Origin of the sequence: Kitasatospora sp. NPDC085879 (genome assembly GCF_040686255.1) — a bacterium.
In the GTDB taxonomy this organism is placed as follows: Bacteria; Actinomycetota; Actinomycetes; order Streptomycetales; family Streptomycetaceae; genus Kitasatospora.
In genome coordinates, this window is sequence record NZ_JBFBJZ010000008.1 from 1 (window position 1) to 115,343 (window position 115,343).

Genomic DNA, 115,343 nt, shown 5'->3' on the forward strand with positions numbered 1-115,343 from the left:
GAACCGCCTCCAGGCCATCGACCGGGAAACCGACGTCGCCTGAGCGGTGCACACAACTCCGTACCGGCTGGAGCACTCAGATCAGTACGCGGACAGCCGGAGCCGACACCTGCAGCGCTCAAGGCCGCCTTGGCCGTGGTCGCCGCGAACCGCCTCCCCGAAATGATCGACGGGCAGACCAGGGCGATGGCCGAAGCCATCGAGACCGGAAGCGTGCGGCCGATCCGCTCGTTCATCGCCCACTGGGCCGCCGTGGTGGAGATCGAGCGCCAGCCGGCCGTCGCGCAGACCTACCACCGGGCGAACTACCTCGCCAACCACGCCGCGACCATCGCCGAATGCCGCGAGCACGCCGCCACGGTCGCCGAGCTCTACCGCGCCGCCTACACGGCGGTGACCGGGTGACATGGAGCTGGGAATACCTCCCTGACCAAGAACAGGTCGCCGGCGGCTGCCCCACCGACTTCCTCACCGCTGTCGAACAGCGGGCCGCCAAACTCGTCCGCAGTCGTCAGCACGAAGACGACCGCGGTTCCGCCGCCTTGCGGCCGCACCCGCACTCCCGGCAGCAACGGCTCTACCAAATCCCACACGCCATCAGGAACGATTCAACCCCACTCACCACTCCCCATGGCCGATCCAACGACCCAGCCCCCACGTAGGAGCTGTAAGGCGATCCGAGGGAACAGCGCGGCGGCCGCCCCCGAACCAACGTTGGCTCGAGTGGAGGCATGTTCGGCGACGGCACCGCCTGGCACCAGTCGTCCGGCCGAGCCTGGTCGGGCGGTTGGTGGCCGCCTGGACGACGAAGTCCTTTCGACACCCTCGGCGACGCCCTCCGGGCCACCAATAGTTCTGACGGCCCGCCAAGTGCAGATCTGCTGACGTCGCCGTCAGCATTGCCGTCAAGACGCGCCGAAGGGCCTCGCCGAGACATTCGGCGAGGCCCTTTTCCATGGCTCAAATGAGCCAATACGCGAGCCTTCTGAAGGCTATGCATCGAGGTGCTCGAGATTGCCAGCCAATAGAGACCCGACGCCAGCACTCACCACCCGTCAGGCGGACCTGAATTCCCTGGCGTCTCCCCACTCCCAGAAGGCCGTTCCGTTCTGAATTTCCCCATGCACAGAGTCGAAGATAGGCTGCATCACCGAGATGTCTGGAACATCAATCGCGACAAGACGATCGCCGTTCCACTCACTCAAGAGCCCTACAGAGCCCACGGCCTCGCGCAGTACAGACCGACTGTCCGCCAAGGGTCGAGGCTCCGTAAAGAGAATCCGAAGGACACGACGACCCGACTTCCTGATCAACCGGTTAATGGTTTCCGACTCGCTCTTCTCCACCACATCACCTAGCGCCAGACCGTAGGCGTAGAAGGGGATACAACGAACCTCATAGCCGCCCTCCTCGTCGGCTTCCCGAAGCCAGAGCTGCTCAAGCATCCCTCGAAGGTCGAACGGGGCCAGATCCACCATCGCCACGTAGTTCTTCTCGTCCCTCCGCGCAGGGTCCTCATGGCTGACGTACGTAACTCCGTCAATCGTGACCTGCAAGATATCCTCCACCAATAAGCCGGAAACGGACTAGCGGCGGGCCACATTGTGGCCCGCCGCATTCAAGCTATGGAATTGTTCTAGGAACTGGCACAGTCGCCTGCATATTTGCCGGCCACCACGGAGGCGGCCAAAGGCCCCTGTAGCTCGGCGGCGGATTCAGCGGGGCTACCCTGTCACGCTTAGAGCTGTTACAGAATGTGCAAGCGGGTGTAGTGTTCGCGTCGGTAAGGTCTCCCCCGTTAATCCGCGGCTCCACGTGATCTATAGGCTTCGCGATGTTCGTGCGGCAGTATGAACACAGCACCTGATTGAGTGGCGGGTGCCATTGTACCCCAGTCCCATACTCGGCGCGCATGGTTGTTGGGATGGTCTGGTAAGCGCCCGGCCCGCCGCTTGACCCGCTTGGAATATCATGGACAGATAGTCCCGGCAGGGAACATGCGCCCTGATTAGGGAGGTTAATGTTGTGGACTAGGACCGGCGTGGTTCCTGCCAGCACATAGTACGTGTGGAGGCGGTTGACGCTCAGGTTGCGGTAGTCGGCGGTTCCGGGCTTGGTGTGGACGGCGAGGAAGAGGAGTCGGGTGCCCTTGTCGTTGAGGAGGTGGTGTCCGGCCTTGAGGGCGCCGGCGGTGACGAAGGAGTGGGTGTCGTCGTCCCAGAAGGGGTGGTTTGCTGTGGTGTGGACGATCTGAGATGTGCCGTCGGCAGTCTGCAGAGTAACGTCCACGAGGTCGTTGTCGTGGTTGAGCCAGGTCGCGGTGACGAGTTCCGGGCCTTGCACGGCTCCGGTGTCCGGGTCCGCGGCCTGCACCTTGTCGCCGACGGTGACGTCCGCGATGGGCTTTGCCGATCCGTCGCCCATGAGGACGGGTGTGGCGGGGGCGAAGCTTAGGGCGCAGCCGCCCCTCACCTTGTTGATGAGGCGGGCAAGCATGCCACCGTCACTGACTCCGGCAGCGGCGGGAGCCGGAGCCACCCTCTTGGAAAGCCAGACTGTGGCTGCGGTGGCGGTCAGCTGGCCGCCAAGATACGCGTACTCGCCGTCCCTTGTTTCCTCGCCAAGGGTTAGCACAGTATCCATGGCACTTAGGGCTTGCAGGGGAGGCAAGACATTGGTGCCCACCGTCTGGAGAGTCTGCAGGCAGGCGTCCGCGCGGCCCTTCAAGCATCCCCCAAGTTCGGCCAGCGGCATGACGACTCCGACGAAGGTGCCACCAAACCCGTCCCAGAAGCCCCGCTTCTTCTTCTTGGTCGGTGCCGGCCGGGGGACGGGCTGGGGTTCGGGGCGGACGTCCTCGGGGTCTCCGTGGTCGCCGGGCAGGAGGCCGGGGTTCTGGCCGTAGCCGTCGCAGCGGTCACGCGGGCACAGGCCGGTGGGGTCGCTCTTGGCGACGGGGTTGCTGGCGGCGTAGTTGTAGCCGCCGAGCTGTTGGGTGTCAGCGGGGTCGAAGATGGGGTCGAGGCTGATGAATCGACCTGTGACGGGGTCGTACTGGCGGGCTCCGAGGATGGTCAGGCCGGTGGCCGTGGACGCGGGTGCGTTGAGGAAGGCCCGGTTGTCCGGCCAGGCGGCCGTCGCCCCGCGGGGGCCGCCGTACGGGGTGAACTGACGCCAGGTCGGCGTCTGCGCAGTGTTGTCCAGGATCAGGCCGGCGGTGCCGTGCGGATCCGAGATCTCGAACTTGTAGTTGGTGCCGCTGCCCGTGCGGACGACGGTGCCACCGCCCGGCAGCGGGATGTACCGCGTTGCGGTGGTCGCCCTGGTGGCCGTGTCGAGGACGATCTGCTGGCCGGGCAGATACAGGGTGGTGGTGCCCGGGTCCTTCTGGAGGAGGACGTTGCCGTCGGCGTCGTAGACGTAGTTGCTGGTGCCCGCGGTGCCACCGCCGATGGTGGTGAGGCGGCCGGCGTCGTCCCAGGTCAGGTTCTGGGTGCCTGCGGCAGTGGTGGTGCGCTTGGTGGTGTTGCCGGCGGTGTCGTACTCGAGGGCGGAGCCGCCGGTGGCCGCGGTGAGGGTGTGGGGCTGGTTCTTTCCGTTTCCGTTGTAGGTGTAGGTGGTGGTGGTGTCGGCGCCGCCGGTGGTCGAGTGCTCGACCTGGCTGGTGCGGTTGCCGAGGGCGTCGAAGGCCCAGTCGGTCCAGTAGGCGCCGCCGGTGATGGCGTCGCCGACCTGGGAGTGTGCGGCGGTGGTAGGGGTGGCCGCGCAGGAGTCGGTGGCGGTCCACGCCTGGGTGAGGCGGTCGAGCTGGTCGTAGGTGAAGCACTGTGTCTCGGATGTGGTGCCGAGGCGGGTGGAGACCTGGCGGGTGGTGTTGCCGGCCTGGTCGTAGTCGTAGTGCTGCTTGTCGACCTCGGTCTGGGTGCCGGAGCGGAAAACCGACTGGTCGGTCAGGCTGCCGGTGTGCGGGTCGTAGGCGTTAGTTATCAGGGAGTAGTTGCTGCTCTGGCCGCCGATCTTCGACTGGCCGGGCCGTCCGTAGGCGTCGTAGGTGACACTCTGGCCGTAGCCGTAGCTCGTGGGACCGGTGCTGTTGGGCAGGTCAAGCGCGGTGGCGTAGCCGTGGAGGATGGTCTCGGCGGGCAGGGTGGCCGTGGCGGGGTAGATGTCGCTGTCGGGTAGTCCCGTGGGGCTGATGTAGGTGTGCTTGAAGACATAGGGCTTGCCGAGTTCGGCGCCTTCGGCGGTGGCGGGGATGGTGATGGTGTCGCCGAGGGAGGATCCGAACTTGTTGAAGCCGGCGGACTGGGTCGTGTAGGCGGCTCCGGTGGTGCGTCCTCCGACGTAGGAGGTGCTGGTGGTGATGTGACCCTTGGGGTTGGTCATGCCGACGACGCCGTTGTTGTCGTTGTCCCAGGCCCACGAGGCAAGCTGGTTGCTACCGCTCTGGGTTAGGGCGGTGGCGGCGTAGGAGCCGGTCTTGCGGTTGAGGGCGTCGTAGGTGTAGCTGACGCTCTTGCCGCGTGAATCGGTGCTCTGGCTCAGGTTGCCAGCGGCGTCGTACTGCATGGTGCTTATGCCGGCGTCGGGGTCGTTCTTGGCCGTGGCCTGGCCGAGCAGGTTATAGGTGGTGGTCCAGGTCGAGCCGTTGGCGGTGACGGTGTTCTGCTTACCGTGGCCGTCGTAGCCGTAGGTGACGGCCTGGCTCTGGCCGCCGGTGATGGTGTAGTCGCCGTTGAAAGTGTCGGCGGGCGGGGTAACGGTGGGTCGGGTGGTGTAGTCGTCGAGTTCGGTGGTCCGGCCGAGGGGGTCGGTGACGGTGGTTCTGACGGTGCCGCCGGTCGGTGGGACGACGGTGGTGCGGTCGCCCGCGTAGACGGTGGTCGTGCTCTCCTGCACCGCGCTGTTCTTCAGGGAGTCGACCCGGACAGGCCGGCCGAGGCCGTCGTAGGTGATTCGGTCCTGCTTCGGGACCTTCTGGTCCAGGAGGATGTCCGTGGCGAGGGTCATCGCCGGAAGGTTGTTCGGATCCCAGAAGTCCTTGTTGGTCTTGACGACCCAGCCGTGGGTGTCGAAGTACGACTCGGTGATCAGGCGCCCGTTCTGCGGTGTGGGTGCCTGGGTCTGGCGGACCCGTCCGAGGGAGTCGTACAGCGTGTACGAGGTCGCGTAGCCGAGGGAGTTGTTGAGCTTGTCGGTCCTGGTGCCGGACAGGCCGGTGCTGGAGACGGTGTAGGCGAACTTGAGGTTCGCCGGTGCCGTGGTCGCACGGGACTGGGTCCACACCGCGGTGAGTCGGCCGAGCGCGTCGGACTGGCTGGTGGCGGTGATGTTGTTGACGTCACTGGCGGCGACGGTCAGGCCGCGGGCCGGTGCCAGGGTTGTGGTGGCGGTCTGGTTCTTGGCGTTGGTGAGGGTGCTGGCGGTGGTCAGTCCGACGGCGTTGACCGTGTAGGTGGTCGTGGTCGTGTTGCCCATGCCGTCGGTGGCGGTCAGGGGCCTGCCGTAGGCGTCGTAGGTGGTGCGCTTGCTGGTCTGCCAGACGAAGGCGCCGCCAGCACCCGTGTGGTCGGAGGCGGTCTGCACCATCGTGACATTGCCGACGGTCGGCGGCTTCGCCTGCGGGAAGTCGGTCGCGAACTGCGGGTCGTCGTAGAACGTCCGGGCCGCGGACTGAACCTGCGCGGGCCGGTCGACGGTGGCCGGAGCGGTCAGCGTGTTGTAGCCGGCCGGGGCCGAGGCAATGCTGCCCTGGGTGAAGCCGCCACAGGCCACCGACACCTTCTCCTGCGAGGCAACCAGGCCCACGAGGTTCAGGCCCGTGTTCACCGGGGCGTAGCTGTAGGTGGTGCACGTGTCGTACGCGGCCGCGGCCGGCACGGTGTGGGAGTAGCTGGCGGTCAGGAGTCCGAAGGTGGGGCTGGCGGTGTCGGCGACGTAGGTGTTGTCGGCCTCCGTGACCTGCCAGCTCGTGGGGGTCGTGGAGGTGACGGCCTGACGGCTGTAGCTCTCGGCTTCCTTGACGGCCGCCGCGTTGAGGGCGGGCAGTCCGGCGCGGTTACGGGTGGCGGTGGCGGCCGAGATCCAGTACGAGGTGATGTCGAGGTTGTCGACCGTGTTCCCGTCGCCCTTGTAGCTCGTGCTTTCCAGGGCCCTGCCGGACAGTGCGTCGCTGTCGGCGTGCGTGGCGCCCTGGGAGTCGGTCAGCACGACCGATCGGGTGCTGGTCGGGGAGAGCCAGTCCCCGTCCATGCCCCGGTAGTAGGTGGTCTTCTGCTTGGTCCGGCGGTCGGTTCCGTCTCCGACCCGCGTGGTGACGTCCGCGTAACCGCGGAACTGGGCCCAGGTGCGGTACTTGGCGTTGACTATCTCGTTGTCGTCGTAGTGCCAGGCCGCGCCGCCGCCGTACTCGTAGAAGGTGGCGTGACCGGGCGCGCCACCCGTCTGGTCCTTCTCCACGATCTTGGTGACGGCGTACTTCTGGAACCAGTCGACGACGGGGTCGGTGTAGAACTCGGGTGTCCACCTGACCGGGAAGCAGGAGCTGGTGTTGGTGGAGGCGTTCGCCGATGCGACGTAGCCAGCGGTGCAGGGGTTCGGCAGGCCGTACTCGACATCGATCTGAGCCCCGAGCTCGGTGGTAATCGAGGTCAGGCGGTAGCGGTACATGCCGGGGAAGTTGGTGGTGTCCACCCGGTTCTGCATGGTGGTGCCGCCGAACACCACGGGCGGCAGGGCGATCGCGCCCGTGCCACCGGCGGTGGTGTCGTTGCCGGTGCGGGTGACGGAGGCCAGCCACAGGGTGGGCGAGGTGCCGTCGCCGGTCGGCGGCTCGGTCTGCGCCAGGTCGTAGGTGTCGACCGCCAGGGGCTTGCCCGCCGCGGTGGAGTACTGGGTGGTGGAGATCTGCTTCAGACGGACGGTCGAGAAGAACGACGGCGACTGCGAGGTGCACGTCGTTCCGCTGTTGCAGATCAGGTCGAACGGCACGTCCGGGTACTGCGTACCGGCGTTCGAGGCCGAGATCGGGTCACAGGTGGCAGCGACGCAGCGCGAGCCGGTCGTGAAGTTGATCTGGTCGGGGACGGTGCCGAAGGCGCCGTTGTCGAGGAAACCGTAGTCAATCCGGGACAGGTAGGAGTCGCGGACGTACTTGGTGTTGCTCTGGCCCTTGTTCTGGGCGTAGTAGTTGGTGTCCTGGGTGTACCAGTAGGACATGGCCTGGCCGCGGACGTCCTTGACGTAGTCCAGGTGCCACTTGTAGGCCATGGTGCAGACCGAGGAGTTGAATCCGGCGGCGTTGTAGCACGGGTCGCCGGAGTGCGCCGAGTAGACCGGCACGGAGTCGACCGAGTTGGTCACCGGCTTGCCGGACGTCCAGCCGGGCAGCTGGTTGCGGCCGAAGTAGTACGTCGTGCCGAAGCGGTCCGTGACGGTCCAGTAGTCGGTGTTGTAGGTCCCGGTGCCGTTGTTCGCGTTCGGGACACGCGTGACGATCTCGCCGTTGTCGCTCTGGGGCTTCCAGGTGTTCTTCCCGGAGTCCCAAACAAGGGCGGTGGAGGATCCGTTCAGCGACAGGGTCAGGATCGGCCCGGCGTAGCACTGGTCGCCGATCTTGGAGGGGGACGGGCTGCCCTCGGGGTCCTGGGAGCAGGAGGTGAAGGTCTGTTCGATGTAGGAGTCGGGCATGGACCAGCCGTCGCCGACCCAGGACGCCTGAGCCTGCGTGGAGGCGGTCTTGCCGTCGACGGAGGCCGAGTCGTAGCCCAGGGAGACCTTGGGCGTCAGCGTGGTGGAGGCGCCGGGGATCTGGATGGGGTAGCCGTAGCTGAACGAGCCGCCGGCGCTGCCGGCGGTCCAGGAGCCGGCCGGGGAGAGGGCACTCGCGGTGTAGTTGCCGGCCCGGCTGCCACCTTCGTCTCCGGAGCCGGTCACGGCGAGGACCTGCGCGCCCGAGGGCGCGGCTGTCTGCACGGCGGTCGCCGCCTCGCCGTGCCAGACGGCCGGAACCGCGCCGCCGGCTGCGGCGTCGGTGGAGGCGTGCACGGTCGAGGGCTTCTTGAGTTCGACGTCCGCCGACACGCTGGATGCCTTGGCGTCCCGCTGGCTCGGCAGCGGCGTCTGAACGCGGCACGCGGCGACCTCGGGCGTGGTCAGCGCGCACGCAGGCAGGGAGACCAGGTGCAGGCGGGAGGCGTAGTTGCCGCCGTAGGCCTCGGCGAAGGATGAGTAGTCGACACCGACCCGGACCTTGCCGTCACCGGCGGTGGACGGGTCGAGCGTGAACACCATGCCGGAGACGCCGAGCGCGGCCGCCCTCTGGTGGTCGAGCACCGTCACACCGACATCGGCCGGCCCCGCGTGCACTCCCGTGGCCGGCTTCGAGGCCTGCAGCCAGACGGGCGTGCCGGCCGCGGTCTGCTTCGCCCCATCTGCCTTGCCCTCAGATGGCGAAAGGTGGGCGCTGCCCTTCGCGGCCTTCGGCCACTTGGTGGCTCGCGCGGTGAAGGCGCGTTGAGCCTGGCTGCTCGGGGGCGTGGTCTTCGGGTCGTAGTTGTGGACGCCGTTGACCGCAACCGCTTGCGGGGCGCCGGGCAGGGGTGGCTTCGGCGCGGGGGACGCGACCGCCGCCGGTGCGGAGATCAGCGCTGAGATCAAAGCCGTGGCTGTGACAGTCGCCATTATCCGCCACGGGCGGTGCGGCGATGGGGAAGGCCCCCATGTTCGGAGTCGACGTCGGTCGACGGGTATGCGCATGACGCAAAACACCCCTGTTGTCTGCTGCGTGTGGCAGCGCGGGAAGACCGGCGTGATCGTTCGCCGGCCCGCCCGACTATCGCAAGCCGCGCCGACAGTCGTCTCGGCCAAAGGGCCCACCAGCTGCAGTTTTACTAATCTTTTACTGACGATCTTTCACATGAAACCCACTCATACGCCATTCATCCACCCAAGTCCCAGAGGCCGCCTACAGGGAGGATCTGCGTAGCGCCGCGAAGACCCCTCATGCGCCGGCTGCCCGACTTGGTCGGCGGCGGCGGGGGGGCCCGCGGCGGATACGACGACTCGAGGTCAGGAATCTCCATGCCCCCTTCCGCCCTGCACAGGCGCATAGGTGTCACGGCTCTCGCCGCAGCACTGTGCAGCTTGTCCCTGAGCGCAATCGGCGCTCCAGCCGAAGCCGAGACAGGCACGCCCACGACGGCGCAGTCGCCGATGACCGCGGATCGGGCGTCGGCTGCAGCGCGCTCGTCGAACAAGCCGGTCGTGGTAGAGACAGCCACTACCGCCACCGACCAGCTGACGGCCAATCCCGACGGCAGTTTCACCCTGGACCAATCCCTCGCACCGGTGCGCAAGCACCAGGGCGGCGCGTGGAAGCCCCTCGACGCAACCCTGGTCAAGCGGTCCGACGGATCCGTCGGACCGGTGCTGGCAGGCACCGACCTCACTCTCTCGGGCGGCGGCGACGGTCCGCTTACCCAGATGAGGAGCCAGGGCCGCTCGTTGTCCCTCGACCTTCCGGCCACGCTCGCCAGCAGCCTTCCCGCTCCGGAGCTCAGCGGCCCCACCGCGACCTACCATCTTCTGGCAGGCGTCGATCTGAAGGTCACGGCCGATGTGCAGGGCGGGTTCTCCGAGGTCCTGGTCGTCCGCGATGCGACGGCAGCGGCCAACCCCGCACTGAAGTCCCTCTCCTTCACCACACGAACTACCGGCGTCAACCTCGCGGTCGATGCGGGAGGCAACCTCACCGCCAAGGACAAGTCCGGCAAGGTGGCGTTCTCCGCCCCGGCCCCGGTGCGGGGCGTGTGGGACTCGGCGGTGGACACGTCGGCGCCGACCGTCACCGACCCGACGGACGGACAGTTGGTGGATGCGCGCAGCGGCGAGCCTGCCCACTCGACCGCCGCGGCACCCGGAGCCACCGCACACACCGCCCCGCTGAAGGCCGCCTACGGCAACAACGCCATTACTCTCACACCGGACCCGGACCTCCTCTCAGGCAAGAACACCGTCTGGCCGCTGTACATCGACCCGACCTACTCCGCCGGCGGCTCCGCCCTGGGCTGGACGTACGTCAGCTCGGCTTTCCCCACTACCAGCTACTGGAAGACCAGCGACAGCGAAGGTCTGCGAGTCGGCTACAACAACTGGGACTCGCCCTACTACGTAGGCCGGACGTTCGCCCGCATGTCCGTGCCCAGCCAAATCTATGGCGCACAGATCAGCTCCTCGCGGTTCTACGCCACGGAGACCTGGGCCCCCTCCTGTAACAAGCGCGACGTCGAACTGTGGTGGACCGGCGCGATCTCCTCGTCGACCACCTGGAACAACCAGCCCGCGTGGATGGGCAAGAGCGACACGCAGAACGCCGCGTGGGGCTACACCGGCTGCAACCCGAAGGAGATCGGGTTCGACACCACCTCACTGATGCAGAACGTCGCCAACGCGAAACTGGCGGACATCACGCTGGGACTGCGGGCATCAAACGAGTCCGACGGCTACGGATGGAAGAAGTTCCAGCCGTCGACCATGAAGATGTCCACCACCTACAACCACGCGCCGAACACGCCGGTGCTGTCGACCTCGCCGCCCACGTCCTGCCCCGCGTCCACACCGACGCCCGTCGGAAACGGCGACATCGACCTGCGGGCAGCGGTCTTCGACCCGGAGGGTGGTATCCCCACCGCCAAGTTCAAGGTCACGAAGACGTCGACCGGCACCGTCACCTGGCAGGGCTCCGTTTCGGCGGGATCGGGCACGGACGCCGTCTTCGTCCTTCACAAGGACGACCTCGTCGGCCAGGCCGGCGGCGTCTCCAACCCCACACCGACCACGTTCTCGTGGAACGTGGCCGTCGATGACGGTTCGGCCACCACCACGAGCGCCACCTGCAGCTTCACCTTCGACCCCATCGCGCCCGGAGCACCGGACGTCCACCTCCCCGAGACGGTGGATTCCTTCGTCGTCGGAACGCCCTACCAGGTCTCGATCACCGCGAACACGACGGGACCCGTCCCCGCCACCTATCTGTACCAGCTCAACGAGGGCACGCCGGTCTCTGTCGCCGCTTTGAACGGCAGCGCCACGGTGACCGTCACCCCCACGCGCGCATACAACACCCTGACCGTGACCGCGGTCGCTGCTTCCGGCAATCCCAGCGGCAACAGCAGCGTCCAGTCGATCACGGCCAAGGCACCGGTCTCCGCGCCCGAGAACGACCTGACCGGCCACGGCCGCGCAGATCTCGCCATGGTCGGAGACAAGGCTGCTCTGCCCGCCGGGTTGTGGCTGGCCGCCGGCACCAACGGCTCCAACGTGGACGCCGCCCCCCGTAACATCGGGACGCACGGAACCGGCGCCAACACCCAGGGCGATCCCACGGAATGGAACGGCACCGAAGCGGTCGTCGGCCACTTCTTCGACGGCGGCGCCGGCTTCAACGACATCCTCACGTACAACCCCAACACCCAAAGCGCCGAGATCCTCAAGGGCAACGGCGATGGCTCCGTCCTCAAGCCGGCGTCCGGCGGGCACGCGACGGTTGCGCGCAGTGTCTTCACCGACGATGACACCGGGGCAACGACCACCCACGTCGCCAACGCTGGATGGCTCAAGCACATCGCCATGGGCGAATCCATCGACAACGGATTCAGTCCTGACCTGCTCATCATCTTCAACGGCCAGCTGACGGTCGCGGAGGGAGGCAGCGTCGGAATCTACGAGGGTCCTGCCAGCGCCACAGTCCTTGCCGCAAACGGCCCGCTCGGAACGGCCTGGACCGAATGGACCATCACCAGCGCCGTCGTCAACAACAAGCCCGGCATGTTCGCACGCCACGACACCGGCAATGGCGAGCTCTATTACTACAGTCCCAGCCTGATGGACACCCTGATCCACAACGCCCTGGCGGGCACCCCGGCAACGGACGGCTCTGACGCACCAGCCCTCGTCAAGGACTCCGGCAACTGGAGCAAGGCGGTCTATCCGGCCATACAGGCCGCCGACGTCAACCGCGACGACATCCCCGACCTGCGTGGCATCAGCCCCTCCGGTCAGGTGGATACCTACACGTTCACCCGCACAGGCCTGAACACAGCGCACCTGACCCAGAAGCTGTCCACCGCAACCCACGCCTGGCCGCTGGCCGACAGCACCGAAGGCACGGCATCGACCGCCGCCGACAACACCGCCAGCGGCCAAACCCCGCTGCCCCTCACCGGAGGCGACGGCACCAGCAACACCGCCACCTGGGCCACCAACGACCTCTTCAACCCCGACGTCCACCTCGACGGCGCCAAGACCGGCGTCATGAACACCTCCACCGGCGCCGTCACCCCCACCGGGAACTTCACCGTCTCGGCGTGGGCCAAGCCGGACGCCCTCGGCGGAACCGTCCTCTCCCAGGACGGCACCAACACCTCAGGCTTCAAGCTCTTCCCCGACGCCGCGACCAAGCACTGGTCGTTCTGCATGGCCGCCTCCGACGTCGCCTCCCCCGCCTGGGACTGCGCGACCTCCGGCACCGCCGTCCAGATGGGTGTGTGGACGCACCTGACCGGAACGTACAACGCCACCAGCAAGAGGCTGGCGCTGTACGTCAACGGCATCGTCGCCAACACCGGAGCACACAACCCCGCCAGCGGCTTCATCAAGAGCTTCCGCGTCGGTGACTCCCTGAGCGGCACCACCCGCCAGACCTTCTTCAAGGGCGCCGTCTCCAACGTCCAGGTCTGGGACGGCACCGCACTGACCCCCACCCAGACGGCGCTCATGTCCGGCATCCCCGGCTTCGTCGTCTTCCCGGGCGACGACTCCAACTACCCCAGTGGCAGCACCTGGACCGCCGGCCGCGCCAACATGTCCTTCAACGGCGGCCAGCTCACCATCAGCAACCCCGGCTACGGCACCTGGACCCTCGGCAGCCCCGGCGGACACGCAGGCGCAGTCATGACCTTCCAGACGGACGGCAACCTCGTCAGTTACCCCCAGGCCGCCCACACCACCGGCACCGCACTGTGGAGCACCAACACCAACGGGCAGGCGGACGTCATGTTCTTCCAGCCCGATGGCAACCTCGTCCTCTACAAGAACGACGGCACCGCTGTCTGGTCCTCCAACACCTACCGCCGCGCATGGCACAACGCCGCCTCGGCCAATGAAGCCGGCGGCACCGGCAAGCTCCGCTACGCCGACTTCAACGGCGACGGCCGAGCGGACGCGATCACCATCGCCGACAACGGATCCTTCAGCGTCAAGCTGAACGCCGGCGGCGACGGCCACGGCGGCTGGACCGACCTCGGCCAGGTCTCCATCGGCGCCACCGCGGACCGCACCAAGGTCCGGTTCGCCGACTTCAACGGCGACGGCAAGACCGACTACATCGTGTTCGCCGCCAGCGGCGGCGCGGTCAGCGTCTACCTCAACAACGGCGGCGACGGCCACGGCGGCTGGACCGCCTACGGCCAGGTCACCACCGGCTCCACCACCAACCCCGACCTGGTGCGGTTCGCCGACTTCAACGGCGACGGCAAGACCGACTACATCGTGTTCGCCGCCAGCGGCGGCGCGGTCACCGTCTACCTCAACAACGGCGGCGACGGCCACGGCGGCTGGACCGCCTACGGCCAGGTCACCACCGGCTCCACCACCGACCGCACGCGCGTCCGCTGGACCGACATCGACGGCGACGGCAAGGCCGACTACACCTTGATCCAGGCCGACGGGAGCATCGACACCTACATCAACCTGGGCGGCGACGGCCACGGCGGCTGGGCCCCGGTACGGTCACGCATCTCCGCGGGCCACACCACCACCCAGGCCCAGGCCGACTTCACCGACATCGACGGCGACGGCCGCGGCGACTACCTCCTCATCAACGGCACCACCAACGCCTGGCTCACCAACGGCGGCGACGACTTCGCCACCCCGGGCTGGATCGACGACGGCCAGATCCTCGGCGCTGTCTGACGTTCAGTCAAACGGCCCTGTGTCCACCCGAACCAGGTGGACACAGGGCCGTCCCACGTCACCACACGCTGTGCTGCTCGACGCGCTTGGCCGCAGTCCTCGGAATCGTGACCCGGCGGTCTGTTCACACCGGCACCCGGTGCGTTCCGGAGCGACCGCGGCCGCCCAGACGTAGTCTGGAGGCCGATGCCGTCGTGAACGAGACCCTCTCGCTCAACATGTGGTCGACCTACCGGCTCGCCTGACCTCGAACGGGCATGCGACGAAGCGGTGGCGTGCTGATCCCAATATGAGCGGAAATGGACGGCCATGGGGTCGCCGTTCGACCGCTCAGCCGAGGTAGTAGCCCTGGATGTCGGCGGCGACGTCGACCGTGCCGAAGGCGTTGTAGAGGTCGATCGAGCCGTCCTCGCCGACCGGGACGAGGGCCAGGACCGGGCGGACCTCACCAGCATCGAGGTTCAGGTTGGAGGCGGTGGGGCGGGCGGTGCCGTGTGGGTAGGCCGCCAGCCAGGTGCCGGTGGTCGGGGCGATGCCGGTCAGGTTGACCAGGACGGCCTTCGCGCCGACCGGGACGCCGTTGGTGCCGGCGACCTTCACGGTCACGGCGGAGCCACCCGCCAGTCGGGCCTTGACGGCGCCGGTGCCGTCGCGGGTGTCCAGCACACGAGTGGGGCTGATCGGGAAGTAGGGCGTCATCGGACCGCACTCTGCGCCGCCGGTGTAGGCGATGTAGCCCTGCAGGTCGGCGACGAGGTGGACGCTGCCGAAGGCGTTGTACAGGTAGGCGTGCCCGTTGGCGTCGACCGGTACGACGACCTCGTTGGCGCTGGTCCGCCCCTGGGCGAAGTTCAGCACCGAGGTGGTCGGCGCGCCACCACCGGCGAGCGTGACGCCGACCCAGCTGGATGCGGTCGGCTGCGTCTCGGTCACGCTGACGACCGCTGCGCTGGCGCACTTCGCGATGTTGTCCGGCAGTGCGATCTCGGCGTACTGGCCGGGGCCGACCGGGTGGGCGTTCGGCCCGGTGCGGGTGTCGAGGATACGAGTGGGACCTGTCGCCCGGACAAATCCCGCCTTGCCGGCGGCTGTGAGCGGAGTGGTGGAGTAGTAGCCCTGAACATCGGCGACGAGGTCGACGGTGCCGGCGAAGTTGTAGAGGTCGATCGACCCGTCGTCGCCGACGGGGACGGTGACCTGGTTCGGCACAATCTGGTTCGGCGCCAGGTTGAGGTTCGAGGCGGTCGGCCGCGCCGTGCCCGCCGGGTAGGCGGTGACGTAGGTGGCCGCGGTGGCGTTCACACCGGTCAGGTTGAGTGTGACGGCGGTGACGTGCGTGGCCGGTATGGCGTTGGCGCCAGCGACCTTCAGCCGTATGGTGCCACCGGGCCCGACCTTCCCCTTGGCGGCGCCGGTGCCGTCGCGCGTGTCGAGTATTCGCACCGGATGGACGGGCACGAGGACGCTGCCGACGGTGATCTCCCGGGTGGTGGTGGCGGTGCGGCCACCATCGTCCTTGACGGTCATGGTGACGGTGTAGGTGCCGGGCGTGGTGTAGGTGTGGTGGACCAGGGAATTGGCTGCGGTCTGCGGGCTGGTGCCGTCGCCGAAGTCGAAGGTGTAGTTGGTAACACTCCAACTGCTGGTGGCGTTGCCGATCGCCTCCACGGCCAGGGCGTCGTGGAGGTCCGGTTGCCACAGCTGCAGGCTGGGCACAAGCGGTGCGTCGTCGACCACGTCGATGCGCAGCGTGGTCTTGGCGGTGGTGCCGTTGGCGAGGGTGGCCTGCGCGACGGCGCGGTAGGTGCCCTTGGAGGTGTAGGTGTGGGTGGTGGCGGTGAGTCGGTCGGTGGCCGCCGGGGTGGTGCCGTCGCCGAAGTCGACGGTGTAGGCGGTGACCGGCGTGTTCCAGGGGTTGCTCGAGGTGGGGGTCAGGGTGACGGTCAGCGGCGCCGGGCCCTTCCGTGCGGTCAGGGCCACCTGTATCCGGTACGGGTCCTGGAGTTCGGTGGCGCCGCGGTCGAACCAGCCTGGGCCGGTGCCCGTGTCGGCGATCAGCGGGTCGTCCAGCCGCGGCTTGCCCGAGTGGTCGGTGGCGGGCTCGTGCGGGGCGTTCGCGTCCGCCGAGTCGACCAGCGGCGCCTGGCGCTCTTCGTAGGTGGTGGACGGCGTCAGCTTGAGTGTGGTGTCGTGGCCGCCGCGGCCGGTCGCCGTGTGCAGCGCCGTCGGTGTCGTGTAGGGCTGTCCGGCCCACCGGTACAGGGCCCAGTCCGCCGGGCTCTCGATGGTGTTGTAGTCCCACACCACATCCGCGGCTGCCTCCGGTGACATCGTGACGGCCGGGATCCCGTTCCAGCCGGTGCAGGCATTCCCGCTGACGAAGGCGTTGTTCTCCACCACGGCGCCCGTTGACGCCCCGTCGAGGACCAGCGACGTGCTGCACAGGGAGTCGCTGACGGTGTTGGCGACCACCACCGTGCCCGGCGCCCCGTTGACCTGGATCGCGGGCGCATCCCCGTAGAAGGGCACTGAGTTGCCGGTCAGCACCGTGTCCCGTGCCCCCGCGGCCACGACGATCGCGGAACTCGATGCGCTCACCCCGCTGTTGCTGATCGTGACGGCCTGGCTTGCCCCGTCGACCGCCACACCCACCGAATGCGTATACAGGTTGGCCCGCACACCGGAGCGGTCCAAGGACACCCGGTTCGAGCCCGTGACCTTCACGCCGGTGCTACCGCTGGCGGACGAGGAGACCGTGAGGTTCCGGAAGACCACGTCGTGGACGTGGTCGAACTCCAGGCCCGGCCGGTCGGCCGTACCCCGCAGCTCCACAGAGAGCGAGGACACGGCCGGGGAAACGACGGTGATGGGCGCCGACTCCGTACCCGACGTCGTCACCCGCACCGGCCCGTAGATCCCGGGAGACACAAGAACGGTGTCGCCGGGACGCGCCGCATCCAGCGCCAACTGCGGACTGCAGTACGGCTGCGTCTGCGCGCCCGCGCCGGAGTCGGAGCAGTTCGCCGACGCCGAGTTGTTGACGTACAGCGTGCTGCCGCCGGCAGCCGACGCCGGGACGGGCGCAGCGACGAGCGTTGCGCCGACGACCACGCCGATCGCGGCTGCGGCCGATGTTGCACGAGATGGCACGGGACGACCCCTCAGTTGATCAATCGAGTGCGCCACATCATGGACCCCCGCCCCGCCACCGGCGACACCGGGGTGGCCCTGCGGGGCGGCCATGTGCCTTCGAACGATCCAACAAAGACGGTGCAGAGCAGGGCGTTCCCTGCCGAAATGAGACAGCGGATGCACCAGCCCCCGCCGCATCGCTGCCCCCGCCTACACGATCTCCTTGACCGCCGTGCGGGTTGGGCCGCCGTGGGTGAGAGCTGGGTGTCGCCCGACAACGCATGGACTCTGCGCCACAAGGACCCCGCCGAACCGTCACACTCAGCAGGGCGTTGCCCCCGTTGCGGTCTCCCCGCATACTTCAGTGCGCATCCCCGACGTAAGGCCAGCCATGTCACCCACCCGGAGTTCCTCGGAGCACTCGCCGCAGATCCCGATACCTGCTTCGCCGCTCCGGTACCGGCTCACGCTGATCCAGCGGGTCGCCCCGTTCCTGGCCGGCGGCATCGGAGCCCTCGCAGTCATCCAGATTCTCCTGATCCGCCACGGGCACGCACCAGTCGACGCAGAAGCACAGAAAGCCGCCTTGGTGACGCTGGGCGCGCCATTCCTGGGTGTCGTCGCGTCGCAGCATTTCCGCGCAACAGCAACGCCCGAAGGGCTCGCCGTCCACGCAACGCGCAGCCGGCTCATACCGTGGCGCACCATCGCGGACATTCGCGTCGAAGGATCCAGGATCGTCGTATACGAGACCACCGGCAGGCGCACCCCTCTCCGTGCGCCAGCCCGATTCCTCAACTCACACTTCGACGAGAAGCACCAGCAGTTGCTGGCCTGGTGGACCCTCCACCGAGACCTTCAGCAGTAGCGCTCCGCCTGTGGGCCCTCCTCGACCACTCGCATCGAGGATCGCCACAGTGGATGTCGACGGACTCGCCTTGGCGCCGAAGCGGGCGTTCACCCGCCGGGCCCGGGCCGTCAAGGCACCCGTCGCCTCGGTCGCTGCGCCTACGGGTGCCCCACAAGCAGGCTGTCATGGTCATGCGCGTGCAGGATGAAAGCCCGCTCCGCGTGGCAGGGTGGTCGAGGCCGGCGTCGAAGTGTTCGGCGACGACGTTCGTATCGAGCCGGCCCCACCACGGGGAGCCAGCCGTCGCCCCTGAGACGTCGTCATGCAGGGCCGGTCACGGTTCGGCAACACGTCCACGCCACCGTCCGGGCGGTGGGAGCGTGTCGATCACCCCCAGCGCAGGAGCCGCCTCATGCCCACCGAACCCCACCATCGCGCCAGCCGGCAGCCGGCCCTCGCAGCCGCCACCGCGCTTCTCGGTGCCCTCGCGGCGGCAGGCTGCTCCTCTGCGGGCAGCACCTCGACGTCCGGGCAGCCGTTCTCGGACTGGTACAGCCAGGGCGGTGAGACGTACATTGCGGCGATCCGAGCGGACACACAGGCGATGCCGACCAGCGCAGTCACCACCTGATCCGGGGCCACAGCTACCCCGGTCATCCCGATCTGGTTGAACCTGATCACGACCGCGGCGGCCTGCTCCGTGAGTTCCGTCGGGTCGATGATGTGCTGCCGTTCATGAGGTTCTTCTACTTTTCTCCACCGCAGGTGTACTGTTGAAGTATGGGTGACTCGACGATCAAGGTGCCGGACACTACCCGTGACCATCTGGCAGCGCTCGCCAAGGAACGCGGGATGACCATCGGCGGTTTGGTGACGGCCCTGGCCAATCAGGAGCACACAGCCGAGCAGCTCGCGGAGCGAGTTCGCCAGGGCCGGCGCCTCATGCGTGAGCACGGCATCGACTTGGACGACAGCGAGCTGGACGCCATGCCGAGCGTCCTAGAGAACGCCTACGCCATCGCGGCGGAGAAGTCCGTGCAGAACCTCAAGCGCGGCACCGCGGCGTGATCATCCTCGACACCTCGGCCATCATGGCCCTCGCCGCCGGCCACCGAACCCTCGTCCGGCTCGCCGACAACGCCGCCGCATCGCCGTTCCGCCACCTGTCGGTTCCCGCATTGTGCCTGCTGGCAGCCGAGGCCGCATCCCCAGGGGCCGGCACCTTCGCGCTCGCGCTTCCCGCCGTCGAGGTCGAGCCCCTCGACTCCGCCGCCGCCGTCACCGTGGCCACCATGGTCCGCGACGGCGTCGGTGCCCAGGACGTCTCGCACGCTCTTTACTGCGCCCTGCCGACCGGCTCCCGCGGCACGATGCACATGATCCTCACCGACCAGGAGCACCACTACCCGCCCGGAACAATCACCGTGCACATCGACGACCCTCGCCTCCTCGGCTGAAGCGCCCCGGGGCAGCGCCCCTCGTCGGTTCGACTGCAGCGTCACCAATCGCGAACAGAGCGGCTCGGCGGAGGCTCGGAGCGGTCGTGTGGCTGCCGCAGGAGGGCCTCCGGTCTCGTCGAGCCCGGGAGGGGGGCGGGGCGACCGGTGCTGTCAGCAAAGGGGTTGCCACAGCACCGACCGCGCCGGCTCGTCTGTCGTCTGCTCAGCGAGGCTGGATCTCGGAGCGCATTCGCCGGTGGCCTCAACGGGGTCGGCGTCCTGATGCGTGGTGCCAGCGGTCGCGTATGGCGTCGAGGTCTGCCCGGGCCGCGCCGAGTCGTGTGTCCTTTCGGTGCCGCTGGGTGACGTGGGTGAGATGCTGACGGGCTTCGTCGTGGGGTGCTGTGTCGTCCCCCGCCGCCGCCAGTTCGGCCTTGGCTTCTGCGATCAGGTGCTTCTGCTGCTCGAGGAAGGCGTTCTCGTCGACGGCCGCGTTCTGCGCCCGGACGGCGAAAGCGCGCACGTCGTCCTCGGGGTGGTCTGCGTGTGGGTACATCTCGTGCCGGATGCCGGTGTTCGGCAGGTCCAGGTAGAGGTGCCGACTTGGTGCCCGACTGCTCGAAGCGGACGCGCAGGCCGCCGAGCGGGATCGTCTCGCCGGCGAAGATCAGGACGTGCTCGTGCAGTGTGGTCTTGCCGAGCTCGGCCAGGACGTCGCCATGGCCGGGGTTACTGTGTCTCTCCAGTCGCCGGTGCGCTGCTCGCACCCGCTGGTCGTAGGCCAGCTTCCGTGTGTGGACCTTGGCTTGGGCTGTCGATATCTCCCGGCGTGCGGCCCACTGGATCTGCCGCACTGCGCGCTGAGCCTGAGGACGCCGCTGCCGCGGCCCGGGCACCGACCGCGGAACTCACACGCCGATCCGGGTCGCCAGTGCCACCGCCGATGCCAGGCCCGGGCCCCTGCCCGAGAGGCGGGTGCCGCGCGGCCGCTCGCCGCAGATGCGGACCCCGACCGGAGCCTGCCGGCAAAAGCCAGCTGGCGGGGCCTGTCCTCCCCCTGCCGCCGGCCCGGTTCGGGGAGGACCGCAGCGACCGAAGCGACCAAGATTCCCGATCAGGGGCAGGCTCGGCACCAGCCGGATCAGCGGCGTGCCCGTTTGGTCGCTTGGGTCGCTGGGGTTCGGTCGCTGGCGTTTGTGCAGGTCAGAGCGCACGTGACCGGGGAGTAGCGACTGAAGCGACCCAGTCGCGACCCGCTGGTCTCCGCCTTCGAACAGTGGGTGCGGGCCAGGATCGGCGAGCCGCTGTCGATCGCGGAGGCCGCCCGCGACCTGGGCGTCAGCGAACGCACCCTGCAGCGCACGGTCACCCGCACCCTGGGCTGCTCCCCGATCCGCCTGGTGCAGAACCTGCGGGTGGAACAGGCCGAGCACCTGCTGCGCACCACCGCACTGCCGCTGGCCGCCGTGGCCCGCCGCGTCGGCTACGAGAGCCCGGGGCCGCTCCGCACCCTCCTGCGCGACCGCCGCGGCCTGAGCGCCCGCCACCTGCGGGGCTGAGCCGAGGCCGAGCCGGGGCTGAGCCGGGGCTGAGCCGAGGCCGAGCCGGGGCTGAGCCGGCTACCGCACTCCGCGTCCCGCCGCCGGGCCACCGCCCTCGGAGCCCCGCATGTCCCTGGTGACGCGCGGGTCGAGGTCGGCGGCGAGCCGGGTCAGGTACTGCCGCTGCTCGTCGTCCAGGCCGAGGGCCGGATCGTCGGCGGCACCCAGCAGCGCGGCGGCGGCCAGGCCCCGTGCGGTGGCGTCCAGGGCGCCGGCGAGCGCCTCGCGGCGGGATTCCTCACCGGTGCCGCCCTGGTGGGCGAGGACTAGCTCGAAGACGTAGAAGGCGCGCTCGCCGAGGCCCCGGTGGGCGGGGTGCGCCGCGCGGGCCCGGGGGCCGTCGCCGCTCTCCGGGCCGGGGACGAGCCCGGACGAGTCCACCGGGGCCAGGCGGGCGGCGCGGGCCGCCGCGACGAGCTGGCCGGCGGCCGCGGTCGCGGCCAGCTCCGCAGCGAGGAAACGCAGTTCGGCCGCCCGGCGGTCCGCCTCCACGGACGGCAGCGCAGCCGCCAGGGTGCAGGCCGCGAGCAGGGCCGTCCGCTCCCCCGGGTACAGGTCGGGCGGCGCCGTGGTGTCCGCCGCGCCGAGGACGGCCCGGCCGGCCAGGGCGCAGCGGTCCTCATCGGCCAGCCGTTCGCCGCCGAGGACGATCCCGTGGCTGCCGGCCCGCGCGATCGCCCGGGCGGTCTCCGCCAGCGCCCGGGCGTGTGCCGGATCCGCCTGGCGGACGGCGAGTTGCCGCACCCAGGCCGCCGCCCGCCCACCGGCCTCGGCGGCGAGCCGTGCCGCCGCGAGCGTGTCGCCGTCGGCCCGCGCAGCGTGCTCGGCGCCCCGGCCGACGACGCGGGCGACCTGGTCGAGCGTGGCCGGCAGCGGCAGCCAGGGCAGTGCAGAGATCGTCATAGCGGGTCCAACCACCGATCGCCCGGACGGGTCACGGTCCGCCCCGCAGCCGGTCCCGGACGGCACCGGCGGCCCGGCCGCGGGCAGTCGGGCGACCGGCCGCCGCACCGGAACGGCGGCGCCCGGTCCCACCGGGGCGGGCGACCGGTTGTCCGACCGGCGAACACCCGCTCAGGTCGTCGCCGACCCCCGGTGGTCGAAGGCGATCAACGGATCGCCCGTGAGCGGGTGTTCGACCACCGCGGCGCGGACACCGAAGACCTCGGCGAGCAGGTCCGCGGTCAGCACCTCGCGCGGCGGACCGGAGGCCACCACCATGCCGTCGTGCAGCACGTGCAGCCGGTCGCAGAGCGAGGCGGCCGCGTTGAGGTCGTGCAGCGAGATCAGGGTGGTGCGGCGGCGGGCCCGGAGCAGGGCCAGCAGGTCGATCTGGTGCTGCACGTCGAGGTGGTTGGTCGGCTCGTCCAGCACCAGCACGTCCGGCTGCTGGGCGAAGGCCCGGGCCAGCAGGGCGCGTTGGCGCTCGCCGCCGGAGAGCGTGGCGAAGCCGCGGTGCTCCTGGCCCTGCAGGCCGACCTCGACGAGGGCGGCGGCGACCAGGTCGCGGTCGGTGGCCGACTCGCCGGCGAAGGCCCGCTGGTAGGGCGTGCGGCCGAGGGCGACCATCTCGCGGACGGTGAGGTCCACCTCCGCGCCGCGCTCCTGCGGCAGGGCCGCGATGTGCCGGGCCGCCTCGGCGGCGCCGAACGTACGCAGGTCGCGGCCGGCCAACAGGACCCGCCCGGTATGCGGGCGCAGATGGCGGTAGACGGTGCGCAGCAGGGTGGACTTGCCGCTGCCGTTGGGGCCGACGAGGCCGGCGATCTCGCCCTCGGCGGCGATCAGGTGGGCGCCGCCGAGCACCTCCCGGCCGGCCAGGGTGACGGTCAGGTTCTCGATGTCGATCCTCATCGGTGCTCCGGTCGGCGGTCCAGCAGGTAGAGCAGCACGGGGGCGCCGAGCAGCGCGGTGACCACGCCGATCGGGACCTCCTGGGTGGCGAGGGCGGTGCGGGCGAGGGTGTCGACCGCGGTGAGCAGGACGGCCCCGGTGAGGGCGGCCAGCGGCAGCAGGCGCCGGTGGTCGCCACCGACGACGAGCCGGCACACGTGCGGCACGAGCAGTCCGACGAAGCCGATCGCACCGGAGACGGCGACCATCACGCCGGTCAACAGGCTGGTGACGGTGAACAGTTCGCGGCGCAGCCGGGTGACGTCGACGCCCAGGCCGGTCGCGGTCTCGTCGCCGACGGTGAGCGCGTTCAGGGCGCGGGCGCGGGCCTGCAGATGGAGCGCGCCGAGCGCCACGGCCCCGGCCGGCAGGGCCAGTTGGCTCCACGTGGTGCCGCCGAGGCTGCCCATCAGCCAGAACAGCACGCCGCGGGTGCGCTGTTCGTCGCCGGCCTGCAGCACGAGGAAGCTGGTGAAGCCGGCGAGGAAGTGGCCGATGCCGACCCCGGCGAGCACCAGGCGCAGCGGGGCGAAGCCGCCGCCGCGCCGGGCGAGCGTCCAGACCAGCGCGAAGGCGGCGAGGGCGCCGGTGAAGGCGGCGCCGGAGAGGCCGAGCCCGAGGCCGGTGCCGGCGGCGGTGCCGAGCACGGTGACGGCGACGGCACCGAGGGTGGCGCCGGAGGAGATGCCGAGCAGGTAGGGGTCGGCGAGCGGGTTGCGGACGAGGGCCTGCACGGCGGTGCCGACGAGGCCGAGGCCGGCGCCGACGACGGCTGCCAGGAGGGCGCGCGGGGCGCGTAGTTGCCAGACGATCAGGTCGCGGGTGCCGGGCTCGGGCGGGCGTCCGGTGAGGTGCCGGGTGAGGATCGTCCACACCTCGCCGGGCGGGACGTCCACCGCACCGAGGGAGACGGCGAGGGTGAGGGAGAGCGCCAGGGCGAGGGTGAGGCCGGCGGCCACCGCCCCGGCCCGGACGGTGCCGCCACCGCGGGCCGTGTCGGAGGCCCTGGTGGCTTTCGTGGCGGGGGGCATCTACCGGCCGTCCACGGTGAGACCGGGGTGCACGGCGCGGGCGACGGCGACGACGGTGTCGGCATTGCGGACTCCGGCGATCGTGGTCACCTCGGAGCCGATCCGGACGAAGTGGCCCTCGCGGACGGCCCGCAGGCCCCGGGTGGCGGGGAAGTCGCGGAGGAAGGCCTCGGCCTGCTCGTAGGCCTTTCGGGTCTCCGCCTCGCTGCCGCGGTTGCGCACGCCGAGCTGGATCCAGTCGGGGTCGGCGGCGACGACGTCCTCCCAGGAGACCGGCTTGAAGGTGGCCTGGCAGTCGGCGAAGACGTTGCGGGCGCCGGCGAGTGTGATGACGGCATGGGCGACCTGGCGGCCGCAGGCGGCCATCGGCTGCTTGGTGCCGGCGTCCGCGTCGAAGAAGAAGTAGGAGGGGCGGCGGTCGGCGGGGACGGTGGCGACCGCGGTGCGGACCGACCCCACGGTCCGCTCCATCCGGGCCACCAGCTCCTCGGCGCGGGCGGCGGTGCCGGTGATCGCACCGAGCCGCCGGATGTCCGCCTCGACCTCGGCGAGGTCCTGCTGGGGGCCCTCGAGCCGGTCGGCGCAGGCGGTGGAGTGCAGGAAGACGTGCTTGATGCCGGCGGCGGCGAACTCCTGCTCGGTGGGTGCGGCGCCCATGCCCCCGCCCATGGCCCCCATCGCGGCGAAGGTGTCGACGTACAGGTCGGCGCCGGAGCCGAGCAGTTTCTCCTTCGCGATGACGCCGCGGCCGAGGACGGGGACGGCGGCGGCGCGGTCCGCGAGCTCCGCGGGCATCGTGCCGGTGCCGGGCGGGAAGCCGGTGCCGATCACCCGGTCGCCGGCGCCGAGTTGGAGCAGCATCTCGAGTGCGGCGGCGTTGCTGGTGACGATCCGCCGGGGCGGCGCGTCGAAGGCCGTCTCGGTGCCGGCGCAGTCGGTGGTGCGGACGGGGAACCCACCGGTGGCGGCGGCCGGCGCCGGGGCGCCGGAGGCGGGGGCGCCGCCGTCGGACGCGCAGGCGGAGGTGAGCAGGGCGAGGGCGGCGGCCAGGCCGCACAGGGCGCGAGCACGCATGGTGGTCTCCCGGATGGTCGGCGGTGCGCGGGCCGGCCGCTGCCGGCCCGGTGCAGGTAGTCGGGCGGTTCCGGTCGCCGGTTCCGGGCGCCGGCGACATTTCCCGGCGGCCGGGGCGGCCGGGCCGGCGGCGGGCGCCGCGCTCGACGGAACGTCAGGGAATCCTGACGGAGTGTTGCCGTCCTCTGTACGCGGGACCGGAAGACATGGTGACATGTACGCGACAAACCGCCGGGACGGACTCTCCGCCCGGCGGCCGTGCACGATCGGAAGGGACAGCCTTGATCGTTCGCATGCTCGTCGCCATCGGCGCCACCGCCGCCTCGCTGGTCGCCGCCCCCGGGGCCGCGGCCGCGGCGCCCACCGGCCCGTGGACCACCCCTCCGCCGCCGGACAAGATCGTGATCAACGTCGCCACGGTCAACGGCTCCGGATGTCCGGCCGGCACCGCCGCGGTCGCGGTCTCCCCCGACAACACGGCCTTCACCGTCACCTACAGCCAGTACCTGGCACAGGTCGGCGTCGGCTCCAAGCCGACCGACTTCCGCAAGAACTGCCAGCTCAACCTGAACGTCCACGTCCCGCAGGGCTTCACCTACGCCATCGCCTCCGCCGACTACCGCGGCTTCGCCCACCTGGAGCGCGGCGCCACCGGCACGCAGAAGGCCAGCTACTACTTCCAGGGCTCGCCGCAGACCACCACCAGCAACCACCGCTACGCCGGGCCGATCGACGACAGTTGGCAGGCCACCGACTCGGTGGACGTCGCCGCCCTCGTCTACGCGCCCTGCGGCGAGCAGCGCAACTTCAACATCAACACCGAACTGCGGGTCGCGCCGGGCAGCTCCGACCCCAACAAGACCACCAGCTTCATGACGATGGACTCGACCGACGGGGACATCAACACCATCTACCACCTGGCCTGGAAGACCTGCCCCTGATCCGCCGCATCCCGAACTCCCGCTCGGCCCCGCCCCGGCCACCATCGGGGCCGAGCGGGCCCACCACCCCCGGGGCGTGCCCGGCGACTCCCCACCGGGAGATCCCGCCGGCCACGCCCGGGCGGGCGGAAGGCCGGTCGACGCCGCGCAGCAGCAGACCGGCCGCGGCCCCGGCACGGGACCGCCCTCGCCACCCGCAGCCCCGGACCGTCCTCAGCCCGCGCCCACGCGGGGGGACGCGCGCCCGGGGCACACTGCTGTCCTGCGGCGGGCCGACGGCGCCGTACACGCCCACCGACGCCGGACGAGCCGGCCGGGCCGGCCGGGCCGGCAGCCGCGACCGGACGGCCCGGGCGGCCGGCCGACAGGACCGGGGCCCGCCCGCCGTCCCACCGCCGGCCCCGCCCGACCGGGAATCCTTCGGACGAAATGCCTCCGTGCACGCCTGTGGTCCGCTGCCGAGGCGGCGGTCAGGCCAGGGTGCGACGGCTTTCGGCCGCGGTGACGAGGGCGCCGTGGAGTTCGGCGCGGACGCCGAGGGTGCCGGCCATGATCTCGACGGCGTCGGCGACCGCGGGCTGGGCGTAGCGGTCGATGGATTCGCGGACGCCGGTGATCAGGGGCGTGCCGGCCTGGCCGAGCTCGCCGCCGATGACGATGGCGGCGGGGTTGAGGCAGTTCACCAGGTCGGCGAGGACGCGGCCGAGGGTGCGGCCGGCATCGGTGATCACGCGGGCGGCGGCGGGCCGGGTGCCGAGTTCGGCGAGCGGGGGGATCTCGGTGGGGACGGCGCCGCGGTCGGCGCTGGCGAGGACATGGGTGAGCCGGCGCCGGACCTCGGCGACGGAGACCACCGTCTCCAGGCAGCCGCGGTTGCCGCAGCGGCACCAGTTGGTGGCGCCGGGCAGCTGGATGTGCCCGATCTCGCCGGCGAGGCCGCTGGCGCCGCGGTAGACCTGTCCGCCGAGGACGAGGCCGCTGCCGACGCCGTGCGAGGCCTTGACGTAGATGAGGTCGTTGAGGCCGCGGCCGGCGCCGAGGGCGCGTTCACCGCGGACGCCCATCTCGGCGTCGTTGGCGACCACGACGGGCAGGCCGAGCCGGCGGCCGAGTTCCGCGGCCGGGTCGAGGCCGATCCACTTGGCGAGGATGGTGGGCGCCCGGACGGTCCGGGTGCGCAGGTCCATGGCGGCGGGGATGCCGGCGGCGGCCGCGCCGACCGAGCCCGGACCGCAGCCGGCCTGGCGCATCGCCTCGGCGGCGAGGTCGGCGGCGGTGTCCAGGGCCTGCTGCGGGTGGTCGTCGATGTCGAGCAGGGCGGTGGCCTCGCCGAGCACGGTGCCCTCGCCGGTGCCGACGGCGGCGGTGATGTGGGCGTGCCCGAGGTCGAGGCCGAGGACGAGCCCGGTGTCGCGGCTGAGCGTGACCACGGCGGCCGGTCGGCCGCGGCCGACCGCCGGCCCGGTGGGGGCGGGCTGCTCGGTGACGGCGCCCTGCGCCCGCAGGTCGGCCACCGCGCTGCTGACCGCGGACCGCGAGAGGCCGGTCAGCCGCCCCAGGTCGGCGCGGCTCAGCGCGCCGTACTCTGCGAGGACGGCGAGCAGGGCGGTGCGTGTGCGCAGCCGCCGGGCGGACAGGGCGGCCGACTCGTGGAGGTCGCTCATACATGAACCGTACTGGCTTCCGAACGAATTCATCCGCCGGACGGAATATTTACTACATATCTCGTCCTCTTGACGGACATATTTCTCCCTCATACGGTGATACGGATCGCACAGGTCCGAACGCCACGGAGCTCCAACGCCCGTCACGTCCGCACGGGAGAGGAAGCACGTCCGATGACCAAGAGGTCCCGACCGGCAACGCCGCATCTCTTCCGCTGGCGCGTGGAAATCCCCCACCAGTCCGGTGACACCGGGCCGGACGGCACGCCCGACTCCGGTGTCCACCTCTTCATCGTCGACGCCTCCGCGGCCGACCACGCGGTGGAGCAGGCACTCGCCCGGGCGGAGTCCGAGGACGCCCGCCGGCACCGCCGGCACACCCCGCTCGCGGTGGACCTGCACCGGGTCTCCGTGGTCAAGCTCTGCCACGTGGCCTGAGCGTGCTCAGGCCACGCCGCGCGGCCCGAGCCGCGCGGCACCGGCCGCACCGGGCTCCACCAGCGCGTACGCCAGCAGCAGGCCGAGCGGCGGCACCGCGCACAGCGACGCCAGCACCCCCTGCGGCCCGTGCGCCTGGGCGACCGCCCCCAGCAGCGGGCCGGCCAGCCCGCCGGCACTGACCCCGAGCCCCAGCGTGACCCCGGCGGCGGTGCCGGGCCGTCCGGGCAGGTAGTCCTGGCCCAGCTTCACCATGACCGCGAACGGCACGTTGAGCGCCGCCCCGGTCAGCACCGCGAACAGCAGCGGAACGACACCGCCCGGCGCCAGGCAGAGACCCGCCAGTGCGGGCAGCACGAGCGCGGTGCCCAGCCGCACCGCGGCGACCGTGCCGATCCGGTCCGCGATCCGGCCGCCGAGCAGCGTCCCGGCGACACCGCCGCCGAGGAAGCCGGCCAGCGCCGCCCCGGCCAGCGTGTGCGAGGCGTGCAGGTCGCGCAGCCAGTGCAGCTCCAGGAAGGTGCTGACACCGAAGAACACCACCGAGCGCGCCACCTCGACGCCGGTCAGCACCAGGAACGGCGGCCAGCGGTCGGGCCCGGCGGGGACGGCCGGCCCCACGGGCGCCGCGGTCCGCTGCCGCTGCCGGTGGCGCAGCAGCACCCAGCCGGTGAGCAGCGCCGGCGGCACGAACAGCACCGTGGAGCGGACGCCCCAGGCCGCGAGCACCGGCGTGGCCAGGACCGGCGCGAGGAAGAAGCCGACACTGCCGCCGGCCGCGAAGACGCTCGTCGCCGTGGTGCTGCCGCCCGCCGCCTCCCGCGCGGACCGCCCGGCCGCCGGGTGGAACATCGCCACGCCCAGCCCGGAGAGCAGCACCAGCAGCCAGACCGCGGCGTACGAGTCGACCAGCCCGGCCGCACCGAGGCCGACCCCGGCCAGGGCGACGCCGACCGCGGCCGTCCCGCCGAGCCGCCAGCGGTCCACGGCCAGCCCGACGAAGGGCTGCGGCACCGCGCTGCCGACGGTGGCCGCCATCGCCAACCCGCCCACGGCGACGTAGTCGTAGCCGCGGTCCAGCGCGAAGTACGGCACCACCGCGGGGACGAGTCCCTGGTAGAAGTCGTCGACCGCGTGCGCGGCCCCCCACAGTCGCATCCTCCGCCAGGTCGCGCCCCCGGTTGCCGGCTCCGGGCCGGGCGGGCCGTGCGGCGTGCTGCCGCTCCTCCGGTGCGCGGTGTCGTCCAGGGCCATCTCCGCCTCCTTCATCTCCGCCTCCTCACAGATCGGTTGGCGGTGACCAGCCTGGACCGCGGCGGCAGGTGCGGGCTTCCGATACTCTGCCGATCCATGTCGACAACCCGCCAGGAGCTGACCGGACCCACCCGGCAGCCGCTGGCCCACCGCGAGCGGATCGACTGGCACTTCCACACCGTGAACCAGCTGATCTGCCCGGGGCGCGGCGTGCTGGAGGTGTCCACGCCGCAGGGCAGTTGGGCGGTGCCCGCACACCGCGGGGTGTGGCTGCCGGCCGGTGTGGCGCACGCCCACCGGGCGCACGGGCCCAGCGAGTTGCGCAGCCTCAGCTTTCCCGCCGAGGTGAATCCGCTGGCGCTCGACCGGCCGACGGTGCTGGCGGTGAGCCGGCTGCTGTGGGAGGTGGTCGAGGTGCTGAGCGGACCGGAGCCGCCGCAGGGCGAGCAGGCCCGCGCGCTGGAGCAGGTGGCCCTGGACCAGCTGCGCCGGGCACCGGCCCTCGGCCTGGAGCTGCCCACGCCGGCCGACCCCCGGCTGAGGGACCTCGCCGACCTGCTCGCCGCGGACCCGGCCGACGACCGGACGCTCGCCCGACTCGGCGCCGCGGTGGGCGCCTCGGAGCGCACCCTGAGCCGGCTCTTCCGCCGGGAGACCGGCATGAGTTTCCCCCAGTGGCGCGCGCAGCTGCGGCTGCACCACGCGCTGACCCTGCTGGCGGCGGGCCGCTCGGTGACCTCCGTCGCGGCGGCCTGTGGCTGGTCCTCGCCGAGCGCCTTCGTCGAGGCCTTCCGACGGGCCTTCGGCACCACCCCCGGCCGCCACCAGCGCGAGGGCGGCCCCCTGCACTGAGGCCGACCGCCGCTCCTCGCGGCCTGTGCGAACGTCGAATCGAACGTGCGGTATCGGCGTGATCCTGCCGCTCGTCGACGACGCCCGGGCCCGACTCGTCGCGCTGCTCCCGCAGGCCGCCGTCCGGGGCACCCGGCACCTGGTCGACGCGTTGACCGGGTGACCCGGGGGCCGCGCCTGTGCTCAGGCCGAGTCGTCCTCTCTCTCACTGCGGCTGCCGGCCCGTGCGGCGGCGAGGAAGACGGCGAGGGCGAGGACGGGGCAGGCGAGGCCGAGGCCCAGCAGGACGTAACGCGAGGTGATCTCCTCCTTCTGGTCAGGAACCCCTTCGGCAGGAAGATCCGTCACCCTGACGGCCGAGCGGCCGGTTTCACCCGTCCGATACCCGGACTCGGTGCCGGGTTGTCGTCAGTCCTCCGCACCGCCGGTGGCCGCCTCCTCGCCGACGGCGGCGCGGATGCGGCCGAGGAGGGTGCGCAGTTGGGCGCGCTCGGCGGCGTCGAGGGTGCCGGTGGCGGCGGCGAGGGCCTCGCGGTCCAGTTCCTCGGCCTCGCGGTGCCGGCGGACGCCCTCCTCGGTGAGGGTGAGCAGGAAGGCGCGACGGTCCTCGGGGTGGCGGACCCGCTCGACCAGACCGTCGCGTTCCAGGCTGTCGACGATCGTGGTGGTGGTGCGGGGGGCGTTGCCGACCAGGTCGGCGAGGTCGCGCATGCGCAGCGGCCCGTCGGCCCGGGCGAGGACGCGAAGGGTGCGCAGCCGGGAGACGGAGGCGCCGTGCTCGCGCAGCCGACCGTCCACGAAGGCGCGGAGCCGCTGCGTGGTGGCGAAGAGTTCGTCCACCAGGAGGTCGCTGCTGCCGAAGTCGCGCTTGTCCGCCTGCCGCTGTGCCATGCCGTGTCCGTCCCCGTCCCCGGTCTTCCTGAGCATCATCATAGTGAGTATGCTCAGCTTCTATGAGCACCCGCCTGAGCCAGCGCTGTGTCGTGCCCATCATGACGGTCCTGACCACGTTCATCTGCATCGTCGACGGGGCCATCACCACCGTCGCACTGCCCAGCATCGCCCGGGAGTTCGCGCTGACCCCGGCCGCGCTCACCGGCGTCGTCGTGGTCTACCCGGTCTGCCTGGCGATGATGATCCCGGCGTCCGCCTGGCTCGTGGAGCGGCACGGCGGCCGCCGGATGCTGCTGCTCTCGCTCGGCGCGTTCACCGCCGCCTCCGCCCTGTGCGGGGCCGCCCCGAACCTGGCCTCACTGGTCGCCGCCCGCGCCCTGCAGGGCCTGGCCGCCGGACTGCTGATGCCGACCTCGCAGGCACTGCTGTTCCGCACCTTCACCCAGGCCGAACAGGTCCGCCTCGCCCGGCTGCTGGTCATCCCCCAGCAGATCGCGCCGGCCCTCGCCCCGCTGCTCGGCGGCCTGCTGGTCACCGGCATCTCCTGGCGCTGGGTGTTCTGGGTGAACGTGCCGGTCGGCGCCGCCGCGGTGCTCTTCGGCCTGCTGTTCCTCGCCGAGCACCGCGACCACGCCGCCGGACGGCTCGACCTGCCCGGCCTGCTGCTGAGCGCGGCCGGCACCGCCACCCTGATGTACGGGATCTGCACCGGGCCCGACATGGGCTGGGGCCGGCCGCAGGTGCTCGGCGCGCTGGCGGCCGGCGCGGCCCTGCTGGCAGTGGCCGTCACCGTCGAACTCCGGGTCGCCGAGCCGGTCCTGCGGCTGCGGCTGTTCCGCGACCGGCTGTTCCGCGACACCAACCTGATCTGCCTGGTCGGCTACGTGCCCATCATGGGCGCGATGTTCCTCGGCCCGATCTACATCCAGGAGGCCCGCGGCGGCAGCCCGCTGAACAGCGGCAGCACCACCTTCACCGAGGCCTTCGGCGTGCTGCTCACCATGCAGCTGGTCGGCGCGGTCTACGCCCGGATCGGTCCGCGGGTGATCATCGGCACCGGGATGCTGGGCGTGGCGGGCGTGCTGCTGCTGTTCGCCGCCGCGGACGCGCACACCGGCCTGTGGGCCCTCCGCGGCTACATGTTCCTGCTCGGCCTGGCGATGGGCGGGGTGTTCGTGCCCACCACCATCGCCTCGTTCACCACCGTCGCCAGGGCGGACGTCGCCCACGCGGCGACCCTCAACACCGTCGTGCGGCAGACCGGCAACGCACTCGCCCCCGCCGTGGTGACCACCGTGCTGGTGCTCGGCGCGGGCGGCCCCGAGCAGGCCCATCCGCCGCTGGCGGCCTACCGGTCGGCCTACCTGGTACTGGCGGCGATCGCGGTGGCGACCGGCCTGTTCGCCTTCACCGTGCCGGACACCGCGGCCCGCCGGGCGGCCGCCGCCACGCCGCGGACGGGAGGCACGCCGGCCCGCGCCCGCGAGAAGGCGACCCGCCACTGACGGCCGGTCGGTTCCTCGGCGGTCCGTCAGTAGCCGCCGAGGAAGCGGTCCAGCACCCGTACTCCGAAGGCCAGTCCGGCGACCGGCACCCGCTCGTCGACGCCGTGGAACATCACCGGGTAGTCCAGCTCCGGGGCGAGCAGCAGCGGCGCGAAGCCGTAGCAGGTGATGCCCAGCCGGTTGAAGGTCTTGGCGTCGGTGCCGCCGGACATCAGGTACGGGACGGGGTGCCCGGCCGGGTCCTCGGCGCGCAGCGCGTCCGCCATCGCGGTGAAGGCCGGGCCGGAGTGGTCCGCCGCGACGGCATCCTCCAGGTTGACGAACTCCCGTGCCACGCCCGGCCCGAGGAGCCGCTCCACGGTCTCCAGGTACTCCTCGCGGGTGCCGGGCAGGAACCGGCCGTCCACCTGGGCGTGCGCGCTGCCGGGCACCACGTTGACCTTCTGTCCGGCCTGCAGCACCGTCGGCACGGCCGAGTTGCGCACGGTGTGGGCGAACAGCGCGCCGGCCCGGCCGAGTCGGGCCGCCTCGGACTCCAGCCGCTCCCGGTCGATCCGGGTGCCGAGGATGCCATCCAGCGCGGTGATCAGCGCCTCCACCGGCGGGGTCAGCCGGGTCGGCCACCGGTGCGCGGCGAGCCGGGAGAGCGCGTGCACCAGGGTGGCGACGGCGTTGTCCGCGCCGGCCCGCGAGCCGTGCCCGGCGGTGCCGGTGGCGGTCAGCCGCATCCAGGCGGTGCAGCGTTCGCCGACCGCCACCGGGTAGATCCTGCGGTCCCCGGTCGATACTCCCGCCGGCACCGAGTAGCCGCCGGACTCGCCGATCGCCTCGGTGCAGCCGTCGAACCGGTCCCGGTGGTGCGCGGCGACGAAGCGGGCGCCGAACTCGCCGGTGGACTCCTCGTCGGCGAGGAAGGCGAGCACCAGGTCGCGGCGGGGGCGCCGACCGGTCCGGGCCCACTCGCGGACCAGCGCCAGCGTCATCGCCAGGCTGCCCTTCATGTCCACCGCGCCGCGGCCCCACAGACAGCCCTCGGCGAACTCCCCGGCGAGCGGGTGGTACCGCCAGTCGGCGGCGTCGAAGGGCACGGTGTCCAGGTGGCCGTGGACGAGCAGCGGCGGCAGCCCGGGGTCGCTGCCGGCCACCCGGGCCAGCACGTTGGCGCGGCGCGGCGCCGACTCGGTGAGCAGCGGGTCCGCCCCTGCGTCGGCGAGCCGCTCGGCGACGTACTCGGCGGCCTCGCGCTCGCCGGGCCCGCCGCCGTCGCCCGGGTTGACGGTGTCGATGCGCAGCAGGTCGCGGCAGAGGACGGCCACGTCGGTGTCGAGTGCCTGCGGGGTCACGGTCACGGGTTCCCTCTCACGAACGTTCAGCCGTAGTGCTGTTCGGCGGCGGCCCGGGCGACCACGGTGCAGACCTTGAAGGTGCGGGCGGCCCGGGTGGCGCCGGGCGCGGTGTAGCCGACGGTGCACGGGCCGAGCAGCTCGACGGTGGGGACGGCTGCCACCGCCTCGGCCTGGTGGCTGGCGTGGAAGTCGATCTCGAAGCGGTGCGGGCCGGTGACCGGCTCCGGGCGGCCGAGCAGGGCGTGGTCGCGCATGGCGAGTTCGGCCCGGTCGCGGATCAGGGCGGCGCTGCGCTCCGGCGGCAGGCAGATCGCGGCGTACCGGCTGACGCACTCCTTGACGGCGGCGGTGCGGGCCTCGGGCGCCCACCCGGCGGCCGCCTCGCAGGTGCGGTCGTCGCCGGTGACCAGGATGACCGGGACGCCGTGCTCGGCTGCGGTCAGCGCGTTCATCCGGCCCTCGTCGGCGTCGCTGCCGTCGATCCGGAAGCCGGTGAGGCCGGAGCCCAGGTAGGTGTGGGCGAGTACGCCCCTCGCGCCGGCACCGGTGTGGTAGCCGAGGAAGACCACCGCGTCGGCGTCCTGGACGCCCTGCATCATGCCGAGCGGCTTGTGCCGTCCGACCAGCAGCCGGGCGCGGGGGTCGAGTTCCTCCAGGAGGACGTTGCGCTGGCTGTCGTGCGCCTCGTTGACCAGCACCTCCTCGGCGCCGCCGGCGAACAGGCCGGCCACGCAGGCGTTGACGTCCCCGGTGAGCAGCCGGCGCATCCGCTGCCAGGCGGGGGCGCCGGGCTCGACGTCCTCCGGCCAGGTGGTGCCGGTGGCGCCCTCCATGTCGGCGGAGATCAGGACGCGCACCGGGCCTCCTCCGCGGTCGACGCACCGGCACCGGGCCGCGGCGCGAGCGGGGGTTCGAGCAACCTGAGGACGCCGTCGCCGAGTTCGGCCTCGGTGCCGAGCGGGACGGTGAGCTGCAGCGGGCCGTGCCCGGCGGGCAGGCCGGCCGCGACCGGCACGCCGAGGCCGCCCAGCCGGTCGGCGAGCACCGCGCGGACCTCCTCCTCCGGCCCGCAGTCGGTGAAGTCGCCGAGCACGATGCCCGCCGCCCGGCCGAGCACGCCCGCGCGCACCAGCTGGGTGAGGATGCGGTCCAGCCGGTACGGCTCCTCGCCGGTCTCCTCCAGGAGCAGCAGGCAGCCGTCCGGCGGTAGGGCGGTGGGGGTGCCGACGGAGGCGGCGAGCAGGCTGGCGTTGCCGCCGGAGAGCCGGCCGCGGGCGGTGCCGGGGGCCAGCACCTCGCCGGTGAGCGGCAGTTCGGTCACCTGCTCGGGGTGGAAGAGCACGGTGCGCAGGTGCTCGGCGCTCTCCGGGCTGTCCACCAGGGCGCCGGTGGCGGGCATCGGGGCGTGCAGGGTGCTGGTGCCGAGCCGGACGGCGAAGGCCTCGTGCAGGGCGGTGATGTCGCTGGAGCCGATCAGCAGCGCGGGTGCGGCCGCCGTGTCGATCGCCTTCCAGTCGACCAGGTCGACCATGCGCTGGGTGCCGTAGCCGCCGCGGGCGCAGAACACGGCGCGCACGCCGGGGTCGGCGCAGGCCTCGGTGAGGTCGGCGGCGCGGTCCTCGTCGCGGCCGGCCAGGTGGCCGAGGTGGCTGTCGCGGACGTGCGGCAGCACGGTCACCTCCAGGCCCCAGGAGGCCAACAGAGCGGTGCCGCGGTCGAGCAGGGCCGGGTCGGGCGGGCCGGCGGGGGCCGCCACGGCGACCCGGTCGCCCGGGCGCAGGGCCTGCGGCACCGTTCGGGGGCGGGAGGGGGTCGGCATGCGGGCCTCATCTCAGCTTCGGGTCGTAGGCGTCCCGGACGGCGTCGCCGAGCAGGATGAAGCTCAGCACGGTCGCCGACAGGAACAGCGCGGGGAAGGCGAGCAGGTGTGGGAAGTCGAGGACGTACGCCTGGGCCGCGTTGAGCTGCAGACCCCAGGAGACCGCAGGGTACTGCAGTCCGACGCCGAGGAAGTCGAGCGTGGCCTCGCCGGAGATGACGTTTCCGACGTTCAGCATGGCGACCACGATCACCGGGGTGATCGCGTTGGGCAGCAGGTGCCGGGTCATCAGCCGCAGCGGGCCGGCGCCGGTCGAGCGGGCGGCGTGCACGTAGTCGGCGTCCTTGAGGCCGATGACCTGGGCCCGCATCACCCGGGTCATGGTCGTCCAGCCGAGCGCGACGAGGACGAGGGTCATCGCGCCGAGGCCGTGGTCGGGGAAGGCGACCAGGACGACGGTGGCGCCGAGCACGAACGGCAGGCCGAAGAAGACGTCGGTGAGCCCGGAGAGCAGGGTGTCGACCCAGCCGCCGAGGAAGCCGGCCAGCAGGCCGAGGACGACGGAGAGCAGCAGTGCGCCGGCGGTCACCGCGAGGCCGATGACCAGCGAGGGGCGGCTGCCGCGGACGACCTGGCCGAGGTAGTCGCAGCCCTGCAGGTCGAAACCGAAGGGGTGGTGCAGGCTGGGGCCGACCCGGGAGTCGGCGAGTTCGCAGCGGCCGTTGTCGTCGGTGAGCAGTGCGACGAACGGCTCCGGCAGGGCCGCCATCAGCGCCATCAGCAGCAGCACGCCGGTGCAGGCGAGCACCAGCGGTCGGGACCGCAGGTCGCGCCAGGCGCCGGCGGAGGGGGACTCGCCGCGGCCGGGGCGCCGCTTCGGGGGCAGCGACAGGTCCCGGACGGGGGCGGGCGGCGCGGGGGCGGGAGCGGGCGGCGGCGCGGGGGCGGGCGGGCTACCGGTCATGGCGGATCCTCGGGTCGAGCAGGCCGTACAGGACGTCGACGACCAGGTTGGCCAGGCAGTAGACCAGCACCAGCGCCGTGGTGATGCCGACGACCGTCGGCCCTTCGCGCAACTGGATGGCCTGGAAGACCTGTTGGCCGATGCCGGGCAGGTTGAAGACGTACTCGGTGACGACGGCGCCGGCCATCAGCGAGCCGAGTTCGATGCCGAGGAAGGTCACCACCGGGATCAGCGAGTTGCGCAGGGTGTGCCGGACGATCACCCGCCACCGGGGCAGGCCCTTGGCTCCGGCGGTGCGCACGTAGTCCGCGCGCAGGTTCTCCAGCAGCGAGGCGCGGGTGAGCCGGGCGACGTAGGCGACGCCGAAGGAGGCGAGGACGAGGCCGGGCAGCAGGTACGCGGTCGGCCAGCCGTCCTCGGCACCGGCCACCGGGAACCAGCCGAGCTTGACGCCGAGCAGGAGTTGGGCGAGGTAGCCGACGATGTACACCGGCACCGCAATGACCAGGGTGGTGCCGGCGAGGACGGCGCTGTCCGCCCAGCGGCCCTTGCGCAGCGCCGCCCAGACGCCGAGCGCGATGCCGAGCACGGTCTCCAGGAACCAGGCGGTGAGGCCGAGCCGCAGGGTGACCTGCCAGCGGCCGGCCAGGGTGTCGGCGACCGGTTCGCCGGCGAAGGTCCGGCCGAGGTCGCCGGTCAGCAGGCCGCCGAGGTACTTGGCGTACTGCACCACCAGCGGGTCGTCGAGGTGGTAGCGGCGGTGCAGTTCGGCGAGGACGGCGGGCGGCACCGGCCGGTCGCCGGCCAGGCCCTGGATCGGGTCGCCGGGCAGTACGAAGACCATGGTGTGGATGAGGAAGGTGGTCGCCAGCAGTACCGGAACGGCGTACAGCAGGCGGCGGGCGATGTAGCGGCCCATCGGCGGGCGCCCCCGGTTCGTGTGGTCGCGACGGTGGTCGGGTCAGTGCCGCACGGTCACCTTCTCCAGGTGGAGGCCGGCGACGTACGGGTCGACGAGGACGGTGCCGATCCGGCTGCTCCAGGCGGTCTGGTCCTGCCAGTTCCAGAGCGGGATCAGCGGCAGGGCCTTGAGTGCGATGGACTCGGCCTGGTGGTAGTGGGCCTCGGACTCGGCCGAGGTCGGTGCGGCGTTGCCGAGGGCGAGCGCCCGGTCGAAGGCCGGGTCGGACCAGCCGGAGCGGTTGTTCGGGCCGAGCAGCCCGGACAGGTAGTTCTGGACGCTCGGGTAGTCGACCACCCAGTTCTGCCGGTACGGGCCGGTCGCCTTGCGGCCGTTGAGGATCGGGCCGAGGTCGGCGCCGGACATCTTGCGGAAGGCGATGTCCCGGATGCCGAGGTTCTGCTTGAGCTCGTTCGCCACCGCCGTCATCCACTGCTCGTACGTGGGGTCGGAGTTGGCGAAGTACAGCTCCAGGGTGCCGGTGAAGCCGCCGGCCCGGCCGAACAGTTCCCTGGCGCGGTCCGGCCGGTAGTCGCAGGTCTCGCCGCAGGCGCCGGCGCGGTGGCCGGGGATCATCGCGGCGACCAGCGAGTCGGCGGGCGCGAACACCTCGTTGAAGATGGCCCGGGTGATGCCCCGGCGGTCGATCGCCATCGAAATGGCCTGCCGCAGCTCGGGCTTGGCGTAGCGCTCGTCCCAGAGCGGCAGGCCGAGGTAGTCCATGGTGCCGCTGGGCCGCACCGAGTACCGCCGACCGAAGGTGCGTTTGGCCTCGTAGGCCCGGGCGGGCGGCACGCTCGCCATGAAGTCGACGTGTCCGGCGCGCAGTTCGGTGAAGGCGGTGTCCTTGCTGGTGAAGATCCGGAAGTGCACGGCGTCGGCCTTCGGCGGGCGCGGTCCGGTGTAGCCCGTCGCGCGGCGCAGGTCGATCCGCTGCTGGTGCCGCCAGTCGCCGTCCATCGCGAACGGGCCGTTGCCGACCGGGTGCAGGTCGTACCCGGCCGGGTCGGCGAAGGCCGCCTTCGGTAGCGGCGCGAACGCCGGGAAGGCCAGCAGCATCGGGAACTGGCTGAACGGGGCGCCCAGCGTGACCTTCAGCGTGCGGTCGTCGACCACCTCCAGCCCGGAGAGCCGGTCCGTGGCGGGCGCGGCACCGTCCGCCGGGTTGAGCGCGGCGTAGCCGTCGATCTGGCTGAAGTACCCGTTGGCCTCCCAGCCGTTGGGGCCGTACGCGGCGGCGTTCCACGCGTCGGCGTAGCTGGCGGCGGTGACCGGCTCGCCGTTGTGGAAGCGGGCGCCGGACGGGAAGCGCAGTGTCCAGACCCGCTGGTCGTCGGTGCTGATCGACTCGGCGGCGAGCGGCACGGCGTGGCCGTCGGACGGGTCCAGGGCGAGCGGGGTGTCGAACAGGCCCTCCAGCACCTGCAGGGCGTAACTGCTGGTCGTCCGGCCAGGGGTGAGGTGGTCGGGCTCGGTGAGGGCGACGGTGAACGCGCCGCCGGGCACGTCCGGGACGGGCCCGAGGTCCTCGTCGGCGCGGCGGACGCAGCCGGCGGCCGCCGCGAGCAGCGCCAGGGCGAGGAGCACGGCGGGCAGCCGGCCGGCGCGGGCCGTCAGCACCTGGCCCCCATCAGACAGGCGGTCTCCCAGTCGCGGCTTCCGGCGGCGGTCGGCGGCACGCTGCGGACGGCGGCCCGGCCCTCCCCGGCCAGCCGGACGGCGAAGGCGTCGATCACCGAACGGGGGCTGCTGCCGGCGAAGTTGTTGACCAGGACGGCGAAGGCGAGGGTGCGCCCGTCGGCCCGCTCGGCGTAGCCCGCCAGGGCGTCGACGCCGGTCATCGAGCCGGTCTTGGCGTGCACCCGGCCCTCGGCGGCGGTGCCGCGCATCCGGTTGGTGAGGGTGCCGCCGACCGCCCGCCGGGCGTCCCCGGCCACTGGCAGTGCCCGGTACCAGACGGTGAACCAGGGCCGGGTCCGGGCGAAGCGGAACAGCGCGGTGAGCCGGCGGGCGGTCAGCAGGTTGTGCCGGGACAGCCCGGAGCCGTCCACCTGCCGGGCCTCGGTGGGCTCCAGGCCGGCCCGGTGCAGGAAGCCGCGGACCTGGTCGATGCCAGCGGCCCAGCTGCCGCTGCCGGCCCGGACCCGGCCGATCTCCTTGACCAGGGTCTCGGCGATGCCGTTGTTGCTGAGCTTCAGGAAGGGCGCCATCAGGGCCGACAGCGGCGCCGAGTCGTGGCCGGCGAGCACCTGCGCACCGGCGGGCGCGCGGCCGGGGGCGGGCGCGCCGTGCACGGTGACGCCGTGCCGGGCCAGGGCGGCGGCGAAGACCTGGGCGGCCACCAGGGCCGGGGAGTCCACCGCGATCCACTCCTCGCTCGGGCCGCCGTCGGCGGGCACGCTGCCGGAGAGCAGGAGTTCGTTACCGCCGGGCCTGCGGTCGACGACGGCCGTCCGGGCGCTGCCCGCCGCACCGGTGGTCACCTGCCCGGTGAAGCGGACCGGCGCCTCGGCCGGGACGACCCGGACCCCGGCGGGCCGCCCCGGTGCCTCGCCGGGGGTGAGGGCGACCCGGACGGTGCCCGGGTCGTAGTCGGTGTCGGTGGTGAGCGTCAGCGCGGAGATCTGCGGGCTGTAGTAGGCGGCCTGGTCGTCCCAGGACCAGCTGGGGCCGAGCGGTACGCCGTCCCAGCGGCTCGCGTCGGCGAGCAGCGCGCCGCCGACCTCGGTCACCCCGACTGCGGCGACCCGGGCGGCCAGCGCGTCCAGGTCGGCCGGCAGCAGCGTCGGGTCGCCGCCGCCGCGCAGCACCAGGTCGCCGTCGATCCGGCCGCCGGGGCGCGGGCCGGCGGCGAGCACCTCGGTGGTGAAGCGGTGGTCCGGGCCGAGCAGGTCGAGGGCGGCCGCCGCCGTCACCGTCTTCTGCGTGGAGGCGGGCAGCAGCAGCGCCCCGGGCGAACGCTCGTACAGCACCTCGCCGCTGGCCGCGTCGGTGACCAGCGCGGACACCTGGGCGCCGGTGAGCGCCGGGTCGGCCAGCAGCGCGTCCAGGTCGGAGCCGAGGCTCCGGGCGGCGGCGGTGGTCCGCGTCCCGCTGCCGGGTGCGGCCCCCGCGGGCAGCAGCGCGGCGAGCACGACGGCGAGCGGCACCGACAGCAGCCGGGCCGGAAGGGTGAGCACGGTGTTGCCTCCCGAGGAGTGGAGCCGGGCACCACCTTCTCCCCGACCGGGCGTCAGAAGTGGCCGATGGCGCCGCCGTCGGCGACAATTCACCCCGCAATTCCCCCGTGCGGAGGACGCCAGCGGTGTGGCGCGTGACGGCACCGGACGCGGGCGGCGAGAGTGGCGCCACCTTCGCCCCCCGGGAGCCGCCATGCCTCTGCGTCCGTCCCGCCGGCTCTTCCTCGGCGGCTGCGGTGCGCTGGCCCTGACGGCCGCCGGGTGGCCGGCCCGGGCCGCGGGGTCGTCCCGGCGGCAGCTGCGGGGAGTCTGGATCGCCTCGGTCGACCACATCGACTGGCCGCCCGCCCCGGGCCTGCCGGAGGACCGGCTGCGCGCCGCCTTCACCGAGCTGCTGGACGCGGCCGAACTGCTCGGCGTCAACGCGGTGTTCGTGCAGGTGCGGCCGACCGCGGACGCCTTCTGGCCCTCGCCCTACGAGCCCTGGTCGCAGTGGCTCACCGGCACCCAGGGACGCGACCCCGGCTGGGACCCGCTGCACGTCCTGGTCGCGGCCGCGCACGCCCGCGGCATCGCCTTCCACGCCTGGTTCAACCCGTACCGCGTCGCCCAGCACGACGACCCGGCCCGGCTCGTACCGCACCACCCGGCGCGCCGCCACCCGGAGTGGACCCTCGCCTACGGCGGCCGGCTCTACTACGACCCGGGCGTCCCCGCGGCCCGCGCCTTCGTCGAGCAGGCGATCCTGGACGCGGTGGCCCGCTACGACCTCGACGGCGTCCACCTCGACGACTACTTCTACCCCTACCCGGCCGGCGGCCTGCCCTTCCCCGACGACGCGTCCTTCGCCGCGTACGGCGGCACCTTCACCGACCGGGCCGCCTGGCGCAGACACAACGTCGACCTGCTGGTCCGCGAACTCCGGGACCTGGTCCGGGCGGTACGGCCCGAGGCGGCGTTCGGCATCAGCCCGTTCGGGGTCTGGCGCAACGCCGCGACGGACCCGCGGGGCTCGGCCACCGCCGCGTTCCAGTCCTACGACGGGCTGTACGCCGACTCGCTCGGCTGGGTACGGGACGGCCTCCTCGACTACGTCGCCCCGCAGCTGTACTGGCACCTCGGCCACCCGCAGGCCGACTACGCCGCCCTCGCCCGCTGGTGGGCCGAGCGCACGGCCGGCCACGACACCCTGCTCTGGATCGGCCAGGCCGCCTACCGCGCCGGCGCCCCCGGCGAGGCCGCCGCCTGGCAGGACCCGGCCGAGCTCTCCCGCCACCTCGACCTCGACGCCGGGCTGCCGCAGATCGGCGGCCACGTCCTCTTCAGCGCCCGCAACCTCCGCACGGACCCGATCGGCACCGTCGCCCGCCTCGCCGCCGACCACTGGCGCCGCCCCGCGCTCCCGCCGCTGCTGCCCCGGCTCGCCCGCGGCACTCCCCCGGCCGCCCCGGCGCTGGCCGCCGCGGACGGCACCCTGCGCATCGCCCCCGGCGGCCCGCCGCCCTTCCGCTACGTCCTCTACCGACTGCCGCAGGGGCCCGGCGGTGGGCCACAGCCCAGCACGGACACCCTGGCGGCCTGCCTGCCCTCGGCCGACTGCGCCCGGCCGCTGCCCCTCCCCGCCGGCCGGTACACGGCCACCGCCCTGGACCGCGCGGGCCGCGAGAGCCGCCCCGCCGCGCCGGTCGAGGTGTAGGGCTGCTCCGATGAGCGCGCGGGTGAGGCACTGGGGGCGGGGGAAGTGCGCGATTCCAAGCTCTCTCCGGAGGCGATCGCCGAGGTGACCACCCTGCTCGCACCGGGCGACGCCCGACGCTGACCGCCAAGGCGCCGCGGGGACGGTTCGGGACCGGTAGCGAGGCGCACTGCGGCCGGGCCGTCTTGCGCCGCGCGCGCTCTTCCACAACCCGTGGCGCCATCCTAGCGTTGCGTCATGAGCAGAGTGCGGGTGGACCGTTCGAATCCCGACGTGGTCGACGTGGTGCTTCGCGAGGGAGTCGGGCCGCTCGGGTACGCCGTCAAGCGTTGGCCCGGGGAAGTGTTCGGGTCGCTCGTGGCCGGCGCCGTCTACGGCGCCCCGGTCTGTGCAGTCATGGCGTTGATCTTCAGTCCGGGGCCCGGCCCGATCTGGGCTCTGGTCGGGATCGCCGCCGTGCTGGGACTGGTCGTCAACACGTTCGTGATCCTGTACGGGGCCTTCCGGGACGTGAACCGGTTGCGGTTCTCCCCCGCCGCCGCCCCGGACACCATGACCGTCGTCCGGGGCTCCCGCACGGACCGGCCGAGACCGCTCACCGACGTACAGCAGATCTGGATCGACCACTCCGTCATGGAGTCGTACGAGAGGGACCGGAAGCCCGTCTCCGCCAAGATCACCCTGTACGTGCTGCTGAAGAACGGCCACCGGATCCGGCCCACCTCGCTGCCCCAGTGGACGACCGACACCACGGCCCTGTGCCAGGAGCTGCAACAGATACTCGCCCCCGCCGCCGTCCAGGTGGACCTGGTCGTCCGACGCCGGGTGCAGTACCCGTCGATGGGCGGTCACGGCGGCTCGACCGGCGGCGGAGGCTGACGAGATCCGGCTGGTCGGCTCTGTCCACGGGAGCCCAATGCCAGTGGCGTGACCGCGCACCTCCTGGCTCCTGCCCCCGCCCGCGCGGGGAGGCTTGACGCGGCTCGTACGGGGCGGTTCCCAGGATCCGGTGACCGGATGGCGCTGGAGAACAACCGGCCCTGGACCGAGGACGAGCCGCGGGTCGGGACCGAGGCGGTGCGGGCGGGAATCCGGCGGGGACCAGCTCGATCCGGTCCAGGTGCTGCTGCCGATGGAAGGCATGCGGGCCTGGAGGACCTCTCAGTCAGTGTCGGTCCAGTCGTCACGCAGTCCGTCAGGCCTCCCCTGGCCGACTGGCAGTCAGCTGACCCACCCGCGCCTGAGCGACTCCGTCGTCCAGGATGTCCAGGAGCTCGCGGGCGATGCTGGACTTGCCCGAGCTGGACGTTCCGTTGAGGAAGATGATCCGACCGGATGCCATGTCGACGTGATCACACCCGGGTCGTCACGGCCTTCGGCCTGGCCTCCGTCGGCGGTGGCCGGGCCGGGCGGGCACGGCCGACGTACGGTGGAGCGGTGAGTGCCGCGAACCCCCGGCCCTCGCCGCAGGCGTTCGAGGTGCCCCGGCGGGCGGTGCTGCTCGGCCTGGCGGGGGTGCTGCTGGCCGCCTGCACCAGCCGGACGGGCGCGGCCTCCGGCTCCGCCTCCCCGACCGCGCCTTCCTCGCCTGCGGCCCCTTCCGCTGGTTCCTCGGCGGTGCTCCCGGCCACCACGCCCTGGCGGCCTGGTCCCGGCGAGATCGACCCGGACGTGAAGCTGCGGGCGACCCAGCTGGTCGAGGCGCTCGGTGCCTGGCCCGAGGGCGGGCAGGGCCGGGCTGCCGCCCGCGAACGGGTCCGCGCACTCGGCCTCGACCCGTCGCTCGCCGAGCAGGCCGGACCACTGCTCGGAACCGCCCCACAGGCCGTCCTGCAGGTGGTGAACGCCCAGTGGGGCGGCCACCTCACCGACTCCGCGAGCGTCATGGTCCCCTGCCGTCAGTGGACGCCGGACGGCGCCGGCGGGACCACCGTCGACGTACGGCTCGTCCGGGCGCAGCCGCGCTGGAACGTCACCGCCCTGCACCCGGCGCAGCCGGCCCCGCGTGCCGCCACGCTCTCCGACGCGGCGCAGCGGGTGCTGGCCGAGTCGCGGATCCAGCTGCCGCCGGCCGCGGTCGCCGACGTCCGCGGCGGCGGGGTGCACGAGAGCGTCCTCGCCTCGATGCTGATGCTGGCCGCGCAGCACACCTTCGCGGTGACGGTGCTCCGCTCGGGCCACCCCATCGACGTCTTCGGCACCTCCCGGCCGAGCGACCACCCGCCGGGCCGCGCCTTCGACGTCTGGCAGATCGACGGCCACGCTGTGGTCGACCCCGCCACCCCGCACGACCTGGTCGACGGCTTCATGCGCGCCGCGGCGGCCACCGGCTCGTACAACGTCGGCGGCCCCCGCCAGCTCTCCGGCGGCACCACGCCCCAGCAGTTCTTCACCGACGACGCCCACCACGACCACGTGCATGTCGGCTTCCGCAGCTGACCGACCCCCGGGCGCCGCCGGCCGGTCAGCCCGGGTTGCGCCGCACGCCCGAGGACGCCCTGCGGAGCCGGTCGGCCGCCGTGTTCCTGACCCGCCGGCTGCCGCCGTGCTCGGCCAGGGCGGTGAGGAGCAGCGGCGAGTCCGACGTCTCCACGATCGTCCGCTGGAGCCAGTGGGTGCCGGCCAGGATTCCGGCGAGAGAGCCCTCGGGGTCGGTCTCGGCCCGCTTCACCAGCTGCCAGTGCTCGATCCGGGTCTGCAGGAAGTCGAACCCCGGCGCCAGGACGGCGATCACCCGCACGCGGGCGGCGAAGGCCTCGGCAGGCCCGTACGCCGGTGCCAGGCGGTCGACGTGCCACACGAGAGTGGCTTCGGCCATCGTCCGGTCCGGGTCCTGGACGACGATCCCGACGATCGCCTCCTCCGTGTCATCCGACGTGTCCTCAGAGCAGCCCGCCAGGCACTCCTGGTAGAGCCCGTAGCGGATGTGCTCGTCGTCGGCCCAGCCCTCGTCGGGCGCTGCCTTCCCGACGAGCCCGTACAGCCATCCGATGGCGCTTTCCTGCAGCATGCCGGGCCTCTCCGATCCGTTCGCGACGTCATGCTCGCACGCCCGGGCAGTCGGCACCCCGCCCGGCCGGTGTCGAGGGCCGGCCCGGCGGGGTGCCGCGGTTCAGGACAGCGGGCGGCAGAGCAGTGCGTCGGGGGTGCCGGAGGAGCCGACGCGGGTGGTGAAGGCGATGCCGGCGGCGTACTCGCCGGAGGTGCACTGGCCCTTGTAGGCGCCGTAGGCGAATTCACCGCCGGGTGCGCCGGCCGGGCGGTTGTCGCCGCGGTCGAACCAGACCGTCCGGGTGCCGGTGCCGAGCGGGCGGCGGGCCCGGGCGCAGAGGGCGGCGGAGACCCTGGCGCCGCGCACGCTGTAGCCGATCAGGAACTGGCCCTGGGCGCACTGGAGTTTGGTGTACCCGGAGGCCCAGTCGCCGCCCGCCGGGACGTTGCGCTCGTCGCGGACGGTCTCGGCCTCGCCGGTGGCGGCCCGCAGGTCGCCGTCGGTCGCGGTGTCGGTGCACAGGCCGCGGCCGCCGCTGTGGGAGAGGCCGAGGAGGCGTTCGCCGTCGGGGCAGACGGCCTTGCGGGCGCCGTTGTCCCAGTCGCCGGCGGCCCGTACCCGCAGCGACTGGACGGCGTCGGCGTGGTCGGTGGTCAGCATGTGCCAGGCGTCGGCGGCGGGCACCGGCCCGGTGCGGGTGGGTGCGGCGGTGAGGTGGTTCCAGGCGTCGGCGCGCCAGTCGGCGCCGTCCAGCACGCCGGAGCGCGCACCCGTGGCGGTGTACCGGAGCAGGGCCCAACTGTCGCCGCGGCCGGGGTCGTTCCAGCCGACCAGCGGCCAGTAGGCGAAGTCGGCGTCCAGCGCGGCCAGCCGGTCGGTGAGGTTGCCGAACCAGGTCCGCGGGGCGGCCGCGCCCTCGTCCGCGCCGATGCCGAACTCGCTGATCCACACCGGGGCGGTGAAGTGCTGTCCGCTCTCCGTGGCGACGTAGAAGGCCTGTTCGTCGAGGACCCGGTACAGCTCGTCGCGGCCGAGGTCCTGGTAGCGGGCGTCGTGGGTCTCGCCGATGCCGGTGGCGCCGCTGTGGTTCGGGCCGGTGTAGCCGTAGAAGTGGGCGGAGTAGACGAGCTTGTGGGAGGCGACCAGGGTGTGCGAGAGCGTACGGACGGGGGTGAGGGTGGGGCGGCCGTGCGGCAGGCCGTCCGCGGGGATGCCCGTCCAGTTGATGCCTTCGACGACGACCAGCAGGTCGGGGCTGCCCTCGGTGAGGATGCGGTCGCCGGCGTGCTGGGCGGCGGCGTACCAGTCGTGGCCGTCGCCGAGACCCCAGTTGGGGTCGTCGAGGATGTCGCGGCGGACCTCGTTGTACAGGTCGGCGCCGACCACCCGCTTGTTGTCGCGGTACCGCCGGGCCATGAACACCCAGTCGTCCTCCCACTGCGCCGTGGACTGGCTGCTGTTCCACCGCTCGTTGCCGTCCAGGCCGCAGCACCAGCGGGTGGTGTTGGTGTGGTTGTTGAGGATCACCGCGAAGCCGTCCGCGGTGAGTGCCCGGACGACGGCGTCGTAGACCTGCAGCGGGGTGAGTCCGCGCAGCTGCGGGTTGGCGGCGACGGCGGTGTCCGGGACGGGCGCGGTGGCGCGGATCATCTCGTTGGAGAACGGCAGCCGGATGCTGTTGAGGCCGAGGCGGTGGAAGTCGGCGAGCAGTGCGGGAAGTCGGACCCGGTCGAGCCCGATCGGGATGCCGTGGGAGTCCTGGCCGCTGTGATGGTTGGCCGGGTCGGTGATGCTGCCCGATCCGGTCCAGGAGCCCTGTGCGCCGTCCCAGTTGCCGGATCGGAGTTTGAAGCGGGCGCCGGTGGCGTCGACGATGTACCGGCCGCGGGTGGAGAGCGGGGCCGTCCACTCGGCGGCGGGGCCGGCGGCGGCCGCGCCGGAGGTGGCCGCGGTTGCTGCCGGTGGGGCCGCCGCGGCGGCGGGGGCGGCGAGCAGCGCGGCCGGTAGGGCGAGCGTCAGCGCGGTGCGGAGGAGGAGCCGGATCATCGGACCTGCCCGAGGGTCTAGAGTGTCGGATTCATGCCAACGCGGCGTCGACAGAGCCGAGTTACCCAGCGGTAGGAGCGCTGAACCACGTCCGGCCGGCCCCTGTGGCGGGGCCGGCCGGCGAGCGCTCCGCGGTCAGGCGATGACCAGCGGGTTCTCCGGGGCGAGCAGGTCGGAGATGCGTTCGGCGACGATCTGCGCGGTGTTCTCGTCCGGGGCCTCGGGGCCCCTGGTGGTGGACACGGCGATGGCGAGCCGCTCCTGCGGCAGATAGGCCTGGATGGCCGCGTAGCCGGAGAACGACGGGTTCTGCAGCACCCAGTCGTTGATCACGATCACACCCATGCCGAAGTGCTTGGCCTCGGTGTTGACCAGGCAGATGTCCGCCGGACAGGTCGCGGTCGGGCCGCCGAGGCCCACCGTGCCCGGGTCCAGCTGCTCCCGGAAGGCACGGCGGGAGAGCAACTCGCCGCTGCCGATGGCCCGGGCGGAGCGCTCCAGGTCGCAGATGTGCGTGGTGAGGACGGCCCCCGGAGCGGTCGTCCACGAGGGGTTCCAGAAGGTGGACTCCTCGTAGGTGCCGCGCGACGCGGTGAAGGCGTGCTGGACGGGCGCCTCGATCTCCGGGGTGAAGCTGTTGCGGGTGTCCCGGAGCCCGAGCGGTCCCATCACCCGCTCCTCCAGCAGCCGGTCCAGCCGGGTGCCGGTGATCCGCTCCAACGCCGCCCCGAGCAGGACGAAATTCGCGTGCGAGTAGCTCCAGTTGGTGCCCGGCTCGTACCAGAGCGGCTGCGCGGTGGAGATGCCCACCAGCTCCTCCGGCGTCCACTGGCGGAACGGGTCGGCGTCGAGCGCGGCCAGGAAGCCCGGGTCGCGGACGTAGTCGACCAGGCCGGAGGTGGAACTGCCGAGCATCCGCAGGGTGATCTCGTCGCCGTGCGGCAGCTCGGGCAGCCAGCGGGAGACGGGCTCGTCGAGGTCGACCCGGCCCTCCTCGGCGAGCTGCATCAGCACGGTGCCCATGTAGGCGATGCCCACCGACCCGGACCGGAAGTGCATACCGGGCTCGGCGGGGACGCCGGTCATCGACTCCCCCTGGGCGCCGGTGACGATCTCCCGGCCACCCTCGGTGACCTTGAACAGGACGGACTTCAGACCGAGTTCGTCCTTCACCTGGCGGACGATCCGGTCGACCTGGCGGGCCTTGCCGCGCAGCGGCTCCGCGGTGCTGACGCAGGCGTGCGCCTCATGGCCGCCGCCACCGGCGGCGACGGCCGCCCCGGCCGTGGTCTGCAGGGTGGCGGCAAGCAGTGTGGCCGCGCAGAACAGCGCGGTCTGAGTACGGGTCATACCCCACCGTGCGAGCCGACCGTCGGTATCCCGGGCACGACACCCCGACAGCTCCGCCGGACGGCCGGGCCCGCGGTCCCCCGGGAGAGTGGCCGGGCCGCGGAGCTCCCCCGCTCGTCGGGCAGGCGCTCGGCTGCGCCCTGCGGTACTCCGGAAACGGTGTCCGAAGCTCGCGCCGCCGTCCGGGCCACCCGACCGGGCGGCCCGGACGGCTACACCCCGCGGGCATCAAGGACCCGGGCTACCAGTCCTGCCACGCCGTCCGGTTCGGGCACCGGCCCGAGATGACCGAACTGCGTTCCGGGGGTGTCAGGCGCAGGCGAGGTGCCAGGAGTCGTACGTGCCGGAGATGTAGGACCCGTTGTCCTCGAGGCCTGCCCGGAAGTAGAAGCAAGCACCCTCGGCGAAGTCCTTGTTGCCGCTCGACGAAGCGGTCCAGACGTAGCCCGTGTACCCACCGGTGTAGTCGATGGTGTGCTTGGCGTCGGAGGTGCTGGGCGAGCCCAGGGTGGGCGTCGTGTACTGCACGCGGACGCCGCGGCCGTCCTTGCAGTGGTCCATGAAGTAGAAGTTGTCCCCGTAGGAGGCGAAGCCCACATCGCCGCAGCCGTCGGGGTTGGTCGACGACCAGACGCTGATTTCGGCGGCGGAGGCGTTGCCCGATATGCCGACGACCATGGCCACGGCGGCGGCGGATGCCACGGCGATGCGCTTGAACGTAAACACGTCATTCCTCTCGCGAGCACCGAGGGTCGTCGCTGGCGGACGAGTGAGGGCCCCGGCGATCATGGGCCTGCACTATGCCGGAGAGAAGATCGTCGAGCAACTCGGGCGATCACAGGCAATCTTGACGATCCACTACAACCCGGCCGGGCGACGAATCTCCCGGCGGCAGGGTCAGAAGGGCTCCTCACCGCCGTCCTCCGTCAGGCGGGTCAGGCCCGCCTGGTGCCATAGGGCTGCCGGGGTGCCGAGGCGGACGGCTTCGGTGCGGGCCAGGCGGTAGTGGAGGTGGAGCGGGGTGGTGTCGATCAGGCCGCGGACGCCCGCGGTGTGGACGGCGGTGCGGACGGCCTCCAGGGCGGTCTCGGCGGCGGTGGCCAGGGCTTCGGCGGCGACCCGGGTGAGCGTCGCCTCGGGTGCGGCGGAGTCGGCGAGGGCGGCGGCCCGGCGGACGAGGAGTCGGGCCGCCTCGATCCGGGTGAGGTGGCGGGCCAGCGGCAGTGCGACACCCTGCCAGTGGGCCAGCGGGTGGCCGAACTGTTCGCGGCGGTGGCTGAGTTCGACGGCCTCGGCGGTGGCCCCGGCGGCCAGGCCGACGAGGTGGGCGGCGTGGCGGATCCGCCGTCGGGCGCCGGCCGGCCCGGTCGGCGGGCCGCTGGGCGGTGGCAACGGCGTGCCGGCGCAGGCGGTCTCGGCGGCCGCGCCGACCGCGTCCGGGCCGAGCAGGTCGAGGGCGGCGGCGGTGTCCAGGTAGGGGCCGCGCAGGGCGGCCCGGCCGAGTTCCTCGGCGATCACGGTGGCGGCGGCGAGGCCGAGGTCGAGTCCGCCCGCCTCGGCCGGGACCTCGAAGAGGGGTGCGCCGAGTTCGAGGAGGGCCGGCCAGGAGGGGCAGCCGGGTCCGTCCTCGGCGGGCGGCTCGTGGACGCCGGGTCGGGTGCGGTCGGCGACCGCCTGGTTGAGGAGTTTCCGTACGGCCTGCCGGAGTTGGGCCTGCAGCAGGTCGTCGCCCGGGTCGAGGGCGCCGGCCCCGGCGACGACCTGGAGCATCACCTCGGAGGTGCCGGCCGAGAGGGTGAGCCCGGGCGCCTCCCGGTAGGCCGCCTCCAGACCGTCGTCGGTGTCCGTGCCCGGGAGGCCGAGCGCCGCGGCCCAGCCGGCGACGGACTGGGCGAGTTCGCTGGTGTAGTACTTGGCGGCGGCGGAGAGCGGCTCGTCCACCTCCGCGGGGTGTCCGGACCCGCCGTCCTCGGGGACGGCGACCCCGGCGGTGAGGCGGGCGGCGAAGAGGCCGGCGGCGTCCACGGCGGCGCCGTACCGGGCGACCTCCTCGGGCCGGTCGATGCCGTGTGCCAGCACCGCGCGGTACCAGCGTTCGGCTTTGAGTGCGTAGTCCAGGCCGGTGCGTTCGACGGCGAGGGCCTGGGTGAGCAGGGGCCAGCCCTGGTGCTCGGTGCCGACCAGGGCGCCGGCGGGGACGCGGACCCCGCGCAGGTCGATCCGGTGGAACTGCTCGTCGGCGAGACCGGGGATCACGCTGCGGTGCACCCCGTCGGCGGCCAGGTCGACCAGGAAGAGGCTGATCCCGTGGTAGCGGCCGTCGGCGGGGCCGGTGCGGGCGGCGCAGAGGCCGAGGTGGGTACGGTCGCTCTTGAGGCTGAACACCTTCACGCCGTCGAGTCGCCAGCCGTCGCCGTCGTCCCCGGTCTCCCGGACGGCGGTGGTGCGCAGCGCGGCGAGGTCGGAGCCGGTCTCGGGTTCGGTGTAGAGCACGCTGGCGAAGCGCTCGCCGGCGGCGATGGCGGGCAGGTGGGCGGCCTTCTGTTCGGGGGTGCCGGCCATCAGAAGGAACAGGCCGACGATCTGGACGGTGTTGACGTGCAGGGTGTCGGGGATGCCGGCCCGGACGAGTTCCTGGTAGAGGGCGGCGGCCTCGGCGCGACCGAGACCGCCGCCGCCGTACTCGACGGGCCAGTCGGGGGCGAGCAGGCCCTGGCGGCCGAGTTCGCGGTAGAGCGGCCGCTCGTCGGGGTCGGGCCCGTCGGCGGCGCGCCAGGTGTCGAAGGCGGTCTGCACGGCGGGGGTTCGCAGGCGCGCGCGGACGTCCTGGCGGAAGGCGTCGAGCCCGTCGGCGGTGGGCGGCTGGTCCATCTGGTGCTCCTCCGGGGCTCGAACTGCGCTGATGTAGAGAAGAGGGTCAGGTGGTGGGGCCGCCGCCGGCGAGCAGCCGGGCCGCCTCGTCGTCGGACATCCGCTCGATGAGGGTGAGCAGGGCGTCGTCGTCGAGGGCGGTGGCGCGGGCCCGGTCGACCAGCGCGGCGAGGTGTTCGACGGTGGGGCCGCGGAAGAACTCGGCGAGCGGCACCTCGACGCCGAAGCGGTCGCGGATCCGGGCGAGCAGCCGGGTGCTGCGCAGGCTGGTGCCGCCGAGGTCGAAGAAGCTGTCGTGCACGGAGACCGCGGGGGTGCCGAGGACTTCGGCGAACACCTCGGTGGCGAGGATCCGTTCGGTCTCGGTGCGGGGCGGGGTGGCGGGGCCGCCGCGCGGCCGGGCGGCGGGGTCCGGCTCGGGCAGGGCGCGCCGGTCGACCTTGCCGCTGGTGGTGAGGGGCAGCGCGGGCAGGGCGACGTAGTGGGCGGGGAGCATCCAGCCGGGGAGGCGTTCGGCGAGGGCGGCGCGCAGGGCGGCCGGGTCGGCGGGTTCGGCGCCGTCGGCGGGGGCGGTGTAGGCGACGAGGTGGCGTTCGCCGAGCGGGTCGGTCCATACGGCGGCGGCGGCCTGGCCGATGCCGGGGCAGGCGGCCAGCGCGGCCTCGATCTCGCCGAGTTCGATGCGCAGGCCGCGGAGTTTCACCTGCTGGTCGATCCGGCCGAGGAAGGTGATGGCGCCGCCGGGTTCGCGGCGGACGAGGTCGCCGGTGCGGTAGAGGCGGCCGCCGGGGGCGGTGCCGAACGGGTCGGCGAGGATCTTCTGAGCGGTGAGTTCGGGGGCGTTGAGGTAGCCGGGGGTCAACCCGGCGCCACCGATGACGAGTTCGCCGGGCACGCCGTACGGGACGGGCTGCAGGTGCCGGTCGAGGACGTGGGCGACGTGATTGTCCATCGGCAGGCCGATCGGCGGGCTCGCCGTCCAGTGGCCGGCGCACTCCTGGACGATCATGGTGACGGTGCATTCGGTGGGCCCGTAGCCGTTGAAGAAGCGGCGGCCGGGGTTCCAGCGGTTGACGAGTTCGCCGGGGAAGGCCTCGCCGCCGACGAAGACGATCCGCAGGGCGGGCAGCCGCTCGGGCTCCAGCAGCGCCATGACGCTCGGCGGCAGGTCGACCACGGTGACGGCCTGGCGCTCCATCAGTTCCTGCAACCGCTCGGGGTCGAGCCGTTCCTCGTCGGTGGCGAGGCAGAGCCGGGCGCCGGCGAGGAGGGCGGAGAACATTTCGAAGACGGAGACGTCGAAGGCGGTGGAGGCGAAGCCGAGCACCCGGTCGGCCGGGGTGAGGTCGAAGAGCCGGCGGACGGAGTCGGTGAAGGCGACGGCGTTGCGGTGCTCGATCGGCACGCCCTTGGGGGTGCCGGTGGTGCCGGAGGACGGCGGCGATCCGGGCCGGCGGGCTCGCGGCGTCCAGCGGCACATAGGCGGCGCCGCTGCGCAGGACGGCGAGGACGGCGGTGACGAGTTCCTCGCCGCGGGGCAGCAGGAGGGCGACCCGCTCGCCGGGCCGTGCGCCGGCGGCACGCAGCACCTCGGCCAACTCATCGGCGGCTGTGTCGAGTTCGGTGTAGCTGGTGTGACGGCCGGAGACGGTGAGAGCGACGGCGTCGGGGGTGCGGGCGGCCTGGGCGGCGAAGGCGGAGGCGAGGGTGCCGCCGGGGATCGGGCGGCGGGCGCCGTCGTAGGTGCCGCCGGTGAGTTCGAGGGTCTCCTCGGCGGAGAGCAGTGGCAGCCGGGTGGCCTCGGCGCCGGGGTCGGCGAGCAGGCCGTCGAGCAGGGTGCCGTAGTGGTCGGTCATCCGGTCGACGGTCTCCGGGTCGAACAGGGCGGTGGCGTACTCGACGTAGAGTTCCAGGCCGTTCTCGCGTTCGGTGGCGTTCCAGCTCATGTCGAAGCGGGAGGTGCCGGGGTCGACGGCGTACTGATCGACCGTCAGGCCGGGCAGCCGCAGCGGCTGGTCGGCGTTCTGGTAGGTGAAGGCGAGCTGGACGAGCGGCGAGCGGGAGGGGTCGCGGGGCGGGCGGGCGGCGTCCACGATCTGCTCGAAGGGCAGCTCGCCGTGGGCGAAGGAGTCGCGGACGGCGGCGCTGACCCGGGCGAGGACCTCACGGCCGGTCGGCCCGCCGTCGAGGTCGACGCGGAGCGGCAGGGTGTTGACGAAGAATCCGACCAGCTCTTCGACCTCGACCCGGCCGCGGTTGGCGGTCGGCGAGCCGGCCACCAGGTCGTGCTGGCCGCTGTACCGCTGGAGCAGCAGGAAGAAGGCTGCGAGCAGCACCGTGTACGGGGTGACGCCCTCGGACCGGGCGAGGTCGCGGACCCGGGGCGCGAGGGCGGCGGGCAGCAGCCGGCTGCGGTGGGCACCCTCGTACCGGACTTCGGGCGGGCGCTGCCGGTCGGTGGGCAGGTCGACGGCGGGCAGGCCGGCGAGCCGCTCGCGCCAGAAGGCGGTGAGCCGGGCGAGTTCGGGCCCGGCGAGGCGTTCGCGCTGCCAGAGGGTGTGGTCGGCGTACTGGACGGGTGGCGGGGCGATCGCGGTTCCGGCGTATCCGGCGGCGAGTTCGCGGGCGACGACGCCGAGCGACCAGCCGTCGCAGACGATGTGGTGCACGGCGAGGACCAGCAGGTGGCGTTCGGGCTCCAGACGGAGCAGGGCAGCGCGCCAGAGCGGCCCGGCCTCCAGGTCGAAGGGGCGGCGGGCGAACTCCTCGGCCCATGTCTCCGCCCAGGCCGCGCGCCCGTCCTCGTCGACGCCCTCGGCGGGCAGCGGTGCCAGGTCGACGGGCCGGTGCTCGGCGATCTCCTGGACGGGCCCGTCGGCGGTCTCCCGGACGCGGGTGCGCAGCGCCTCGTGACGGTCCACCACGCCGGCCAGGGCGCGGGTGAGGGCCTCGGTGTCGAGCGGCCCGTCGAGCCGGTAGGCGGTGGTGACGTTGTAGGTCGCCTGACCGGGGGCGAGCCGGTCGAGGAACCAGAGCGGCGCCTGGGCGAAGGAGAGCGGCACCGGTCGGTCGCGGTCCGCGCGGGGGCGCAGTTCGGCCTCGGGGCGGGCGCCCGCGGCGGCGCCGCGCAGTTGGGCGAGGAAGGCGGCCCGCCGTTCGCCGGGGAGCTTGGCGAGGCGGTTGATCAGCTCACTCATCGCAGGACGCCTTCCGGCTGCCGGGCCGCGGTGGCGGCGGGGTGGGTGTCGGGTGCGGCCGCCCGTGGTGGGAGGGCGGCGAGGTGGCGCAGCGCGGTGCGCAGGACGGCGATGCCGCGCAGGTACTCGTCGAGGGCGATGTGCTCGTCGTCGGAGTGGTCGAGGGCGCTGTCGCCGGGGCCGTAGGTGGCCATGGGGACGTCCCAGACCTCGGCGAGGGTGTTCATGTCGGAGGTGCCGGTCTTGCGGGTGGGGCGGGGGGTGCCGCCGGCCGCGCGGACGCCTGCGGTGAGGGCGCGGACGACGGGGTCGGTGCGCGGGGAGAGGACGGCGCCGACGGCGTTGAGCACGTCGAGGGTGCCGCCGTCGGCGCGTTCGCGCAGCGCCTCCGTGAAGGCCGGGATGTCGAAGCCGACCGGGGTGCGGACGCCGATCTCGAGTTCCGCGGCGGCGGCGTCGCCGTGCATGGCGACCAGGGTGGCGCCGGGGGTGCCGAAGGAGGCGTGGCCGGCGTCGGGGCCGAGCAGGTCTAGCAGGTGCTGCCAGAAGGCGGCGGCGACCTCGGTGGCCTTCGGTTCGGGGTTGCTGGGGTGCGTGGCGGCGCGAGTGACCCGGTAGCGCAGGTCGAGTTTGCCCTTGTAGCCGAGGACGACGCCCTGCCAGCCGCCGGGTTCGCCGACGATCAGCCCGTCGGGGGCGGGCCGGGTGCGGCCGAGGTGGACGGCACCGCGGGAGCGCGGCGTCTCCTCCTCGACGACCCCGGCGACCACCAGTCGGCCGGGGAAGTCGGCCTCGGCGGCGACCGCGCTGATCATGGCGGCGAGCGGGCCCTTGGCGTCGACCGCGCCGCGGCCGGTGAGCAGGCCGCCGCTGCGGCGGACCGGCAGGTCGCCGGGGACGGTGTCGAGGTGGCCGACCAGCATCACGGTCGGGCCGGGCCGGGGCGCGGTCTCGCCGATGACGTTGCCGGCGGCGTCGATGCTCGCGGTGAGTCCGGCCGCGCGCATCCGGGCGGCGAGGTGGACGGCGAGCCGGTGCTCCTCGCCGGAGGGCGAGGGGATGGCGAGCATGGACTCCAGCAGGTCGACGGCCGCGTCGGCGGCGTCGGGGGTCATACGGCACCTGCCGGTGCGGCGGGGACGGGGCCGGCCAGCGCGATGTCGGTGCCCGCGCCGTCGAGGGCGCGGGCGAGGGCGCCGGGGGTGCGGCCGTCGGCGACGGTGACCCGGGCGACCCCGGCGAGCAGTGCCTCACGCGCGGCGACGAGTTTGAGCGCCATCCCGCCGCGGGCGAACGGGCCGGGCGCGCCCTCGGCGGGCACCTCGCAGCGGCTCAGCAGGCTGCCCGGGTCGCCCGGGTCGGCGAGCACGCCGGGGGCGCCGGTGAGTAGCAGCAGCCGGTCGGCGCCGAGGGCACCGGCGACGGCGGCGGCCGCGCGGTCGGCGTCCACGTTGACCGGACGGCCGTCCTCGGCGGCGGCCGGTGGGGAGACCACGGGGACGAAGCCGGCGTCGAGCAGGGCGGTGAGGACGGCGGTGCGCACCTCGGCGATCCGGCCGCTGTGGTCGTCGCGGACGAGCACGGTGCGGCCGTCGACCACGGCCCGGTGGGCGCGCTTGCGACGGGCCCGGAGCAGTCCGCCGTCCAGGCCGGTGAGGCCGATCGCGGGCACGCCGTGGGCCTGTAGTTCGGCGACCAGCCGCGGCTTGACGGCGCCGGCCAGGGCGAGGGTCACCACCTCCAGCGTGGCGGTGTCGGTGTGCCGGGCGGTGACGCCGTCGGGGGCGGTGAGCCGGCGGTGCGGGACGCCGAGGCGGTCGCCGAGCCGGTCGATCTCGGCGGAGCCGCCGTGCACGAGCACGACCCGCCGCCCGTCCCGGACGAGCGCGGCGGTGTCCGCGCAGATGCCCGCGGCGTCGACCTCGCGGTTGCCGCCGCACTTGACGACGGTGAGGGGTGCCATCGGCGTCCTTTCGCTCGCATGATGACGAATCGTCAGATCGGGTGCAGGCCGGGGAAGGAGAGCCCGAGGCCCTCCGGGCGGCCGGTGCGGATGTTGAGGCACTGCACGGCGTTGCCGGCGCCGCCCTTGACCAGGTTGTCCAGGGCCGCGATCAGCACCAGCCGGCCGGTCTTCTCGTCGTACACGTGGCCGACGTCGCAGAAGTTGGAGCCGAGCAGGATCTTCGGCTCCGGGTAGCGGTAGGTGCCGCGGCGCTGGGCGACGATCCGGACGAAGGGCTCGTCGCGGTACGCCTCCCGGTAGGCCCGCCGGATCGCCAGGTCGTCGACGCCCTCGGCGGCCTCGACCCGGGCGACCACCTGGACGCCGCGCACGGCCTCCACCCCGGTGGCCGTCATCCGGACCTCCAGGCCGGTGAGTTGGGCGATCTCCGCCTCGTGGCGGTGGCCGACGGGGGCGAACACCCGCATGGCACCGCTGCGTTCGGCGTGCAGATTGGCCTCGCCGGCGGTCACCCCGGAGCCGCTGGAGCCGGTCCTGGCGTCCAGTTCGACCCGGCCGGTGACCAGTCCGCGCGCGGTCAGCGGGGCGAGCGCGAGCAGGCCGGCGGCGGCCATGCAGCCGGGGACGCTGATCCGGTCGGCGGTGCGCAGCTCCTCGCGGTACAGCTCGGGAATGCCGGGGGTGAAGGTGCCGAGCAGCTCGGGCACCGGGTGCTCGGCGCCGTAGTAGCGCTCGAAGACGGCGGCGTCGCGCAGCCGGAAGTCCCCGGACAGGTCGATGACGGTCTTCACCCGGTCCGACCAGTCCCGGACGAGTTCGGCGGTCTTCCGGTGCGGGGTGGCGAGCAGCACGGCGTCGTACTCGTGCCGGGCGGCCTCCTCCGGGCCGGTGAAGACCAGGTCGGTGACGGACCGCAGGTTGGGGTGGACGGTGTCGACGCGGCGGCCGGGAAAGCGGGAGGAGACCGCGGCGGCGACCTCGACCTCGGGGTGGCCGACCAGCAGCCGCAGCAGTTCGCCGCCGATGTAGCCGGCGGCGCCGAGGACGGCGACCCGGGTCATCGGGCGGCCTCCCGGAGCAGGTGCTCGGCGATCGCTGCGCCGATGTCGACGCGGTCGCCCGCGGCGGCCTGCAGGCCGGCGAACTCCACGCGGTGGTTGACCTCGATCACGTACAGGCCTCCTCGGGCGTCCTCGACCAGGTCGACCCCGGCGATGCCGGCGCCGACGGCGTCCGCGGCGGCGACGGCGAGCTTGGCGAGGTCGTCGGTGAGCGGGCAGGGTTCGGTGGCGGCGCCGCGGGCGACGTTGGTCCGCCAGTCCGCGGAGCGGCGGTAGATCGCGGCGACCGCGCGGCCGCCGGTCACGGCGACCCGGATGTCGCGGTCCGGCTTGTCGACGTAGGCCTGCAGGTAGACCAGCCGGCCGGCCGGCGAGGGCATCGCCTCGCAGTACTCGAAGAGGCTGCGGGCGGTGTCGCGGTCGCGCAGCAGGGCGACCCGGCGGCCCCAGGAGCCGGTGAGCGGTTTGAGCACGACGGGGTAGCCCAGCTCCTCGGCGGCGGTCTCGGCGGCCTCCGGGGTGAGGGCGAGCGCGGTGCGCGGGGTCGGCACGCCGGCCCGGCGCAGCGCCACCGAGGTGCGCCACTTGTCGCCGCAGGTCTCGGTCGCGGCGGCGCTGTTGAGCACGCGGGCGCCGGTGGCCTCCAGGGCGAGCGCCGCGTACAGCGCCCGGGTGGCGGAGATCTCCCGGTTGAGGACGGCGCCCCACGGCGCCGGGGCGGCATCCAGCTCCCGGTGCAGGGTCCGGGTGTCCAGATGGGTGCAGCTGAGGCCGTGCCGGGCCAGGGCCTCCAGGATCCGCTTCTCCTCGAAGCCGATCCTGGAGGCCAGCAGGGCGATCCGGGGCCTCGGGGAGGCCCCGCTCACTCGCCCCAGTCCTCCTCGACCTCGGGCGCCAGGGCGAGCAGCACCGGGTCGGTCGCGACGACCTCCAACTCGGTACGGCACTCGGCGCATTCGGTGATCTCGGCGAGCAGCGGCGGGGCTGCGAAGGCCACTTCGGCCTCGCAGCCGGGACAGGCGAGGACGTCGGTCGCGGGCATCGGTCTTCCTCTCTCGTGTACGTGCCTGACGATGTGTCAGTCTGTGGTGGCGCCGGGAGCGATCCCCAGGGCGCGGCGGACGGTGTCGGCCACCCGGGCGGGGGTGATGCCGTAGTGGGCGAGCAGGTGCTCGTGGCCGCCGACGGTGTCGACGAAGGTGTCGGGCATGCCGATCCGCAGCACCCTGGCGGGCGCGGCCTCGGCCAGCGCCTCGGCGACCGCGCCGCCGAGGCCGCCGCTGCGCCAGTGCTCCTCCACGGTGACCACCAGCCCGCTGTGGTCGGCGGCCTCGACCAGCGCGGCGGTGTCGAAGGGGCGCAGGGTGTGCAGGTTCAGCACGGTGCACTCGACGCCCTCGCCGGCCAGCTCCTCGGCGGCGGCCAGGCAGGCCTGCACCGGGTACGGGCCGCAGGCTGCCAGCACGGCGTCCCGGCCGCGGCGCAGCGTCTGGGCTCGGCCGAGGGCGGGCGGCGGGGTGCCGGGCGGCAGCGCGGGCGTGGGTTTGCGGCCGAGCCGGACGTACAGCGGGCCGGGCAGGGCAAGGCTCCGGTCGACGAAGGCGGCGGCCTGCGCCGCGTCGGCGGGCACCACGACCGTCATGCCGGGCAGCGCCCGCATCACCGCGAGGTCCTCGAGTGCCTGGTGGGTGGGGCCGAGGTGGCCTGCGGCGAGGCCGCCGTGGGTGGCCATGATGCGGACGGGCAGGGCGTTGTAGGCGATGTCGATCTTCACGGCCTCCAGTGCCCGGGTGGCGGCGAAGGCGGCCATGGTGTTGACGAACGGCATCCGCCCGCTCGCGGCGAGGCCGGCCGCGATGCCCATCAGGTTGTGTTCGGCGATGCCGAGGTCGAGGTACTGCGCGCCGGCGGCGGCGGTCTGGTCGGGGCCGAACAGGCCGGTGTCGGTGTCGAGGCAGATCAGCCGGGGGTCGGTGGGCAGCAGCTCCAGCAGGCGGTCCCGGTAGGCGGTGCGGGTGGCCTCCGGCGGGGCCGGGACGGCGGGCAGGGTCTCCTGGGGCGGGGGCGTGGCCAGTGCCGACCAGCTCATGCGGGCCTCCTTGCGGGGCTGCGCAGCGCGGCGCGGGCGCGGGCGTGGTTACGGGCGGAGAGGGTGACGTAGTGGGCGGCGGGCCTGCCCTCCAGGAAGGGCACACCGCGGCCCTTGACGGTGCGACAGATCAGCAGGCCGGGCCGGCCGGGCTCCCAGGGGGCCGCGGAGAGGTGCTCGACCAGGGCTGCGAGGTCGTGGCCGTCGGTCTCGCGGACGGCCCAGCCGAAGCTGCGCCAGCGTTCGGCGAGCTGCTCCATCGGGGCCTTGCCGTCGGTGGGGCCGGTGAGTTGGAGACCGTTGCGGTCGATGACGGCGACCAGGTTGTCGAGGCGCAGCGAGGTGGCGGCGATCGCCGCCTCCCAGACCGAGCCCTCCTGGAGCTCGCCGTCGCCCATCAGCACGAAGCTGCGCGCCGGCCGCCGGTCGAGACGCTGGCCGAGGGCGAATCCGCAGGCCAGGGCGAGGCCGTGGCCGAGCGAGCCGGTGGGCATCTCGACGCCGGGGACGGCCCGCACCGGGTGGCCCATGAGCCGGGTGCCGGGGCGGCCGTAGTCGGCGAGCTCGGCGGTGGGCAGGAAGCCGCGTTCGGCGAGCACGGCGTACAGGCCGACGGCGGCGTGGCCCTTGCTGAGCACGAACCGGTCGCGGTCCGGGTCGTCCGGGGCGGCGGGGTCGACGTTCAGCACCGCGAAGTAGAGCGCGGTGAGGATCTCGGTGCTGGAGAAGGCGCCGCCGAGGTGGCCGCCCTCGGGGCCGGCGCACATGTCGACGACGTGCTCGCGCACCCGCCGGGCGGTCTCGGCCAAGTCCTCGGCGGTGCGGGGCAGGAGGGCGGCGGGCGCGGTCATCGGGCGGCCGCCGCGAGCCGGGCCACCGTGTCGAGGTTGGCCCACACCTTCTCGAAGGCGTCGGCGTAGCGCTGCAGCAGCGGGCCGGAGGCGGGGTTGAGGTGGCGCTTCTGGATGGTCAGCGAGTCCTCGATGACGGCCCGGGTGACGGGGTGGTCGCCGGGCTCGGGGGCCTCGCCGCCGAGCGCCGTCCACGGGTAGCCCTTGCCGAAGCCCTCGCGGTCGCGGAAGACCATCTGCTCGGGCAGCGGGATCAGTTGGTACTGCGAGACCGGGACGCCCTCGGCGCGCAGCAGTCGGCGCAGCACGGTGCGGAAGCGGGCCGGGGCGATGCCGTCGAGGCCGGCGGCGGCCGGGTCGAAGCGGAACCGCAGGATGTGCCAGACGTGCACGGTGCCGGGCAGTGCGGTCGGCACGGTGAGCCCGGGCAGGCCGTCGAGGCGGGCGAGGAAGGCGGTGGTGTTCTCCTGCCGGGCCTCCTCGTAGGCGTCGAAGCGGGCCAGTTGGGAGGAGGCGAAGGCGGCCTGCAGGCCGTTGATCTTGTGGTTCCAGCCGAGCCGGTAGGAGATGTAGTCACGGTCCTTGCCGGCCTCGATGACCTCGCCGAACTGCCGTCCCTTGCGGGCGGTTTCGGCGAGCGCGTCGTCGGAGGTGACGAGCAGGCCGCCCTCGCCGCAGGTGGGGATGTTCTTGGTGACCTGGAGGCTGAACGCGCCGAACTCGCCGATGCCTCCCACCGGTCGGCCGCGGTGCAGCGCGCCGGGGGCCTGCGCGGCGTCCTCGACCAGGGCGAGGCCGTGCCGGCGGGCGATGTCGCCGAGCCGGTCCATGTCCGCGGGGGCGCCGTGCAGGTGGACGGGGATGACGGCCCGGGTGCGCGGCGTGATCCGGCGCTCCACGTCGTCCGGGTCGAGGTTGAAGGTGACGGGGTCGATGTCGGCGAAGACCGGCACGGCCATCTGGTGGACGGGGGCGAGGCCGGTGGCGATGAAGCTCAGCGCGGGCACGATGACCTCGTCGCCGGGCCCGACGCCGAGTGCGGAGAGCGCCAGCGAGAGCGCCGCGGTGCCGTTGGAGACGGCGATGGTGTGGGCGAAGCCGAACCGCTCGCTCCACCGCCGTTCCAGCGCGCCGACCGGGTTCTCGCCGTCCGCGTTGGAGACCAGCCGGCCGCCGTCCAGGGCGGAGAGCACGGCCTTGCGGTCCTCGTCGTCGATGACCGGCCACTCGACGTCGCGCTGCTCGCGCGGTACGGCCGGCGGGCCGCCGAGCACGGCGAGCCTGTTCATGCGGGACTCCTCGGGATCGCGGTGGGGGTGGGCGGGGCTCAGGCGGGCGCCGGCAGCGCGTCGACCGCCTCCAGGACGGCCTCCACGGCCTCGGCGTAGCGGCGGCGCAGCACGGCGGTGTGCCGGGCGAGCGGGCCGGCGGCGGTCGACGGGTCCTCTCGGCCGTGCGCGCCGGTCATCCGGACGCCCGTCCAGGCGTGCGCGACGGCCTCCACGGCCCGGCCTGCGCCGGCCAGGACGGGCAGGTACCAGGCGGCGCCGAGCCGGCGCAGCAGTTCGCCGTGCAGCGAGGCCTGGGCCTGCATGCCCCAGCCGAACGGGTAGAGGTCGCGGATGGCCGCCGGGTCGCCGGCCCGGGAGCGGTCGACGAGTTCCTCGGTGAACCGGGCGAGGCCGGCCAGTCCCTCGGCGCCGTCCGGCCCGTCCGCCTTGCCGGTGGTGAAGAGTTCGGCGTCGGCGCGGAGCAGGCCGGCCAGCCGCTCGGGGGTGGTTCGCGGGTACGGGCCGCCGACTTCGACGTCCAGCCAGCGGCGGCCGATCCGCGAGTCGCTGAAGAAGGCGTCCTGGACGTCGGAGGGGTTGGCGGAGTCCCACGCGGCCAGGAAGGCGTCCAGCGGGACGGCGCCGCGGAAGGCGGGCGGGGTGGCGTCGGCGACGTGCACCAGGCCGCGGTACTCGTCCAGGCCGAAGACCGTGACCAGGTGCGCGGCGTGCACGTCGTGGTAGGCGGGCCGGAACGGCAGGTGGTGGTTGTCGACGGCGGCGATCACCGGGCGGTCGGCGTCCAGCGCGGCGCGCAGGCCGGCCAGTGGGTCGGCCGGGTCGTCCGGAGTGCGCCAGGCGGAGGTCAGCGGATGGTGCGGGGCGATGCCGCGGCCGAGGTCGCCCTCGTACCGGGTCGGGAAGTAGAACTCCTCGGAGCGGACCTCGCCCGGCCGGTAGAGGAACTGCCAGGCGGCGCCCAGGACTTCCAGCGGGTCGTGGCCGGCCCGCAGCAGGACGGCGCCGAACGTGGCCTGCAGGCAGCTGGCCAGGTCGCGGTACCAGAGCTCGGGCGGGGCACCGGTGACGTGGTGCACCCGCGGCGGGGTGTCAGCGGCCACGGCCGTGCTCCTCCCGGTCGGGGGCGGGCAGCCCGGCGGTGCCGGGCGGCGGTTCCTGCGCGGTGGCGGCGAAGACGTGCACGGCGATGTTGCGGGGCAGCCTCAGCCCGGCCAGCTCGGTTCGCCGCGGCACCGGTACGCGCTGCGCCCACAGGTGGGCGGAGACCCCGGGCTGCACGTGGTACGGGTAGTGCATGACCGGGGTGCGGTACGCGGGCAGTTCGCCGAACCAGGCGGGTGCGGCCCAGAAGTCCGAGACCCGCAGCCACTCGGTGTCCACCGAGCCGTCGGCGTAGTGGAGTTCGACGGTGTCCTCGGTGCGGCGCTCGGCGGCGGCGAGCAGGTGGACCCAGTCGTACCGGCCGGCCGGCACGGCGATGAACTGGCCGTCGCAGCGTACGTTGTCGTCGCCCTCGCCGACCGGCGGGAAGCTGAACGGCACGCCGCCGACCTCCACCTGCGACCCGCCCGGGGGCAGGTGCTCGGCGGGGAAGGAATTGCGCCAGACGTTGAAACCGCCCGCCGCGGTGGTGTGCACCCGGGTGGCGGCCCGGTTGTTGCGGTGGTCGGCCAACTCCACCACGCGGTAGCGCGGTGCGCTGGCCTGGGGTGTGGATGTGTCGGTCACATTCCCTCATCACGTGGACTCGGCCGCACTGCTGCGTCGAAAGCTATCGGGAATCACCGTCGGCCGGCCTCCGCCGTGGCAGTGATTTCCTCCTCAACGGAATGCGTCGGTCCGCTCGGCGGGTGTACCCGAATCGTTCAATTCCCGGGCTGCGGGTCAGCGGAATTCCACCGGTGGCCGCCGGGCGGCGGCGATCGCCCCAGGTTGTGGCCGTAATCATCCTGATGACAACGGATTCTGACGGTCCGACGGTCGGATTGACGGGGTTCCGGGCGGCCTCCCGCATTGCTAGCCTCGGGCCGCACCGAGTTCCCGGGGAAAGGAATGCACCATGAGTGCGGAGGAACCGCCGACCACCACCGGGGCGATCGCACTGTGGAGCGCACCTCGCTCCCGGTCGACCGCATTCCTGCGGATGATGATGCAGCGGCCCGATGTGGTGACCCTGCACGAACCGTTCTCGCATCTCGTCGACTTCGGCGAGACCGAGGTGGACGGCGCCGCCGTGCGCAGCGAGTCGGAGCTGATCGCCGCGATCCTGCGGCTCTCCCGGGAGCGCCTGGTGTTCTTCAAGGACACCACCGACTTCCACTACCCCGGTGTGCTGGCGGACGGCCGCTTCCTCACCGAGGTGCGGCACACCTTCATCATCCGCCGCCCGGACGAGGTGATCGCCTCGCACTACGCGCTCAACCCGGCGCTCACCGAGCCGGAGATCGGCTTCGGCCGGCTGCGCGAGCTCTTCGAGGCGGTCGCCGACGCCACCGGGACGACCCCCGCCGTGGTCGACTCCGACGCGCTGCTCGACGACCCCGAGGGCACCGTCCTGGCCTACTGCGAGCGGACCGGCCTCGACCACCGTCCGCAGGACCTCAGTTGGCAGGCCGGCGCACACGAGAGCTGGGGCCGGGCACAGCGCTGGCACGTCGACGCCGAGCAGAGCACCGGCTTCGTCCGCGCCGAGCGCAGCTACCCGCACACGGTGGCGAACACCCCGCTGCTGGCGGACTACCACCGCACCCAACTCCCCCACTACGAGGCGCTGTACCGGCACCGCCTGGTGCCCGCCGGCGCGCCGCGGCCGTGACCGACCCGGCCCCGACCGCCCCGACCGCCCTGCCGTCGGGCGCGCCGGGGGGACCCGATCCGGCCGCACGACCCGACCGGAGCCGGGTGGCGGCGCTCTCGCCGCAGAAGCAGGCCCTGCTCGACGCGCTGCGGGCCGGCCGCTCCTCGGCGGCCGCGCCCGCGGCCGCCCGCGGCACCCTGGTCGAGCTGCAGCCGGGCAGCGACCGCGCGGCCGCCCCGGTGGTGCTCTGCCCGCCGATCGGCGGCGGCGTGTTCTGCTACACCGGGCTGGCCCGCCTGCTGGCCGGGCGCCGGCCGGTGCTCGCCGTCGCCGCCGACGAACGGCCCGCCCCCGGCACCACGGTGGAGTCCACGGCCGAGGGCTACCTGGCCCTGCTGGCGGACGCCGGGCACCGACCTGCCGTGCTGGCGGGCTGGTCCTACGGCGGACTGGTCGCCTACGAGGCGGCCCGCCGGCTCGCGGACGCCGGCGGCGCGGTGCCGGTCGTCCTGCTGGACACCATGAGCTGGCCCGCGTCGGTGCCCGCATGGGACGCACCGACCACCCTGCAGCGCTTCCTCGCCGACCTCGTCGACTCGGCCGGCCCCGCCGACGGGCTGACCGGCGGCGACCGGCTGCCGGTCGACCCGGCGGTGTGGCGGCTGCCGCCGGAGCGCGCCCTCGACGCCGCAGTGGTCCGGCTGCGCTACCACGGCGTCGACCTGGGCCTGGAGGCCGCCGACCTCGCCGCCCGCTACCGCGGCTACGAGGTAGCGACCCGGGCCATGCACGCCCACCGGCCCGGGCCGTACCCCGGACCGGTCACCCTGCTGCACGCCGAGGACTCCGCCGTCGCCCCGGACGAGTGGCAGGCCCGGGTGAGCGGCCCGCTGCACGTCCGACAGGTCCCGGGCGGCCACTACGACGTCGTCCGCGAACCGGTCGTCCGGACGGCCGCCGAACTCCTCCGCGCCGCCGCTCCCTGACCCGGCCCGCCAGGACCGGCGGCCCGACCACCGACGACCCCACGGCACGACCACCGCGCAGTCCCCCCGCACCCGCTGTCCGGACGACCGCCCCCGACCCGCACCCGCGACATACCCCGGCCCGCAGGGCCCGCCCAGCCGAAGAGGTGTTGCCCGATGGTCCACGACCCCGCCGAAGCCCCGCCCGACGCCCGCACGGACGACGCCCGCGCGGCCGGCGTCCGCTCGCTGCTCGCCAGGCGGTTGCGCGGGTCGACCGGCGGTCCGGCGGCCGACGACCGGATCACGCCGAGGCCCGACCGGGACGCGCCGGCACCGCTCTCCGCCGCCCAGCGCCGGCTGTGGTTCGTCGAGCAGCTGTACCCGGGCACCGCCGCCTACAACGTGTCGACCGCGTTCCGGCTCCGCGGGCCGCTGGACACCGCCGTGCTCCGCCGCTCGCTCGACGTGCTGCTCGACCGGCACGAGTCGCTGCGCACCGCGTTCCGCACCACCGCCGACGGAGCGCCCGTGCAGTACCCGCAGCCCGCCGCCGGGCTCGCCCTGCCCGTCGCCGAACTCGCCCCGGGCCGTTCCGAGGAGGAGACCCTGGCCTCGGCGCGCAGCCTGCTCACCGACGACTGCGCCGTCCCCTTCGACCTCGGCAGCGGGCCGCTGCTGCGGGCCGGCCTGCTGCGACTGGCGGACGAGGACCACATCCTCGCGCTCACCGTGCACCACCTGGTCGCGGACCACTGGACGCTCGGCGTGCTCTGCGACGAGCTGTCCGCGATCTACCCGGCACTGCTCCGCGGCGAGCCCGTCCCGCTGCCCGAACCACCCCTCCAGTACGCCGACTTCGCCGTCTGGGAGCAGCAACACGGCTACCCGGCGGACCGCGCCTCGCTCGACTGGTGGACCACGGAGCTGGCCGGGCTGGCCCCGCTGGAACTGCCCGTCGACCGGCCGCGCCCCGCCGTCCGGTCCTTCACCGGCGCCCGGGTCCCGGCCGTGCTGCCCGCCGCCGCCACGGCCGCACTGCGCGAGACGGCCAAGGGAGCCGGGGCGACGCTCTTCATGGCCGTACTGGCCGGCCTGCAGACCGTGCTGGCACATTGGACGGGCAGCGCCGACATCGCCGTCGGCGGTGCGATGGCCGGCCGCGACCGGCCCGAACTGGAGCGCCTCGCGGGCTTCTTCGTCGACCTGCTGCCGCTGCGCGCCGACCTCTCCGACGACCCGTCCTTCCGCGAACTCCTCAACCGGACACGGGAGTCGGTGCTCGCCGCAGCCGACCACCGGGACGTGCCGTTCGACCGGCTGGTGGAGGCGGTCGCCCCGGCCCGCGACCTCAGCCGCCCGCCACTGGTGTCCGTCGCGCTCTCCTACCTGTCCACCCCGCCGCCCCGGCTGCGGCTCGGGCCCGCCGCGGCGGGCGAGTTCCCCTTCGACCCGGGCGCGGCCCGCTTCGACCTCGACCTGTTCGCCCGGGAACTCCCCGACGGCACCCTCGGCCTCGAACTCGACCACCGGGTGGACCTGTTCGACCGGGTGACCGCCGAGCGGCTGCTCGACCGGCTCACCGCGCTGCTCGCCGCGGCCGCCGCCGACCCCGACAGCCCGCTCGGCACCCTGGCGGCCCCCGGCCCTGCCGAGGCCGCCGAACTCGCCGGACTCGGCAGCAACCCCGTCCCCCACCCCACCGCGCCGCTGGTGCACGAGCTGGTCGCCCGGCACGCCACCGACCACCCCGATCGGCCCGCCGTGGTGCACGGCCCCCGGACCGTCGCCTACCGCGAACTCGACTCCCACGCCGAGCGGCTGGCCGCCCGGCTGATCCGGCACGGGGCCGGCCCCGGCACCCTGGTCGGGGTCTGTCTGGAGCGCTCGCCCGAACTGGTCGGCGCCCTGCTCGCCGTCCTCAAGGCGGGCGGCGCCTATCTACCGCTGGACCCGGAGTACCCCGCCGACCGGCTCGCCCACATGCTCGCCGACAGCGGCACCCCACTGGTCCTCACCGACGCCCGCTGCGCCGACCGGCTGCCGCCCTCCGCCGCCGCCCTGCTGCTCGTCGACGGCGCGGAGGACACGGCGACAGGGCCCGGCAACGCCCCCGAGCCCGCCACCGCCGACGACCTCGCCTACGCCATCTACACCTCCGGCTCCACCGGCCGGCCGAAGGGCGTCCTGGTCGAGCACCGCGCCCTGCTCAACCTCTGCCACTGGCACAACCGGCGCCACCGGATCACTCCGGACGACCGCGGCACCATGCTCGCCGCGCAGGGATTCGACGCCGCCGTCTGGGAATTGTGGCCCTACCTGGCGGCCGGTGCCTCGGTGGCCGTGGTCGACGCGGCCGTCCGCACCGACCCGGCCGGGCTCACCGCCTGGCTCTCCGACTCGGGCGCCACCGTCTCCTTCCTGCCGACGCCGCTCGCCGAGGCGGTGCTCGCCGAGGAGGGCTGCGCGAGGCTTCCGCTGCGCTCGCTGCTGACCGGCGGTGAACTGCTGCGCCGCCGGCCGCGGCCCGGCCTGCCGTTCACCGTGGTCAACCACTACGGGCCGACGGAGTGCGCGGTGGTCGCCACCGAGGGTGAGGTCGCCCCGGAGGGCACCGGCGAGGGCCCGGCGGACATCGGCCGCCCGATCGACAACGTGGTGGCCCGCGTGCTGGCCGCGGACGGCAGGCCGGTGCCGCGCGGCGCCGTCGGTGAACTGTACCTGGGCGGCGCGGGCCTCGCCCGCGGCTACCTGGGTGCCGAGGAACTCACCCGGCAGCGCTTCGTGCCCGACCCGCAGGGCCCGCCCGGCGCCCGGCTGTACCGCACCGGTGACCTGGTGCGCTGGCGCAACGACGGCCGCCTGGACTTCCTCGGCCGCGCCGACCGGCAGGTCAAGGTGCGCGGCCACCGGATCGAACCCGGCGAGATCGAGGCCCGCCTGGTCGAACACCCGGGCGTCGCCGAGGCCGTGGTCGTGCTGCACGCCCCGGCGAACGGCGATCCCGCGCTGGTCGCCTACCTCACCGTGCCGGGCCGCGGCGCCGCCGCACCCGAGGGCCTGCGCGACTGGCTCGCCGAGCGGCTGCCCGAACCCATGCTGCCGGCCGGCTTCGTGGTGCTGGAGGCGCTGCCGCTCACCCCGGCGGGCAAGATCGACCGGGCGGCCCTGCCCGATCCGGGCGTGCTGCGGCCGCCGTTCCGGGCCCCGCGACCCGGTACCGAGACCCGGCTCGCCGCGCTCTGGGCGGAGGTGTTCGCGCTGGCCGAGGTCGGCGCCGACGACGACTTCTTCGCCCTCGGCGGGCACTCGCTGCTGGCGACCCGACTGCTCGGCCGGGTCCGCCGCGAGTTCGCCGTCGAGGTGCCGCTGCACGCGCTGTTCCGCTTCCCGACCGTCGCCCGGCTGGCCGCCGGTGCCGTCGACCCCGCACTGGCCGCCGCGCAGGAGGAGACCGACCGCCGCCTGCGGGACCGGATGGCCGCCCTGTCCGAGGAGCAGATCCGGGCGCTGATCGCCCGCGCCGCCGCACCCACCGCCACCACCGCCACCACCGAGGAGGTCCGATGACCACCGGGACCACGCCCGAGCCCGCCGACGACTACTTCTTCGAGGCCGACCTGTACGACACCCTGTGGGCCGGACTGAACAAGCTCGACCTGCCGTTCTACCTCTCCACCGTCAAGGAGTTCGGCGGCCCGGTGCTGGAGCTCGCGGCCGGTACCGGCCGGGTGCTGCTGCCCGCCGTCAGGATCGCCGGCAGCGGCGTCGGCGTCGACCTGTCCACCTCCATGCTGGAGCAGGGCCGGCGCAACGCCGCCGCCGAGGGCCTGGACGAGTCCGCCGTCCGCTTCGTCGAGGGCGACCTGCGGACGGTCCGCCTCGGCGAGCGCTTCCCGCTGATCCTGGCCGCCGGGCAGCCGCTGTTCCACTGCGCGAACGACGAGGACTGGGCCGAGGCGCTCGCCACCGTCCGCGAACACCTCACCCCCGGCGGCCGGTTCGTCTCCGGCATCCCGTACTTCCGGTTCGACGAGATGGCCAAGTACAGCGAGCGCCTCTACCTCGCCGGGGAGATCCGGCACCCCGGCACCGGGCAGCGGATCGCCCTGTGGGACTACAACACCTACGACCTGCAGGAGCAGTCCATCACTCGCCGCCGGGTCAGCGAACTCCTCGACGAGGACGGCCTGGTGACCGAGCGGCGGCACACCTTCCGGAAGAACTACTACCGGTACCCGAACGAGGTCCGGCGCACCCTGCAGCAGGCGGGCTTCACGATCGAGCGCGAGTACGGCGGCTATGACGAGTCACCGTACGGCCCGAACTCCGAGCACTACGTCTGGGTCGCCACGGCCCGCTGACCAGCGCGAACACCAGGCCCGCCCCGAGGAGGAGACGGCGATGGACGGCATCGAGGAACTGCTGGCGGGCCTGGACCCGCGGCAGCGCCAGGCCCTGCTCGACCAGTTGGAGGCCGCGGACGCCCCGCCCGGGCCGGAACCGGACGGCGCACCGTCCCCGCTCTCCCCCGGCCAGCGGCGGCTCTGGTTCCTGCACCGGCTGGAGCCGGACAACCCGGCCTACCACATCTGCCACCAGGTGGACTGGCCGGGCGTGCTGGACACCGGCGCGCTGGCGTCCGCGCTCGGCGACCTCGTGGAACGGCACGAGGCGCTGCGCACCCGCTACACCGCCGACGGCGACGGCCCCGGCCAGCTCGTCGACCCGCCCGCCGCCGTCCCGGTGCGCACCGTCGACCTGACCGCCCTGCCGGCCGCCGAGGCCGAGCACGAACTCGACCGCACCGTGCGGGCCGAGGCCGACGCGCCGTTCGACCTGGAGCACGGCCCGGTGCTGCGGGCCACCGCCGTGCTGCTGCCCGACGGCAGCGCCAGGGTGGTGATCGCCCAGCACCACATCAACAGCGACGGCTGGTCGGTCGACGTGCTGCTGGGCGAGCTGTGGCAGGCGTACCGGGCACGCGCGGCGGGCCGCGCACCGGAGTTCAGCGCTCCGCCCGGCCGGTACCGGGAGTTCGCGGCCTGGCAGCAGGGGCGGGAGGAGTCCGGCGCGGTCGCCGCCGACCTCGCCTGGTGGCAGGCCGAACTCGGGGGCGGCGTCGAGCCGCTGGAGCTGCCCGTGGACCGGCCGCGCGCGGCCGGCCGGGGCCGCGGCGCCGTGCTGCGCCGCACCCTGCCCGGCGAACTGGTCACCGCGCTGGAGGCGCTCGGCCGTTCGACCGGCAGCACACTCTTCATGACCACGCTGGCCGGCTTCCAGGCGCTGCTGCACCGCTGGACGGGCAGCCCCCGGGTGCCGGTCGGCGTGCCGGTGAGCGGCCGCAGCCGGCCGGAGTTCGAGGCCACCGCCGGGTTCTTCCTCAACACCCTGCTGCTGCAGGCCGACTTCTCGGCGGACCGCCCCTTCACCGAGCTGCTCGGCGAGGTCCGGGCGCGGGTGCTCGGCGCCTTCGAGCACCAGGAGGCGCCGTTCGAGCGGCTGGTGGAGGAGTTCGCCCCCGGCCGCGGCGGTCGCAGCCCGCTCACCCCGGTGCTGTTCGCCTTCAACGCGCACCCGGCGGGCGGCGAACCGGGCCGGCTGCGGGCCCGCACCGCCGAGGTCGACACCTCCGGCGCCCGGGCCGAGCTGTGCGTCGTCCTGGAGGCCGGCGCGGCGGGCGGCGGGCTGCGGATCGCCTACGAGTACGACCGCGGTCTGTTCGAGGAGGCCACGGTCGAGCGGCTGCACGGCCATCTCTGCCGGCTGCTCGCCGGGGCCGCCGCCGACCCGGCGCTGCCGGTCTCCCGGCTGCCGCTGCTCACCGAGGCGGAGGAGCGGCAGCTCGGCGCCTGGAACGCCACCGGCATGCCCCTGCCCGCCGACATCACCGTGGCCGACCTGGTGGCCGAGCAGGCCGCCCGGACCCCGGAGGCCGTCGCCCTGGTCGCCGCGGGCGAACAGGTCGGCTACCGCGAACTCGACGCTCGGGCGAACCGTTTGGCGCACCGGCTGATCGGTCTCGGTGTCCGGCCGGGCGACCGGGTCGGCGTCCTGCTGGATCGATCGCCCGCCCTGGTGGTCGCCCTGCTCGCGGTGCTGCGCGCGGGCGGCGCCTATGTGCCGCTCGACCCCTCCTACCCGGCGGACCGGCTGGGCTACGTCCTCGCCGACGCCGAGGTGCCCGTGCTGATCGGCACCGCCGAACTCGCCGCCCGGCTGGAGGGCCCGGTGCCCGTGCTGGTCGAGCCGGGTGAGGACGGCGAGTTCGCCGACACCGCGCCGCGGGTCCGGCGCGCGCCCGCCGATCCGGCGTACGTGCTGTACACCTCCGGCTCCACCGGGCAGCCCAAGGGCGTCGTCAACACCCATGCGGGGCTGCTGAACCACACGCTCTGGCTGCGCGACGCCTTCGCGATCGACGGCCGGGACCGGGTGCTGCAGAAGACCCCGATCGGCTTCGACGTCTCGCTGTGGGAACTGCTGGTGCCGCTCACCGCGGGCGCCGCCCTGGTGCTCGCCGCCCCGGACGGCCACCGCGACCCGCGCTACCTGGCGCAGGTGGTCGCCGAGGAGCGGATCACCGTGGTGCACTTCGTGCCCTCGATGCTCCAGGTCTTCCTGGACGGCGCCGACCCGGAGGCGCTGCGCGGGGTGCGACAGATCCTGTGCAGCGGCGAGACGCTGCCCGGCGAACTGGTGCGCCGCTGCCGGGCCGCCGGGATCACCGCCCCGATCGACAACCTGTACGGGCCGACCGAGGCCGCCGTGCACGTGACCCGCTGGACCTGCACCCCGGAGGACTCCGCCGGCGTGCCGATCGGCCACCCCGTCGCCAACACCGCGCTGCACGTGCTGGACGCCTACGGCTCGCCCGTCCCGGTCGGCCGGCCCGGCGAGCTGTTCCTCGGCGGAGTGCAGGTGGCCGCCGGGTACTGGGGCCGCCCGGACCTCACCGAGGAACGGTTCCTGCCCGACCCGTTCTCCGCGGACCCGGCGTCCCGGCTCTACCGCACCGGCGACCTCGTCCGGCGCCGCCCGGACGGCGCCCTGGAGCACCTCGGCCGGCTGGATCACCAGGTGAAGCTGCGCGGTCTGCGGATCGAACTCGGCGAGATCGAGGCCGTGCTGACGAGCCACCCGGCGGTCGCCGAGGCAGTGGTGCTGCTCCGTGAGGACACCCCGGGCGAGCCCCGGCTGGTCGGCTACTGGGTGCCCGCCCCGGACGGCCCGGGCGAGCCGGCGGAGGCAGAGGTCCGCGCCCACCTGGCCCGGCTGCTGCCGGGTTACATGGTGCCCGCCGCCCTGGTGGCCGTCGGCGCCATGCCGTTGTCGGCCAACGGCAAGACCGACCGCAAGGCGCTCGCCGCGGCCCCCGCCCCGGCCGCGCGCACGGCCGGCTACGAGGCCCCGCGGGACGAGGTGGAGGAGACCCTGGCCGCCCTCTACGGCGAACTGCTCGGCCGCGAACGGGTCGGCATCCGGGACGACTTCTTCGACCTCGGCGGACACTCGCTGCTGGCCACCCGGCTGGCCGCCCGGATCCGCCGCGACTTCGGCGTCGACCTGCCACTGCGCGACCTGTTCGACGCGCCCACCGTGGAGGCGCTGGCCGTCCGGGTGGTCGAGGCCGTCCTCGGCGGCCTGGACGAGGACCAGTTGGAGGCCGTGCTGTCGGCCGACCCCGAGCGGGCGCCGGGCGCCTGACCGCAACCGGACACCACCGACGAGACCGAGACGAGGGCAGGACATGGGCAGGCGGCCGCGGATCCCCGAGGTGCTGCACAACCGCAACTACGCGCTGTACTGGACCGGGCAGAGCCTCTCCATCCTCGGCGACGCCATCGTGCCGGTCGCCCTGGCCTTCGCGGTGCTGGACCTCGGCCGCGGCGCCGGTGCGCTCGGCCTGGTCCTCGCCGCGGGCATCGTGCCCGGGGTCCTGCTCGTCCTGGTCGGCGGCGTCGTCGCCGACCGGATCGAGCGGCGCCGGCTGATGGTCGTCTGCGACCTGGTCCGGTTCGGCTCGCAGGCCGCCCAGGGCGTCATGCTCTGGACGGGCCACGCCACCCTGCTCTCCCTCGTCCTGCTGCAACTCGTCTGGGGCACCGCGGCGGCGTTCTTCCGCCCGGCCTCGACCGGTCTGGTCGCCGAGTGGGTCGAACCCGACCGGCTGCACCAGGCCAACGGACTGGTCGGGTTGAGCGACAACCTCGCGTACACGGTCGGCCCGGCCGTCGCGGGCGTGCTGATCGCGGTGTTCAGCCCCGGCTCGGCGCTGCTCGCCGACGCGCTGACCTTCGGCGCCAGCGCACTCGCCCTCTCGCTCGCCCGCCCCCTGGCGCGCGGCACGGCCGGCCCGGCGGAAGCCTCGCCGCCGATGCTGCGCGGACTCGCCGAGGGCTGGCAGGAGTTCCGCTCCCGCACCTGGCTCTGGTCGATGGTGCTGTGGGCCGCGACCTTCCATCTGCTGGCGCTGCCCTCGGTGCTGGTGCTCGGACCGGCCGTCGCCAAGGCCGACCTCGGCGGAGCCTCCGCCTGGGCCGCCGTCGCCGCCTGCTCGGGCCTCGGCGCGGTGGTCGGCGGTGTGATCGCGCTCCGGTACCGGCCGCGCTTCCTGCTGCGCGCCACCTTCGTACCGCTCGGCCTGTACGGGCTGCAGCTGGTGGCGCTCGCCGTCCCCGCGTCGACGGCCGTGGTCGCCGGTGCGGCGCTGGTCGGCGGGGTCGGTGTGGCCATGTTCAACGTGTACTTCTACACCGCGATGCAGCAGCACATCCCGCTGCCGGTGATGTCCCGGGTGGCCTCCTACGAGTGGCTGGGCAGCATCGCCCTGCTGCCCGTGGGGCAGGCGCTGGTGGGTCCGGTCGCCGCGGCGACCTCGGTGCAGGGCGTGCTGCTGGTGGCCGGCGGCTGGATGCTGGTCTCCCCGGTGGTGCTGTACCTGATCCGCTCCGCACGGGAGCTGCGCGCCGTGGACGGCGCCCCCGAGGCCGAGTCCGTGGCCGCGGTGCCGGTGGTGGCCGCCGCCGGCGAGCCGGCTTGACTGTCCGTCAGCCGGTCAGCGACCGCTTCGGCCCGAGGACGCAGAACTCGTCGCCCTCCGGGTCGGCGAGCACCGTCCAGCCCGCGCCGGCCGGCTGGCCGACGTCCACGAGACGGGCGCCGAGCACCAGCAGCCGGGCCACCTCGGCCTCCCGGTCGTCCGGGACGAGGTCCAGGTGCAGCCGGTTCTTGCCCCGCCGGCGCTCCGGGACGGGCACGAACACCAGCCCCGGGTAGGCGTGTTCGTCGGCGCCGACGACGACCTCGTCGGCGCTCTCCAGCAGGATCCGCTGGCCGAGCGCGGCCGCCCAGAACCGGGCCAGGGCGGCCGGATCGAGGGCGTCCACGGCCACCTGGTACAGCCGGACGGTCATGCGGCGAACCCCTCCTCGGTGGCCAGCCCCGCACGGTAGGCGAAGGCGACCAGCTGCGCGCGGTCCTTCAACTCCAGTTTGGTGCGCAGCCGGTAGACATGGGTGCGGACGGTGGCCTCGCCGATGCACAGTCTGGCGGCCATCTCCAGCGGCGCGAGGCCCTCGGCGATCAGCCGGAGCACCTCCCGCTCACGGATGGTCAGTGAGTCGAGGGCGGAGCGGGAGTCGGGCCGCACCCGGCGGCTGCCGGCCGTCCGGTACCACTCGACGAGGCGGTGCGAGACGCTGGGCGAGAAGACCGCCTCGCCGCGGGCGGCGGCCCGGACGGCGGCGGCCAGCTCCTCGCGGCTGGTGTCCTTCACCAGCAGGCCGTGGGTGGGCGCCTGCAGGACGTCCTTCACCATGTCCTCGTTGTCGTGCTGGGCGAAGACCACCAGGCGGGGCTGGAGCGGCAGCCGTTCGGCTTCCAGCCGGCGCAGCAGGTCGAGGCAGGACATTCCGCGCAGGTGCAGGCCCGTCACCAGGACGTGCGGACCGTGGACGGCGGCCAGGTGGACGGCGCGGGCGCCGCTGTCGGTGGCGGCGACCACCTCGATGTCGGCGGCCGGGGCGAGCAGGGTGCAGAGCCCGTCCCGGATGACGGAGGACTCGTCGACGATCATGACTCGAACGGACGGCGGGGGCGCACCGGCGGGGTTGCTGCTCCGGGGTGCGACGGCTGGCCCTGGCATCACTACCTCGCAACTCGTGGTCGGCACCGTTTCCCGTGTGATCCGTGGTGACGGAGACAACCGCCGGCGATGGGGTGCCACGCGTGTATCGGTAATTAACATACTATCGCGAAGGAATGTTGGGTCAACGATTTCCGGCCATCACCGACAAAACATTGCTAACCGGTTAACCGCGGTTCAGCGGAATCGTCAGTTGATAGCTCCGCACCGCGGTTTCGGTGAACACCGCCCGCTGCTCGCCGCGGCTCGGACCGGCAGTCATCTCCGCAGCAGAATCGATCACTTCGCGATAGGAGGCGGCCAGGGAGCAGACCGGCCGGTCCGATCCGAACATCAGCCGTTCGGGGCCGAACGCCATCAGCACGATCGCGGCCCACGGGCGGAGATCCGCCGCCGTCGAGTTCCGCCAGGGCGCCTCTGTGACCAGTCCGGAGGGCTTTGCCACCGTGTTCGGCAGAGCTGCGAAGGCCCGCAGGCGGGCGGCCCAGGGCTCCGACTCGCCCGAGGCGACGGGCGGTTTCCCGAGGTGGTCGAGGACGTAGCGGAGCTCCGACACCCGAGCCGCGGCGACGGTGGCGGCGGTGGCGGCGGGCAGGTGGCGCGGCAGCACGACGAGGTCGTCGGCGAGCCCCGCCGCGACGACGGCTCGCAGGCCGCGCAGCACCTCGGACCGCAGCAGCCACTCCGGGTCGGGCTCGCCTGCACCTGGTGCCGGATCGCCACCATGCGTTCACCGCCGGGAAGTTCGCGCAGCCCGGCGAGGGAGTCGGCGATCCCGGGCGCGGTCAGGTCGGCCCAGCCGACGACGCCGACGACCAGCGGGGCGGCGGCGGCGAGCGCCAGCAGTTCCGGTGTCTCCTCGGCGACCGTCACCGTCTGCACCAGGACGGGTGGCCGCCACTCCGGCCGCCCGGGCCTCGGACCGGAGGTCGTCCAGGGCGAAGTCCCGCCCGAGCGGATCGAGTCCGTCCGCGGCCAGCCAGTCCTGCGCACGGACGGCGAGGTCCCAGGCGTGGTGGTGGGAGTCCACCATCGCGCCGCGTACACCCGACGGTGCGGTCACGCCCCCGCCGGGGACTGGGTCGGACGGGTCGAGCAGTCCCTCGGCCCGCCAGTCCGCCCACAGGTCCGCCCATGGCTCCGCGGGCAGCGGACGGGCGAACTGCGCGACGGCGTCACGCACTTCCTCCTCGCCGCGCAGGCCGAGCAGCACCCCGGCGACCGCCGGGTGGCCGGTGGTCCCTCACGCCACCAGCAGCTCCGCCACCAGCTCCGCGAGCTCGTCCGGCGACATCACCCGGATGCCCAGCTCCTCGGCCTTCGCCCGCTTGGAGCCGGCCTTCTCGCCCGCGACCAGCAGGGTGGTGCGCTTGGACACCGACGAGGAGGCCTTGCCGCCGGCCCGCTCGATGAGCTCGTTGATCTGGTTGCGGCTGAGGTCGGCGAGCGGGCCGGTCATACTGCCCGTCACCACCACGGCCTCCCCGGCCAGCGGTCCCGCGGGGCCGTCCTCGGAGGCGGCTGCGGTCGCGGCCGGCGGGGTGACGGCAGTACCGACGCCGCGCGCCGCCAGCTTGTCCAGCACCGGTGCGAGTGCGACGAGTTCGGCGACGATCACGGTGGCCTTCTCCGGGCCGATGCCGTCGACCTCGGCGAGCGTCTCGGTGTCCGCGGCGCGGATCGCGGCCATGCTGCCGAAGTGGGCGGCGATCCGGCGGGACATCGAGCGGCCGGTGCCGAGCACGCCGAGCGCGCAGAACACCCGGTTGAGCGGCCGCGTCCGGGCCTCCTCGATCGCGGCGAGCAGGTTGTCGGCGCTGGTCTCGCCCATCCGGTCGAGGGTGAGGAGCTGTTCGCGGGTGAGCGTGAAAAGGTCGGCGAGGTCCGCGACCAGGCCCGCCTCGACGAGCTGGACGGCGCGGGTGCCGCCGAGCCCCTCGACGTCCAGCTGGTCGCGCCCGACGGCGTACCGGATCGAGGCGACCGCCTGGCAGCCGCGGCCGCGCACGCATCGCCACCGCTGCTGCGAGGTGTCGATGGCGTCGCCGCAGCGCGGGCAGGCGGCGGGGAAGACGATCGGCTGTTCCTCGCCGGTGCGCTGCTCGACGAGCGGCGCCTCGACCCGCGGGATGACGTCGCCCGCGCGGTGGACGAAGACCTGGTCGCCGATCAGCAGGCCGCGGCGGGTGATGTCGGCGGGGTTGTGCAGGGTGGCGTAGGTGATGGTGACGCCGTCGACCTCGACCGGCTCCAGGACGGCGCGCGGGGCGATGACGCCGGTGCGGCCGACGTTCCACTCGACGCCGAGCAGCCGGGTGACCTTGTGCACGGCGGGCAGCTTGTAGGCGACGGCCCAGCGCGGGGCGCGCGAGCCGGCGCCGGCCTGCTCCTGGTCGGCGGCGGCGTCGGCCTTCACCACGATGCCGTCGATGCCGAAGGGCAGGGTGGCGCGCAGGGCGGCGATCGCGTCGATCCGCTGCCGGACCTCGTCGACGCTCTCGCAGCGGCCCGGCCGGGCGGCGGTCGTCGCGGCGGTGTTGGCGCCGAGTGCGGCGAGCCGGTCGAGCAGGGCGCTGTGGCCGAGTTCGCCGAGGCCGATCGCGCCGTAGGCGAAGAAGGTGAGCTCGATCCGGTACGGGCGGTCCTTGGCGCGCAGGGTGCCGGCGGCGCCGTTGCGCGGGTTGGCGAAGGGGGTGGCGCCGTGCGCGGTGCGCACCTCGTTGGCGTGCTCGAACTGGCTCTGGGTGAGCAGGACTTCGCCGCGCAGTTCGAGGTCGAGCGGCTCGGCGAGGTGCTGCGGCAGGCCGAGGACGGCGTCGGCGGCGTGGCCGATGTCCTCGCCGGCGAGGCCGTCGCCGCGGGTGATCAGCCGGACGAGCCGGCCCTGCCGGTAGCGGGCCGCGACGGCCAGGCCGTCCAGCTTGGGCTCGACGCACCAGCCGTCGACGGGCCGGCCGAGCCTGCGCTCCAGGCCGGCCGCCCAGGCGGCCAGCTCCTCGGCGGAGAAGACGTTGTCGAGGCTGAGCATCGGCACGGTGTGCGGGACGTCCCCGACGGCCGCGCCGCCGGCCACCTTGCCGGTGGGCGAGTCGGGCAGCGCGTCGCCCGGGTGGGCCTGCTCGTAGGCCTCGATCGAGCGCAGCAGCGCGTCGTACTCGTCGTCGCCCAGCGGCGTGGCGCCGTCGGCGTAGTAGGCCGCGGCCGCCTGCACGGCGGTGGCGACGGCATCGGCATAGGCGGCGTGGGTGGCCAGGGCGGCTGCGTCCTTCATGTCGAACATCATCTCGACCGGCACTGACATTCGGAGCGGCCGGTTCCGCGTTGACCTTTAGTCTATTTCGACTGATAGATTTCGACCATGCCACGACGCGCTCTCGACAATCCGATCGTCCCGGCCGTGCTGGGCCTGCTGCTCGAAAGCGACGCACACCCGCACCGGCTCCTCGCCGACCTGCGGGAACGCAGCGCGCACCACGCCGCCGCGGTCAACCGCGGCACCCTCTACAACACCGTCGCCGCCATGGCGGAGGCCGGCTGGGTGGCCGCACTCGGCCAGGAACGCGCCGGGAACCGCCCCGAGCGGACGGTCTACCGCATCACCGCGGCCGGCCGCGCCGAACTCGTCCGCCGGCTGGACGAGCAGATCCGCACCCCGGAGAGGGAGTTCTGGTCCTTCCTCGGCGCCGTCGCCCACCTCGGCGCACTCGGCCCGGACGGCGCGGCCGACGCCCTGGCCGAACGCGCGCGCCGGCTGCGCGAGCGCACCGCCGACGACGAGCGGCGCCTCGCCGAAGCCCTGGCGGCCGGCGTGCCGCGGCTCTTCGTCATCGAGGCGGAGTACGCGCTCGACCTCGCCCGCACGGAGACCGCGTGGGTCGAGTCGCTGGTCGAGGAGATCCGCACCGGCACGCTCGCCTGGCCCTCCGCACCCGCCGACCGCGGCCGCCAGGACGGACCCGACGGTGACTGACGGACTGCTCTTCGGGATCTACCCCGGCGGTGTCACCGGCGACGACAGCGGCGGCCTCGCCGAGGGCCCGCCCGACGACCCGGGCCGCATCACCGACCTGCTCGACCGGCTGCAGGGCCGCCCCGGCCGGCCCTTCCTGGTCCGCGCCTACACCGCGTTCGACGACACCACGGCGCCCGGCGGGTCGCACCCGACGGCCACCCCGGCCGGCGCCGAGCGGTACGCCGTCCGCGGCCGCCGGCTGGACCTCGTCGCCCAGTACCGGTCGGCGGCCGGCGACGTCCCCGGCTACTGCGCCTTCCTGCGCGAACTCGTCGAGCAGTACGGCGCGGTGACGCAGACCCTGCAGGTGGCGGAGGAGCCGAACGTCACCGGGAACCCCGTGCTGGACGGCCACTACCCGTCGGTCCGCGAGGCGGTCGTCCGCGGCGTGCACACCGCCCGCGCTCGGGCCCGCGAACTCGGCCACCATCACCTGCGGATCGGCTTCAACACCACGCCGCTGTTCGGCCCGGCGACGGCCTTCGTCAGCGAACTCGCCGAGCTCGGCGGCCCCGCCTTCCTCGCCGAACTCGACTACGTGGGACTCGACTTCTTCCCCGACGTGTTCCGCCCGGTCGCGCCGGCCGAACTCGCCGGCGCGGTCGCCGGAGTGCTCCGCCACCACCGGGAGAACGTCCTGGCGCCCGCCGGCCTCGGGCGGCTGCCGCTGCACATCACCGAGCACGGCTGGCCCACCGGCCCCGACCGGACACCACACCGACAGGCCGAGGTGGTCGAGGCGGTGGTCGGCACGGTCGCCGCGCACGCGCGGGAGCTGCGCCTGAGCGGCTACACCCACTTCGCACTGCGGGACGCCGACAGCGCCGCACCGGGGCTCTTCCACCGGTTCGGGCTCACCGCCGACGACTACACGCCCAAGCCCGCCTTCGACACCCTGCGGTCGCTGGTGGGCCGCTACAGCGCCTGAGGCCCGCCGCGGCCCAGACTGGTGGCGGACGGACCGCCGCCGACGGGAGGACAGCGTGACCACGGGCAGCTACGCGCAGGTCAACGGGCTCGACCTGTACTACGAGGAGCACGGCAGTGCGACGGGGCGGCCGCTGGTCGCCCTGCACGGCGGACTGCTGACCGCCGACCTGTGCTTCGGCGCACTGCTGCCCGTGCTCGCGCCCGGGCGCCGGATGATCGTCCCAGAGTTGCAGGGGCACGGGCACACCCGGGACACCGACCGCCCGTTCCGGGTCGACCTGCTCGCCGAGGACGTCCTCGCACTGATGGACCGTCTCGGCATCGCCCGCACCGACCTGCTCGGCTTCAGCCTCGGCGGCTACGCCGCGTTGCAGCTGGCACTCGACCACCCGGAGCGGGTCGACCACCTCGTCCTCGCCTCCACCAACTACCGGCCCGAGGGCTACCACGAGGAGATCCGACAGCCCCGGCTCCAGCACGGATCCAACCGGATGCCCACCCCCGACGACTTCGCCGAGATGCGCGCGGCCTACCTCGCCGTCTCCCCGGAGCCCGACCACTTCGACGCCTTCGCCGCCAAGGCCTCCGACGCGGTCGCCGCCTTCGAGGGCTGGCCGACCGAACGGCTCCGCACCCTCCGGACGCCCACCCTGCTCGTCGTCGGCGACCACGACTTCGTCCGCCTCGACCACGCGGTGGAGATGTACGACCTCATCCCGGACGCCCGGCTCGCCGTCCTGCCGCGCACCACCCACATGGACGTGATGCGGCGCACCACCCTGCTCACCCCGCTGCTGCAGGGCTTCCTGCCCACCGGCTGAGCCCTGCCGACAACCCCTTTGACCTGCGGCGCCCGGTCGGCGACCATGCTCCGATGACCGTCGAGACCACCCTCGCCAAGGCCGACGCGGACCTCCGCGCCGGCCGCATACCCGTCGCCCGCCAGCGCCTGCGCGGACTGGTCGGCTCCTACCCGGCCGACCTGACTGCCCGGCGACGGCTGGCCGAGGTCTACCGGCTGTACGGCGAACCCGCCCAGGCCGGCCGCTGGACGTACCTGGACGAGGACCGCGACCCGGCGGAGACCGCCGCCTTCGAGGCCCGCTACGCGAATCCGCTCGACCGGATGGCGGCCCTGGCCTGGCGCGGCCCGGAGGAGAAGGCCCCGACCGAGACCGCCCGGGCCCGGCTGGCCGAGGTCCGCACGGCCGCCTCCGCGCACCTGGGCCGGCCGGTCCGCTGGTGGAACGTGCAGGCGGCCCGCACCCGCGAGATCGGCACCGGACTACTACGCGGAAGACGGCGGAATGCTGCGCTGCTCCGTCCTCACCCTGGTCGTCCTGCTCCTGCTCGGCCTGGCGGCGCTCGGCGCCGTCACCGCCGTCCGATGGCTGCTCTGACCCCGCGTCCGGCCGCACCCGCCTTGGCCTCCCCTTGACGCACAATTGACCTGATCACGGGCGAGGCACGCCGAGCGCCGTCGCTACCGTCGGGGCCATGTCACCCCTCCCCCGGACGCCGGCGATCCCGGTGCTGCCGTACCGCAAGCCGACCCGTGGCCGCGACTACTGGGTCTTCGACGACGTGCTGCCCGACGCGGAGGCCGTCCGGACCCGCACCCTGGCCCGCGACGACTGGAGCGAGGGGTACCCCCACAAGCCGGAGACCTGGCCCGGCCTGCGCACCATGCCCGGCCTCGCACCGGACGAACTCGCCCACGTCGAGGCCCTGGTGATGAAGGCCACCGGCGCCCGCCGGATCTGGCCCGAGACCGGCCCGGGCGGCGCCACCGTCAACCACAACTGCATCCAGGTGGTCGGCCAGGACGAGTGCGAGCCGCGCCCGCACACCGACTCCCGCGCCGTCTGCCGCTACGCCGCCGTCCTCTACCTCAACCCCGCGGCCCCCAAGGACTGCGGCACCAGCTTCTACCGCCAGCAGATGCCGAACGGCGCCCTGGGCGGCAACATCGTGGCGGCCCCGCACAACAACCTGGTCGACGCCCTGGGCACCCGCTTCGTGCCCTCCAACGCCTTCGTCGAGGACGTCCGTGTCCCGCACCGCTTCAACCGGCTGCTGCTGTACAGCGCCAACATCATCCACACCGCGACCGGCTACTGGGGCAGCACCCTGGAGGACAAGCGGATGACCGCCGTCTTCTTCTGGATGGCCTGACCTCCGGACCGTCCGGCCCCGACTGCGGTTCCCGTCGCCCTCCCCTCCGGTACGTCAGGTACGGAGGGCGAGGGAGTACATCCCCGCGCCGCCGCCCAGCGCGATCTCGTGACCCGCCCCCAGGCGCACGAGAACAGTTGGCCGTCGCCCCGCATGACCGCGACCGGGCGCCGACCGGCCTCGTCGTGGACCGTCATCGAGCCGTCGAGTCCGGTGGCGGCGACGAAGGCGCCGTCATGGGAGACCGCCACGCAGGTGACGGCATCCTGGTGCCCGTGGAAGACCGCGGTGCAGGCGCCCGTCGCGCGGTCCCACAGGCGCACCGTCCGGAACTCCCGGAGACCAGCCACGTCCCGTCCGGCGACACCGCCACCGACCGGATCTGCCGCCGGTGCCCCCGTCGCCCGAGGAGAGGCACCGCCGGCCGGGGCCCCACAACGGGGCCTCGGCCGGCGGCAACTCCTGCTATCGCCAGGCGGCTTACTGGTACACGCGGACGTAGTCCACGAGCATCTTCTGCGGGAGGACGGACGAGGCGTCCGGCGCGCCCGGCCAGTCGCCGCCCACCGCGTTGTTGAGGATCAGGTAGAACGGGTGGTCGTACACCCAGGGGCCGCGGGTGGCCTCCAGGGCGGTGCGGTCCACGGTGAAGAAGGCGTTGCCGTCCACGTAGAACGTCATGTGGGCGGAGTCCCAGTCCACCGCGTAGGTGTGGAAGGCATTCGCGAAGTCCGTGCCCGCCAGGGTGTACGGGGAGCCGTACCCGCCCGCGCCGTTGTAGGCGGGCGCGTGCAGCGTCGAGTACACCGAGTCGGGGACCTTGCCGACGTGCTCCATGACGTCGATCTCGCCGGAGTACGGCCACGGCGTGCCGGTCTTGAAGTTGGAGCCGAGCATCCAGAACGCGGGCCACAGGCCCTGGGTGCCGGTCACCTTGATCCGTGCCTCGGCGTGGCCGTAGGTGAAGTCGAAGTGGCCCGAGGTGTTGATCCGGCCGGAGGTGTACTGGCAGGTGGTGCTGCCGGAGAGCGGGTCGCGCGGGCAGGACGAGCCCGGGGTGACCTCCTTGCGGGCCTCGATCACCAGGTTGCCGGTACCGTCCTGGTAGAGGTTCTTGTTGCCGGTGGTGTAGTACTCCAGTTCGTTGTTGACGCCCGGGCCGGGGTCGGTGGTCCACTTGCCGGCGTCCGGCGCGGTGCCGTTGGCGGCGTTGAACTCGTCACCGAAGACCAGGCGCCCGGCCGGGAAGGACGGGTTCGCCGGCAGCGCGGGCGGGGTGACGGGGCTGCCGCCGGTGCCGAACACCTGGAACTCCCAGAGCGAGTAGCCGTACTGACTGACCCGGGCGGTGCCGTACATCCGGACGTACCGGCCGGTGCCGTTCAGGTCGGCGATGGTCTCCTTGAAGCCCTTGCCGGTGGTGGTCGAGTAGATGTCCGTCCAGGTGGCGGCGTCGTCGGAGACCTGGAGCCGGTACGCGGTGGCGTAGGCCGGGTCCCACTGCAGGATGACCTTGTGGACGGTGGCGGTGGCGCCGAGGTCGACGTAGATCCAGCCCGGGTCGCTCCAGGCGGAGGTGGCCCAGCGGGTGGCCGGGTCCTGGTCGACGGCCCGGCTCGGGGTGCAGTTGCCGCAGCCGCCGTCGTTCTGGCTGCTGGAGGCCACCGCGGGCTTGTTGTACGAGAGTTGGACGTCGCCGCCGGTGCCGCCGCCGGGGGTGCCGTAGACCTGGAACTCCCAGAGCGAGTAGCCGTACGGGGTGGCGCGGGCGGTGCCGTACATCCGGACGTACCGGCCGGTGCCGTTGACGGTGAGGTTCTGGGTGCCGCCGGTGCCGCTCGCGGTGGTGTAGACGTCCGTCCAGGTGCTGCCGTCGGCGGAGGTCTGCAGCTTGAAGCCGGTGGCGTAGGCGGCCTCCCACTGCAGGACGACCCGGCTGACGGTGGCGGTGGCACCGAGGTCGACCTGCAGCCACTGCGGGTCGGCGAAGGCGCTGGACCAGCGGGTGCCGGCGTTGCCGTCGACGGCGGCCGAGGCGGGGAAGGCCACCCCGTTCTCGGTGGAGGAGGCGGTGACGGTCCTGCCCTGGGAGAGCAGGCTCTCCGCCGCGGGGGCGGCCGGCGCGAACGGCACGAGCAGGGCGCCGAGGGCCAGCACGAGGGCGGTGAGCAGCCGGGTCAGCACCCGGTGGGGGCGCGCCGCGGCGGCCCGTGGGGCGGTGGTCATGGGGAACTCCAGCTGGGTGGGGGTGGTGCGGAGTCGATGACTGCGGTGCACGGGTGGGGCGGTGCACGGGTGGCGCCTTGCGGTCGACTCGGGCGGTCCGCGCGCCGGTGGCCGGTGCGGGCGGGTGTGCTCCATGGCCGTCCTCTGCGTGGGGAAGGGTGTCCGGTCAGGCGGAGTCGCGCAGCACCAGCGCGGTGGGCAGCACCAGTGCCGGCCCGGCCTCCTCTCCTGCCGCCAACCGCTGCACCAGGCGCACGAGTTGGCGGCCCAGGTCCTCGATGGCCCGGTGCACGGTGGTGAGTGCGGGCACGGCGGTCCGGGCGCACTCGACATCGTCGAAGCCGACCACGGCGACGTCCTCGGGCACCCGGCGGCCGGCCCGGCGCAGTGCTTCGAGGGCGCCCAGGGCCATCAGGTCGGAGGCGGCGAAGAGGCCGTCGATCCGCGGCTCCTCCGCCAGCAGCCAGGTGGCCGCGGCCCGGCCTCCCTCGACCGTGAAGTCGGCCTCGGCGACGAGCGGGCGGCGGCGGCCGCGGGCGGTCTCGCGCAGGTAGGCGGCCAGCCGGTCCTGCCCGGCCGGAGTGGACGAGGGCCCGGCGACGGTGGCGATCCGGGTGCGGCCGAGCCGCCGCAGGTGCCGGACGGCGGCTGCCGCACCGCCCGTGTTGTCCACCCCGATGTAGGGCAACCGCACTCCTCCGTAGGGGCGTTCGCTGCACACCACGGGGATGCCGGTGCCGGCGAGCAGGCCGGGCAGCGGGTCGCGGTCGTGCACCGAGGCGAGCACGACGCCGTCGACGTGCCCGCCCCGCGCGTACTGCTCGATCCGCCGCCGGCCGGCCGCCGAGCCGGCCAGCAGGATCACCAACTGCTCGTCGGACTCCTCGAGTTCGGCGGTGGCTCCGCGGATGAGGGTGGGGAAGAAGCCCTCCGAGAAGACCTGCCCCATCCCCTCCGGGAGCACCAGCGCGTACGAGCCGGTGCGGCGGCTCACCAGCGAGCGGGCGGCCTGGTTGGGCACGTAGTGCAGGTCCGCGACGGCGCGCATGACGGCCGAGCGGCGCCGCTCGCTGACCGGGTGCGAGCCGCTGACGACCCGGGAGGCAGTGGCCCGGGAGACGCCGGCGCGCTCGGCGACGTCGTCCAGGGTCGGCCGGTACCGCTCCGGGGCGGTCGGTTCCACGGACTGTCCCTCCGTACGGGCCGAGCGGCCCTCGTAATGAGAGAGCGCTCTCTCCCCTGGCGGCACGAGAGTGCCTCCGTGAATCCTTCGCTGTCAATGGCCGTGCACGACATACGCCAAAGCCGCACAGCCCTCGGCCGACTCAAGGAGAGAGCGCTCTCCCGCATTCCTTGCGAAAACGCCCGCCGGCGGCTGACAGCACCTGTCGGCGGGCGAGTCGGCGAAACGGCCGGTCAGGCCGACTGGCGGACCACCAGCGTCGGCCGGAAGACCACCATCGGCATGGTCTTCGCCGGCTCGGCGATCTGCCGCAGCACCAACCGGGCCATCTCCGCCGCCATGTCCTCCACCGGCTGGCGCACCGTGGTCAGCTGCGGGTCGCAGGCCAGCGCCGCACTGCTGTCGTCGAAGCCGACCACCGCCACGTCCTCCGGCACCCGCCGGCCGCTGCGCGACAGCACCGGCAGCGCCCCGAGGGCCATCAGGTCGGAGGCGATGAACACCGCGTCCAGGTCGGGCGCGCGCTCCAGCAGCGCCCGCATCGCGGTGGCCCCGCCGTCCTGGGTGAAGTCGCCCTCCACATGGACGATCTCGTCGCGGCCGTGCGCCGCCAGCGCCTCGCGGTACCCGTCCAGCCGCTCCCGGCTGGCCGGCATGTCCAGCGGCCCGCTGATCGTGGCGATCCGCTGCCGGCCCAGCCCGACCAGGTGGTCCACGGCCAGCCGCACGCCCTCGCGCTGGTCCACGTCCACGTAGGCGATCGAGCAGGACGAGGCCGGACGGGAGGCCAGCACGGCCGGCATGCGGGCCTCGGTCAGCCACTGCGGCAGCGGGTCGGAGGCGTGCGAGGACACCAGGATCACGCCGTCCACGTGGCCCTGCCGCAGGTAGCCCTGCAACTGGCCGCGCGACTCCGCGTCGTCCGCCAGCATCAGCACCATCTGCATCCCCTGCGGACGCAGCACCTGGATCACGCCGCTCACCACCCGCCCGAAGTGCGGGTCGGTGAACATCCGGCCGACGAACGGGTCGAGCGGCTGGCCGCGGCGCTCCGCCTCGGAGACCACCAGCGCGACCGAGTTGGTGCGCCGGGTGACGAGTGAGCGGGCCGCGGAGTTCGGCACGTAGTTGGTCGCGGCGACGGCCTCCTCGACGATCCGGCGCAGCTCGGGATCGACGGTGGACTTGCCGTTCACCACGCGGGAGACGGTCGCACGGGACACGCCGGCCACCTTGGCGACGTGTTCCAGCGTCACGGGCCTGGTCGACGGTGGCAGATCGGTGGTCACGCTGCAGTTATACCCCGAGCGCCGCCGCCGTCGGCCCCCGCCTCCCGAACCGCGGCCGCCGGGGACGGAACGACCCCGGTCAGCCGCGGGCGTGGGCGGCGGCGCGCGCCACCAGTGCGTCGTCCGGGCGGACGCCGGTGTACAGCTCGAACTGCTCGACGGCCTGCAGCACCAGGACCTCCGCACCGGTGATCACCGCGACACCGGCGGCCCGGGCGGCCCCGACCAGCGGGGTCTCCACCGGCTGGGCGACCACCTCGAAGACCGTCCCGGCCGCCGCGACGGCGCGCTCCTCGAAGGCCGACCGCTCGGCCTCGGGCCCGCCGGTCATGCCGATCGGTGTGGCGTTGACCAGCAGGCGGGCGCCCGGCCCCGGCGCTTCCGGACGCCAGTCGAAGCCGTACCGGGCGGCGAGCGCCCGGCCGGCCGCCTCGTTGCGGGCCAGCACCGTCCCGTGCCGGAACCCGGCGTCGTACAGCGCTCCGGCGACCGCCCGCGCCATGCCGCCGCTGCCGCGCAGCGCGAACTCGGTGTCGGTGGGTACCGCCCGGCGCTCCAGCAGCAGCCGGATCGCGGTGTAGTCGGTGTTGTACGCGGTCAGCCGGCCGTCGTCGTTGACCACGGTGTTGACCGAGCGCAGCGCGGCGGCGGACGGCGCCAGCTCGTCCACCAGCGGGATCACGTCCTCCTTGAACGGCATGGAGATCGCGCAGCCGCGGATGCCGAGGGCGCGCACCCCGCCGATCGCGGCCGGGAGGTCCCGGGTGGTGAACGCCTTGTAGACGTAGTCCAGCCCGAGTTCGCCGTACAGGTAGTTGTGGAACCGTGTCCCGAAGTTCCCCGGCCGGGCCGCGAGGGACATGCACAACCGGGTGTCCTTGCCGATCCGCACCGCCGTCGCTCCCTCCGTGCCGGGCCGTGTGTGGCAGCCCTGCACCGTAACCGCACGCCCTACCGGTCGTGGCGCGGCGCGTACCACCAGACGGCGAGCACCACCAGGAAGGACAGCGCCGAGAAGCCGGTGCACCACCAGGCGGTTCCGGTGCGGCCCTCCATCCATGCGTCGGTGGCGACCGTCAGGGCCCAGAGCTGGCCGACGACGACGGTGCAGCTGAGCGCCACCCGGGCGCTGAGCATCGCGGAGCGCTCGGGTTCGTGCTCGCCGCCGGCGCCGGGCCCGGGACCGGGGGCGTGCACCCGCGGGTCGGCGTAGCCGCTGGTCGCCCGGATCTGCGGATAGCGCTCGTGCAGCGGCCGGTTGAGCTCCGGCTGTGCACTGCCCGCGTGGTAGTCCTCCGGCGCGGTCACGAGCCGCACCCGATCCGGTCGGCGAGGTCCGGGTCCTGCTCGCGCAGGCTGCGGCAGAGCCCTGCCTCCTCGTTCTCGCCGGAGCGCGCGGTGCCGACCGCCCAGACCGCGCCGCGGGCGTCCTCGACCAGCAGGACCTTCGGCAGCGGCCGCGGCGGCGGTCCGGCCGTCACCTCCCCGGTACGGATGTCGAACTCGCCCTCGTGGCACGGGCAGTAGAGGTCGCCGTCGGGCCCGTGGTCGGATCGTCGGACGACTCCGCAGGCGAGGTGGGTGCAGATGGTGGAGTAGCCGACGAGCGTGCCGTCCGCGAGCCGGGCGGCTATCGCCCGGTCGTCCTCGCCGGGGTAGGCGAAGGAGACGGCCTGGCCGCGGCCGATCCGGTCGGCGATCCGCAGGGGGGTGGCGGAGCCGTCGCCGTGCCGGGGCAGCACGCCGGCGGAGACGAGGGTGGCGCCGACGGCGAGTCCGCCGGAGACGGTGGCGACGATCCGCAGGTAGTCGCGGCGGGTGGTGAGGGAGTCGGCGGAGATCCGGTCGACCAGTGCGGCGTGCTCGGGCGAAGTCCCTTCGGTGCCGTGCGGATCGGTCATCTCGCTGCTCCGTTCCCGGGCGTGGGACGCCCGTTGACCTCGACGAGCGGCAGCAGGCCGCCCGGGACGGGTGCGCGGCGTTCGGCCGGCACCACGACGGCGACCCCGGTCGCCACCTCGGCGGCGCCGAAGGAGAACTGCGCGGAGACCTCGACGCCGGGCCGTTCGGCCTGCAGTTCCTCGATCGTGCCGTAGAAGAGTGCGCCGGTCGGGCAGACGGTGGCGCACATCGGTGCCAGCCCGTACGAGGTGCGGTCGTAGCAGAGGTTGCACTTCATCTGGAGCTTGGCCTCCAGGTCGATCTTGGGCACGCCGAACGGGCAGGCGTTGACGCAGTTCGCGCAGCCGATGCAGCGGGTCGGGTCGGCCTCCTGGACGACGCCGTCGGCGGTGATCAGGATGGCGTCGGCCGGGCAGACCTGGGCGCAGGGGGCGACCGGGTCCTCGCAGTGCATGCAGAGGGTGGGCAGGGAGGCCACCGAGTGGCCCTCGTCCGGGTAGTCGAGGTGGATCATCGACTTGCCGCGGTGCGAGTCGCACTCGCGGCAGGCGGAGACGCAGGCCTGACAGCCGATGCAGCGCCCGGGGTCGATGAAGACGGTCCTGCCGAGCATCCGGTCAGCCCCTCTCGGCGGTGCCGCGGCCCTGCGGGGCGGTCGGGGGCAGCGGATCGGTGCGCGAGGCCTGCGCCTCGGGGTAGGCGGTGTGCCCGGGCGGGACGGGCGGTGCGGGGACCTCGTCCAGGGCGTCGGCGTGCTCGATCCGGACGGCGCACACCTTGTACTCGGGGATCTTGGACCGCGGGTCGAGGGCGTCGATCGTCAACTGGTTGGCGGCGACCGGGAACGGCCAGTGGTACGGCACGAAGACGTGGTCGGCGCGGATGGCCTCGGTGACCAGGGCGGGCAGTACGGTGGCGCCGCGGCGGGTGACGACGCGGACGGCGTCGCCGGTCCGGAAGCCGTGCGAGGGGTGCACCTCGACCCAGGGGCGCGGGGTCTGCTCGACCAGTCCGCCGAGCCGTCGGGTCTGGTTGCCGGAGAGGTAGTGCGCCACGGTGCGCCCGGTGGTCAGGGTCATCGGGTACTCGTCGTCGTGCGGTTCGGCCGGCGGGTGCCACTCGACGACCTGCAGGTGGACCTTGCCGTCGGGGTGGTAGGTGCGGCCGTCCTCGAACAGCCGCGGGGTGCCGGGGTGGTCGACGGACGGGCAGGGCCAGGCGATGCCGCCGGTCGCCTCCAGCCGTTCGTAGGTGATGCCGTGGTAGTCGATGACCGTGCCGGCCGAGGCGCGGCGCAGTTCCTCGAACACCTCGCGGGAGCCGGCGAAGCGGAACTTGTCGCCGGCGCCGAGCCGTTCGGCGAGTTCGCAGAGCACCCGGGTGTCGGTCAGGACTCCGGGCGGCGGCTCCTGCGCCTTGTTGTGCTTGACCACCCGGGCCTCGGCGTTGGCCATCACGCCCTCGTCCTCGGCCCAGGTGGTGACGGGCAGCACGACATGGGCGTTGGCCGCCGTCTCGGAGAGGAAGAAGTCGAGCTGGACGTGGAAGTCGAGGGTGTCGTAACCCTCTTTCACCACGCCGTGGTTGGGCAGCGAGACGAAGGGGTTGTTGCAGACGCCGAGCAGACCGCGGATCTCGCGCCGCCGCATCTGGTGCACCATCTCCATCATCGAGGTTCCGGCGGTGGGGAGTTCGGCCTCGTCGATGCCCCAGATCTCGCTGATCTCCCGGCGGTGCACGGGGTCGAGGATGGAGCGTCCGCCGGGCAGCAGGTCGGCCTTCTGGCCGTGCTCGCGGCCGCCCTGGCCGTTGCCCTGGCCGGTGATGGTGCCGTAACCGCGGCCCGGGCGGCCGAGGTTGCCGGTGGCGGTGCACAGGTTGATGACGGAGAGGCAGTTCTCCACGCCCTGGGTGTGGTGCTCGATGCCGCGGGCGTGCCAGGCCATGGCGCGCGGGGCGCCGCCGAACAACCGGGCGACCTGGACGACCTGTTCGGCAGGGATGCCGCAGATCTCCGCGGCCCGCTCGGGGGTGTAGGCGGCGACGGCCTGCCGGACCTCGGCCCAGCCGGTGGTGTGCGCGGCGAGGTAGGCCTCGTCGGTGAGGCCCTCGCGGACGACGGTGTTGAGCACCGCGTTGAAGAAGGCCGAGTCGGTGCCGGAGCGCAGCGCGACGTGCACGTCCGCGGTGCGGGCGACCGCGGTCTGCCGGGGGTCGACGACGATCAGGACGGCGCCGCGGTCCCGGGCGCCCCACACGTACTGGGTCATCACGGGGAAGCACTCGCCGATGTTGGCGCCGGCGATCAGCAGGCAGTCGGTCTGCAGGATGTCGGCGAACGGGTTGGCGGCGCGGTCGATGCCGAAGGCGAGCTTGTTGGCGCCGGCGGCGCTGACCATGCAGAGCCGGCCGTTGTAGTCGAGGTTCCGGGTGCGCAGTGCGACCCGGGCGAACTTGCCGACCAAGTAGGTCTTTTCGGAGTAGAGGCTGGCACCGCCGAGCATGCCGAAGGCGTCCCGGCCGTGCTCGGCCTGGATGCGGCGGATGCGTTCGGCGATGTGGTCGAGCGCCTCGTCCCAGCCGGCCTCGCGGAAGGGCTCGTCGCGGGAGCGGCGCAGCAGCGGGGTGGTGAGCCGGTCGGGGTGGTTGACCTGCTGGTAGGCGTTGAGGCCCTTGGGGCACAGGCGCATCCGGTTGATGTCGTGGTTGCGGGGTTCGACGCCGAAGACCTTTCCGGCCCCGCTCACGCGCAGGTACATGCCGCACTGGACGCCGCAGAAGCAGCAGTGGGTGGGCACCAGGGTCTCGTCGGTGAGGTCGGCCCGCCAGCCGCCCGCGGGCAGGCCGCCGGCGTCGCGGAAGCCGCGGGTGCCGGGCGGCGCGATCACCCGGTCGATGCGGCGGGTGGCCGGGTCGGTCACCGGAAGCCCCGTTTCACCTGGGAGAGGTAGGCGCCGCCGCGCAGCACCCGTTTGCAGCGGGGGCAGGTCTCGGCCCAGCTGTCGAAGTCGAGGCGGAGGTCGCGCATGGTGCCGCGGAGGTTGGCGATGTACGCGGCGGTGTCGATCGGCCGGCCGCAGTTGCGGCAGTGCAGGATCTCGCCGTCGGTGCGGGAGACGAGTTTGAACAGCTGCATGCCGACGGCGGCCGGGCGCTGCACGATGTGGAAGAACTTGCCGAACGGCAGGTAGACCAGGGTGAGGACGACGGACGCCATGTGCAGCACGGAGAGGAACTGGTAGCCGCCGCCGTGCAGGAGGATCTCCGAGAAGGTGAGCAGCAGCCCGGTGACGGAGACGGTGATCAGGGCGAGCAGCGGGACGAGGTCGTAGCCGAAGCGCTGTCCGCTGGTGGCCTGCCGGTCGTGCATCCGGCGCCACAGGAAGTAGCCGCTGCCGGCGACGACCATCACGGCGGCCAGGTCGAGGCCGTGGTAGAGCACCCGGCCGAGGAAGCCGTTGTAGGTGAAGCCGAGGATCTCGACGCCCCACAGCCGCATCCGGTAGCCGGGGCCGTCCGGGCCGACGGCGGTGAAGGTGAACCAGCCCCAGGTCAGCGGGAAGGTGATGGCGGCGGCCAGCAGGCAGCCCCAGAAGAGGAGTTGGTGGGCGGCCCAGCGGGCGTGCGAGCGGGCGCCGAGGAATTTCTGGAAGCCGAGGTAGGTGACGGCGAGGCGGGGCAGTGCGGTGGGCAGCCGGCGCAGGTTGTGCCAGGAGAGCGCGGCCCGCCACCCCTGCCGGAAGAGCCGGGCGGCCGCCGGGGCGGAGATCCAGACGGTGTAGCGGTAGACCACGCCGAAGGCGAGGAAGACGGTGGCGACGGCGTACGGCACGAGCGCGGAGTCGAAGTCCCGCAGTCCGCGGCTGCCGAGCACGATCGCGAGGATCAGCAGCGCCGAGGCGGCGCCCGCGGCGAGGGAGGCCCGCAGCGCGACCCGGCGGGGGGCGGGCGGCTCGGGCGGGGATACCGGGGGTGCCTCGTCCGGCAGGCTGGTGGTCGCCACCCGGCGCCTCCCGTCATCGTGTCCGCAGGCATCCCGACGACCGTATGCGGGCCGGTGTTTCCCGGCCCCTCCGGAGACCCGCCCGGGTGACCGGACACCCCGGGCACGGTGCGGCCCCGCCGCGTCCGAGGGGTGTCAGGGCAGCGGGCGGACGACCGTGCCGTCCGCGCGGGCGCCCTCGACGGTCGGGCGGGCGGGCCCGGGGCGGTCGAGGACGAGGGTGCGGTCGCGGGAGGAGCGGTCGGCGGCGCCGGGCTCGTGCACGGTGAGGCGGACGACGCGGCGGCTGGCGGCGACCAGCAGCAGGTCGTGGCCGTCGGGGGCGCGCCACCGGCTCCAGGCCACGGTGTCCTGGTCGAAGCGGCTGCAGCCGCGGCCCTCGGCGAAGCCCGTCCGGGCGGGGGCGGCCGCGCCGGGCAGCAGGAGTTCGGTGGCGGCGGAGCCCGTCCCGTTCCAGCGGTCGGTGCGCAGGCAGACCCAGGTGGCGGTGCCGGCCTGCTGGGGCAACGGCTGGACGGCGAACGCCCACGCGTTCAGCGCCTTGACGTCGGGGCCGCGGTCGGGCAGGTCGCAGACCGTCCGGGCCCAGGTGGTCAGTGCCTCGGAGCCGGTGGCCTCGCGGGGTGCGCGGGCGGCGCCGGCGGTCGGCGGCGGGGTGTAGGTGAGGTGGGCGGGGGCGAGGCCGCCGAGGTCGGTGAGCAGGAAGGCGTGCTCCTCGGCGACGGTCGGCGAGGAGCGCAGCTGCAGGGCGGTGAGGTCGGGGCAGCCGCCGGTGGCGGCCGCGGGCACCGGGTCGGTGACGCCGTCGTGCCGGGCGAGCGGGCGGGCGGGGCGGTCCGGCTCGCGGAGGTTGCGGAGCTCGGCGTCGGCGATCCAGGGGGCGAGCAGGTAGCGGACGGAGTCGCCGGTGCGGTGCAGCACCAGAGCGGCCGCGGTGGTGACGTCGGAGTCCTCGGCGGTGGCGAGCAGCAGGCCCGCGCCGTCCGTCCAGCGGGCGATCCGGCCGCCGTCGGAGAGCAGGACGACCGGGTCGCCGTCGACGGTGCCCGCGTAGAGCAGGTGCGGGGTCCCGGCGGGCGGTTCGGCGGTGGTGCCGGGTTCGAGGCGGGCGGGGGCGGCGCGCCGCCAGGCGGCGAGGGCCCGGCCGAGCAGGGCCCGGTCGCCGGTGCGGTCGCCGCGGGCGGGCCAGGCGGTGTGGTCGAGCCGCGCGGTGCGGCTCCACAGGTCCGGGTCGACCCGGACGAGGCCGTCGGCACCGACGGCGGCACCTGCCGCGGCCCGGTCGGAGCTCGGCAGCCGGACGGCCGGGGCGCGGGACTCCCGTACCGCGAGCTCCGCGCCCAGGCCGAGCGGCAGGAGCAGCAGTGCGGCGGCGGCGAGCCGGGCGGCCCGGCGGCGGCGGATCAGGTCGCCGGGCCGGACGCGCACGGTGCACGGGTCGAAGCGCTCGCCGTCCCAGTGCCCGGCGAGTTCGGCGGGCACCGCCGCGGCCTCCTTGCGGGCCCGGTCGGGGCGGGACTCGCCGGCCCGGATCAGCAGGGCGGTGATCTCGGCGGGCGGCAGGTCGTCGACGGCGCGCAGCGCGTAGGCGGCCCGGCCGGCCGGGCTCAGCGCGGCGAGGGCGCGGTCCAGGGCGCGGGCGGCGGAGTCACCGTCGGCCGTGGTGAGGCGCAGGCCCCAGACCTGCGGCAGCAGCCGCAGGGAGCGGTCGCCGGGCCGGTGGGCGGCGCCGAGCGCGCGGCGCACCACGCGGTCGCGCAGCTCCTCGTACAGCTCCTCGGCCGGTCCGCGGCGGTCGGCGGGGTGCCAGGGCGGTCCGGCCAGGGCGCGCTGGGTGACGGCGTGGGCGCGCAGCAGCCGCCGACGGCGGTCGGCGCCTGCGGGCAGCACGAGGTAGGCGATCCGGGCGAGGCGGCGGTAGTTGACGACCAGGATCTCTTCGGCGTCGCTCAGCACCACGTCGTCGCCCTGTCCGGCCTGCCCGGTGGCCTGCCCGCCGGCGGGCCCGGGCTCGTCGGGCGGTTCTGCGGTGCCCTGCCCGGGAGTGCGGGACGGGTCGGCGGGCCTCGGCGCGGGGCGGCGCAGGGTGCGGCGGTCCATGGGAGCGGGCTCCGGTGGCTGGCGGTACGGGCGGCAGCCGGGGTGGACTGCAGATCATCCAACGAGTCGATCATGCGATGGTTGCGGCCCCCACCGGCCCGGGGACGCGCTGCTCGGACCAGACGGTCTTGCCGCGCTCCCCGTACCGGGTGCCCCAGGTGCGGCTCAGGTGCATCACCAGGAACAGGCCGCGGCCGCCCTCGTCCCCGCTGCGGGCGAGCCGCATGTGCGGGGCGGCGGAGTTGCCGTCGGTCACCTCGCAGAGCAGGCCGCGGTCGCGGATCAGCCGCAGCCGGACGGGCCCCCGGCCGTAGCGGATCGCGTTGGTCACGAGCTCGCTGACGATCAGTTCGGTGTCGTCGGCGATCGCGTCCAGCCCCCAGGCGGTGAGCTGCTGGGAGACGAGGGTGCGGGCGGTGGCGACCACGGCCGGGTCGGCGGGCAGCGTCCAGATGGCGACCCGGTCGCTGCCGAACACCTTCGTCCGGGCGAGCAGCAGCAGCGCGTCCTCGTCCAGGCGGTGCGGCACGGCGGCGTACGCGACGTCGTCGCAGAGTTCGCGCAGGCTGCGGTCGGGGTGCGCGAGCAGGCGGCGCAGCCGGTCCCGGCCGGCCGGGTCGCCGGGGTCGGCGCCGGCGGTGAGGCCGCGGGTGTGCAGGGCGAGCAGGCTGCCCTCGGGCAGCTCGGTGGTGACCGCCTCGTAGCCCTCGCCGCCGCCGCGCCCGAGGGCGGGGCCGACGGGCACCTCGAAGTCGAGCAGCCCGCCGTCGCGGGCGATCGGCACCAGCGTCGGGTGGCCGGCCGCGGCGGCGCTGCACCGGCCGGTCACCGGGTCGTAGACGAGGTAGAGGCAGCTCGCGGCGACGGCCGGCCCGCCCGGTTCCGGGACGGTCTCCTCGTCGAGGCGCCGCACCGTTTCGTCGAGGGCGCCGAGCAGTTCTTCGGGCGGGAGGTCCTGGCGGGCCAGCGTCTGCACGACGGTGCGCAGCTGGCCCATGGTGGCGGCCGCCTCCACGCCGCGTCCGGCGACGGTGCCGCAGACCAGGGCGACCCGCCCGCCGGAGAGCGGGACGACGTCGAACCAGTCGGCGCCGGCGTCGCCGGACAGGTGCAGGTAGGCGGTGTCGACGGCGGGCAGGTCGGGCGGCCGGGCGGGCAGCAGGCGGCGCTGCAGCGTGGTGGCGATGGTCCGCTCGTACAGGTACTGCCAGGCCCGGTGGACGCTGAGCGCCGTCCGGTCGGCGAGCTCGGCCGCGAGTTCGAGGTCCTGCTCGTCGTACGGGGTCTCGGTGCCGGCGCGGATGAAGACGGCGAGGCCGAGCGCCGTGCCGTGCACGGTGAGCGGGGCGACGACCAGCGAGTGGGCGCCGGCCTCGGCGAGCCGCCGGGCCCGTGCCGGGTCGGCGGCCAGTAGCGGCTCGTCCGCGGTGAGGCGGGCGATCAGCCGGGGGCGGTGGTCGTGCAGGCTCTGGGTGAGCACGGTCGGGAAGGTCAGCGAGATCAGCGTGCCGGTGGGCACCGAGGAGCGGAACTGCTCGACGGAGCGGAGCACGGTCCGGCGCAGCGGCGCGTCGGCGGCGACCGGGCCGACGGGCAGTCGGCGGCCGCGCAGGACGTCGTCCAGCAGGTCGACGATCACGGTGTCGGCGAAGCGTCCGATCGCCACCTCGGCGAGTTCCCCGGCGGTCGCGGAGGCGTCCAGCGTGGAGCCGATCAGCCGCTGCGCGTCGTGCAGGATCGCCAGCCGCTCGGCGGTGGCCTGCTGCTCGGTGATGTCCTCGACCATCACGGCGAGGCCGAGCACCCGCCCGCCGGGGGCGCTCAGCCGGAAGACCGAGAGCGAGGCGACCATCTGGTGCTCCGGGTCGTGCGGCGGGGTCCCGGCGATCTGCAGGCGACGCACCGAGTTGCCGGTGGCGAGGACGGCCCGGGCGACCTCGGTCAGCTTCTCGTGCGGGAAGCCGGGGGCGAACTCCTCGACCGTCCGGCCGACCACGGCGTCCGGCGGCAGGCCCCGCATCCCGCGCGCCGCCGTGTTGAACCGCACCACCCGCAGGTCGGGGTCGAGCACGAACAGTCCGGCCGGGGCGCGGGTGAACAGCGCCTCCAGCAGCGCGGCGTCGGTGCGGTCGCGGTCGTTCGGCTCCACGGGTGCACCCCTCTCCTGGCAAGGGCCTGATCTCCACCTTGTCAGCGCCCCGGCGCGCGGCAAGTCGGCACCGGGCGGCGTGCGGATGCAGCCCGGTGGCCCGCCCGCGACGATGGAGGGCAGACCTGCTGCCGGAAGGCGGTGACGCCCGTGGCCGACGACCGGGTGTGGCGCGTGCTGCCGTCCCCGCTCCGCGAGCTGCTGGAGGGCACGCCGGGCGCCGTCGGCGTCCTCGACACCGACCTGCGGTACGTGTACGTGAACGCGGCGCTGGCCCGGATGAACGGCGCGCCCGCCGCCGACCACATCGGCCGCACCATCGCCGAGATCGTGCCCGGCATCGACGCCCGGCTCGACGTGCTGCGGGCCGTGCTCGCGGACGGCGTCCCCCGCGAGACCACCTCCAGCGGCCAGACCCGGGTGCCCTCCCCGCTGGTTCGCCGCTGGTTCCACGGCGCCTACCACCGGCTGGAGGTGGACGGCCGCATCATCGGCCTGGCCGGCATCGTCCTGGAGGTCACCGCCTCCCGGCAGCAGCAGGACGAACTGGAACGCGCCCGCGAACGGCTCGCCATGCTCGACAGCGCCTCCACCCGGATCGGCACCACCCTCGACATGGACGCCACCTGCGTGGAACTCGCCCGCTTCCTCGTCCCGGAACTGGGCGACGCCGCCTCGGTGGACGTGCTGCCGCCCGACGACGCCCCCGACCCGCACACCGCCCCCGGCACCCTGCGGCTGCGCCGCGCCTCCCTGGTGGCCGTGCCCGAACTCGAGGAGTGTGCGCGGGCGCTCGGCAAGACCGGCGAGCACATCGACCACCAGCCCGGATCGGCCGCCCGGCGCGCCCTGGAGACCGGCCGACCGGTGGTGGAGAACCTGCCGACCGACGAACGCCTCGGCCGGGCCGCGGCGAGCGCCGACCGGCTGGCGGCGCTGCGCCGCGGCGGCGTGCACTCCGGGATGGTGGTGCCGCTGGTGGCCCGTGGCCGGGCGCTCGGCACGGTCACCCTGATCCGGGCCGGCGACTCCCCGCTGTTCACACCGGAGGACGCGGTGGTGGTCACGGACCTGGCGCTGCGGGCCGCGGTCAGCATCGACAACGCCCGGCGCTTCACCCGCGAGCACGGCATCGCCCTCGACCTGCAGCGCGCCCTGCTCGCCGAACCGGGCGCCCCGCACCCCGGCCTGGAGGTGGCCTTCCGCTACCGGCCCGCCGGGGCCAGCGCCCTGGTCGGCGGCGACTTCTACGAGACCGTGGCCCGGCCGGACGGCACCACCCTGCTGGCGATCGGCGACGTCATGGGGCACAGCCTGGAGGCCGCCGTCGAGATGAGCCACTACCAGGCGATGCTGCGGATGGTCGCCGCCGGGAACCTGCCGCCGGGTCGCGTCCTGGACCGGATGGACCGGCTGACCGCCCCGCTGCCCACCGGCCGCCCGGCCACCTGCCTCGCGGTGGTGATGTCGCCGCGGACGGGTCTGTGCACCTTCGCCAGCGCCGGGCACCTGCCGCCCGCCATGGTCGCCCCCGACGGCACGGTCCGACTGCTGCCGGTCGAACCGGGGCCGCCGCTCGCCGCCGGGTTCGGCGGCTTCCCCGAGGCCACCGCGCAGTGCCCGCCCGGCCACCACCTGCTGCTGTACACGGACGGCCTGGTCGAACGCCGCGACGAGGCCATCGACGCCTCCCTGGCCCGGCTGACCCGCCTGCGGCTGCCCCCGGACGCCGGCGGCGAACAACTCCTGGACGCCGTCCTCGCCGGCCTCTCCCCCACCGCCGACGACGACGTCGCGCTCCTCACGGCGACGCTGCGGGGCGGGTGACGCCTACCGGCTGCCCGCACCGGCCGTGGTCCCCGGTTCCCGGGACGGGAGCCCTTCGGTGAGGTCCTCGGCGATGAGGCGTTTGGCGATCGCGTCGACGGCGGCCCGCAGTTCGGCGCTGCGCGGGCGGCCTGCCTCGTGTTCGAGCTGCTCGTTCAGCCACTGGGCCCAGGCGTGGCTGATCTTGGCCGCCTCGTCCTGCCCTGCCTCGGTGTGCATGTAGTAGCCGTTCACCCGGGAGAGCCAGCCCGCCGTGACGGCCCGGTCGAAGACCGGTTCGAGCACTTCGCCGGGCAGCCTGCGGCGGGCCGCGATCAGCGGGAGGGAGGCGTGGCCGACCGTCCGGGTGAAGAGTTCGACCTGCATGACGGCCCAGGCCAGGGCGATGTCCAGCCGGGTGCCGGACCGGTCGACGATCTGCCGGGCGGTCTCCTGGTCGGTACCGCGGATGATCTTCGCGACGGAGAGTTCGAGCACCCGGGCGGGGTCCCCGGACACCGGGGAGGCGAAGCCCTCGCCCATGTCGGTGGAGCTGGCACGGGTGGAGTCGCGGAGCTTCACCTGCTTGAGGAAGAGCGCGACGACGAAGCCGATCACGGCGACCGGCACCGTCCAGAGGAAGACGGTGTGCAGGGCCTCCGCGTAGGCGTCGATGATCGGTGCGGCCTGGTCGGCGGGCAGTTCGTGCAGGGACTTGGGGTTCTCGGCGGCGCGGGCGAGTGCGGCCGGGTCGGCGCCGGTGAGCCGGGCGGCGGTGGCGATGCCCTCGCCGAGCCGGTCGCCCAGGGTGTTGGTGTAGATGGTGCCGAACACGGCCGTGCCGAAGGAGCTGCCCAGGGTGCGGAAGAAGGTGACACCCGAGGTGGAGGTGCCGAGGTCGGCGTAGTCGACGGTGTTCTGCACCGCGATGGTGAGCACCTGCATGCACAGGCCGATGCCGGCGCCGAGCACCAGCATGTACAGGGACTGCAGCCAGGACGCGGTGTCGGCGTCCATCCGCGAGAGCAGGTACAGGCCGACGGCCATCACGGCCGAGCCGACGATCGGGAAGATCCGGTAGCGGCCGGTGCGGCTGACCATGGTGCCGCTGAACACCGAGGCGATCAGCAGGCCGAAGACCATCGGCAGGGTCCGCACGCCGGAGACGGTGGCCGAGTCGCCGTCGACGTACTGCAGGAAGGTCGGCAGGAAGGTCAACGCGCCGAGCATCGCGAAGCCGACGATGAAGCTGAGCACCGCGCAGACCGTGAAGACCGGGTTGCGGAACAGCCGCATCGGCAGCATCGGTTCGGCGGCGCGGGTCTCGACCCAGCAGAACAGCCCGAGCGCGACCGCGCCGCCGACGAACAGCCCGAGGATGACCGGCGAGCTCCAGGCGTACTCGTTGCCGCCCCAGCTGGTCGCCAGGATCACCGAGCTCGCGCCGACGGCGACCAGGGCGATCCCCAGGTAGTCGATCACCGGGCGGCCGGCGGCGCGGACCGAGGGGATCGTCCGGGCCGCGGCGAGGACCACGACGATCGCGATCGGCACGTTGACGTAGAAGGCCCAGCGCCAGGTCAGGTGGTCGGTGAACAGGCCGCCGAGCAGCGGCCCGATGACGGTGGCGACGCCGAAGACGGCACCGATCGCACCCTGGTACTTTCCGCGCTCGCGCAGCGGGATGACGTCGGCGATCAGCGCCATCGAGGTGACCATCAGGCCGCCGGCGCCGACGCCCTGCATGGCCCGCCAGGCGATCAGCATCAGCATGTTGGTCGACAGGCCGCACAGGAAGGAGCCGGTGATGAAGACGATCGCCGACACCTGGAAGACCAGCTTGCGGCCGAACAGGTCGCCGAACTTGCCGACCAGCGCCGTGGTCACCGTCTCGGCCAGCAGGTACGAGGTGACCACCCAGGACATGTGCTGGGCGCCGCCGAGGTCGGAGACGATGGTCGGCAGTGCGGTGCCGACGATGGTCTGGTCGAGAGCGGCCAGCAGCATGCCGAGCATGATCGTGACGAAGACGACGTTGCGCTGCCGCCGGTCCAGGACGGGCGGCGCGGCGGCCGGGGCCGCGGGGCTGGTCTCACTGGTGGTCACCCTCGCATGGTCGCCCCGGCGGAGGGCGGGCGCCCGCGTTGGGCCGCCGCGGCGGTGAACCCCGTCGGCGGGGGCCCGCCGGCCGGCCCGTAGCGTGGGCGCATGCAGACCGTCGAGCTGACCTGTGCGCCCGCGCTCGACGCGGCGGTGCGCGAGGTCTGGCAGCAGCTCTCCGAGGCCGGGGTGGCCAGCCTTGCGCACAACATCCATCCGGGGCACCGCCCGCACCTGACCCTGGCGGCCTGCGGGGCGGCGCCCGAGGGCGCGCTGGACGCGGTGGGCGAGCTGCTGGCCGAGGTGCTGCCGCTGCCGGTGCGGCTGACCGGGCTGCTGTCGTTCTCCGCGCGCAGCCGGCGGCGGGTGCTGAGCTGGGCGGTGGTGCCGACCTTCGAACTGGTCGACCTGCACCGCCGGGTCTGGCTGCTGCTGGACGACGCCGAGGACCCGAACCCGCACTACCGGCCCGGCCGCTGGGCCCCGCACGTCGGCCTCACCCGCCGACTGGAACCCGCGGAGCTCGGCCTCGCCCACGCCGTGCTGGGCCGCCACCCCGATCTGACCGGCCACTTCGACGCGGGCCGCAGCTACGACGGCCTCACCGGCGCCACCACACCGCTCGGCACCGGCTGACGCCCCGCCGGACGGCGCCCCGCAGGCCCACCCGCCCGCGCCGCGGCGGACGGCCCCGTCGCCCGCAGCACTGCACGCCCGCACCCGGTGCCCCGACGCGGCACGCATGGCGATACCCCCCGCGCACCTGTGCCTTCCCGCCGGGGCGCGAGGGCACGGCCCGCCAACCGCCCGTCGGGCGATACCGCTCGCCGCCGCCCCACGGCCCGCAGCGCTGCGAGCCGGGCTCACCGGTGCCTCCCGGGATCGCCGCCGGGCCGTGTCCTCCGCCCCCGGCACCGTGTGCTCCGACGGGACCGGGGCCTTCGGGCGGGGCAGGATGGCGGGGAGTGACCGCCTCGGGACGGGAGTACGTCGTGCTGGAACGTGTCGCCCGGGTGTCGGAGGCCGTGGCCGCCGAGGCGGGCCGGACCGCGAAGATCGCCCTGCTGGCGGACTGCCTGCGGGAGCTGGGCCCGCACGAGGCGCCGTCCGCGGTCGCGCTGCTGTCCGGCGAGTCCCGCCGGATGCGGGTCGGCGTCGGGTACGCGGCGCTGCGCGAGCTGCCGCCGCCGGCCGAGGCGGCCTCGCTCGGGGTCGCCGAGACGGAGGAGCTGCTCGGTGAGCTGGCGGCGGTGCACGGCCGTGGCGCGCAGGCCGCCCGCCGGGCGCTGCTGGACGGGCTGTTCGGGCGGGCCACCGGGACGGAGCAGCGGCTGCTGCGCGGGGTGCTGGTCGGCGAGCTGCGGCAGGGCGCGCTGGACGGGGTGATGGCGGAGGCGGTGGCGAAGGCGGCCGCGGTGCCGGCCGCGGCGGTGCGGCGGGCGCTGATGTTCCGCGGCTCGGCGCGGGCGGTCGCCGGGGCGGCGCTCACCGGCGGGTCCGGGGCGCTGGCCGCCTTCGGCCTGGAGGTGGGCCGGCCGGTGCGGCCGATGCTGGCCTCCTCGGCCCCGGGGGTGGCCGAGGCGCTGGCGAAGCTCGGCCCGGCCGCGCTGGAGTGGAAGCTGGACGGCATCCGGGTGCAGGTGCACCGGGACGGCGACGAGGTCGGGGTGTTCACCCGCAGCCTGGACGACATCACCGCGCGGGTGCCGGAGCTGGTCGAGGCCGCGCGGGCGCTGCCGGTCCGCTCGGCCGTGCTGGACGGCGAGGCGATCGCGCTCGGCCCGGACGGGCGGCCGCGGCCGTTCCAGGTGACGGCGGCCCGCACGGCGTCCCGGCAGGACCCGGAGCGGCTGCGCGCCGAGGTGCCGCTGCACCCTTACTTCTTCGACCTGCTGCACCTGGACGGCGCCGATCTGGTGGACGAGCCGGGCGAGCGGCGCTGGGCCGCGCTGGCGGGCCTGGTCGGGGAGCCGCAGCGGGTGCCCCGGCTGGTCACGGGCGACCCGGAGGAGGCGGCCGGCTTCCTGGCCGGTGCGCTCGGGCACGGCCACGAGGGCGTGGTGGTCAAGGATCCGGCTGCGCCGTACGAGGCGGGCCGGCGCGGCGCCGGGTGGATCAAGGTGAAGCCGCACCACACCCTGGACCTGGTGGTGCTGGCGGCCGAGTGGGGCACCGGCCGGCGGCGCGGATGGCTGAGCAATCTGCACCTGGGGGCGCGGTCGGGCGGTGCGGCGGGGCTGCCGGAGTGGGTGATGCTCGGCAAGACCTTCAAGGGGCTGACCGACGAACTGCTGGCCTGGCAGACCCGGGAGCTGCTCGCCCGGGAGACCGGTCGCGGCGACTACGACGTGCAGGTGCGGCCCGAGCTGGTGGTGGAGATCGCCTTCGACGGCCTGCAGCGCAGCCCCCGCTACCCGGCGGGCCTGGCGCTGCGGTTCGCCCGGGTGGTGCGCTACCGGCCGGACAAGACCGCCGCGGAGGCGGACACCGTCGCCACCGTACGGGCCCTCGCCGCGGAGGGCCTCTGAGCCGGTGTCACTCCCCGGCCTCCCAGGCCGGGCGGGAGGTCCAGGCGCGCAGTGTGCGGCGGCTGTCGAAGCGCAGCGGCTCCTTGCTCACCGGGTCGGTGAACTCCAGTGTCGCCGCGAGGAGTTGCAGCGGGCGCCGGAAGTCGTCCGGGGCCGGTTCGGTGAGTACCCGCGGGTAGAGCGGGTCGCCGAGGATGGGCAGGCCGAGCGAGGCCATGTGCAGCCGCAGCTGGTGGGTGCGGCCGGTGTGCGGGTGCAGCCGGTAGCGGCCGAGGCCGTCCCGGTGCTCGGCGAGTTCGATCCGGCTCTCGCTGTTGGGCTCGCCGGGGACCTCGCGGGCGGCGAGTTCGCCGCGCTCCTTGACGATCCGGCTGCGCACGGTGGCGGGCATCGGCCGCTGCGGGTCGTACCCGGCGATCGCCTCGTACTCCTTGCGGACGGCGCGGCGCTCGAACAGGCCCTGGTAGGCGCCGCGGAGCTCGGGGCGGGCGACGAACAGCACCAGCCCGGCGGTGAGCCGGTCCAGGCGGTGTGCCGGGCCGAGGGCGGGCAGGTCGAGGTCGCGGCGCAGTCGGGCGAGGACCGTCTCGGTGACGTGCCGGCCGCGCGGGGTGGTGGACAGGAAGTGCGGCTTGTCGACGACGACGATCCGCTCGTCCCGGTGCAGCACCTCGACGGCGAACGGCACCGGGGTCTCCGGTGCCAGCTCACGGTGGAACCAGACGTACGCGCCGGGCCGGTACGGGGTGTCGGCGGCGAGCGGGCCCTCGGCCGTGACGAAGACGCCGGTGCGCAGCATCTCCGCCACCCCCTCGGCGCCGACGGCCCGGCCGTAACGCTCCAGCAGGTAGGCGCCCGCCGTCGGCCACGGCCCGTCCGGCGGCAGCCGGAGCCGGACCGCGTCGATGCCGTCCCGCTGCGGCAGCGGGCTCGCCGGGATGCCTGACCTGCGTCTCACCGTACGCACCCTATCGGCCCAACCGGGGCGCCCGGACGGCCGTGCACTCCTCTGGGCGGGCTCCGGCAGCCATGGGAGGATGGCAGGGCGGAAAGCCGATCTCTGGACGGTGCCTGGCATGGACAATCCCGAGCAGGGCACGAGCCCGCCGAACCGCCGGGATCCGGCTGCGGACGGGCCCGGTCGGCACGCCCCGGACGGGCTGCTGATGGTGCCGATCGCGACGGCGCTGATCGCCGACGACGGCCGCATCCTGCACTGGTCCCGCGACGCGGAGACGCTGCTCGGCTACAGCACCAAGGAGGCGGTCGGCGAGTTCGCCGCGAACCTGCTGATCACCGAGGACCAGCGGCAGGACGTGCTCGGCCTGTTCGAGCGGATCCTCAACGGCCGTGCCTGGTCCGGGGTCTTCCCGGTCAAGCACCGCGAGGGCCACCACGTGAACCTGGAGTTCCGCACCCACCCGATCGCCGGCCCCGACGGGCGGCCGCTCGTCCTGGCGGTGGCCTCGGACGTCACCGCGCTGCGCCGGCTGCAGGCGGACCTGGCGGTGCTGGACGGGTTCTTCACCCAGTCACCGGTCGGCATGGCGGTGTACGACGCGGAGCTGCGGTTCGTCCGGCTGAACGAGGCGCTGGCGCGGATCAACGGCATCCCGGTCGCGGAGCACCTGGGCCGGCGGGTCACCGACGTGCTGCCCGGCATCAACGGCCGCGAGGTCGAGGCGGTGATGCGCAAGGTGCTGGACGGCGGGCCGCCGGTGGTCGACTCCCGCTCGCACGGCCGCACCCCGGGCGACCCGACGCACGACCACGCCTGGTCGGCCTCGTACTTCAAGCTGGAGGAGCCCGGCGGGCACGTGCTGGGCGTCAGCTCGACGATCGTCGACGTCACCGAGCGGTACCGGGCCGAGCACGCCGCCGCGCTGGCCCGGGAGCGGCTGACCGTGCTGGCCGACGCCACCGCGTCCATCGGCACCACGCTGGACCTGCGGCAGACCGCCCGGGAGCTCGCCGAGGTGATCGTGCCGCGGCTCGCCGACGCCGTCGGCGTGTTCGCCCTGGAGCACCTGGTCTCCGGCGCGGACGCGGTCGCCGCGGACGACGGGCTGCGGGTGCGCCGGCTCGCCGTGGCCACCGCCGACCCGGAGCACCCGATCGCCGAACTGCCGACCGAGGCGGTGTACCGGATCCCGCCCGGGTCGGTGTACGAGCAGGCGCTGACCTCCGGCCGGACGGTCGTCGCCCCGAACTGGGACCTGCCGCTGCTCGCCGACGAGGCGCTCACCGAGCGTGTCCGCGACTACCTCGACGACCGGCCGCGGCCGGTGCGGGTGGCGCCGCTGGTCGCCCGCGGCACGGTGCTCGGCATGGTGGTGTACTCGCGCAGCCCCGACCGGGAGGGCTTCGGCCCGGAGGACAGCACCCTCGGCGACGAGCTCGCCTCCCGCGCCGCCGTCGCCATCGACAACGCCCGGCTCTACCTGCACCAACAGCAGACCGCACAGGCCCGCGAGCAGGCACTCACCGAGGCCCGGGCCGCGCAGGAGCGGCTCGCCCTCGTCAACGCCGCCTCGGCCCGGATCGGCACCACCCTCGACCTCACCCAGACCGCCCGGGAGCTCGCCGAGACCGCCAGCCCTCGGCTCGCCGACACCGTCGTCGTCGAGGTTCTGGACGCGCTGGTGCGCGGCGCCGAGACCAACGTGCCCGGCCGGGCCGACCGGTCCGCGGTGCTGCGCCGGATGGCCTTCCACACCGTGCCGGGCAGCGGCATGAGCCCGGTCGCCCCGGTCGGCAGCGTGCACCGCTTCCACCCGTCGACGCCGTACGCCTGGGTGCTCGCCCACCGGCGGCCGGTGCTGCTGCCGGAGCTGGACGAGCCCACGCTGAACTGGTTCAACGACGACCCGGAGCGGGCCGCCGCCGTCCGCGAGCAGCGCGTCCGCTCGGTCATGGTGGTGCCGCTGATCGCCCGCGGCTCCGCGGTCGGCGTCGCCACCTTCTACCGCAGCATCACCGAACGCCCCTACGACCAGGAGGACCTGCGGCTCGCCGGGGAGCTCGCCGCCCGGGCCGCCGTCTCCATCGACAACGCGCTGCTGTACACCCGCGAGCGGGACGCCGCCGAACAGCGCCAGCGCGCCCTGGAGGCGGCCGGCGCCGCGCAGGCCCGGCTCGCCCTGCTGAACGAGGCCTCCACCCGGATCGGCACCACCCTCGACCTGCAGCGGACCGCGCAGGAGCTGATCGACGTGGTGATCCCGCGGTTCGCCGACTTCGTCACCGTCGACCTGCTGGAGTCGGTGCTGGAGGGCGACGAGCCGGAGCCGGTGCCCCGGGACGGCTCGGTGATGCTGCGGGCCGTCGCGGTCGGCGAGGTGGGCGAGAACGGCACCATGATCGGGGCGGCCGACCCGGTCGGCGGCGGCTCGCGCTCCGCGCAGCTGTACGCGCAGAGCCTGCGCACCGGGCGGTCGATCCTGGTGCCGCACGTCGACGAGCAGGCGCTGCGCCGGATCGTCGCCCACCCGAACCGGATCGCGCCCAGCCTGGACGCGGGCGTCCACTCGTACCTGATGGTGCCGCTGCTGGCCCGCGGCACGGTGCTCGGCGGCGTCGAGTTCGTCCGCACCCACAACCCGGAGTCGTTCACCCACGCCGACGTGGCGCTCGCCGAGGAGCTCGCCGCCCGGGCCGCGGTCTGCATCGACAACGCCCGGATCTACCGGCGCGAGCGGGACACCGCGCTGACCCTGCAGCGCAGCCTGCTGCCGCAGGACGTGCACCGCACCCCCGGGTTGGAGATCGCCCACCGCTACCTGCCGAGCAGCGTGATCAGCGAGGTCGGCGGCGACTGGTTCGACGTGGTGCCGCTCAGCGGCGGCCGGGTCGCGCTGATCGTCGGCGACGTGATGGGCCACGGCATCCGGGCCGCCGCCACCATGGGCCAGCTGCGCACCGTCGCCCGGACGCTGATCACCCTGGAGATGGACCCGGCCCGGGTGCTTCGCCGGCTCGACGACGCGGCCGCCGCCATCGGCGAGAGCCAGTTCGCCACCTGCGTCTGCGTGCTCTTCGACCCGGTCGACCGGATCTGCACCGCCGCCACCGCCGGCCACCTGCCGCCCGTCATCGCCCGGGCCGACGGCTCCACCGAACTGCTCGAACTGCCGCCCGGCGCGCCGCTCGGCGTCGGCGGGGTGCCCTTCGAGTCGGTGCAAACCACCCTCGACGAGGACGCCATCCTGGTCCTCTACACCGACGGGCTGGTCGAGCGGCGCGGCCGCGACCTCGACGAGGGCATCGACCTGCTGCGCCGCACCGTCGCCGAGCGCCGCGACTCGCTGGAGCAGACCTGCGACGCGGTGCTGGCCGCGCTCGGCGCCGCCGCCGGGCAGGACGACATCGCGGTGATCATGGCGCACTCGCGGCCGATCGGCAGCGACCGGCTCGCCACCCTCACCCTGGCCGGGGACCGCGCGATGGTCCGGCACGCCCGGCGGTTCGCCCGCGACACGCTCACCGAGTGGGGGCTGAGCAGCCTCTCCGACATGGTCGAGCTGCTGACCAGCGAACTCATCACCAACGCCCTGGTGCACGCGGGCGCCCCCGTGCAGCTGCGGATGTTCCGCAACCAGGTGCTCACTGTGGAGGTCGCCGACCGCGACCGGCACGAGCCCCGGCTGCGCCGCGCCCGGGCCGAGGACGAGGGCGGCCGCGGCATGCACCTGGTCAACGAGCTGGCGCACCGCTGGGGGACGCGCAGCACCAAGGACGGCAAGGTGGTCTGGTACGAGCTGGAGCTGCCGCCCGGCGCCGGCCGGGGCGCCGCCTGAGGTCGCCCGGACGGCGCAGGGGCTGCTCCGTCGAGGTGAGGCGCACGGGTGATCGGGCCGTGTCGGTTCGTACGCGGGCGGTGCGGGCCGCAGGATCGGTGCCGTCCGGCTTCCCGACCAGGAGGACTCATGCGCTCCAGCCTTGCCAGGATCACCACCGCCGCAGTCATCTCCGGCCTCGCCGTCTTCGGCGCGGCGGGCGCGGCCTCCGCCGACGACTCGCTCGCCGTCGGCGGCAACGTCTCCTCCGCCGACGGCGGTGCCCTCGCGGTCGGCGGCGACGCCGAGGCGCTCGTCGAGCACGCGCTCGCGGTGGGCGGCGACGCCTCCTCCGCGGAGGGCTGGGCCTTCGCCGTGGGCGGCGACGCCTACGGCAACGGCCTCGCCGGCGCGGTCGGCGGGGACTCGTCCTCCTGACCCCGTGACGACCGGCGGAGGCCGGACGGCGCCCCCCGGCCGCCCGGCCTCCGCCCTGTCCCGGTGCGGGCTACTGCGGGGTGACGTACGCGCCGGAGATGCCGCCGTCCACCAGGAAGGTGTTGGCGGTCATGAACGAGGAGTCGTCGCTGGCGAGGAAGGCCACCGCGGCGGCGATCTCCTCGGGCTCGGCGAACCGGCCGAGCGGGATGTGCACCAGTCGGCGGGCCGCCCGCTCCGGGTCCTTCGCGAACAGCTCCTGCAGCAGCGGGGTGTTGACCGGACCCGGGCAGAGCGCGTTGATCCGGATGCCCTCGCGGGCGAACTGCACGCCCAGCTCCCGCGACATCGCCAGCACGCCGCCCTTGGAGGCGGAGTAGGAGATCTGCGAGGTCGCCGCGCCCATCACGGCCACGAAGGACGCGGTGTTGATGATCGAGCCCTTGCCCTGCCGCTGCATGTGCGGGATGGCGTACTTGCAGCACAGGTAGACGCTGGTCAGGTTGACGTCCTGGACGCGCTTCCACGCCTCCAGGCCGGTGGTGAGGATGGAGTCGTCGTCCGGCGGGGAGATGCCCGCGTTGTTGAACGCGATGTCCAGGCTGCCGTACTCCTCGACCGCCCGCTCGTACATGGCGCGCACCGCCGCCTCGTCGGTGACGTCGGCCTGCAGGAACAGGCCGCCGACCTCGTTCGCGGCCTTGGCGCCGGTCTCCTCGTCGAGGTCCACGCAGACCACCTTGGCCCCCTCCGCGGCGAACCGCCGCGCGGTGGCCAGGCCGATGCCGCTGCCCGCTCCGGTGATGACCGCCACCCGGCCGTCCAGTCGCTTGGTCATGCTGGTCACTCCTCCGTGGAGATGAAGACGTTCTTGGTTTCGGTGAAGGCACTGAGGGCGTCCGGGCCGAGCTCACGGCCCAGACCGGACTGCTTGAATCCGCCGAAGGGCGTCGAGTACCGCACCGAGGAGTGCGAGTTGACGGACAGGTTGCCCGCCTCCACACCCCGGGCGACGCGCAGCGCGCGGCCGACGTCCCTCGTCCAGATGGAACCGGAGAGGCCGTAGTCGGTGGCGTTGGCGATGCGGACGGCGTCCTCCTCGCCGCGGAAGGGCACCACCGCGACCACCGGGCCGAAGATCTCCTCGGTGAACGCCCGGTCCTCGTGCCGGACGGGCGCCAGCACGGTCGGCGGGTACCAGAAGCCGGGCCCCTCCGGCGCGCTGCCGCGGAAGGCCGCCTCGGTGACGTACGAGGCCACCCGCTCGCGGTGCGCGGCCGAGATCAGCGGGCCCATCTCGGTCTTCTCGTCGGCCGGGTCGCCGACCCGCACCCCGCGGACGGCCGGCTCCAGCAGCGCCATGAAGTCCTCGAACACCGACTCCTCGACCAGGATCCTGGACCGCGCGCAGCAGTCCTGGCCGGCGTTGTCGAAGACGGCGTACGGGGCGGTGGCGGCGGCCTTCGCGAGGTCGGCGTCGGCGAAGACGATGTTGGCGCTCTTGCCGCCGAGTTCGAGGGTCACCGGCTTCACCTGCGCGGCGCAGCCCGCCATGATCTCCTTGCCGACCCGGGTCGAGCCGGTGAACACCACCTTGCGGACGTCAGGGTGGGTCACGAAGCGCTGCCCGACCACCGGGCCGCGGCCCGGCAGGATCTCCAGGACGCCCTCCGGCAGGCCGGCCTGCAGGGCGAGTTCGCCGAGCCGCAGGGCGGTCAGCGGGGTGAGCTCGGCCGGCTTCAGGACGACGGTGTTGCCCGCGGCGAGGGCCGGGGCGAGGCCCCAGGCGGCGATCGGCATCGGGAAGTTCCACGGCACGATGATGCCGACGACGCCGAGCGGTTCCTGGAAGGTCACGTCGATCCCGCCGGCCACCGGGATCTGCCGACCGAACAGCCGTTCCGGGGCGGCCGCGTAGTACTCGATGACGTCGCGGGCGTTGCCCGCCTCCCAGCGGGCGTTGCCGACGGTGTGCCCGGCGTTGGCGACCTCCAGGGCGGCGAGGTGCTCGCGGTCCGCGTCGACCGCGGCGGCGAACGCCCGCAGCAGCCGGGCCCGGTCGGCCGGGGCGACCCGTCGCCACTGCTCGAACGCCGCCCTGGCCCGGGCGATCGCGGCGTCCGTCTCCGCCAGGCCCGCCATGTCGACGGTGGCGATCACCTCCTCGGTCGCCGGGTTGACCACCTCGTAGCGGTCGGGGTCGGTCATCAACGTGCTCCTTGACTCGAAGGAAGGAATGCGCCGGCCACTGCAGGGGCGTGTGGGGGTACCCTCCGGCCGAAGGCCGGGGGAGATCTGCGCGGGGCGGTACGTGCAGCTCCGTCACTTCCGATTCGCGCAGTTCTCCGCGCCCCTGAGAGCACCACGTGCCTACGGCTCACCGGTCCCCTGCCGCGTTCGTGAGGGCCTCGAAGAGGCGGAGGTCGTCGGGGTCGGTCTCGGGGTGCCACTGGACGCCCAGGGCGAAGCGGTGGCCGGGCAGTTCGACGGCCTCGACGGTCTCGTCGGCGCTCCAGGCGGTGGGCTGCAGGCCGGTGCCGAGGCGGGCCGCCGCCTGGTGGTGGTAGCAGTTGACCTTGGTGTGCTCGCCGAGGATGCCGGCGAGCCGGCTGCCCGGCCGGATCCGTACGGGCTGCCGCACGAACACCGCCGGGACCTGCTGGTGGCTGCCGTCGGGCAGGTGCTGGAGGAGGCTTCCGCCGAGCGCCACGTTGAGCAGTTGCAGGCCGCGGCAGACGCCGAGCAGCGGCAGGTCCCGGTCGAGGGCGGCGTGCAGCAGCTCGAACTCCCATTCGTCGCGGGCCCGGTGGGGCTCGCCGGTGCGCGGGTCGGCGGCGGCCCCGTACCGGGCCGGGTCGATGTCGGAGCCGCCGGCCAGCACGATCCCGTCGAGTGCGTCCAGCAGCCGGCCGACGCCGCCGGGCTGCGGGGGCAGCAGCACGGGGGTGCCGCCGGCCCGGGAGACCGCGTCGACGTAGGTCTGCGGGACGAGCGAGGCGTGCTGGCGCCAGACCGACCAGGCGGCCTCGTCCTGGTAGCTGGTGATGCCGATCAGTGGGCGGTGGTGCACGGTGCTCACAGCCGCTCGAATCCGCGGCGCCGCTCCCAGTCGGTCACCGCCCGGTCGTAGGCGGCGAGTTCGGTCCGGCCGGCGTGGGCGTAGTGCCGGACGACGTCCTTGCCGAAGGCCTCGGTGGCGGCCTCGCTGGCCTCGAAGGCGTCGACCGCGTCGCGCAGCGTGGACGGCACCCGGGGTGCGTCGGAGGCGTACGCGTTGCCGGTGAACTCCGGTTCGAGTTCCAGCTGGTGCTCGATGCCGTACAGGCCGGCGGCGATCAGCGCGGCGACCGCCAGGTAGGGGTTGACGTCGCCGCCGGGGACGCGGTTCTCGAAGCGCAGCGACGGGCCGTGGCCGACCACCCGCAGGGCGCAGGTGCGGTTGTCGCGTCCCCAGGCGATCGCGGTCGGGGCGAAGCTGCCGGGCACGTACCGCTTGTAGGAGTTGACGGTCGGGGCGAGCAGCAGGGCGAACTCGGAGAGGCAGGCGAGCTGGCCGGCGAGGAAGTGCTCCATGGTGCGGGAGAACCCGTGCGGGCCGTCGCCGGCCATCACCGGGGCTCCGGCCGCGTCGCGCAGGCTCAGGTGGATGTGGCAGGAGTTGCCCTCGCGCTCGTCGTACTTGGCCATGAAGGTGAGGCTGCAGCCCTCCTGGGCGGCGATCTCCTTGGCGCCGGTCTTGTAGACGGCGTGGTTGTCGCAGGTGGTGAGGGCGTCGGCGTACTTGAAGGCGATCTCGTGCTGGCCGAGGTTGCACTCGCCCTTGGCGGACTCGACGGTGAGGCCGGCGCCGGCCATCTCGTTGCGCAGCCGGCGCAGCAGGGGTTCGACCCGGGAGGTGCCGAGGATCGAGTAGTCGACGTTGTACTGGTTGGCCGGGGTGAGGCCGTGGTACGCGCGCTCCCAGGCCTGTTCGTAGGTGTCGCGGAAGAGGATGAACTCGAGCTCGGTGCCGGCGTACGCCTGCCAGCCGTAGCCGGCCAGGCGCTCCAGCTGGCGGCGGAGGACCTGCCGCGGGGAGACGGTGACCGGGCGGCCGTCGTGGTGGTGGACGTCGCACTGGACCATGGCGGTGGCCGGGTGCCAGGGCACCGTGCGCAGGGTGGCGAGGTCGGGGGTGAGGACGAGGTCGCCGTAGCCGCTCTCCCAGGAGGAGATGGCGTAGCCGTCCACGGTGTTCATGTCGGTGTCGACGGCGAGCAGGTAGCCGCAGCCCTCGGCGGCGCCGGGGACGACGTCGGAGAGGAAGTACTCGGCGGCGAGGCGCTTGCCCTGGAGGCGGCCCTGCATGTCGGTCATGGCGAGGACGACGGTGTCCACGCTGCCGTCGGCGACCAGCTCGCGCAGCCGGTCGAGGGTGAGCCTGGGGCTGCTCATCGGATCTCCAGTTCGGCTTCGAGGGCGGCGAGTTCCTCGGGCGTGCCGTGGACCTTGGGGCCGGTGAACCAGTGCCTGGCGGAGACCAGCCACCACAGGCCGGCGAAGCCGAGGACGACGGCGACCGCGACGGGTGTGTAGTTGAAGCTGACGGCGGTGACGGGGCTGACGGTGGGCAGCATGAACAGCACGGTGATCACGGCTGTCCAACCGACCGCGACGATCCCGATGATCCTGCTCCAGCGGCCCAGATGCCAGGGGCCGCGCTGGAAGGCGTCACCCTGGCGCAGTCTGAGGAATGTCGGGATGACGTACGAGATGTACAGGCCGATCACCGAGATGGAGGTGACCGCGGTGTAGGCGGTGGAGTTCCACAGGGCGGGCAGGCCGAGCAGCAGGGCGGCGCCGGTGGCGAGCCAGACCGCGTTGGTGGGGGTGTGGGTGCGCGGCGAGATCCGGTGCCAGAGGGCGGATCCGGGCAGCGCGCCGTCCCGGGAGAAGGCGTAGATCATGCGGGAGTTGGCGGTGACGGAGGCCATGCCGCAGAAGAACTGGGCGCCGATCACGATGAGCAGCAGCAGCTTGGCGCCGGTGGTGCCGATCGCGTCGATGAAGATCTGCGCGGGCGGGACGCCGGTCGGGCCCTCGAGGGCGCCCTTGTAGTCCTGGATGGCGAAGGTGATGCCGAGCAGCAGCACCCAGCCGGCGACCAGGGAGACGGTGATGGCGTTGACGATGCCGCGCGGGCCGGAGCGGGCGGCGTCGTGGGTCTCCTCGGTCATGTGCGCGGAGGCGTCGTACCCGGTGAGGGTGTACTGGGCGAGCAGCAGGCCGAGCATGGCGACGTAGAACTGGCTGTGGAAGCCGGTGTTGTTGACGAACTCGGTGAAGACGAAGGACGCGGAGGCGTGCTTGGCGGGCAGCAGTGCGAGCGCGCCGACGATGACGGTGACGCCGACCAGGTGCCACCAGACGGAGACGTCGTTGAGGCGGGCCACCAGCTTCACGCCGCGCGTGTTGAGCAGGCCGTGCAGCAGCAGGATCACCGCGAAGATCTCCACGGTGTGCGCCGGGGTGGCCGCGAAGTCGAACTGCAGGGCGAGGAAGGCGTTGGTGAAGAAGGCGGCGCCGTAGTCGACGCCGGCGGTGACGGCGACCTGGCCGA

Annotated in this window: 87 protein-coding genes and 3 pseudogenes (1 of these 90 running past the window's edge); 30 read left to right on the forward strand and 60 right to left on the reverse strand. The window is 73.7% G+C overall.

Translation table 11 applies throughout. The features are described 5' to 3' along the window. Positions 1 to 162 precede the first annotated feature (162 nt). Positions 163 to 405: a hypothetical protein gene (locus AB0P35_RS08475; RefSeq protein WP_363508152.1), complete on the forward strand. Its 243-nt coding sequence runs from the start codon at positions 163 to 165 to the stop codon at positions 403 to 405. Between the two features lie 650 nt (positions 406 to 1,055). On the opposite strand, the gene AB0P35_RS08480 is transcribed toward AB0P35_RS08475, so the two are convergent. Beyond that, complete coding sequence (locus tag AB0P35_RS08480; RefSeq protein WP_363508155.1) at positions 1,056 to 1,556, reverse strand: DUF4265 domain-containing protein; 501 nt, start codon at positions 1,554 to 1,556, stop codon at positions 1,056 to 1,058. Between the two features lie 67 nt (positions 1,557 to 1,623). Beyond that, entirely contained in the window at positions 1,624 to 8,658 is a 7,035-nt protein-coding gene (locus AB0P35_RS08485) for a polymorphic toxin-type HINT domain-containing protein (protein ID WP_363508157.1), read from the reverse strand. 606 nt (positions 8,659 to 9,264) lie between these two features. On the opposite strand from AB0P35_RS08485, the gene AB0P35_RS08490 reads away from it, so the two are divergent. Continuing rightward, positions 9,265 to 13,971, forward strand: coding sequence for an FG-GAP-like repeat-containing protein (locus AB0P35_RS08490; protein WP_363508160.1), 4,707 nt, complete (start codon positions 9,265 to 9,267; stop codon positions 13,969 to 13,971). Positions 13,972 to 14,301: 330 nt separating this feature from the next. Here the strand turns inward: AB0P35_RS08490 and AB0P35_RS08495 are convergent, their stop codons facing one another. After that, positions 14,302 to 17,121: a PKD domain-containing protein gene (locus AB0P35_RS08495; RefSeq protein ID WP_363508163.1), complete on the reverse strand. Its 2,820-nt coding sequence runs from the start codon at positions 17,119 to 17,121 to the stop codon at positions 14,302 to 14,304. A 346-nt stretch (positions 17,122 to 17,467) separates the two neighbouring features. Here AB0P35_RS08495 and AB0P35_RS08500 point away from each other — a divergent pair, with 346 nt between their 5' ends. The 4 genes from AB0P35_RS08500 (at position 17,468) to AB0P35_RS08515 (ending at position 19,410) form a co-directional block, all read left to right on the forward strand. After that, positions 17,468 to 17,971, forward strand: a complete 504-nt coding sequence (locus AB0P35_RS08500) for a PH domain-containing protein (RefSeq protein WP_363508166.1) — start codon at positions 17,468 to 17,470, stop codon at positions 17,969 to 17,971. Positions 17,972 to 18,365: 394 nt separating this feature from the next. Beyond that, complete coding sequence (locus AB0P35_RS08505) at positions 18,366 to 18,584, forward strand: hypothetical protein (RefSeq protein ID WP_363508169.1); 219 nt, start codon at positions 18,366 to 18,368, stop codon at positions 18,582 to 18,584. 149 nt (positions 18,585 to 18,733) lie between these two features. After that, entirely contained in the window at positions 18,734 to 19,021 is a 288-nt protein-coding gene (locus AB0P35_RS08510) for a hypothetical protein (protein WP_363508172.1), read from the forward strand. Continuing rightward, positions 19,018 to 19,410, forward strand: coding sequence for a hypothetical protein (locus AB0P35_RS08515; protein ID WP_363508175.1), 393 nt, complete (start codon positions 19,018 to 19,020; stop codon positions 19,408 to 19,410). Before AB0P35_RS08510 ends, AB0P35_RS08515 begins: the two co-directional genes overlap by 4 nt. A 244-nt stretch (positions 19,411 to 19,654) precedes the next feature. Here AB0P35_RS08515 and AB0P35_RS08520 read toward each other — a convergent pair whose 3' ends face one another. Then, positions 19,655 to 19,948 (reverse strand): hypothetical protein, encoded by a 294-nt coding sequence (locus tag AB0P35_RS08520; protein ID WP_363508178.1) that lies wholly within the window; start codon positions 19,946 to 19,948, stop codon positions 19,655 to 19,657. A gap of 724 nt (positions 19,949 to 20,672) precedes the next feature. Between AB0P35_RS08520 and AB0P35_RS08525 the strand changes: the two genes are divergently transcribed. After that, positions 20,673 to 20,951 carry a helix-turn-helix domain-containing protein gene (locus AB0P35_RS08525; protein ID WP_363508181.1) on the forward strand — a complete coding sequence of 93 codons (279 nt, stop codon included), beginning with the start codon at positions 20,673 to 20,675 and terminating at the stop codon, positions 20,949 to 20,951. A 60-nt stretch (positions 20,952 to 21,011) separates the two neighbouring features. On the opposite strand, the gene AB0P35_RS08530 is transcribed toward AB0P35_RS08525, so the two are convergent. The 4 genes from AB0P35_RS08530 to AB0P35_RS08545 form a co-directional block, all read right to left on the reverse strand. After that, on the reverse strand, positions 21,012 to 21,896 hold the full coding sequence (locus tag AB0P35_RS08530; protein WP_363508184.1) for a hypothetical protein: 885 nt from the start codon (positions 21,894 to 21,896) through the stop codon (positions 21,012 to 21,014). Positions 21,897 to 22,067: 171 nt separating this feature from the next. Further along, entirely contained in the window at positions 22,068 to 22,847 is a 780-nt protein-coding gene (locus AB0P35_RS08535) for an ABC transporter ATP-binding protein (RefSeq protein WP_363508187.1), read from the reverse strand. After that, a complete protein-coding gene (locus AB0P35_RS08540; protein WP_363508190.1) occupies positions 22,844 to 23,917 on the reverse strand; it encodes an iron ABC transporter permease in 1,074 nt (357 codons plus the stop codon). The genes AB0P35_RS08535 and AB0P35_RS08540 overlap by 4 nt, the downstream gene beginning before the upstream one ends. Further along, positions 23,918 to 24,991, reverse strand: coding sequence for an ABC transporter substrate-binding protein (locus tag AB0P35_RS08545; RefSeq protein WP_363508192.1), 1,074 nt, complete (start codon positions 24,989 to 24,991; stop codon positions 23,918 to 23,920). It lies immediately after the preceding gene. Between the two features lie 284 nt (positions 24,992 to 25,275). Between AB0P35_RS08545 and AB0P35_RS08550 the strand changes: the two genes are divergently transcribed. Then, positions 25,276 to 25,932 carry a DUF4360 domain-containing protein gene (locus tag AB0P35_RS08550; RefSeq protein ID WP_363508570.1) on the forward strand — a complete coding sequence of 219 codons (657 nt, stop codon included), beginning with the start codon at positions 25,276 to 25,278 and terminating at the stop codon, positions 25,930 to 25,932. A 470-nt stretch (positions 25,933 to 26,402) separates the two neighbouring features. Here AB0P35_RS08550 and AB0P35_RS08555 read toward each other — a convergent pair whose 3' ends face one another. Beyond that, a complete protein-coding gene (locus AB0P35_RS08555) occupies positions 26,403 to 27,596 on the reverse strand; it encodes an ROK family transcriptional regulator (RefSeq protein WP_179419603.1) in 1,194 nt (397 codons plus the stop codon). 222 nt (positions 27,597 to 27,818) lie between these two features. Between AB0P35_RS08555 and AB0P35_RS08560 the strand changes: the two genes are divergently transcribed. Further along, positions 27,819 to 28,034, forward strand: coding sequence for a hypothetical protein (locus AB0P35_RS08560; protein WP_363508195.1), 216 nt, complete (start codon positions 27,819 to 27,821; stop codon positions 28,032 to 28,034). Positions 28,035 to 28,040: 6 nt separating this feature from the next. Here AB0P35_RS08560 and AB0P35_RS08565 read toward each other — a convergent pair whose 3' ends face one another. Continuing rightward, positions 28,041 to 29,288, reverse strand: a complete 1,248-nt coding sequence (locus AB0P35_RS08565; protein ID WP_363508572.1) for an MFS transporter — start codon at positions 29,286 to 29,288, stop codon at positions 28,041 to 28,043. 96 nt (positions 29,289 to 29,384) lie between these two features. Between AB0P35_RS08565 and AB0P35_RS08570 the strand changes: the two genes are divergently transcribed. Next, positions 29,385 to 30,140, forward strand: coding sequence for a helix-turn-helix transcriptional regulator (locus AB0P35_RS08570; RefSeq protein WP_363508198.1), 756 nt, complete (start codon positions 29,385 to 29,387; stop codon positions 30,138 to 30,140). 183 nt (positions 30,141 to 30,323) lie between these two features. Here AB0P35_RS08570 and AB0P35_RS08575 read toward each other — a convergent pair whose 3' ends face one another. Both AB0P35_RS08575 and AB0P35_RS08580 read right to left on the reverse strand, forming a co-directional pair. Then, positions 30,324 to 30,488, reverse strand: a complete 165-nt coding sequence (locus AB0P35_RS08575; protein ID WP_179419604.1) for a hypothetical protein — start codon at positions 30,486 to 30,488, stop codon at positions 30,324 to 30,326. Between the two features lie 60 nt (positions 30,489 to 30,548). Next, complete coding sequence (locus tag AB0P35_RS08580; protein WP_363508201.1) at positions 30,549 to 31,031, reverse strand: MarR family transcriptional regulator; 483 nt, start codon at positions 31,029 to 31,031, stop codon at positions 30,549 to 30,551. 62 nt (positions 31,032 to 31,093) lie between these two features. Between AB0P35_RS08580 and AB0P35_RS08585 the strand changes: the two genes are divergently transcribed. Then, complete coding sequence (locus tag AB0P35_RS08585; RefSeq protein ID WP_363508204.1) at positions 31,094 to 32,539, forward strand: DHA2 family efflux MFS transporter permease subunit; 1,446 nt, start codon at positions 31,094 to 31,096, stop codon at positions 32,537 to 32,539. A gap of 26 nt (positions 32,540 to 32,565) precedes the next feature. Here the strand turns inward: AB0P35_RS08585 and AB0P35_RS08590 are convergent, their stop codons facing one another. Genes AB0P35_RS08590 through dacB form a run of 7 tightly spaced genes read right to left on the reverse strand, consistent with a single transcriptional unit; the run spans position 32,566 to position 40,808 of the window. Beyond that, the gene (locus AB0P35_RS08590; RefSeq protein WP_363508207.1) at positions 32,566 to 33,882 is read right to left on the reverse strand and encodes a M20/M25/M40 family metallo-hydrolase; all 1,317 of its coding nucleotides are present in this window, start codon (positions 33,880 to 33,882) and stop codon (positions 32,566 to 32,568) included. 26 nt (positions 33,883 to 33,908) lie between these two features. Continuing rightward, positions 33,909 to 34,742, reverse strand: coding sequence for a M55 family metallopeptidase (locus tag AB0P35_RS08595; protein WP_363508210.1), 834 nt, complete (start codon positions 34,740 to 34,742; stop codon positions 33,909 to 33,911). Further along, positions 34,730 to 35,704 (reverse strand): LD-carboxypeptidase, encoded by a 975-nt coding sequence (locus AB0P35_RS08600; protein WP_363508213.1) that lies wholly within the window; start codon positions 35,702 to 35,704, stop codon positions 34,730 to 34,732. The genes AB0P35_RS08595 and AB0P35_RS08600 overlap by 13 nt, the downstream gene beginning before the upstream one ends. A gap of 7 nt (positions 35,705 to 35,711) precedes the next feature. Then, a complete protein-coding gene (locus tag AB0P35_RS08605) occupies positions 35,712 to 36,668 on the reverse strand; it encodes an ABC transporter permease (protein WP_363508216.1) in 957 nt (318 codons plus the stop codon). Continuing rightward, entirely contained in the window at positions 36,658 to 37,587 is a 930-nt protein-coding gene (locus AB0P35_RS08610) for an ABC transporter permease (RefSeq protein ID WP_363508219.1), read from the reverse strand. Before AB0P35_RS08610 ends, AB0P35_RS08605 begins: the two co-directional genes overlap by 11 nt. A gap of 42 nt (positions 37,588 to 37,629) precedes the next feature. Beyond that, complete coding sequence (locus tag AB0P35_RS08615; RefSeq protein WP_363508222.1) at positions 37,630 to 39,249, reverse strand: ABC transporter substrate-binding protein; 1,620 nt, start codon at positions 39,247 to 39,249, stop codon at positions 37,630 to 37,632. Beyond that, on the reverse strand, positions 39,243 to 40,808 hold the full coding sequence (dacB, locus tag AB0P35_RS08620; RefSeq protein WP_363508225.1) for a D-alanyl-D-alanine carboxypeptidase/D-alanyl-D-alanine-endopeptidase: 1,566 nt from the start codon (positions 40,806 to 40,808) through the stop codon (positions 39,243 to 39,245). Before dacB ends, AB0P35_RS08615 begins: the two co-directional genes overlap by 7 nt. Before the next feature lie 193 nt (positions 40,809 to 41,001). Here dacB and AB0P35_RS08625 point away from each other — a divergent pair, with 193 nt between their 5' ends. After that, positions 41,002 to 42,504, forward strand: a complete 1,503-nt coding sequence (locus tag AB0P35_RS08625) for a family 10 glycosylhydrolase (protein ID WP_363508228.1) — start codon at positions 41,002 to 41,004, stop codon at positions 42,502 to 42,504. Between the two features lie 237 nt (positions 42,505 to 42,741). Then, entirely contained in the window at positions 42,742 to 43,383 is a 642-nt protein-coding gene (locus AB0P35_RS08630) for a hypothetical protein (protein ID WP_363508231.1), read from the forward strand. Positions 43,384 to 43,750: 367 nt separating this feature from the next. On the opposite strand, the pseudogene AB0P35_RS08635 reads toward AB0P35_RS08630, so the two are convergent. Continuing rightward, positions 43,751 to 43,846, reverse strand: a pseudogene (locus AB0P35_RS08635) (chloramphenicol phosphotransferase); the annotation flags it as partial. 95 nt (positions 43,847 to 43,941) lie between these two features. On the opposite strand from AB0P35_RS08635, the gene AB0P35_RS08640 reads away from it, so the two are divergent. Next, positions 43,942 to 44,943, forward strand: a complete 1,002-nt coding sequence (locus AB0P35_RS08640; RefSeq protein WP_363508233.1) for a hypothetical protein — start codon at positions 43,942 to 43,944, stop codon at positions 44,941 to 44,943. A gap of 25 nt (positions 44,944 to 44,968) precedes the next feature. On the opposite strand, the gene AB0P35_RS08645 is transcribed toward AB0P35_RS08640, so the two are convergent. The 17 genes and pseudogenes from AB0P35_RS08645 to AB0P35_RS08725 form a co-directional block, all read right to left on the reverse strand. Beyond that, positions 44,969 to 45,514, reverse strand: a complete 546-nt coding sequence (locus AB0P35_RS08645; protein ID WP_363508236.1) for a hypothetical protein — start codon at positions 45,512 to 45,514, stop codon at positions 44,969 to 44,971. A 102-nt stretch (positions 45,515 to 45,616) separates the two neighbouring features. Then, positions 45,617 to 47,542, reverse strand: a complete 1,926-nt coding sequence (locus AB0P35_RS08650) for a cellulase family glycosylhydrolase (RefSeq protein WP_363508239.1) — start codon at positions 47,540 to 47,542, stop codon at positions 45,617 to 45,619. Between the two features lie 135 nt (positions 47,543 to 47,677). Then, positions 47,678 to 48,892, reverse strand: coding sequence for a serine hydrolase domain-containing protein (locus tag AB0P35_RS08655; RefSeq protein WP_363508242.1), 1,215 nt, complete (start codon positions 48,890 to 48,892; stop codon positions 47,678 to 47,680). A 309-nt stretch (positions 48,893 to 49,201) separates the two neighbouring features. Then, the gene (locus AB0P35_RS08660) at positions 49,202 to 49,618 is read right to left on the reverse strand and encodes a hypothetical protein (protein WP_363508245.1); all 417 of its coding nucleotides are present in this window, start codon (positions 49,616 to 49,618) and stop codon (positions 49,202 to 49,204) included. Between the two features lie 171 nt (positions 49,619 to 49,789). Beyond that, the gene (locus tag AB0P35_RS08665) at positions 49,790 to 51,763 is read right to left on the reverse strand and encodes an acyl-CoA dehydrogenase family protein (protein ID WP_363508248.1); all 1,974 of its coding nucleotides are present in this window, start codon (positions 51,761 to 51,763) and stop codon (positions 49,790 to 49,792) included. 46 nt (positions 51,764 to 51,809) lie between these two features. After that, positions 51,810 to 53,168 (reverse strand): non-ribosomal peptide synthetase, encoded by a 1,359-nt coding sequence (locus tag AB0P35_RS08670; protein WP_363508251.1) that lies wholly within the window; start codon positions 53,166 to 53,168, stop codon positions 51,810 to 51,812. 76 nt (positions 53,169 to 53,244) lie between these two features. After that, positions 53,245 to 54,960 (reverse strand): annotated as a pseudogene (locus AB0P35_RS08675) (condensation domain-containing protein); the annotation flags it as partial. Further along, on the reverse strand, positions 54,957 to 56,075 hold the full coding sequence (locus AB0P35_RS08680) for a M20/M25/M40 family metallo-hydrolase (RefSeq protein WP_363508253.1): 1,119 nt from the start codon (positions 56,073 to 56,075) through the stop codon (positions 54,957 to 54,959). The pseudogene AB0P35_RS08675 and the gene AB0P35_RS08680, both read right to left, overlap by 4 nt. Continuing rightward, positions 56,072 to 56,923 carry a [LysW]-aminoadipate kinase gene (locus AB0P35_RS08685; protein WP_363508256.1) on the reverse strand — a complete coding sequence of 284 codons (852 nt, stop codon included), beginning with the start codon at positions 56,921 to 56,923 and terminating at the stop codon, positions 56,072 to 56,074. The genes AB0P35_RS08680 and AB0P35_RS08685 overlap by 4 nt, the downstream gene beginning before the upstream one ends. A gap of 32 nt (positions 56,924 to 56,955) precedes the next feature. After that, the gene (argC, locus tag AB0P35_RS08690; protein ID WP_363508259.1) at positions 56,956 to 57,987 is read right to left on the reverse strand and encodes an N-acetyl-gamma-glutamyl-phosphate reductase; all 1,032 of its coding nucleotides are present in this window, start codon (positions 57,985 to 57,987) and stop codon (positions 56,956 to 56,958) included. Continuing rightward, positions 57,984 to 58,853: a lysine biosynthesis protein LysX gene (lysX, locus tag AB0P35_RS08695; RefSeq protein ID WP_363508262.1), complete on the reverse strand. Its 870-nt coding sequence runs from the start codon at positions 58,851 to 58,853 to the stop codon at positions 57,984 to 57,986. The genes argC and lysX overlap by 4 nt, the downstream gene beginning before the upstream one ends. Continuing rightward, the gene (locus tag AB0P35_RS08700; protein WP_095876067.1) at positions 58,850 to 59,029 is read right to left on the reverse strand and encodes a lysine biosynthesis protein LysW; all 180 of its coding nucleotides are present in this window, start codon (positions 59,027 to 59,029) and stop codon (positions 58,850 to 58,852) included. The genes lysX and AB0P35_RS08700 overlap by 4 nt, the downstream gene beginning before the upstream one ends. A gap of 36 nt (positions 59,030 to 59,065) precedes the next feature. Next, positions 59,066 to 60,076, reverse strand: a complete 1,011-nt coding sequence (locus AB0P35_RS08705) for a transketolase C-terminal domain-containing protein (RefSeq protein WP_363508266.1) — start codon at positions 60,074 to 60,076, stop codon at positions 59,066 to 59,068. Continuing rightward, positions 60,073 to 60,927 (reverse strand): transketolase, encoded by an 855-nt coding sequence (locus tag AB0P35_RS08710; RefSeq protein ID WP_363508269.1) that lies wholly within the window; start codon positions 60,925 to 60,927, stop codon positions 60,073 to 60,075. The genes AB0P35_RS08705 and AB0P35_RS08710 overlap by 4 nt, the downstream gene beginning before the upstream one ends. After that, positions 60,924 to 62,216 carry a DegT/DnrJ/EryC1/StrS family aminotransferase gene (locus AB0P35_RS08715; RefSeq protein ID WP_363508272.1) on the reverse strand — a complete coding sequence of 431 codons (1,293 nt, stop codon included), beginning with the start codon at positions 62,214 to 62,216 and terminating at the stop codon, positions 60,924 to 60,926. The genes AB0P35_RS08710 and AB0P35_RS08715 overlap by 4 nt, the downstream gene beginning before the upstream one ends. A 38-nt stretch (positions 62,217 to 62,254) precedes the next feature. Then, a complete protein-coding gene (locus AB0P35_RS08720) occupies positions 62,255 to 63,319 on the reverse strand; it encodes a BtrH N-terminal domain-containing protein (protein ID WP_363508275.1) in 1,065 nt (354 codons plus the stop codon). Further along, positions 63,309 to 63,947, reverse strand: coding sequence for a hypothetical protein (locus AB0P35_RS08725; RefSeq protein WP_095876072.1), 639 nt, complete (start codon positions 63,945 to 63,947; stop codon positions 63,309 to 63,311). The genes AB0P35_RS08720 and AB0P35_RS08725 overlap by 11 nt, the downstream gene beginning before the upstream one ends. Before the next feature lie 331 nt (positions 63,948 to 64,278). On the opposite strand from AB0P35_RS08725, the gene AB0P35_RS08730 reads away from it, so the two are divergent. The 6 genes from AB0P35_RS08730 (at position 64,279) to AB0P35_RS08755 (ending at position 75,024) form a co-directional block, all read left to right on the forward strand. Beyond that, entirely contained in the window at positions 64,279 to 65,034 is a 756-nt protein-coding gene (locus tag AB0P35_RS08730) for a sulfotransferase family protein (protein WP_095876073.1), read from the forward strand. 86 nt (positions 65,035 to 65,120) lie between these two features. Next, complete coding sequence (locus tag AB0P35_RS08735) at positions 65,121 to 66,002, forward strand: alpha/beta fold hydrolase (RefSeq protein ID WP_363508280.1); 882 nt, start codon at positions 65,121 to 65,123, stop codon at positions 66,000 to 66,002. A gap of 156 nt (positions 66,003 to 66,158) precedes the next feature. Then, positions 66,159 to 69,551 carry an amino acid adenylation domain-containing protein gene (locus AB0P35_RS08740; RefSeq protein ID WP_363508283.1) on the forward strand — a complete coding sequence of 1,131 codons (3,393 nt, stop codon included), beginning with the start codon at positions 66,159 to 66,161 and terminating at the stop codon, positions 69,549 to 69,551. Next, positions 69,548 to 70,345, forward strand: a complete 798-nt coding sequence (locus AB0P35_RS08745; RefSeq protein ID WP_363508286.1) for a class I SAM-dependent methyltransferase — start codon at positions 69,548 to 69,550, stop codon at positions 70,343 to 70,345. The genes AB0P35_RS08740 and AB0P35_RS08745 overlap by 4 nt, the downstream gene beginning before the upstream one ends. Before the next feature lie 40 nt (positions 70,346 to 70,385). Then, positions 70,386 to 73,688, forward strand: coding sequence for an amino acid adenylation domain-containing protein (locus AB0P35_RS08750; protein WP_363508289.1), 3,303 nt, complete (start codon positions 70,386 to 70,388; stop codon positions 73,686 to 73,688). A gap of 43 nt (positions 73,689 to 73,731) precedes the next feature. Further along, entirely contained in the window at positions 73,732 to 75,024 is a 1,293-nt protein-coding gene (locus tag AB0P35_RS08755) for an MFS transporter (RefSeq protein WP_363508292.1), read from the forward strand. 7 nt (positions 75,025 to 75,031) lie between these two features. On the opposite strand, the gene AB0P35_RS08760 is transcribed toward AB0P35_RS08755, so the two are convergent. From AB0P35_RS08760 to ligA, 4 genes and pseudogenes are all read right to left on the reverse strand, one after another. Beyond that, on the reverse strand, positions 75,032 to 75,397 hold the full coding sequence (locus tag AB0P35_RS08760; RefSeq protein WP_363508294.1) for a VOC family protein: 366 nt from the start codon (positions 75,395 to 75,397) through the stop codon (positions 75,032 to 75,034). Further along, positions 75,394 to 76,059, reverse strand: coding sequence for a response regulator transcription factor (locus tag AB0P35_RS08765; protein WP_218835792.1), 666 nt, complete (start codon positions 76,057 to 76,059; stop codon positions 75,394 to 75,396). Before AB0P35_RS08765 ends, AB0P35_RS08760 begins: the two co-directional genes overlap by 4 nt. A gap of 235 nt (positions 76,060 to 76,294) precedes the next feature. Then, positions 76,295 to 77,161 (reverse strand): annotated as a pseudogene (locus AB0P35_RS08770) (amidohydrolase family protein). A gap of 210 nt (positions 77,162 to 77,371) precedes the next feature. Continuing rightward, positions 77,372 to 79,408 (reverse strand): NAD-dependent DNA ligase LigA, encoded by a 2,037-nt coding sequence (gene ligA / locus AB0P35_RS08775; protein WP_363508575.1) that lies wholly within the window; start codon positions 79,406 to 79,408, stop codon positions 77,372 to 77,374. A gap of 78 nt (positions 79,409 to 79,486) precedes the next feature. On the opposite strand from ligA, the gene AB0P35_RS08780 reads away from it, so the two are divergent. Genes AB0P35_RS08780 through AB0P35_RS08800 form a run of 5 tightly spaced genes read left to right on the forward strand, consistent with a single transcriptional unit; the run spans position 79,487 to position 83,245 of the window. Beyond that, positions 79,487 to 80,098: a PadR family transcriptional regulator gene (locus AB0P35_RS08780; protein WP_363508297.1), complete on the forward strand. Its 612-nt coding sequence runs from the start codon at positions 79,487 to 79,489 to the stop codon at positions 80,096 to 80,098. Next, positions 80,091 to 81,068, forward strand: coding sequence for a hypothetical protein (locus AB0P35_RS08785; RefSeq protein ID WP_363508299.1), 978 nt, complete (start codon positions 80,091 to 80,093; stop codon positions 81,066 to 81,068). Before AB0P35_RS08780 ends, AB0P35_RS08785 begins: the two co-directional genes overlap by 8 nt. A gap of 55 nt (positions 81,069 to 81,123) precedes the next feature. Next, positions 81,124 to 81,891, forward strand: a complete 768-nt coding sequence (locus tag AB0P35_RS08790) for an alpha/beta hydrolase (protein WP_363508302.1) — start codon at positions 81,124 to 81,126, stop codon at positions 81,889 to 81,891. Positions 81,892 to 81,944: 53 nt separating this feature from the next. Next, positions 81,945 to 82,508, forward strand: coding sequence for a DUF6584 family protein (locus AB0P35_RS08795; protein ID WP_363508305.1), 564 nt, complete (start codon positions 81,945 to 81,947; stop codon positions 82,506 to 82,508). A gap of 59 nt (positions 82,509 to 82,567) precedes the next feature. Then, positions 82,568 to 83,245 (forward strand): DUF6445 family protein, encoded by a 678-nt coding sequence (locus AB0P35_RS08800; RefSeq protein WP_095876083.1) that lies wholly within the window; start codon positions 82,568 to 82,570, stop codon positions 83,243 to 83,245. Here AB0P35_RS08800 and AB0P35_RS08805 read toward each other — a convergent pair. The 12 genes from AB0P35_RS08805 to AB0P35_RS08860 form a co-directional block, all read right to left on the reverse strand. Further along, complete coding sequence (locus tag AB0P35_RS08805; RefSeq protein ID WP_363508308.1) at positions 83,185 to 83,595, reverse strand: hypothetical protein; 411 nt, start codon at positions 83,593 to 83,595, stop codon at positions 83,185 to 83,187. The two genes, AB0P35_RS08800 and AB0P35_RS08805, sit on opposite strands and share 61 nt — an antisense overlap. A gap of 130 nt (positions 83,596 to 83,725) precedes the next feature. Beyond that, a complete protein-coding gene (locus AB0P35_RS08810; protein WP_363508311.1) occupies positions 83,726 to 85,471 on the reverse strand; it encodes a discoidin domain-containing protein in 1,746 nt (581 codons plus the stop codon). A gap of 166 nt (positions 85,472 to 85,637) precedes the next feature. Further along, a complete protein-coding gene (locus AB0P35_RS08815; RefSeq protein WP_363508314.1) occupies positions 85,638 to 86,654 on the reverse strand; it encodes a LacI family DNA-binding transcriptional regulator in 1,017 nt (338 codons plus the stop codon). 233 nt (positions 86,655 to 86,887) lie between these two features. Next, positions 86,888 to 87,943, reverse strand: a complete 1,056-nt coding sequence (locus tag AB0P35_RS08820) for a LacI family DNA-binding transcriptional regulator (protein WP_095876084.1) — start codon at positions 87,941 to 87,943, stop codon at positions 86,888 to 86,890. Between the two features lie 79 nt (positions 87,944 to 88,022). Continuing rightward, positions 88,023 to 88,835 carry a shikimate 5-dehydrogenase gene (locus tag AB0P35_RS08825; protein ID WP_363508317.1) on the reverse strand — a complete coding sequence of 271 codons (813 nt, stop codon included), beginning with the start codon at positions 88,833 to 88,835 and terminating at the stop codon, positions 88,023 to 88,025. Positions 88,836 to 88,894: 59 nt separating this feature from the next. After that, positions 88,895 to 89,251: a hypothetical protein gene (locus AB0P35_RS08830; RefSeq protein WP_363508320.1), complete on the reverse strand. Its 357-nt coding sequence runs from the start codon at positions 89,249 to 89,251 to the stop codon at positions 88,895 to 88,897. Then, on the reverse strand, positions 89,248 to 89,844 hold the full coding sequence (locus AB0P35_RS08835; RefSeq protein WP_363508323.1) for a Rieske (2Fe-2S) protein: 597 nt from the start codon (positions 89,842 to 89,844) through the stop codon (positions 89,248 to 89,250). The genes AB0P35_RS08830 and AB0P35_RS08835 overlap by 4 nt, the downstream gene beginning before the upstream one ends. Beyond that, on the reverse strand, positions 89,841 to 90,458 hold the full coding sequence (locus AB0P35_RS08840) for a 4Fe-4S dicluster domain-containing protein (protein ID WP_363508326.1): 618 nt from the start codon (positions 90,456 to 90,458) through the stop codon (positions 89,841 to 89,843). Before AB0P35_RS08840 ends, AB0P35_RS08835 begins: the two co-directional genes overlap by 4 nt. Before the next feature lie 4 nt (positions 90,459 to 90,462). Beyond that, positions 90,463 to 92,766, reverse strand: coding sequence for a molybdopterin oxidoreductase family protein (locus tag AB0P35_RS08845; RefSeq protein ID WP_363508329.1), 2,304 nt, complete (start codon positions 92,764 to 92,766; stop codon positions 90,463 to 90,465). Then, positions 92,763 to 93,773 (reverse strand): MFS transporter, encoded by a 1,011-nt coding sequence (locus tag AB0P35_RS08850; protein ID WP_363508578.1) that lies wholly within the window; start codon positions 93,771 to 93,773, stop codon positions 92,763 to 92,765. The genes AB0P35_RS08845 and AB0P35_RS08850 overlap by 4 nt, the downstream gene beginning before the upstream one ends. A 210-nt stretch (positions 93,774 to 93,983) precedes the next feature. Further along, on the reverse strand, positions 93,984 to 95,948 hold the full coding sequence (locus AB0P35_RS08855; RefSeq protein ID WP_363508332.1) for a hypothetical protein: 1,965 nt from the start codon (positions 95,946 to 95,948) through the stop codon (positions 93,984 to 93,986). Between the two features lie 70 nt (positions 95,949 to 96,018). Beyond that, positions 96,019 to 98,097 carry a SpoIIE family protein phosphatase gene (locus tag AB0P35_RS08860; protein WP_363508335.1) on the reverse strand — a complete coding sequence of 693 codons (2,079 nt, stop codon included), beginning with the start codon at positions 98,095 to 98,097 and terminating at the stop codon, positions 96,019 to 96,021. Positions 98,098 to 98,247: 150 nt separating this feature from the next. Between AB0P35_RS08860 and AB0P35_RS08865 the strand changes: the two genes are divergently transcribed. Next, a complete protein-coding gene (locus AB0P35_RS08865; RefSeq protein ID WP_363508338.1) occupies positions 98,248 to 99,924 on the forward strand; it encodes a SpoIIE family protein phosphatase in 1,677 nt (558 codons plus the stop codon). A 3-nt stretch (positions 99,925 to 99,927) separates the two neighbouring features. Here the strand turns inward: AB0P35_RS08865 and AB0P35_RS08870 are convergent, their stop codons facing one another. After that, a complete protein-coding gene (locus AB0P35_RS08870) occupies positions 99,928 to 102,009 on the reverse strand; it encodes an MDR family MFS transporter (protein WP_363508341.1) in 2,082 nt (693 codons plus the stop codon). 102 nt (positions 102,010 to 102,111) lie between these two features. On the opposite strand from AB0P35_RS08870, the gene AB0P35_RS08875 reads away from it, so the two are divergent. Continuing rightward, positions 102,112 to 102,639, forward strand: a complete 528-nt coding sequence (locus AB0P35_RS08875) for a 2'-5' RNA ligase family protein (RefSeq protein WP_363508344.1) — start codon at positions 102,112 to 102,114, stop codon at positions 102,637 to 102,639. Positions 102,640 to 102,968: 329 nt separating this feature from the next. Beyond that, a complete protein-coding gene (locus AB0P35_RS08880) occupies positions 102,969 to 104,531 on the forward strand; it encodes an ATP-dependent DNA ligase (protein WP_363508347.1) in 1,563 nt (520 codons plus the stop codon). A 7-nt stretch (positions 104,532 to 104,538) separates the two neighbouring features. On the opposite strand, the gene AB0P35_RS08885 is transcribed toward AB0P35_RS08880, so the two are convergent. Next, the gene (locus tag AB0P35_RS08885) at positions 104,539 to 105,489 is read right to left on the reverse strand and encodes an RluA family pseudouridine synthase (protein ID WP_363508350.1); all 951 of its coding nucleotides are present in this window, start codon (positions 105,487 to 105,489) and stop codon (positions 104,539 to 104,541) included. Positions 105,490 to 105,607: 118 nt separating this feature from the next. On the opposite strand from AB0P35_RS08885, the gene AB0P35_RS08890 reads away from it, so the two are divergent. Then, positions 105,608 to 109,327 carry a SpoIIE family protein phosphatase gene (locus tag AB0P35_RS08890; protein ID WP_363508353.1) on the forward strand — a complete coding sequence of 1,240 codons (3,720 nt, stop codon included), beginning with the start codon at positions 105,608 to 105,610 and terminating at the stop codon, positions 109,325 to 109,327. 129 nt (positions 109,328 to 109,456) lie between these two features. Further along, positions 109,457 to 109,744, forward strand: coding sequence for a hypothetical protein (locus tag AB0P35_RS08895; RefSeq protein ID WP_095876095.1), 288 nt, complete (start codon positions 109,457 to 109,459; stop codon positions 109,742 to 109,744). Between the two features lie 70 nt (positions 109,745 to 109,814). Here the strand turns inward: AB0P35_RS08895 and AB0P35_RS08900 are convergent, their stop codons facing one another. The 5 genes from AB0P35_RS08900 to AB0P35_RS08920 form a co-directional block, all read right to left on the reverse strand. After that, positions 109,815 to 110,582 (reverse strand): 3-oxoacyl-ACP reductase, encoded by a 768-nt coding sequence (locus AB0P35_RS08900; RefSeq protein ID WP_095876096.1) that lies wholly within the window; start codon positions 110,580 to 110,582, stop codon positions 109,815 to 109,817. A gap of 5 nt (positions 110,583 to 110,587) precedes the next feature. Further along, a complete protein-coding gene (locus tag AB0P35_RS08905; protein ID WP_363508357.1) occupies positions 110,588 to 111,952 on the reverse strand; it encodes an aldehyde dehydrogenase family protein in 1,365 nt (454 codons plus the stop codon). A gap of 169 nt (positions 111,953 to 112,121) precedes the next feature. After that, a complete protein-coding gene (locus AB0P35_RS08910; RefSeq protein ID WP_363508362.1) occupies positions 112,122 to 112,823 on the reverse strand; it encodes a gamma-glutamyl-gamma-aminobutyrate hydrolase family protein in 702 nt (233 codons plus the stop codon). Then, the gene (locus AB0P35_RS08915; protein WP_095876098.1) at positions 112,820 to 114,178 is read right to left on the reverse strand and encodes a glutamine synthetase family protein; all 1,359 of its coding nucleotides are present in this window, start codon (positions 114,176 to 114,178) and stop codon (positions 112,820 to 112,822) included. Before AB0P35_RS08915 ends, AB0P35_RS08910 begins: the two co-directional genes overlap by 4 nt. Next, positions 114,175 to 115,343, reverse strand: the 3' portion of a protein-coding gene (locus AB0P35_RS08920; RefSeq protein WP_363508581.1) for an amino acid permease. Its footprint extends 274 nt past the window's final position; the window shows 1,169 of its 1,443 coding nt (coding positions 275-1,443); its start codon lies beyond the right edge, outside the window; the stop codon is at positions 114,175 to 114,177. The genes AB0P35_RS08915 and AB0P35_RS08920 overlap by 4 nt, the downstream gene beginning before the upstream one ends.

Coding starts and splice junctions, on each gene's coding strand:
- AB0P35_RS08475 (WP_363508152.1), top strand. CDS start 163: ATGATCGACGGGCAGACCAGGGCGATGGCCGAAGCCATCGAGACCGGA.
- AB0P35_RS08505 (WP_363508169.1), top strand. CDS start 18,366: ATGCCCACCGAACCCCACCATCGCGCCAGCCGGCAGCCGGCCCTCGCA.
- AB0P35_RS08570 (WP_363508198.1), top strand. CDS start 29,385: ATGTCGACAACCCGCCAGGAGCTGACCGGACCCACCCGGCAGCCGCTG.
- AB0P35_RS08545 (WP_363508192.1), bottom strand. CDS start 24,991: ATGCGTGCTCGCGCCCTGTGCGGCCTGGCCGCCGCCCTCGCCCTGCTC.
- AB0P35_RS08765 (WP_218835792.1), bottom strand. CDS start 76,059: ATGATCGTCGACGAGTCCTCCGTCATCCGGGACGGGCTCTGCACCCTG.
- AB0P35_RS08565 (WP_363508572.1), bottom strand. CDS start 29,288: ATGGCCCTGGACGACACCGCGCACCGGAGGAGCGGCAGCACGCCGCAC.
- AB0P35_RS08795 (WP_363508305.1), top strand. CDS start 81,945: ATGACCGTCGAGACCACCCTCGCCAAGGCCGACGCGGACCTCCGCGCC.
- AB0P35_RS08740 (WP_363508283.1), top strand. CDS start 66,159: ATGGTCCACGACCCCGCCGAAGCCCCGCCCGACGCCCGCACGGACGAC.
- AB0P35_RS08630 (WP_363508231.1), top strand. CDS start 42,742: ATGAGCAGAGTGCGGGTGGACCGTTCGAATCCCGACGTGGTCGACGTG.
- AB0P35_RS08555 (WP_179419603.1), bottom strand. CDS start 27,596: ATGAGCGACCTCCACGAGTCGGCCGCCCTGTCCGCCCGGCGGCTGCGC.
- AB0P35_RS08650 (WP_363508239.1), bottom strand. CDS start 47,542: ATGATCCGGCTCCTCCTCCGCACCGCGCTGACGCTCGCCCTACCGGCC.
- AB0P35_RS08715 (WP_363508272.1), bottom strand. CDS start 62,216: ATGAACAGGCTCGCCGTGCTCGGCGGCCCGCCGGCCGTACCGCGCGAG.
- ligA (WP_363508575.1), bottom strand. CDS start 79,408: ATGTTCGACATGAAGGACGCAGCCGCCCTGGCCACCCACGCCGCCTAT.
- AB0P35_RS08760 (WP_363508294.1), bottom strand. CDS start 75,397: ATGACCGTCCGGCTGTACCAGGTGGCCGTGGACGCCCTCGATCCGGCC.
- AB0P35_RS08905 (WP_363508357.1), bottom strand. CDS start 111,952: ATGACCGACCCCGACCGCTACGAGGTGGTCAACCCGGCGACCGAGGAG.
- AB0P35_RS08915 (WP_095876098.1), bottom strand. CDS start 114,178: ATGAGCAGCCCCAGGCTCACCCTCGACCGGCTGCGCGAGCTGGTCGCC.
- AB0P35_RS08645 (WP_363508236.1), bottom strand. CDS start 45,514: ATGCTGCAGGAAAGCGCCATCGGATGGCTGTACGGGCTCGTCGGGAAG.
- AB0P35_RS08580 (WP_363508201.1), bottom strand. CDS start 31,031: ATGGCACAGCGGCAGGCGGACAAGCGCGACTTCGGCAGCAGCGACCTC.
- AB0P35_RS08585 (WP_363508204.1), top strand. CDS start 31,094: ATGAGCACCCGCCTGAGCCAGCGCTGTGTCGTGCCCATCATGACGGTC.
- AB0P35_RS08700 (WP_095876067.1), bottom strand. CDS start 59,029: ATGCCCGCGACCGACGTCCTCGCCTGTCCCGGCTGCGAGGCCGAAGTG.
- AB0P35_RS08655 (WP_363508242.1), bottom strand. CDS start 48,892: ATGACCCGTACTCAGACCGCGCTGTTCTGCGCGGCCACACTGCTTGCC.
- AB0P35_RS08780 (WP_363508297.1), top strand. CDS start 79,487: ATGCCACGACGCGCTCTCGACAATCCGATCGTCCCGGCCGTGCTGGGC.
- AB0P35_RS08750 (WP_363508289.1), top strand. CDS start 70,386: ATGGACGGCATCGAGGAACTGCTGGCGGGCCTGGACCCGCGGCAGCGC.
- AB0P35_RS08520 (WP_363508178.1), bottom strand. CDS start 19,948: ATGTACCCACACGCAGACCACCCCGAGGACGACGTGCGCGCTTTCGCC.
- AB0P35_RS08800 (WP_095876083.1), top strand. CDS start 82,568: ATGTCACCCCTCCCCCGGACGCCGGCGATCCCGGTGCTGCCGTACCGC.
- AB0P35_RS08855 (WP_363508332.1), bottom strand. CDS start 95,948: ATGGACCGCCGCACCCTGCGCCGCCCCGCGCCGAGGCCCGCCGACCCG.
- AB0P35_RS08685 (WP_363508256.1), bottom strand. CDS start 56,923: ATGGCACCCCTCACCGTCGTCAAGTGCGGCGGCAACCGCGAGGTCGAC.
- AB0P35_RS08600 (WP_363508213.1), bottom strand. CDS start 35,704: ATGCCGACCCCCTCCCGCCCCCGAACGGTGCCGCAGGCCCTGCGCCCG.
- AB0P35_RS08875 (WP_363508344.1), top strand. CDS start 102,112: ATGCAGACCGTCGAGCTGACCTGTGCGCCCGCGCTCGACGCGGCGGTG.
- AB0P35_RS08835 (WP_363508323.1), bottom strand. CDS start 89,844: ATGACCGATCCGCACGGCACCGAAGGGACTTCGCCCGAGCACGCCGCA.
- AB0P35_RS08665 (WP_363508248.1), bottom strand. CDS start 51,763: ATGGACCAGCCGCCCACCGCCGACGGGCTCGACGCCTTCCGCCAGGAC.
- AB0P35_RS08610 (WP_363508219.1), bottom strand. CDS start 37,587: ATGGGCCGCTACATCGCCCGCCGCCTGCTGTACGCCGTTCCGGTACTG.
- AB0P35_RS08530 (WP_363508184.1), bottom strand. CDS start 21,896: ATGACGATCTCTGCACTGCCCTGGCTGCCGCTGCCGGCCACGCTCGAC.
- AB0P35_RS08745 (WP_363508286.1), top strand. CDS start 69,548: ATGACCACCGGGACCACGCCCGAGCCCGCCGACGACTACTTCTTCGAG.
- AB0P35_RS08680 (WP_363508253.1), bottom strand. CDS start 56,075: ATGACCCCCGACGCCGCCGACGCGGCCGTCGACCTGCTGGAGTCCATG.
- AB0P35_RS08510 (WP_363508172.1), top strand. CDS start 18,734: ATGGGTGACTCGACGATCAAGGTGCCGGACACTACCCGTGACCATCTG.
- AB0P35_RS08900 (WP_095876096.1), bottom strand. CDS start 110,582: ATGACCAAGCGACTGGACGGCCGGGTGGCGGTCATCACCGGAGCGGGC.
- AB0P35_RS08755 (WP_363508292.1), top strand. CDS start 73,732: ATGGGCAGGCGGCCGCGGATCCCCGAGGTGCTGCACAACCGCAACTAC.
- argC (WP_363508259.1), bottom strand. CDS start 57,987: ATGACCCGGGTCGCCGTCCTCGGCGCCGCCGGCTACATCGGCGGCGAA.
- AB0P35_RS08810 (WP_363508311.1), bottom strand. CDS start 85,471: ATGACCACCGCCCCACGGGCCGCCGCGGCGCGCCCCCACCGGGTGCTG.
- AB0P35_RS08605 (WP_363508216.1), bottom strand. CDS start 36,668: ATGACCGGTAGCCCGCCCGCCCCCGCGCCGCCGCCCGCTCCCGCCCCC.
- AB0P35_RS08540 (WP_363508190.1), bottom strand. CDS start 23,917: ATGCCCCCCGCCACGAAAGCCACCAGGGCCTCCGACACGGCCCGCGGT.
- AB0P35_RS08895 (WP_095876095.1), top strand. CDS start 109,457: ATGCGCTCCAGCCTTGCCAGGATCACCACCGCCGCAGTCATCTCCGGC.
- AB0P35_RS08730 (WP_095876073.1), top strand. CDS start 64,279: ATGAGTGCGGAGGAACCGCCGACCACCACCGGGGCGATCGCACTGTGG.
- AB0P35_RS08535 (WP_363508187.1), bottom strand. CDS start 22,847: ATGAGGATCGACATCGAGAACCTGACCGTCACCCTGGCCGGCCGGGAG.
- AB0P35_RS08890 (WP_363508353.1), top strand. CDS start 105,608: ATGGACAATCCCGAGCAGGGCACGAGCCCGCCGAACCGCCGGGATCCG.
- AB0P35_RS08625 (WP_363508228.1), top strand. CDS start 41,002: ATGCCTCTGCGTCCGTCCCGCCGGCTCTTCCTCGGCGGCTGCGGTGCG.
- AB0P35_RS08840 (WP_363508326.1), bottom strand. CDS start 90,458: ATGCTCGGCAGGACCGTCTTCATCGACCCCGGGCGCTGCATCGGCTGT.
- AB0P35_RS08710 (WP_363508269.1), bottom strand. CDS start 60,927: ATGACCGCGCCCGCCGCCCTCCTGCCCCGCACCGCCGAGGACTTGGCC.
- AB0P35_RS08705 (WP_363508266.1), bottom strand. CDS start 60,076: ATGAGCTGGTCGGCACTGGCCACGCCCCCGCCCCAGGAGACCCTGCCC.